General features: G+C 73.8%; 101 protein-coding genes and 1 pseudogene (2 of these 102 running past the window's edge). 41 read left to right on the forward strand and 61 right to left on the reverse strand.

Annotated features, from left to right (window positions below; translation table 11 throughout):
- The 3 genes in view from FHX78_RS06435 to FHX78_RS06445 are tightly spaced (each overlapping or abutting the next) and all read right to left on the reverse strand, a layout consistent with a single transcriptional unit that may run on beyond the window.
- On the reverse strand, positions 1-785 hold the 5' portion of the coding sequence (locus tag FHX78_RS06435) for an ABC transporter substrate-binding protein (protein WP_145866503.1). Its footprint begins 496 nt before the window's first position; only the first 785 of its 1,281 coding nucleotides appear in the window; its start codon is at positions 783-785; the stop codon falls past the left edge of the window.
- On the reverse strand, positions 785-1,618 hold the full coding sequence (locus FHX78_RS06440) for a carbohydrate ABC transporter permease (protein WP_145866504.1): 834 nt from the start codon (positions 1,616-1,618) through the stop codon (positions 785-787). The genes FHX78_RS06435 and FHX78_RS06440 overlap by 1 nt, the downstream gene beginning before the upstream one ends.
- Positions 1,615-2,553: a carbohydrate ABC transporter permease gene (locus FHX78_RS06445; RefSeq protein WP_145866505.1), complete on the reverse strand. Its 939-nt coding sequence runs from the start codon at positions 2,551-2,553 to the stop codon at positions 1,615-1,617. Before FHX78_RS06445 ends, FHX78_RS06440 begins: the two co-directional genes overlap by 4 nt.
- 237 nt (positions 2,554-2,790) lie before the next feature.
- Between FHX78_RS06445 and FHX78_RS06450 the strand changes: the two genes are divergently transcribed.
- A complete protein-coding gene (locus FHX78_RS06450; protein ID WP_145866506.1) occupies positions 2,791-3,654 on the forward strand; it encodes a phosphotransferase enzyme family protein in 864 nt (287 codons plus the stop codon).
- Between the two features lie 85 nt (positions 3,655-3,739).
- Here the strand turns inward: FHX78_RS06450 and FHX78_RS06455 are convergent, their stop codons facing one another.
- Both FHX78_RS06455 and FHX78_RS06460 read right to left on the reverse strand, forming a co-directional pair.
- Positions 3,740-4,462 carry a 3'-5' exonuclease gene (locus FHX78_RS06455; protein WP_145866507.1) on the reverse strand — a complete coding sequence of 241 codons (723 nt, stop codon included), beginning with the start codon at positions 4,460-4,462 and terminating at the stop codon, positions 3,740-3,742.
- A gap of 130 nt (positions 4,463-4,592) precedes the next feature.
- Positions 4,593-5,864 carry an SAV2148 family HEPN domain-containing protein gene (locus FHX78_RS06460; protein ID WP_189908597.1) on the reverse strand — a complete coding sequence of 424 codons (1,272 nt, stop codon included), beginning with the start codon at positions 5,862-5,864 and terminating at the stop codon, positions 4,593-4,595.
- A gap of 472 nt (positions 5,865-6,336) precedes the next feature.
- Between FHX78_RS06460 and glgX the strand changes: the two genes are divergently transcribed.
- The 3 genes from glgX (at position 6,337) to FHX78_RS06475 (ending at position 12,373) form a co-directional block, all read left to right on the forward strand.
- The gene (glgX, locus tag FHX78_RS06465) at positions 6,337-8,475 is read left to right on the forward strand and encodes a glycogen debranching protein GlgX (protein WP_145866508.1); all 2,139 of its coding nucleotides are present in this window, start codon (positions 6,337-6,339) and stop codon (positions 8,473-8,475) included.
- 93 nt (positions 8,476-8,568) lie between these two features.
- Entirely contained in the window at positions 8,569-10,995 is a 2,427-nt protein-coding gene (gene treY, locus FHX78_RS06470; protein WP_145866509.1) for a malto-oligosyltrehalose synthase, read from the forward strand.
- A gap of 127 nt (positions 10,996-11,122) precedes the next feature.
- Positions 11,123-12,373: a M14 family zinc carboxypeptidase gene (locus FHX78_RS06475; RefSeq protein WP_145866510.1), complete on the forward strand. Its 1,251-nt coding sequence runs from the start codon at positions 11,123-11,125 to the stop codon at positions 12,371-12,373.
- 32 nt (positions 12,374-12,405) lie between these two features.
- Here FHX78_RS06475 and FHX78_RS06480 read toward each other — a convergent pair whose 3' ends face one another.
- From FHX78_RS06480 to FHX78_RS06490, 3 genes are all read right to left on the reverse strand, one after another.
- A complete protein-coding gene (locus FHX78_RS06480; RefSeq protein ID WP_145866511.1) occupies positions 12,406-12,822 on the reverse strand; it encodes an SSI family serine proteinase inhibitor in 417 nt (138 codons plus the stop codon).
- Positions 12,819-14,171, reverse strand: coding sequence for a murein peptide amidase A (locus FHX78_RS06485; RefSeq protein ID WP_145866512.1), 1,353 nt, complete (start codon positions 14,169-14,171; stop codon positions 12,819-12,821). The genes FHX78_RS06480 and FHX78_RS06485 overlap by 4 nt, the downstream gene beginning before the upstream one ends.
- A 132-nt stretch (positions 14,172-14,303) precedes the next feature.
- Entirely contained in the window at positions 14,304-14,855 is a 552-nt protein-coding gene (locus FHX78_RS06490) for a DUF1707 and FHA domain-containing protein (protein WP_145866513.1), read from the reverse strand.
- A 172-nt stretch (positions 14,856-15,027) separates the two neighbouring features.
- On the opposite strand from FHX78_RS06490, the gene treZ reads away from it, so the two are divergent.
- Positions 15,028-16,773 carry a malto-oligosyltrehalose trehalohydrolase gene (gene treZ, locus FHX78_RS06495; RefSeq protein ID WP_145866514.1) on the forward strand — a complete coding sequence of 582 codons (1,746 nt, stop codon included), beginning with the start codon at positions 15,028-15,030 and terminating at the stop codon, positions 16,771-16,773.
- A 20-nt stretch (positions 16,774-16,793) separates the two neighbouring features.
- Here the strand turns inward: treZ and FHX78_RS06500 are convergent, their stop codons facing one another.
- From FHX78_RS06500 to FHX78_RS06530, 7 genes are all read right to left on the reverse strand, one after another.
- Positions 16,794-17,747 carry an aminoglycoside phosphotransferase family protein gene (locus tag FHX78_RS06500; RefSeq protein ID WP_145866515.1) on the reverse strand — a complete coding sequence of 318 codons (954 nt, stop codon included), beginning with the start codon at positions 17,745-17,747 and terminating at the stop codon, positions 16,794-16,796.
- Between the two features lie 49 nt (positions 17,748-17,796).
- A complete protein-coding gene (locus tag FHX78_RS06505; protein ID WP_145866516.1) occupies positions 17,797-18,924 on the reverse strand; it encodes an aminopeptidase P family protein in 1,128 nt (375 codons plus the stop codon).
- 292 nt (positions 18,925-19,216) lie between these two features.
- Positions 19,217-19,762: a PDZ domain-containing protein gene (locus tag FHX78_RS06510; protein WP_145866517.1), complete on the reverse strand. Its 546-nt coding sequence runs from the start codon at positions 19,760-19,762 to the stop codon at positions 19,217-19,219.
- Positions 19,763-19,791: 29 nt separating this feature from the next.
- A complete protein-coding gene (cyc2, locus tag FHX78_RS06515; RefSeq protein WP_145866518.1) occupies positions 19,792-21,948 on the reverse strand; it encodes a germacradienol/geosmin synthase Cyc2 in 2,157 nt (718 codons plus the stop codon).
- Positions 21,949-22,043: 95 nt separating this feature from the next.
- Positions 22,044-23,222, reverse strand: coding sequence for a damage-control phosphatase ARMT1 family protein (locus FHX78_RS06520; RefSeq protein ID WP_145866519.1), 1,179 nt, complete (start codon positions 23,220-23,222; stop codon positions 22,044-22,046).
- Positions 23,223-23,263: 41 nt separating this feature from the next.
- Complete coding sequence (locus tag FHX78_RS06525; protein WP_145866520.1) at positions 23,264-23,911, reverse strand: ScbR family autoregulator-binding transcription factor; 648 nt, start codon at positions 23,909-23,911, stop codon at positions 23,264-23,266.
- 255 nt (positions 23,912-24,166) lie between these two features.
- On the reverse strand, positions 24,167-25,984 hold the full coding sequence (locus tag FHX78_RS06530) for a S8 family peptidase (RefSeq protein ID WP_145866521.1): 1,818 nt from the start codon (positions 25,982-25,984) through the stop codon (positions 24,167-24,169).
- A gap of 569 nt (positions 25,985-26,553) precedes the next feature.
- Between FHX78_RS06530 and FHX78_RS06535 the strand changes: the two genes are divergently transcribed.
- The 5 genes from FHX78_RS06535 to FHX78_RS06555 are packed head-to-tail and all read left to right on the forward strand — an operon-like array spanning position 26,554 to position 31,414.
- Positions 26,554-27,570, forward strand: a complete 1,017-nt coding sequence (locus tag FHX78_RS06535; protein WP_145866522.1) for a substrate-binding domain-containing protein — start codon at positions 26,554-26,556, stop codon at positions 27,568-27,570.
- 51 nt (positions 27,571-27,621) lie between these two features.
- Entirely contained in the window at positions 27,622-30,042 is a 2,421-nt protein-coding gene (locus FHX78_RS06540; RefSeq protein ID WP_145866523.1) for a sensor histidine kinase, read from the forward strand.
- Positions 30,039-30,470: a roadblock/LC7 domain-containing protein gene (locus FHX78_RS06545; RefSeq protein ID WP_145866524.1), complete on the forward strand. Its 432-nt coding sequence runs from the start codon at positions 30,039-30,041 to the stop codon at positions 30,468-30,470. Before FHX78_RS06540 ends, FHX78_RS06545 begins: the two co-directional genes overlap by 4 nt.
- A 1-nt stretch (position 30,471) precedes the next feature.
- Positions 30,472-30,831: a DUF742 domain-containing protein gene (locus tag FHX78_RS06550; protein ID WP_145866525.1), complete on the forward strand. Its 360-nt coding sequence runs from the start codon at positions 30,472-30,474 to the stop codon at positions 30,829-30,831.
- Complete coding sequence (locus FHX78_RS06555; RefSeq protein ID WP_145866526.1) at positions 30,818-31,414, forward strand: GTP-binding protein; 597 nt, start codon at positions 30,818-30,820, stop codon at positions 31,412-31,414. Before FHX78_RS06550 ends, FHX78_RS06555 begins: the two co-directional genes overlap by 14 nt.
- Positions 31,415-31,459: 45 nt before the next feature.
- On the opposite strand, the gene FHX78_RS06560 is transcribed toward FHX78_RS06555, so the two are convergent.
- From FHX78_RS06560 to FHX78_RS06605, 10 genes are all read right to left on the reverse strand, one after another.
- Positions 31,460-32,416 (reverse strand): ABC transporter substrate-binding protein, encoded by a 957-nt coding sequence (locus tag FHX78_RS06560; protein WP_145866527.1) that lies wholly within the window; start codon positions 32,414-32,416, stop codon positions 31,460-31,462.
- A 75-nt stretch (positions 32,417-32,491) separates the two neighbouring features.
- Positions 32,492-33,157: an ABC transporter permease gene (locus FHX78_RS06565; RefSeq protein WP_145866528.1), complete on the reverse strand. Its 666-nt coding sequence runs from the start codon at positions 33,155-33,157 to the stop codon at positions 32,492-32,494.
- Entirely contained in the window at positions 33,154-33,852 is a 699-nt protein-coding gene (locus tag FHX78_RS06570) for an ABC transporter permease (RefSeq protein ID WP_145866529.1), read from the reverse strand. The genes FHX78_RS06565 and FHX78_RS06570 overlap by 4 nt, the downstream gene beginning before the upstream one ends.
- Positions 33,849-34,979 carry an ABC transporter ATP-binding protein gene (locus tag FHX78_RS06575; protein ID WP_167531702.1) on the reverse strand — a complete coding sequence of 377 codons (1,131 nt, stop codon included), beginning with the start codon at positions 34,977-34,979 and terminating at the stop codon, positions 33,849-33,851. The genes FHX78_RS06570 and FHX78_RS06575 overlap by 4 nt, the downstream gene beginning before the upstream one ends.
- A 188-nt stretch (positions 34,980-35,167) precedes the next feature.
- Positions 35,168-36,043, reverse strand: a complete 876-nt coding sequence (locus FHX78_RS06580; protein ID WP_145866530.1) for a phosphogluconate dehydrogenase C-terminal domain-containing protein — start codon at positions 36,041-36,043, stop codon at positions 35,168-35,170.
- Positions 36,043-36,843, reverse strand: coding sequence for a sugar phosphate isomerase/epimerase family protein (locus FHX78_RS06585; RefSeq protein ID WP_145866531.1), 801 nt, complete (start codon positions 36,841-36,843; stop codon positions 36,043-36,045). Before FHX78_RS06585 ends, FHX78_RS06580 begins: the two co-directional genes overlap by 1 nt.
- On the reverse strand, positions 36,843-37,622 hold the full coding sequence (locus tag FHX78_RS06590; RefSeq protein ID WP_145866532.1) for a triose-phosphate isomerase family protein: 780 nt from the start codon (positions 37,620-37,622) through the stop codon (positions 36,843-36,845). The genes FHX78_RS06585 and FHX78_RS06590 overlap by 1 nt, the downstream gene beginning before the upstream one ends.
- A complete protein-coding gene (locus FHX78_RS06595) occupies positions 37,622-38,095 on the reverse strand; it encodes a ribose-5-phosphate isomerase (protein WP_145866533.1) in 474 nt (157 codons plus the stop codon). The genes FHX78_RS06590 and FHX78_RS06595 overlap by 1 nt, the downstream gene beginning before the upstream one ends.
- A 12-nt stretch (positions 38,096-38,107) precedes the next feature.
- Positions 38,108-39,841, reverse strand: coding sequence for a dihydroxyacetone kinase family protein (locus FHX78_RS06600; protein ID WP_145866534.1), 1,734 nt, complete (start codon positions 39,839-39,841; stop codon positions 38,108-38,110).
- Positions 39,838-41,205, reverse strand: coding sequence for an MFS transporter (locus FHX78_RS06605; RefSeq protein ID WP_145866535.1), 1,368 nt, complete (start codon positions 41,203-41,205; stop codon positions 39,838-39,840). Before FHX78_RS06605 ends, FHX78_RS06600 begins: the two co-directional genes overlap by 4 nt.
- Positions 41,206-41,448: 243 nt before the next feature.
- Here FHX78_RS06605 and FHX78_RS06610 point away from each other — a divergent pair, with 243 nt between their 5' ends.
- Complete coding sequence (locus FHX78_RS06610) at positions 41,449-42,222, forward strand: FadR/GntR family transcriptional regulator (RefSeq protein WP_145866536.1); 774 nt, start codon at positions 41,449-41,451, stop codon at positions 42,220-42,222.
- Positions 42,223-42,369: 147 nt separating this feature from the next.
- Positions 42,370-42,762 (forward strand): hypothetical protein, encoded by a 393-nt coding sequence (locus FHX78_RS06615; RefSeq protein WP_145866537.1) that lies wholly within the window; start codon positions 42,370-42,372, stop codon positions 42,760-42,762.
- Between the two features lie 101 nt (positions 42,763-42,863).
- Here the strand turns inward: FHX78_RS06615 and FHX78_RS06620 are convergent, their stop codons facing one another.
- The 3 genes from FHX78_RS06620 to FHX78_RS06630 all read right to left on the reverse strand — a co-directional run bounded on the left by FHX78_RS06620 (position 42,864) and on the right by FHX78_RS06630 (position 45,415).
- Complete coding sequence (locus FHX78_RS06620; protein ID WP_145866538.1) at positions 42,864-43,610, reverse strand: FAD:protein FMN transferase; 747 nt, start codon at positions 43,608-43,610, stop codon at positions 42,864-42,866.
- Position 43,611: 1 nt separating this feature from the next.
- Positions 43,612-44,010 carry an FMN-binding protein gene (locus FHX78_RS06625; RefSeq protein WP_145866539.1) on the reverse strand — a complete coding sequence of 133 codons (399 nt, stop codon included), beginning with the start codon at positions 44,008-44,010 and terminating at the stop codon, positions 43,612-43,614.
- Positions 44,011-44,074: 64 nt separating this feature from the next.
- The gene (locus tag FHX78_RS06630; protein WP_145866540.1) at positions 44,075-45,415 is read right to left on the reverse strand and encodes a ferredoxin reductase family protein; all 1,341 of its coding nucleotides are present in this window, start codon (positions 45,413-45,415) and stop codon (positions 44,075-44,077) included.
- 148 nt (positions 45,416-45,563) lie between these two features.
- On the opposite strand from FHX78_RS06630, the gene FHX78_RS06635 reads away from it, so the two are divergent.
- From FHX78_RS06635 to FHX78_RS06645, 3 genes are all read left to right on the forward strand, one after another.
- Positions 45,564-46,253 (forward strand): response regulator transcription factor, encoded by a 690-nt coding sequence (locus FHX78_RS06635; RefSeq protein WP_189908589.1) that lies wholly within the window; start codon positions 45,564-45,566, stop codon positions 46,251-46,253.
- Positions 46,250-47,695, forward strand: coding sequence for a sensor histidine kinase (locus FHX78_RS06640; RefSeq protein WP_145866541.1), 1,446 nt, complete (start codon positions 46,250-46,252; stop codon positions 47,693-47,695). The genes FHX78_RS06635 and FHX78_RS06640 overlap by 4 nt, the downstream gene beginning before the upstream one ends.
- 310 nt (positions 47,696-48,005) lie before the next feature.
- Positions 48,006-49,007: an NAD-dependent epimerase/dehydratase family protein gene (locus tag FHX78_RS06645; protein ID WP_145866542.1), complete on the forward strand. Its 1,002-nt coding sequence runs from the start codon at positions 48,006-48,008 to the stop codon at positions 49,005-49,007.
- Positions 49,008-49,019: 12 nt separating this feature from the next.
- Here the strand turns inward: FHX78_RS06645 and FHX78_RS06650 are convergent, their stop codons facing one another.
- Positions 49,020-50,132 carry a sensor histidine kinase gene (locus FHX78_RS06650; RefSeq protein WP_145866543.1) on the reverse strand — a complete coding sequence of 371 codons (1,113 nt, stop codon included), beginning with the start codon at positions 50,130-50,132 and terminating at the stop codon, positions 49,020-49,022.
- A 3-nt stretch (positions 50,133-50,135) separates the two neighbouring features.
- A complete protein-coding gene (locus FHX78_RS06655) occupies positions 50,136-50,861 on the reverse strand; it encodes a response regulator transcription factor (RefSeq protein ID WP_145866544.1) in 726 nt (241 codons plus the stop codon).
- A gap of 103 nt (positions 50,862-50,964) precedes the next feature.
- On the opposite strand from FHX78_RS06655, the gene FHX78_RS06660 reads away from it, so the two are divergent.
- From FHX78_RS06660 to FHX78_RS06670, 3 genes are read left to right on the forward strand one after another with little or no spacing between them, the layout of a single operon-like run.
- A complete protein-coding gene (locus FHX78_RS06660) occupies positions 50,965-51,687 on the forward strand; it encodes a glycosyltransferase family 2 protein (protein WP_145866545.1) in 723 nt (240 codons plus the stop codon).
- The gene (locus FHX78_RS06665) at positions 51,684-52,322 is read left to right on the forward strand and encodes a TIGR04282 family arsenosugar biosynthesis glycosyltransferase (protein ID WP_145866546.1); all 639 of its coding nucleotides are present in this window, start codon (positions 51,684-51,686) and stop codon (positions 52,320-52,322) included. Before FHX78_RS06660 ends, FHX78_RS06665 begins: the two co-directional genes overlap by 4 nt.
- Positions 52,319-53,107 (forward strand): methyltransferase domain-containing protein, encoded by a 789-nt coding sequence (locus FHX78_RS06670; protein WP_167531703.1) that lies wholly within the window; start codon positions 52,319-52,321, stop codon positions 53,105-53,107. Before FHX78_RS06665 ends, FHX78_RS06670 begins: the two co-directional genes overlap by 4 nt.
- 173 nt (positions 53,108-53,280) lie before the next feature.
- On the opposite strand, the gene FHX78_RS36710 is transcribed toward FHX78_RS06670, so the two are convergent.
- On the reverse strand, positions 53,281-53,721 hold the full coding sequence (locus FHX78_RS36710; RefSeq protein WP_189908598.1) for a hypothetical protein: 441 nt from the start codon (positions 53,719-53,721) through the stop codon (positions 53,281-53,283).
- A gap of 71 nt (positions 53,722-53,792) precedes the next feature.
- The gene (locus FHX78_RS06685; protein ID WP_145866547.1) at positions 53,793-55,070 is read right to left on the reverse strand and encodes a molybdopterin-dependent oxidoreductase; all 1,278 of its coding nucleotides are present in this window, start codon (positions 55,068-55,070) and stop codon (positions 53,793-53,795) included.
- A gap of 112 nt (positions 55,071-55,182) precedes the next feature.
- Between FHX78_RS06685 and FHX78_RS06690 the strand changes: the two genes are divergently transcribed.
- Positions 55,183-56,535, forward strand: a complete 1,353-nt coding sequence (locus tag FHX78_RS06690) for a hypothetical protein (protein WP_145866548.1) — start codon at positions 55,183-55,185, stop codon at positions 56,533-56,535.
- 15 nt (positions 56,536-56,550) lie between these two features.
- Here the strand turns inward: FHX78_RS06690 and msrB are convergent, their stop codons facing one another.
- The 4 genes from msrB to FHX78_RS06710 form a co-directional block, all read right to left on the reverse strand.
- Entirely contained in the window at positions 56,551-56,958 is a 408-nt protein-coding gene (msrB, locus tag FHX78_RS06695; RefSeq protein WP_145866549.1) for a peptide-methionine (R)-S-oxide reductase MsrB, read from the reverse strand.
- Positions 56,959-56,972: 14 nt separating this feature from the next.
- Positions 56,973-58,361 carry a UDP-N-acetylmuramate--L-alanine ligase gene (gene murC, locus FHX78_RS06700; protein ID WP_145866550.1) on the reverse strand — a complete coding sequence of 463 codons (1,389 nt, stop codon included), beginning with the start codon at positions 58,359-58,361 and terminating at the stop codon, positions 56,973-56,975.
- A gap of 80 nt (positions 58,362-58,441) precedes the next feature.
- Positions 58,442-58,915, reverse strand: coding sequence for an indole-3-glycerol phosphate synthase (locus FHX78_RS06705; RefSeq protein WP_189908590.1), 474 nt, complete (start codon positions 58,913-58,915; stop codon positions 58,442-58,444).
- Between the two features lie 237 nt (positions 58,916-59,152).
- Complete coding sequence (locus FHX78_RS06710) at positions 59,153-59,947, reverse strand: pyrimidine reductase family protein (RefSeq protein WP_145866551.1); 795 nt, start codon at positions 59,945-59,947, stop codon at positions 59,153-59,155.
- Between the two features lie 37 nt (positions 59,948-59,984).
- Between FHX78_RS06710 and zapE the strand changes: the two genes are divergently transcribed.
- The 5 genes from zapE (at position 59,985) to FHX78_RS06735 (ending at position 66,097) form a co-directional block, all read left to right on the forward strand.
- Entirely contained in the window at positions 59,985-61,085 is a 1,101-nt protein-coding gene (gene zapE / locus FHX78_RS06715) for a cell division protein ZapE (RefSeq protein ID WP_145866552.1), read from the forward strand.
- Between the two features lie 393 nt (positions 61,086-61,478).
- Positions 61,479-62,060, forward strand: a complete 582-nt coding sequence (locus FHX78_RS06720; protein WP_145866553.1) for a carbonic anhydrase — start codon at positions 61,479-61,481, stop codon at positions 62,058-62,060.
- Positions 62,061-62,068: 8 nt separating this feature from the next.
- Complete coding sequence (locus tag FHX78_RS06725; RefSeq protein ID WP_229923946.1) at positions 62,069-63,568, forward strand: SulP family inorganic anion transporter; 1,500 nt, start codon at positions 62,069-62,071, stop codon at positions 63,566-63,568.
- Positions 63,569-63,788: 220 nt separating this feature from the next.
- A complete protein-coding gene (locus FHX78_RS06730; protein ID WP_145866555.1) occupies positions 63,789-64,613 on the forward strand; it encodes a slipin family protein in 825 nt (274 codons plus the stop codon).
- A gap of 89 nt (positions 64,614-64,702) precedes the next feature.
- Complete coding sequence (locus FHX78_RS06735) at positions 64,703-66,097, forward strand: alkaline phosphatase PhoX (protein ID WP_145866556.1); 1,395 nt, start codon at positions 64,703-64,705, stop codon at positions 66,095-66,097.
- A gap of 70 nt (positions 66,098-66,167) precedes the next feature.
- Here FHX78_RS06735 and FHX78_RS06740 read toward each other — a convergent pair whose 3' ends face one another.
- Together FHX78_RS06740 and FHX78_RS06745 are read right to left on the reverse strand one after the other, a co-directional pair.
- The gene (locus FHX78_RS06740) at positions 66,168-66,653 is read right to left on the reverse strand and encodes an SRPBCC family protein (RefSeq protein WP_145866557.1); all 486 of its coding nucleotides are present in this window, start codon (positions 66,651-66,653) and stop codon (positions 66,168-66,170) included.
- Positions 66,650-67,078, reverse strand: a complete 429-nt coding sequence (locus FHX78_RS06745; RefSeq protein ID WP_229923947.1) for an ArsR/SmtB family transcription factor — start codon at positions 67,076-67,078, stop codon at positions 66,650-66,652. Before FHX78_RS06745 ends, FHX78_RS06740 begins: the two co-directional genes overlap by 4 nt.
- A gap of 109 nt (positions 67,079-67,187) precedes the next feature.
- On the opposite strand from FHX78_RS06745, the pseudogene FHX78_RS06750 reads away from it, so the two are divergent.
- The 4 genes and pseudogenes from FHX78_RS06750 (at position 67,188) to FHX78_RS06765 (ending at position 70,631) form a co-directional block, all read left to right on the forward strand.
- Positions 67,188-68,710, forward strand: a pseudogene (locus FHX78_RS06750) (FAD-dependent oxidoreductase).
- A 97-nt stretch (positions 68,711-68,807) separates the two neighbouring features.
- Positions 68,808-69,653 carry a polysaccharide deacetylase family protein gene (locus tag FHX78_RS06755; protein WP_145866558.1) on the forward strand — a complete coding sequence of 282 codons (846 nt, stop codon included), beginning with the start codon at positions 68,808-68,810 and terminating at the stop codon, positions 69,651-69,653.
- Positions 69,654-69,671: 18 nt separating this feature from the next.
- Positions 69,672-69,881 (forward strand): hypothetical protein, encoded by a 210-nt coding sequence (locus FHX78_RS06760; RefSeq protein ID WP_145866559.1) that lies wholly within the window; start codon positions 69,672-69,674, stop codon positions 69,879-69,881.
- Between the two features lie 33 nt (positions 69,882-69,914).
- Complete coding sequence (locus tag FHX78_RS06765) at positions 69,915-70,631, forward strand: peptidyl-tRNA hydrolase (protein WP_145866560.1); 717 nt, start codon at positions 69,915-69,917, stop codon at positions 70,629-70,631.
- Positions 70,632-70,657: 26 nt separating this feature from the next.
- Here FHX78_RS06765 and uppS read toward each other — a convergent pair whose 3' ends face one another.
- The 4 genes from uppS to FHX78_RS06785 form a co-directional block, all read right to left on the reverse strand.
- The gene (gene uppS, locus FHX78_RS06770; protein WP_308439674.1) at positions 70,658-72,475 is read right to left on the reverse strand and encodes a polyprenyl diphosphate synthase; all 1,818 of its coding nucleotides are present in this window, start codon (positions 72,473-72,475) and stop codon (positions 70,658-70,660) included.
- A complete protein-coding gene (locus FHX78_RS06775) occupies positions 72,462-73,334 on the reverse strand; it encodes an ABC transporter permease (RefSeq protein ID WP_229923948.1) in 873 nt (290 codons plus the stop codon). Before FHX78_RS06775 ends, uppS begins: the two co-directional genes overlap by 14 nt.
- Positions 73,331-73,918, reverse strand: coding sequence for an ATP-binding cassette domain-containing protein (locus FHX78_RS06780; RefSeq protein ID WP_145866561.1), 588 nt, complete (start codon positions 73,916-73,918; stop codon positions 73,331-73,333). Before FHX78_RS06780 ends, FHX78_RS06775 begins: the two co-directional genes overlap by 4 nt.
- 282 nt (positions 73,919-74,200) lie before the next feature.
- Positions 74,201-75,718 carry a glycoside hydrolase family 76 protein gene (locus FHX78_RS06785; RefSeq protein WP_145866562.1) on the reverse strand — a complete coding sequence of 506 codons (1,518 nt, stop codon included), beginning with the start codon at positions 75,716-75,718 and terminating at the stop codon, positions 74,201-74,203.
- 418 nt (positions 75,719-76,136) lie between these two features.
- Here FHX78_RS06785 and FHX78_RS06790 point away from each other — a divergent pair, with 418 nt between their 5' ends.
- The 4 genes from FHX78_RS06790 (at position 76,137) to FHX78_RS06805 (ending at position 82,344) form a co-directional block, all read left to right on the forward strand.
- The gene (locus tag FHX78_RS06790; protein ID WP_145866563.1) at positions 76,137-78,206 is read left to right on the forward strand and encodes a neutral/alkaline ceramidase; all 2,070 of its coding nucleotides are present in this window, start codon (positions 76,137-76,139) and stop codon (positions 78,204-78,206) included.
- A gap of 224 nt (positions 78,207-78,430) precedes the next feature.
- Positions 78,431-79,735, forward strand: a complete 1,305-nt coding sequence (locus FHX78_RS06795) for an MbnB/TglH/ChrH family RiPP precursor modification enzyme (RefSeq protein WP_167531705.1) — start codon at positions 78,431-78,433, stop codon at positions 79,733-79,735.
- A gap of 108 nt (positions 79,736-79,843) precedes the next feature.
- Positions 79,844-80,623, forward strand: a complete 780-nt coding sequence (locus FHX78_RS06800; protein ID WP_145866564.1) for a TIGR04222 domain-containing membrane protein — start codon at positions 79,844-79,846, stop codon at positions 80,621-80,623.
- An 89-nt stretch (positions 80,624-80,712) separates the two neighbouring features.
- Positions 80,713-82,344, forward strand: coding sequence for an alpha/beta hydrolase (locus tag FHX78_RS06805; RefSeq protein ID WP_145866565.1), 1,632 nt, complete (start codon positions 80,713-80,715; stop codon positions 82,342-82,344).
- Here FHX78_RS06805 and hemQ read toward each other — a convergent pair whose 3' ends face one another.
- Both hemQ and hemG read right to left on the reverse strand, forming a co-directional pair.
- Entirely contained in the window at positions 82,345-83,076 is a 732-nt protein-coding gene (gene hemQ, locus FHX78_RS06810; RefSeq protein WP_145866566.1) for a hydrogen peroxide-dependent heme synthase, read from the reverse strand.
- Between the two features lie 5 nt (positions 83,077-83,081).
- A complete protein-coding gene (gene hemG, locus FHX78_RS06815; RefSeq protein ID WP_145866567.1) occupies positions 83,082-84,539 on the reverse strand; it encodes a protoporphyrinogen oxidase in 1,458 nt (485 codons plus the stop codon).
- 158 nt (positions 84,540-84,697) lie between these two features.
- On the opposite strand from hemG, the gene FHX78_RS06820 reads away from it, so the two are divergent.
- Positions 84,698-85,702, forward strand: a complete 1,005-nt coding sequence (locus FHX78_RS06820) for a DUF4349 domain-containing protein (protein WP_145866568.1) — start codon at positions 84,698-84,700, stop codon at positions 85,700-85,702.
- Between the two features lie 37 nt (positions 85,703-85,739).
- The gene (locus FHX78_RS06825; protein ID WP_373313036.1) at positions 85,740-87,149 is read left to right on the forward strand and encodes an FAD-dependent oxidoreductase; all 1,410 of its coding nucleotides are present in this window, start codon (positions 85,740-85,742) and stop codon (positions 87,147-87,149) included.
- A gap of 19 nt (positions 87,150-87,168) precedes the next feature.
- Here the strand turns inward: FHX78_RS06825 and FHX78_RS06830 are convergent, their stop codons facing one another.
- From FHX78_RS06830 to FHX78_RS06840, 3 genes are all read right to left on the reverse strand, one after another.
- Positions 87,169-87,489 (reverse strand): hypothetical protein, encoded by a 321-nt coding sequence (locus FHX78_RS06830; RefSeq protein WP_145866569.1) that lies wholly within the window; start codon positions 87,487-87,489, stop codon positions 87,169-87,171.
- Positions 87,490-87,711: 222 nt separating this feature from the next.
- Positions 87,712-88,956 (reverse strand): ParB and winged helix-turn-helix domain-containing protein, encoded by a 1,245-nt coding sequence (locus FHX78_RS06835; RefSeq protein ID WP_167531706.1) that lies wholly within the window; start codon positions 88,954-88,956, stop codon positions 87,712-87,714.
- A gap of 1,081 nt (positions 88,957-90,037) precedes the next feature.
- Positions 90,038-91,288: an MFS transporter gene (locus FHX78_RS06840; protein WP_145866571.1), complete on the reverse strand. Its 1,251-nt coding sequence runs from the start codon at positions 91,286-91,288 to the stop codon at positions 90,038-90,040.
- A gap of 87 nt (positions 91,289-91,375) precedes the next feature.
- On the opposite strand from FHX78_RS06840, the gene FHX78_RS06845 reads away from it, so the two are divergent.
- A complete protein-coding gene (locus tag FHX78_RS06845; protein WP_145866572.1) occupies positions 91,376-91,840 on the forward strand; it encodes a winged helix-turn-helix transcriptional regulator in 465 nt (154 codons plus the stop codon).
- 74 nt (positions 91,841-91,914) lie between these two features.
- Here FHX78_RS06845 and FHX78_RS06850 read toward each other — a convergent pair whose 3' ends face one another.
- The 8 genes from FHX78_RS06850 to FHX78_RS06885 all read right to left on the reverse strand — a co-directional run bounded on the left by FHX78_RS06850 (position 91,915) and on the right by FHX78_RS06885 (position 100,978).
- Positions 91,915-93,588, reverse strand: coding sequence for a DUF885 domain-containing protein (locus FHX78_RS06850; protein ID WP_145866573.1), 1,674 nt, complete (start codon positions 93,586-93,588; stop codon positions 91,915-91,917).
- On the reverse strand, positions 93,585-94,505 hold the full coding sequence (locus tag FHX78_RS06855) for an EamA family transporter (RefSeq protein WP_145866574.1): 921 nt from the start codon (positions 94,503-94,505) through the stop codon (positions 93,585-93,587). Before FHX78_RS06855 ends, FHX78_RS06850 begins: the two co-directional genes overlap by 4 nt.
- Complete coding sequence (locus FHX78_RS06860; RefSeq protein WP_229923949.1) at positions 94,502-95,749, reverse strand: ATP-grasp domain-containing protein; 1,248 nt, start codon at positions 95,747-95,749, stop codon at positions 94,502-94,504. Before FHX78_RS06860 ends, FHX78_RS06855 begins: the two co-directional genes overlap by 4 nt.
- Positions 95,750-95,779: 30 nt before the next feature.
- A complete protein-coding gene (locus FHX78_RS06865; RefSeq protein WP_229923950.1) occupies positions 95,780-97,216 on the reverse strand; it encodes an ATP-grasp domain-containing protein in 1,437 nt (478 codons plus the stop codon).
- Positions 97,213-98,574: an ATP-grasp domain-containing protein gene (locus FHX78_RS06870; RefSeq protein ID WP_229923972.1), complete on the reverse strand. Its 1,362-nt coding sequence runs from the start codon at positions 98,572-98,574 to the stop codon at positions 97,213-97,215. Before FHX78_RS06870 ends, FHX78_RS06865 begins: the two co-directional genes overlap by 4 nt.
- A gap of 75 nt (positions 98,575-98,649) precedes the next feature.
- Complete coding sequence (locus FHX78_RS06875) at positions 98,650-99,399, reverse strand: hypothetical protein (protein ID WP_145866576.1); 750 nt, start codon at positions 99,397-99,399, stop codon at positions 98,650-98,652.
- Between the two features lie 140 nt (positions 99,400-99,539).
- Positions 99,540-99,839, reverse strand: a complete 300-nt coding sequence (locus FHX78_RS06880) for a 2Fe-2S iron-sulfur cluster-binding protein (RefSeq protein ID WP_145866577.1) — start codon at positions 99,837-99,839, stop codon at positions 99,540-99,542.
- The gene (locus FHX78_RS06885; protein WP_145866578.1) at positions 99,836-100,978 is read right to left on the reverse strand and encodes an NAD(P)/FAD-dependent oxidoreductase; all 1,143 of its coding nucleotides are present in this window, start codon (positions 100,976-100,978) and stop codon (positions 99,836-99,838) included. Before FHX78_RS06885 ends, FHX78_RS06880 begins: the two co-directional genes overlap by 4 nt.
- A 331-nt stretch (positions 100,979-101,309) precedes the next feature.
- On the opposite strand from FHX78_RS06885, the gene FHX78_RS06890 reads away from it, so the two are divergent.
- Together FHX78_RS06890 and FHX78_RS06895 are read left to right on the forward strand one after the other, a co-directional pair.
- A complete protein-coding gene (locus FHX78_RS06890; RefSeq protein ID WP_229923951.1) occupies positions 101,310-102,644 on the forward strand; it encodes an aminotransferase class V-fold PLP-dependent enzyme in 1,335 nt (444 codons plus the stop codon).
- 231 nt (positions 102,645-102,875) lie between these two features.
- A complete protein-coding gene (locus FHX78_RS06895; protein ID WP_145866579.1) occupies positions 102,876-103,508 on the forward strand; it encodes a nitroreductase family protein in 633 nt (210 codons plus the stop codon).
- Positions 103,509-103,531: 23 nt separating this feature from the next.
- Here the strand turns inward: FHX78_RS06895 and FHX78_RS06900 are convergent, their stop codons facing one another.
- From FHX78_RS06900 to hemE, 3 genes are all read right to left on the reverse strand, one after another.
- On the reverse strand, positions 103,532-104,998 hold the full coding sequence (locus FHX78_RS06900) for a SpoIIE family protein phosphatase (RefSeq protein ID WP_229923952.1): 1,467 nt from the start codon (positions 104,996-104,998) through the stop codon (positions 103,532-103,534).
- Positions 104,959-105,585, reverse strand: coding sequence for a PAS domain-containing protein (locus FHX78_RS37340; protein ID WP_229923953.1), 627 nt, complete (start codon positions 105,583-105,585; stop codon positions 104,959-104,961). Before FHX78_RS37340 ends, FHX78_RS06900 begins: the two co-directional genes overlap by 40 nt.
- A 101-nt stretch (positions 105,586-105,686) precedes the next feature.
- Complete coding sequence (gene hemE / locus FHX78_RS06905) at positions 105,687-106,781, reverse strand: uroporphyrinogen decarboxylase (protein ID WP_145866580.1); 1,095 nt, start codon at positions 106,779-106,781, stop codon at positions 105,687-105,689.
- 186 nt (positions 106,782-106,967) lie between these two features.
- Between hemE and FHX78_RS06910 the strand changes: the two genes are divergently transcribed.
- From FHX78_RS06910 to FHX78_RS06920, 3 genes are all read left to right on the forward strand, one after another.
- Positions 106,968-107,600, forward strand: a complete 633-nt coding sequence (locus FHX78_RS06910) for a DUF3000 domain-containing protein (protein ID WP_229923954.1) — start codon at positions 106,968-106,970, stop codon at positions 107,598-107,600.
- A 270-nt stretch (positions 107,601-107,870) separates the two neighbouring features.
- Positions 107,871-108,533, forward strand: a complete 663-nt coding sequence (locus FHX78_RS06915) for a helix-turn-helix transcriptional regulator (protein WP_004923664.1) — start codon at positions 107,871-107,873, stop codon at positions 108,531-108,533.
- Between the two features lie 140 nt (positions 108,534-108,673).
- Positions 108,674-109,969, forward strand: coding sequence for a ribonuclease D (locus FHX78_RS06920; RefSeq protein ID WP_145866582.1), 1,296 nt, complete (start codon positions 108,674-108,676; stop codon positions 109,967-109,969).
- A gap of 40 nt (positions 109,970-110,009) precedes the next feature.
- On the opposite strand, the gene FHX78_RS06925 is transcribed toward FHX78_RS06920, so the two are convergent.
- From FHX78_RS06925 to FHX78_RS06935, 3 genes are read right to left on the reverse strand one after another with little or no spacing between them, the layout of a single operon-like run.
- A complete protein-coding gene (locus FHX78_RS06925) occupies positions 110,010-110,840 on the reverse strand; it encodes a carbohydrate ABC transporter permease (RefSeq protein WP_145866583.1) in 831 nt (276 codons plus the stop codon).
- Positions 110,837-111,790: a carbohydrate ABC transporter permease gene (locus FHX78_RS06930; RefSeq protein WP_145866584.1), complete on the reverse strand. Its 954-nt coding sequence runs from the start codon at positions 111,788-111,790 to the stop codon at positions 110,837-110,839. Before FHX78_RS06930 ends, FHX78_RS06925 begins: the two co-directional genes overlap by 4 nt.
- On the reverse strand, positions 111,790-113,106 hold the full coding sequence (locus FHX78_RS06935; RefSeq protein WP_145866585.1) for an ABC transporter substrate-binding protein: 1,317 nt from the start codon (positions 113,104-113,106) through the stop codon (positions 111,790-111,792). Before FHX78_RS06935 ends, FHX78_RS06930 begins: the two co-directional genes overlap by 1 nt.
- Before the next feature lie 150 nt (positions 113,107-113,256).
- On the opposite strand from FHX78_RS06935, the gene FHX78_RS06940 reads away from it, so the two are divergent.
- A protein-coding gene (locus tag FHX78_RS06940) for a glycoside hydrolase family 2 protein (RefSeq protein WP_145866586.1) crosses the window boundary here: on the forward strand, positions 113,257-113,829 show its beginning. It continues 1,809 nt past the right edge of the window; the window shows 573 of its 2,382 coding nt (coding positions 1-573); it begins with the start codon at positions 113,257-113,259; the stop codon falls past the right edge of the window.

Here is a 113,829-nt window from a genome sequence, read left to right on the forward strand (position 1 = left end):
GCGAAGAAGCCGGGCAGGGTGTCGGAGCCGCCGCTGCCGAGCGTGGTGGGCGAGGCGCTGCGGTCGGTGTTCACCTGCGCGTGGACGGTGCGCGGGACGACCTCGTCGCCCTCCTCGAAGCGCACCGTCACCTTGCCGTCGGCGCCCCGGTGGAAGAGCCGGCCGCCGGCCGAGAGGGACAGGTTGAGCGTGGCGGACACGGGCTCCTTGAGCGGCCATGCGACGCCGTACGTCCCCTCGCCGCTCAGCCGCTCGGTGACCCGGCGGAACTCGCCCCAGCTCCAGGGGTCCTCGGGGGTGGGGACGCGGACGCCGGACTCCCTCAGCCGGGTGGCGTTGGCGATGAGCACGCGCGGTTCCTGGAGGAAGGGCACGCCGTGGATGCCGTCCTTGAAGGTGACGGTCTCCCAGCCGCTGGGCGGGATGTCGGCCTTCAGCCGCTCGGGCAGCAGGTCGGTGAGATCGGCGAGGTGGCCGCCGTAGGCGAAGTCGGCGAGGTCGTCGGAGGCGTCGTGGATGATGTCGGGGGCCTCGCCGCCCTCGAAGGACGTGAGGAGCTGGTCGTGGACGCTGTCCCAGCTGCCCTGGACGTACTCCACCCGGACGTCCGGGTGGGCGGCGTTCCACTCGTCGACCAGTTCCCTGGTGGCCTCGACGGACTCCTGCTGCCAGGCGAGGGACTGGAAGCGCAGGGTGATCCGCCCGTCGTCCCGGGTGCCGCCGGAGGAGCAGCCCGCCAGGAGCAGGGTGACGGCGAGCAGCGTCACGAGGATCCTGGTCCGCATCAGCTCTTCACCGCCCCGGCGAGCATGCCGCTCGTGATCCGCCGCTGGATGACCGCGAAGACGACCAGGGAGGGCAGCGTCGCGAGGAACGCGGCGGCCGCCAGCGGGCCGAGGTCGGCGACTCCCTCGGCCCCGATGAAGTGGGTGAGGACGACCGGCAGGGTCTGTTTCTCCGGTGTCTTGAGCAGGACGAGGGCGAAGAAGAACTCGTTCCACGCGGTGACGAAGGCGAACAGCGCGGTCGCCACGATCCCCGGCGCGAGCAGCGGCGCGGTCACCGACACCAGGGTACGCAGCCGCCCGGCCCCGTCGACGGCCGCCGCCTCCTCCAGCTCGGCCGGCACGGCGCGGACGTATCCCACGAGCATCCACAGGGCGAAGGGCAGCGCCCAGACCACGTAGACCATCACCAGGCCGGGCACGGAGTCGATCAGCCGCAGGTTCTTCAGCACCAGGAACAGCGGGATGATCAGCAGCACGAACGGGAACGCCTGGCTGACCACCACCCAGCCGGTCGCGGCCCGGGTGAGCGCGGTGCGCCGGCGGGCCATGACGTACGCCATCGGTGTGGCGACGACGACGGCGACGACGGCCGCCGAGAGCGCGGCGAGCAGGGAGTTGAGGGCGGCCCGCAGCAGCGGCTGTTCGTCGAAGGCCTGGCGGAAGTTGGCGAGGGTGGGGTCGCGGGGGATCCAGGTCGGGTGCAGACCGGCCAGCTCGGCCGGTGGCTTGAGCGCGGTCGAGAGCAGCCAGAGGAACGGGAACGCCAGGAAGACGAGGTAGGCGAGGAGTGCGGCGTACTGGCCGGCGCGGGCCGCGGTGCTGGTCCTCATGCCTCGTCACCTCCCCGGAGCCGGCCGGCGAGGAAGACGGCCAGCAGGATCGAGACCGCGGCGACCATGACACAGCCCATCGCCGCCGCGTAGCCGAACTGACCGTAGCGGAAGGCCTCTTCGTAGGCGAAGAGCATGGGCAGCCGGGTGCGTCCGCCGGGCCCGCCCTGGGTCAGCACGTAGACCAGGGCGAAGGAGTTGAAGTTCCAGATCAGGTTGAGCGCGGTGATGGCGAGGGCGACGGGGCGCAGGGCGGGCCAGGTGACCGTGCGGAAGCGGCGCCAGGCGCCGGCGCCGTCCACCGCCGCCGCCTCGTGCAGCTCGCGCGGGGTGTTCTGGAGCCCGGCGAGCAGTGCCACGGTCGTCTGGGGCATGCCGGCCCACACGCCCACGACGATCACCGCGGGCAGGGCGGTCGCCAGGCCGCTGAGCCAGTCGCGGTCGCCGCCGAGGCCGAGGTCGCGCAGCGTCTCGTTGAGGACGCCCGCGTCCGGGTTGTAGACGATCCGCCACATGATGCCGACGACCACCTCGGGCATCGCCCAGGGGACGATCGCCAGGGCGCGGGCCGCCCAGCGCAGTCTCAGGTCCTGGTGGAGCAGGAGGGCGAGGCCGAGGGCGAGCAGGAACTGCGGCACCGTCACCCCGACCGCCCACACCAGTCCGATGCGGAACGACTCCCAGAACAGGGTGTCGTGCAGCAGGTCCTGGAAGTTGAGGGTGCCGATCCACCGGGTGGGCTCGGTCCGGCCCGACTGGGCGTCGGTGAAGGCCAGCAGGATGCCGTAGAGCAGCGGGCCCACGCTGAGGACGAGGATCGGGATCAGCGCGGGCAGCACCAGGAACCACGGGCCGTGGTCGACGACGCGCCGCGGGGGGCGGCCCGGGTCGGGCGCGCGGGGCGCGGGTTTCCTCACCTCGGTCACCGATGTCACGGAATCAGCCCCTTTGCGCGGCTCGGTCGGGCCAGGTCATGGTCGTGAAGGCGGTCCGCCTCGTCAAGGCACCGCGCACACGCGCGACCTGTGCGAATGGGACACTGGCGCCGGGATGGCCGGATCGCGGCGGTGTCCGCGCGGCAGGGGCCGAGGGGCCGGCCGTGCGGCGGCGGGGCGAGCGGCCCGCCGGCAGGCGGCACGATCGGATGCGGACGGACACGGAGGCGGACGGACATGGACGAGGCGCGGGCGCGGGACGTCCTGGCGGCGGCCGGGGTGCTGCCCGGTGCGGGACGGGACGCGCGGCTGCTCGCCCTCGGCGAGAACGCGGTGTTCGCCGCCGGTGACCTGGTCGTCAAGGTGGGCCGCGACGCCGAACTGCTGGACCGCGCCCGCCGGGAGCTGGCCGTCGCGGGGTGGCTGGCGGCGGAGGGCGTGCCGGCGGTGCGGCCGGCCGAGCCGACGGCGGCGCTGGTCGAGGGGCACCCGGTGACCGTGTGGCACCGGCTGCCGGAACCGGTGCGGCCCGCCGGGCCCCGGGATCTGGCCGCGCTGCTGCGGCTGGTCCACGCACTGCCCGCTCCCCCCTTCGCGCTGCCGCCCCGCGAGCTGCTGGGCGGTGTGGAACGCTGGCTGCGGCTCGCGGGCGATGCGATCGACCCGGCGGACGCCGCGTACCTGCGCGCGCGGCGGGACGGTTTCGCGTCGGCCGCCGCGGCGCTGACGCCCCGTCTGCCGCCCGGCCCCATCCACGGGGACGCGCTGCCCCGCAATGTGCACATCGGGCCGGACGGGCCGGTCCTGGTCGACCTGGAGACCTTCTCGGCCGATCTGCGCGAGCACGACCTGGTGGTCATGGCCCTCTCCCACGACCGCTACGGGCTGCCGGACGAGGCGTACGCCTCGTTCACCGGGACCTACGGCTGGGACGTACGCGAGTGGGAGGGCTGCTCGGTGCTGCGCGGGGCGCGGGAGACGGCCAGCTGCGCCTGGGTCGCCCAGCACGCGCCGGGCAACCCCAAGGCGCTGGCCGAGTTCGCACGGCGGGTGGCGTCCCTGCGGGACGGGGACGAGTCCGTGCGCTGGTACCCCTTCTGAGCGGCACGGGGGCGCCTGCGGTCCCGTGGGCCGGGGCGGGGCGCTCCCGCCCGGCCGGGCGCCCGGGGCCGCGTGCGCGCGGCTGTCACACGGGCTCGCCGGCCGGCTCCCGCAGCGGCCAGGTGCCGTCGACCATCGCCGTGGCGTCGCCCTTGCGGCGCAGGAAGTCCTGGAAGTCCGCCGCCCACCGCGCGTACCACTCGATCTGACGGCGGTGCAGCTCCGCCGGGCCGAGGGCCGCGACCTTGGGGTGGCGGACGGCTATCGCGCAGGCCAGCCGGGCCGCGGCCAGGGCGTCGGCGGTCGCGTCGTGGGCGGCGTCGAGGACGACGCCGTACTCCGCGCAGACCGCCTCCAGGTTGCGCTTGCCGCGGCGGTAGCGGTCGACGGACCGGTCGATGGTGTACGGGTCGATGACCGGCGCCGGGTCGCCGCCGCCCAGGCGGTCGCTCAGGGACGGCAGTCCGTGGCGCCGCAGCTCGGCGGAGAGCAGGGTCAGATCGAAGGCGGCGTTGTAGGCGACGACCGGGACGCCCGTCTTCCAGTAGCCCGTGAGGACGTCGGCGACGGCGTCGGCGACCCGGTCGGCGGGGCGGCCCTCGGCGGCCGCCCGCTCGCTGCTGATGCCGTGGACGGCCACCGCGTCCTCGGGGATCGGCACGCCCGGGTCGGCCAGCCATTCCCGGCGGCCCACCGGCTCCCCCGCCCTGACCTCGATCACGGCTGCCGTGACGATCCGTGCCTCGCGCGGGTCGGTACCCGTCGTCTCCAGGTCGAAGCCGATCAGCAGCTCCCGGTGCCAGCCCATGGCTGCCCCCCTTCTGTGTGGTGCGTTCCCCCAGTGGTCTCCACCCTCGCACGCACCACTGACAATCGGGGGATCGCGTTCCGCTTACCGGCCGGAGCAGGTCACCACAGGCCGTCCCAGCCGGGGGCGTTCACGACACCGGGCGCGAATCCGTCCACATCAGCTCGAACTCCTCGCGGTAGGTGGGGAACAGCCCGCCCTCGTCGACTTCGCCCGGCTTGACCACTTTGGTCCCGTTGCGCAGGACCAGCACCGGGGCCTCCATCCCCCGGGAGCGGCGCAGATGGTTCTGCACGACCGCGATGCCGTCCGACCCGTCGCCGTCCACCAGGTAGGCCGTGCAGCGGGGCGTCTCGTCGTACACCTGGATCTCGAAGGCGCCCGGGTCGCGCAGCCGGGACCGCACCCGGCGCATGTGCAGGATGTTCATCTCGACGGCGCGGGCGAGCTCGCCGCGCTTGAGGCCGAGTTCGCGCTCACGGCGCTTGACCGCGCTGGAGGCCGGGTTCAGGAACAGCAGCCGCACCCGGCAGCCGGACTCCGCGAGCCGCACCAGCCGACGCCCGGAGAAGTTCTGCACCAGCAGGTTGAGGCCGATGCCGAGGGCGTCGAGCCGGCGGGCCCCGCCGAAGATGTCCTCGGCCGGGAACTGCCGCAGCAGCCGCACCCGGTCCGGGTGGACGGCGACGACGTCGGCGTACCGGTCGCCGACCAGGTCCTCGACCGCGTCCACGGGCAGCCGGCGCGCGGACGGCACGTCGCCGCCGGCGCCGAGCATCTCCAGCAGCCGCGCGGAGGCCCGTTCGGCCTGGCTGAGGACCGCCTCGGACAGCGCGCGGTTGCGGGAGACGACGTTCCGGGTGACCTCCAGCTCGTCCAGGGCCAGCTCGACGTCCCGGCGGTCGTCGAAGTACGGCTCGAAGCACGGCCAGTGCTGCACCATCAGCTCGCGCAGCTGCGGCAGGGTGAGGAACGACAGCACGTTGTCGTCGGCCGGGTCGAGCAGATAGCCCTTGCGGCGGCTGACCTCGCGCACCGCGACCGCGCGCTGCACCCATTCCTGCCCGGCGGGGCCCGCGGCGGCCACCACCCAGTCGTCGCCGTGCACGGGCTCGTACACGGGACGCAGCACGGCGGCCACGACCGCGCGCAGCCGCTGCTCGACCAGGTTCAGCCAGATGTAGGCGCGGCCGGCCCGCTGGGCGCGGGTGCGCACCTCGCGCCAGGCGTCGGCGCCCCAGTCCAGCTCCGGCCCGATCGAGCCCGCGTCCATCGGCCGTGCCAGGGACACCGCACCGGGCGGGACGTCCGTGGAACCACTCCCCTCGTGACCCTCGTCACCAGGGGGCAGTTCCAGCCCTCCCGAGCCCACCCGCGCACCGCCTTCCGCTCCCCCGAGCACTCCCGTCCCGACGATCAAGGAGACTACTCCGCAAGCGGTGCGCGGTGCAGCCCGATGGACAGGGTCGTTTCCCAACTTCCGCCATCCACGCGACCGTTCCGCCGCGGGACCGCACCGGGAGTGAGCCGATTCATAGCGCCGGCCCCGCGACGGCCGGACACAACGCCCCACCGCGGGACGGAAATCGGCCGGCACGACCGGCCCCGGCCGGGTCCCGGCGCCGCCGTCGGGCGTCGCGGCCGAACACCGGGACGCCCCCTCCTCGCCTCCGGCCACCGGGGTCGCCCGCCCGGCCGGCGCGCCGGGGGGCGGCGTCCCGCACGCCCCTTCCCGGTCCCGTCGGCCGGGGCAGGCACGGATCGGGAAGGACGGGGCAGGGGTGAGGGATGCTTCCCGCCCTTTCGGGGAGACTCGTCAAGACTCGGAGCCCAGGCGCCCCCACCGGCGCCGTACACCTGAAAGAGTCGTGTCCATGCAGGTCTGGCCTGGCGAGGCGTATCCGCTCGGTGCCACGTACGACGGCGCCGGAACGAACTTCGCGGTCTTCACGGAGGCCGCGGACCGAGTAGAGCTGTGTCTGCTGCACGACGACGGCTCCGAGACCGCGATCGAGCTGCGCGAGAGCGACGCGTTCGTGCGGCACGCGTACGTGCCCGGGGTGATGCCCGGGCAGCGCTACGGCTTCCGTGTGCACGGTCCGTACGACCCCGGGCGGGGGCTGCGCTGCAATTCGGCGAAGCTGCTGCTCGACCCGTACGCGCGTGCGATCAGCGGGGCGGTCGACTGGGGCGAGGAGGTGTACGGCTACCACTTCGACGCGCCCGAACGGCGCAACGACCTGGACTCGGCGCCCCACACGATGACGTCGGTCGTGGTCAACCCCTATTTCGACTGGGGCGACGACCGGCGCCCCCGGACGGAGTACCACCACACGGTGATCTACGAGGCCCACGTCAAGGGCCTCACCATGCGCCACCCGGGGCTGCCGGAGGAGCTGCGCGGCACCTACGCGGGCCTGGCGCACCCGGCGGTGATCGAGCACCTGACCGAGCTGGGGGTGACGGCGCTGGAGCTGATGCCGGTGCACCAGTTCGTCAACGACCACCGCCTGGTCGACATGGGCCTGAACAACTACTGGGGCTACAACACCATCGGCTTCTTCGCCCCGCACAACGCCTACGCGTCCTGGGGCGACCGCGGCCAGCAGGTGCTGGAGTTCAAGTCGGCGGTCAAGGCGCTGCACGAGGCGGGGATCGAGGTGATCCTCGACGTGGTCTACAACCACACCGCCGAGGGCAACCACCTGGGCCCCACGCTGTCCTTCAAGGGCATCGACAACCCGTCGTACTACCGGCTGACCGACGACCGCCGCTACTACATGGACACCACCGGGACCGGGAACTCGCTGCTCATGCGGTCCCCGCACGTCCTGCAGATGATCATGGACTCGCTGCGGTACTGGGTCACCGAGATGCACGTCGACGGGTTCCGCTTCGACCTCGCGGCGACCCTCGCGCGGCAGTTCCACGAGGTGGACCGGCTCTCGTCGTTCTTCGACCTGGTCCAGCAGGACCCGGTCGTCTCCCAGGTGAAGCTGATCGCCGAGCCGTGGGACGTCGGCGAGGGCGGCTACCAGGTGGGCAACTTCCCGCCGCTGTGGACCGAGTGGAACGGCAAGTACCGCGACACCGTGCGGGACCTGTGGCGGGGCGAACCGCGCGCGCTCGCCGAGTTCGCCTCCCGGCTGACCGGCTCCTCGGACCTGTACCAGGACGACGGGCGGCGCCCGCTGGCCTCGATCAACTTCGTCACCTGCCACGACGGCTTCACGCTGCACGACCTGGTGTCGTACAACGACAAGCACAACGAGGCCAACGGCGAGGACAACCGGGACGGCGAGAGCCACAACCGGTCCTGGAACTGCGGCACCGAGGGCGAGAGCGACGACCCGGAGGTGCTGCGGCTGCGGGCCCGGCAGATGCGCAACTTCATCGCCACGCTGATGCTCTCCCAGGGCGTGCCGATGATCAGCCACGGCGACGAGGTGGCCCGCACCCAGCGCGGCAACAACAACGCCTACTGCCAGGACAACGAGCTGGCCTGGCTGGACTGGCCCGCGCCCGGGCGGGACGGGGACGACGAGGAGGACGTCCGCCGCCGGCTGCTGGAGTTCACCCGCGCCATGGTGTGGCTGCGCAAGGACCACCCCGTCTTCCGCCGCCGCCGCTTCTTCCACGGCCGGCCGGTCGAGGGCACCCACGACGACCTCTCCGACATCGCCTGGTTCACCCCCGAGGGCGCGGAGATGACCCAGCGGGACTGGGACTCCGCGCGGGCGTCGGCGCTGACGGTGTTCCTCAACGGCAACGCGATCTCCGAGCCCGGGCAGCGCGGCGAGCGCATCACCGACGACTCGTTCCTGCTGATGTTCAACGCCTCCCCCAAGCCGCTGGACTTCGTCGTCCCGGTGGACCACGGCCGGCAGTGGCAGGTGGTGGTCGACACCGCCCGCACGGACGGCGTCCCGCCGGGCACCGGCCCTAAGGTGACGGCCGGCGCCCGGCTGACCCTGATCGACCGCAGCATGACGGTGCTGCGGCGGCCGGCGTGACCCGCCCGCCCCGGAGCCACCCGTCCGGGCGACGGGTGGCCCGGTGGGGCGAGCGATGACACGAAAGGCGGCCGGGCGGGTACGTAGGTTCCCATGACCCCTGAGCGTCCTGACCCGGCGGTGCCCACGGCCACGTACCGGCTGCAGCTGCAGCCCGGATTCCCGTTCCGGGCGGCGGCGGACGCCGTGCCGTACGTGGCCTCGCTCGGCGTGTCCCATCTGCATCTGTCCCCCGTCCTGGAGGCCGTGCCCGGCTCGATGCACGGCTACGACGTCGTGGACCACTCCCGTGTGCGCGAGGAGCTGGGCGGCGAGGAGGGGCTGCGGGAGCTGGCGCGCACCGCGCGGCGGCACGGCCTCGGCCTGGTCGTGGACATCGTCCCGAACCACATGGCGATGTCCCCCCGCCACAACCGCGCCCTGTGGGAGGTGCTGCGCGACGGGCCCTCCTCGCGCTACGCGCGGTGGTTCGACATCGACTGGGAGGCGCAGGGCGGCCAGGTGCTGCTGCCGGTGCTGGGCGGGCCGCTCGGCACGCAGACCGGCCTGCTGAAGACCGACGGGGACGTGCTGCGCTACTACGACCACGCCTTCCCCTTGCGCGAGGGCACCGCGGGACTGCCGCTGCCCCAGCTGCTGGACGCGCAGTGGTACCGCCCCGTGTGGTGGCGCCTGGCCCGGACCGAGCTGAACTACCGGCGGTTCTTCAGCATCTCCGAGCTGATCGGGGTGCGGGTGGAGGACCCCGAGGTGTTCGAGGCCACGCACGCGACGATCCTGCGGCTGCTGCACGAGGGCGTGGTCGACGGGCTGCGGGTCGACCACCCCGACGGGCTGGCCGACCCCGACGGCTATCTGCGGCGGCTGCACGAGGCGACGGGCGGCCGCTGGACGGTGGTGGAGAAGATCCTCTCCGACGGGGAGCCGCTGCCCGCCTCCTGGCCGGTGGCGGGCACCACCGGCTACGACGCCCTGCGGCACGTGGACGGCCTGTTCACCGACCCGGCCGGGTTCGGGGAGCTGCTCGGCCAGTACCGGCGGTTCGCGGCCCCGCAGACCGACCGGGGCGGCGACTGGGACGCCACGGTGCGGCGGGCCGCGTACAAGGTGCTCACCCACGAGCTGGCCACCGAGGTCGACCGGCTCACCCGGGTGGCGGACCGGCTGTGCGCCGCCTCGCCGGAGCCCGCGCTGCGCGACCGCGCGCCCTGGGCGCTGCGCACCGCCCTCCAGGAACTGCTGGTGCGGCTGGAGGTCTACCGCCCCTACGCCTCGGTCGACGCGGCCGGTGTGGTCACCGAGGAGGCCGCCGCCGAGGCCCGGCTCGCCTTCGCCGTCCCCGAGGAGGCCGGGGCGGTGGACGTCGTACGGGACCTGGTGCTCGGGCGGTACGGCGACGGGCCGGAGCACGTGGAGTTCCGTACGCGGTTCGCGCAGACCGCGTCGGCGCTGCGGGCCAAGTCCGTGGAGGACACGGCGTACTACCGCTATGTGCCGCTGCTGTCGGCGAACGAGGTGGGCGGCGACCCCGGCAGCCCGGCGGTGTCCCCGGAGCGGTTCCACGCGTACTGCGCGCGCGTGCAGCGCGACTGGCCGGCGACCGGGACGGTCGTCTCCACGCACGACACCAAACGCAGCGCCGACGTCCGCGCGGCGCTGCACGTGCTCACCGAGTGCCCGGAACGCTGGGCGGACGTCCTGGCGGAGGTGACCCGCACCGGCGAGGGCGTACCGGACGCGCAGGTGGCGTGGGCGGCCTGGCAGACGGTGTTCGGGCTGGGGCCGGCCGAGGAGGAGCGGGTGCGGGGGGCGCTGCTGAAGCACGTCCGCGAGGCGGGGCTCTACACGAGCTGGACGGAGCAGGAGCCGCCGTACGAGGAGGCGGTGGCGCGGTTCGTGGCGGCGGGGCCGTGCGGGGCACCGGGCGAGCGGGTGGCGGCGCTGCGCGCCTCGCTGGAGCCGCACATCCGGGCGAACGTGCTGGGCACGGCCCTGGTGCAGCTGACGATGCCGGGGGTGCCGGACGTCTACCAGGGCACGGAGCACGAGTACCGGGCGCTGGTCGACCCGGACAACCGCCGGCCGGTGACCTTCCCACCGGGACCACCCACCGACGCGGCGCCGGGTGGCGCGTCGGAAGCGGCGCCGGGTGGCGCGTCGGAAGCGGCGCCGGGTGGCGCGTCGGGGGTCAAGGAGACGGTGACGCGGGCGGCTTTGGGGCTGCGGGCGCGGCGGCCCGAGGTGTTCGGCGACCGGGCCTCCTACGCACCGCTGGCCGCCGAGGGGCCGGCCGCGGCCCACTGCACGGCGTTCGTGCGTTCCGGCGAGGTGCTCACCGCCGTGACCCGGCTGTCGCTGCGGCTCGCGCGGGCGGGGGGCTGGCGCGGGACACGGCTCCCCCTGCCGCCGGGGCGCTGGACCGACGTACTGGAACCGGGCCGGGAGTTCACCGGACACGCGGACGCGGCGGACCTGTTCGCCCGGCTGCCCGTGGCCCTGCTGGAACGCGTCCCGGACTGACACCCGTCTCCGGCCCGGGAGCCGGTGGGCCTCGTCCGGTCCCCGGCCGCGTACGGCCCCCTTCGGGCCCTTGACACCGTCTCCGGGCCGTGGGGTACTGCGCAGTGCGGTGCGGGCGGTGACGGGGGTGAGTCCGCTGCGGAAGGTGAGCTATCCGACGGTGGCCGAAGTGGTCTCCTGCTCCCGCGCCCTGACCGCCCGGTGGCCCGGCCTGTGCGCGCTGCGGCAGGTGGGGGTCTCCCGCGGGGGCCGGCCGCTGCACCTGCTGTCCGTGGGGCACGCCCGGCGCGCCGTGCTGGTGGTCGCCGGCGCCCACGCCAACGAGCCGGCCGGCGGGGGCACCCTGCTGGCGCTCGCCCGGCGGACCCTGCGGGAGCGGGACCTGCGCGACGGCACGTCCTGGCACTTCCTGCTGTGCGCGGACCCCGACGGGGCGAGCCTCCATGTGACGCCGGCGCCGCGCAGTCTGTACGACTACCACCTGGGGTTCTTCCGTCCCGCCGGGTACGAGCAGCCGGAGTGGGCGCCGTCGGTGCTGCCGCCCGACCGGCTGCCGCCCGAGACCCGCGCCCTGACCGGTGTCATCGACGAGCTGCGGCCCTATCTCCAGGTCTCCCTGCACGGCACCGAACTGGGCGGCAGCTGGGTGCAGCTGACGGGTGACCTGCCGGGGCTGGCCGAGCCGTTCGCCAAGTCCGCGGCCGAGCTGCGCATCCCGGTGGAGACCGGCGCCTCCGACGCGGCCGGCTGGCCGGCGGCCGGCCCCGGGGTACATGTGATGCCGGCGCCGGAGGCCGCGCCGGCCTATCCGAGCCTGACCGACGACGCGCGGCACAGCACCTGGTTCGACGCCCACCGGTACGGCGGTCTGACCGCGGTGGTCGAGGTGCCGATGTGGGCCAGCGACCTGGTCGACGACCCGGCACCGCATCCGGCGCCGGTCGCGGCGCTGCACCGGCTCGCGGACCGGCTGCTGCGGGACGCGGAGGAGGTGCGGCAGGTGCTCCGGGAGGCGCGGTTCCGGCAGGAGGACGCCGAGGGCCCATTGCTGCGGGCGGCGACCTGGGGGCTGGAGCTGGTGCCGGGGCTGGCCGCCGACCTGATCCGCACGCCGCCCGCCGACGGCACCCGGGCGTACGTGGGCAGCGTGGACGCGTTCGCGCGCCGGGTGCCGCTCAGGGCGGCGGCGATGCTGCGGCGGGCGCTGCTCGGCTCGGACGCGCGGGCGGCGGCCCGTCTGGAGCGCCTGGTCGCGCTGTGGAGCGACGCCTTCGCCGCGCGGTTCCACGCCCGCTGGGTGCCCGTGGAGCACCAGGTCGAGCACCAGTCCCGGACGGTGGTGGCGGCGGCCCGCCACGCCCGCGAACGCGTCCGCTGACCCCACCGCCCGCGGGAGTGCGCGGACCGTGCCTAGACGCCGTCGAGAGCGAAGACCGACCCCGTGCGGGCGGCCATCACGCAGGTGTTGGGGAAGGTCTCGGTGTACTCGACGGGCCGGCCGCGCCAGGTCCCGCGCGCGTGGGCGGTCACCGGGGCGTGGACCATCGGGCAGAAGACGTCCTTCGCCGGGATGGCGGCGATGTCCCCGTCCGCCGCGGCCAGTTCCGCGCAGGCCCGCTCGGCGTGCCGGTGGCCGTGGGGCGGGTCGCACCGCAGCAGGCTTCCGCTTCCGGCGGTGGAGGGCGGCTGCCCGTGGCTGACGGTGAGCAGCAGCAGGCTGTCGGGGGCGGGGTGTCCGGCGTCCGCCCGCGCGGGTGCCGCACAGACGAGCAGGACGAGGGCGGTGAGCAGTCCCGCCCGTACCGCTTTCAGTGGGGTGTGCGTCATTCCCGGTGCATCGGCACGGCGGTGCCCGGACCCCAGCCCGGCTCACCCGAACGGTAGGGGGCCGGTGGCCGCCGCACGGCCAGTTCGAACGCGGCGAGGACGACGCGTGCCTGGTACTCGGCCTGGCGCGGGACGGGGATCCAGCGCGCCCCGCTGACGTCCCGGTAGTCGGCGCACCGGGCGTCGATGAGCCGGTCCAGCTCCGGCAGCGCCCCGGCCGCGTCGTGCCCGGCCCCCGTCACCAGCTGGTGCAGCAGCCCGGCGGTGCGCAGCGCCAGGCGCCGCCCGGCGAGGCGCAGGGCGGTGAGGCGGGCGGTGGTCATGGGCGGCAACGGATGTGCAGAATCGTTCTTGCTGTCGGGGTCCCAGGCGTCGGCGAGTCCGGGGCACACCAGGAGGTAGTCGCCGACCGCGGCGAGCAGCCGCGCCGCGTCGGGCACGGCGGCCAGGTGCGGCCGGATCCGGTCCGTCAGGCCGCGCAGCAGCAGGGTGTCCTGGCGCAGGGTGCGGCTGACGGCGCGCAGCTCCGCCTCCGGGTGCGTGGAGGGCGAGCCGTCCGCCACGCCCGCCACGCCCCACATGGGCGCCTCGACGACCGCGGTGAGGGTGCCGTGCCGGTGCGGGTGGAACCACGTCGACTCGACGGCGGCCTCGGTGATGGCGGCGGCCAGGTCGCCCCGGTGCGGGGGCGGGATCCGGTAGACGGCGGGTCCCAGACCGGGCCAGTACAGGGCGTCGTAGGCGCCGAGTTCGCGCGGGACGCCGAGGCGGGCGGCGATGCCCGCGACGCGCCGGTCGAGGCCGGGCAGGTCACGGGTGAGTTCGACGAAGCCGCCGCCGACGTCGACCCCGTGCAGCGAGTACTGCAGGAAGGGCCGCAGCTCGTCCTGGAGGGCGAGCAGGGCGCGGGTCTCGGGCAGCGCGGCGGCCGCGGCGCCGTCGGGGAGCCATTCGGGTTGTTCGAGGAAGCCGGGCCGGAAGAAGTTCCGGTAGTGGTGACCGAGGGTGTACGGGCCGCCCAGCCACCGTTCGTTGCGGCGCAGGCCGTCGGGGTCGAGGCAGAGCAGGAGGTTCCAGGTGGCGTCGGTGCCCTCGGTGAGCCAGGGGTCGGCCAGGGCGCGCTCGGCCAGCCGCAGGACGGTGGCGCCGCCCACGGGCTCGTTGGCGTGCGGTCCGGCGACGACGAGGACCTGACGGCTGCCGTGGCCGATGCCGAGCAGCCACAGCGGGGTGCCCGCGCGGGAGACGCCGACGCGGCGCAGACGGGCGGCCCGGGGGTGCCCGGCGACGAGGGCGGCGGCCCGCGCGCCCAGTTCGTCGGCGGTCGGATAGTGCTGGAGGGGCGGCAGGGCACACCTCCACGAAGTGGTGCCGTCGTCTCACTTGGAGTGCACGGAGTAGGCACAGTCAGTCACGACAGCCGGGGGTACGTCAACACCGTCTCCGGCGCGGGGACTTGGCGGGTGCCGGTCCCGGCGCGGTCAGCGCGTCGCGAGGCGGTAGGTGATCTGCCCGAACCCGACCTGGTCGCCCTCGCGGACGACGGCCGCGCCGACCACCCGGCGCCCGTTCACCGTCGTGCCGTTGGTGGAGCCGAGGTCCCGCAGCACCCACAGGCCGCCCTGGTGGCGGAGTTCGGCGTGCACGCGGGAGACCGTCTCGTGGCTGAGCCGCAGTCCGCTGGCGGGATCGCGCCCTATGCGCAGCGGGTGCCCGGCCGCCGGGTGCGGCAGCAGCAGCTTGGGCAGCTTCTCGGCCTGCCAGGCCCGGCGCAGCCGCACGGTGAACCCGGAGACCGCCCCGACGGCGCCGAACACCAGCCGTGACAGGCGGCTTTCGGTGGGGAGGTCGGCGGTGAGCGCGGCGAGTTCGTCGGAGCGGCGGGCGACGAGCGCGAGTTCCATGCGTCTCACGAAGGTGTCGTGGGAGAGGCGGCCCATGGCGGCACCGTCCCGCAGCACGTCCAGCGCCTTGTCGCGCTCCGCGTCGGAGATCCGCGCGGGGTACGTGTGGAACTCGGAGGACGACGTCACGCTGCTGATTGTCGGTCAGTGACGTCCGGGCTGTCCAGAAAGCGCGGGTGCGGCCGTCCCTCCCGCCCGAACCTGGCGACACCCGCCGCGAAAGGGACGAAGCGGCAGCGCATCGATCGCCCATGGCGCACGATGGACGGCACCACCGTGAGCAGACGAAGGGGAACCGTCCGTGCAGTTCGAGGTGTGGGCACCGCAGGCCGGCCGAGTGACGCTCCAGTGCGACGGCGTGACGCACGTGATGGAGCGCGATCCGCGGCGGGAGGGGTGGTGGCGCGCGGAGGCGGAGGCGCACGACGGCTCCCGGTACGGCTTCGCCCTGGACGACGGTCCCGTGCTGCCCGATCCGCGGTCGCGCCGCCAGCCGGACGGACCGGACGGACCGAGCGCGGTGGTCGACCACGACCGGTTCGCCTGGCGGGCGCGGTGGTCCGGGCGCCCGCTGCCCGGGGCGGTGCTGTACGAGCTGCACGTGGGCACGTACACGCGCGAGGGCACCTTCGACGCCGCCGCCGAGCGGCTCGGGCATCTCGCGGAGCTGGGCGTGACGCACGTGGAGCTGATGCCGGTGTGTCCGTTCCCGGGCCGGCACGGGTGGGGGTACGAGGGCGTGTCCCTGTGGGCGGTGCACGAGCCGTACGGGGGGCCCGAGGGACTGAAGCGGTTCGTCGACCGGGCGCACGCGCTGGGTCTCGGCGTCGTCCTGGACGTCGTGCACAACCACCTGGGGCCGTCCGGCAACTATCTCCCCCGCTTCGGCCCGTACTTCACGGACACCCATCACACCCCGTGGGGCGCGGCGGTCAACCTGGACGCCCCCGGCTCCGACGAGGTGCGCGCCTACCTGGTGGACAGCGCGCTGGCGTGGCTGCGGGACTACCGGATCGACGGGCTGCGGCTGGACGCGGTGCACGCGCTGGTGGACACGCGCGCCCGCCCCTTCCTGGAGGAGCTGTCCGGGGCCGTGGACGCCCTGTCCGCCGACACGGGCCGGCCGCTGTTCCTGATCGCCGAGTCGGACCTGAACGACCCCCGGCTCGTCACACCGCGCGAGCACGGCGGCTTCGGGCTGCACGCCCAGTGGAACGACGACTTCCACCACGCCCTGCACACCGCGCTGACGGGTGAGTCGCAGGGGTACTACGCCGACTTCGCGCGCGCCCCGCTCGCGGCCCTCGCCAAGACGCTCACCGGCGGCTTCTTCCACGACGGCACCTACTCCAGCTTCCGGGGCCGGCACCACGGCCGCCCGCTCGACCGCGACCGGGTGGCCGCGCACCGGCTCCTCGGCTACGCCCAGACCCACGACCAGATCGGCAACCGCGCCCAGGGGGACCGGCTGGCCGCCCTCCTCTCCCCCGGCCTGCTGGCCTGCGCGGCGGCCCTCACCCTGACCGCCCCCTTCACGCCGATGCTGTTCATGGGCGAGGAGTGGGCGGCGGGCACGCCCTGGCAGTTCTTCACCGACCACACCGATCCCGCGCTCGCCAAGGCGGTGCGCGACGGCAGGCGGCGGGAGTTCGCGGCGCACGGCTGGGCGGAGGAGGACGTGCCCGACCCGCAGGACCCCGCCACCCGGGACCGCTCCTGCCTGGACTGGTCGGAGCCGGACCGCGAGCCGCACGCGCGCGTGCTGGCCTGGTACCGGCTGCTGCTCGCCCTGCGCCGCGAGCAGCCCGACCTGACCGACCCCGACCTCGGCGACACCAAGGTGGCCTACGACGAGGAGGACCGCTGGCTCGCCTTCCGGCGCGGCGACGTCCGGGTCGCCGTCAACCTCGCCGACCGGCCGGCCGCCATCCCGCTGGGCGTGCCCGGCGCCCGGGTGCTCGCCGCGTGGGAGCCCGTCCCGGTGCCCGGCGCGGACGGGGTGCTGCGGCTGCCCGGGGAGTCCGCGGTGGTGCTGCTGCAGGAGTGAGGGCCGCCCCGCACAGGGGGCTACGGCGTCTCGTCGCCGCCCCTGAGGTCCGTCACCCGCTCCAGCAGGATCGGCTCCCAGGCGCGCCGCAGCCGGGTGCGCAGCGCGGGCGGGGCGCCGACGGGGCGGCCGGCCAGCGCCTCGGCCAGCTGGAGGACGGCGTCGCAGCGCGCCAGCCACAGCCCGCGCAGGCAGGGCCGGGCGCCGTACCCGGCGAGGGTGGCCGCGCGGACGGCGGCCGGGGCGCCGACGGCGCGTGCCAGGCCCGCGATGTCCTCGGCCGGGTCGCCGACCACCGCCGCGTCCCAGCCCAGCACGCCGCGCACCCGGCCGTCCGCGCTCACCACCAGGTGCCCCTCGGTGAGGGCGTGGTGGACGAGGACCGCCGTGCCGGGCTGGGCGGCGAGCTGGACCGCGGCGGGCGGGGTGAGCCGGTCCAGGCGGGCGGGGTCGAACTCGTCGGCCCCGGCGAGCCGTTCGGCGGCCTCCGCGGCGCCCCGGCGCAGCGCCTCCAGGGAGCGGGGTGACACGCGGGGCACGCCGAGCGCCTCCGCCTGCCGCACCGGCACCTCGCGCAGCCCGGTGAGCAGTCCGGCCAGGTCGGCCTCGCCGACGGCGGACACGGCGTGCTGCTCCCCCGTCCCGCCGGTCACCCGGGTGTCCAGGGTGCAGAGCAGACCGGGCGCCCACTCGCCGTGCGCCACGCTCGACGGCAGCGCGACCGGCACGTGCGGGCGGGCCAGGTCGCGTAGCCGCAGTTCCCGGCGGCGCCGGGCGCTCGCCTCATGGTCGGGGGCGAGGCGCAGCACATGGCGGGTGCCGACCCACCAGGTGGCGGGCGCGGCGCCCTCGGCGACGGGCCGGACGTCGGGCCCGGCGGAGGCGGCCGCGCCGTCGCCCGCCCCGCTCCCGGTCAGCAGGGAACGGGCCAGTCGGCGGACGGTGTCCGCGGTGGGGGTCGGTGCCTGGGTCATGGTCGCGCCATTGCCGTTCGGGGAGGCGGGAGGGGACGGAGGGGGCCGTTCAGTCCACTATGAGCAGGTCCCGCGCGGTGTTGTTCAGCCGCCGCCCGCCGTCCTCGGTCACGGTGACGATGTCCTCGATGCGGACGCCGAACCGGCCGGGCAGATAGACGCCGGGTTCGACGGAGAAGCACATGCCGGGGACGAGGGGCTGCTCCTCGCCCTCGATCATGTACGGCGGTTCGTGCGTGGTGACGCCGATGCCGTGCCCGGTGCGGTGGATGAAGTACGCGCCGTACCCGGCGTCGGCGATGACCGCGCGGGCGGCGCGGTCGACCTCCTGGCAGGCGGCGCCGGGCCGCACCGCGCGGAACCCGGCCTCCTGGGCCTCGCGCACGAGGTCGTGCACCCGGCGTTCCTCGTCGGTGGGTTGGCCGACGTGGACGGTGCGGGAGGTGTCGGAGCCGTAGCCGTCCTTCAGGCCGCCGAAGTCGAGGACGACCATGTCGCCGCGTTCGATGACGCGGTCGCCCACCTCGTGGTGCGGGTTGGCCCCGTTGGGCCCGGAGGCGACGATGGTGAAGTCGACCTGGGAGTGTCCGGACCGCCGCAGCGAGGCGGCGAGATCGGCGGCGACGTCCGACTCGCGGCGGCCGGCGAAGGCGACCTCCCGGATCTCCTCGAACGCCGCGTCGGCGGCGGCACCGGCGGCGGCCAGCAGTTCCAGTTCCGCCGCGTCCTTGACGGCGCGCAGCATGGGCAGGGCCTCGGTCAGGGAGGCGTAGGAGGTGCCGGGCAGCGTCCTCTGCAGGCCCAGCAGGTGCAGGGCCCAGGCGTTGTCGCTGACGCCGAACCGGCCGCCGGTGTCCAGCAGGGCGGCGGTGGCGGCGTAGGGGTCCTTGCCGTCGGTCCAGTGGCGCAGGGTCAGGGCCGGGGCGCCGGGGGCCCGTGCGGCGTCCGGGGCCTCCAGGGTGGGGACGACGAGCACGGGGTCCCGGCCGGCGGCCAGGACCAGCAGGGTGAGCCGCTCGGTGACCGCGGTGGGGGTGTAGCCGGTGAGCCACACCAGGTCGGGGCCGGGGGCCACGAGCAGACCGGCGAGCCCGGCCTCCGCGGCCTGTCGCGCCGCACGCTCCATGCGGGCTGCGTAGTCGTCGGCGGTGAAGGGCGCGGGCACGGTGCCGGTCATCCGGGGGCCTCCCAGGGGCGGACAGCGGGGCTACGGGCAGCATCCTGCCCGGCGGGCGGGGGCGGCGCGAGCCGATTCGCGGTGTTCACCCCGCGTCCCGCCCGGCCCGGCGCCCGGCCGCCCCGCCGGTTCACGGGCCGCCCCGTACGGGTGGGGCCGGGGGTGGTCCGGACGCCGCGGCCGCCCGGGGCGGGCGGGCCGGTCGCGGACCGGGACGCTCCCGGTCGGGCTCGCCGTCCATGACCGTCCCCGTCCTCGACGACGGGGCGGCTCACCAGTCGCTTCCGCGTGGTCATGCGACGAGGCCGGGGACGGCCGTCAGCTGCTGGTAGCCGCCGCTGCGGCGGCGCACCGTCAGGGTCACCTCCTCTCCCGGGCGGGCGCGGGCGACGGCGCGTGCCAGGTCGGCCGCCGAGTCGACCCGGGCGGCGCCGACGGCGAGGACGACGTCGCCCCGCACGAGGCCGGCCGAGGACCCGGGGCCGGGGACGTGCACCCCCACGACCCGGGCCCCCGGTCCGCGGTCGTCGGCCACCTCCACCCCCAGCCGGGCGGCCACGGGCACGGACGGGGCGGCTCCCGGTGAGGCGGCCGGCAGCACCGCCGCCCGCCACGCCGGCCCGACGAGCCCGCCCACGCCGACGACCGCGGCCCCCGTCGCCCCCATCACGGCCCCGGACAGCACCAGGAGCACAGCGATCAGCAGCCCGGACCACGCGGACACCGGCCGTCGCCCGGGCGTCCGCCCGGCGGGCCGCCCGGAGCCCGGGCCGTCGCCGGTCTCCGGCACGCCCCTGTCCCCCGGGAGCGGCTTGGGCCGCAGCGCCGTCTGTTCCATCGTTCGCCTCCGCGCAGGGGTGCGGTCCGTCAGAGGAGCACCGGCCGGGCCGGTGAGCGGTACGGGAGGAAGCCGTGGAGGCGGCCGGACAGGTACTCGTCCTTGTACCGCGGGACGCTCCGGTGCCAGTTGAGGATGGCGGCCATCCAGTTCTGCAGGTCGGTCACATAGCCCCGCATGATCGCCCGCGCCTCGTCCGACAGCTCGAACTCGTCGTAGACCACCGGCAGTTCGTGCGCCACGACGTGCTCGAACTGGCGCATGCGCTGGTTCATCATGTCCTGCACCACGGGCAGCGCGGTCGGATAGTCGATGCCGAAGAAGGTCTGCACGACGAGGACCGCGTTGTGGATCTCTCCCTCGAACTCGATCTCCTTCTGGTACGAGAAGATGTCGTTGAGCAGGCACGCGTAGTCGATCGCCGCGTTCTCCAGGGAGCGGACGGGACCGCTGCGGTAGACCTCGGGCGGCACCGCCGGTCCGTGTCCGGCGCGGGCGAGCCCCAGGGTGAGCTGGGAGCCGAAGGTGGCGCGCCGCATCTCCAGGTAGTCCACCGGGTCCGGGACGCGGTTCTGGATCTGGTTGGACAGCTCCCACACCCAGGCCTCGGTCATCGTCTCGATGGCCGACTTCAGGGGGCCGCGCTGGCCGGGTGTCATGCCCGCCGTCGTACGCGCCCACAGGTCGATCAGGGCGCGCTCCATGGCGTTGGCGGGCGGAGGGGGCGGCTCGGGGCCGAGCGGCATGCAGGCGGACAGGCGGGCGGTGGTGAGCCGGGCGGCGGCCAGGTCGCGGCGGTGGCCGTAGACCAGCGGGTAGTAGTCGTCGCCGTAGGTGCCGAAGGCCAGCCAGTCGGAGGCCAGGTCGAGCTGGTCCTGGGTGGCGTCCGGGTCGATGCCCGCCGCGCACAGGGGGAGGTCGCAGCTCTCGAGCTTGTCCTCGTCCCAGACGCCCTCGCCGAGGAAGCCGATCCGCCCCGACCACTCCAGCAGGTGCCGCCGCGCGCCGTCGAGGGCGGGGCTGAGCTCCAGGGGGAACGGCATGCGGATGTCGGGGATGATCGACGGGCCGACCTTCGGGAACGGCACGTGGGTGTAGTGGCGCAGCCGCCCGGCCCCCGCGCCGGCGAGCAGCGCGCCGATGTCCGCGGCGGACGTCCCGCGTCCGGACGGGGACTGCCAGGGGGTGTCGGAGCGCGCGCCCTCGTTCATGTAGCGGCTGGAGCGCAGATGCCATTCGTGGCCGCCGGACTGCCAGTCCTGGAGGCCCTTGGCGTACGCGCCGACGGCGGCGGTCTCGGCCGGGGTGAGCCCGTTCTCCAGGGCCACGGCGGGTACTTCGGTGAACGCGGTGTGCTCGAACTGGTGGAGCCGCGAGGTGAGGACGTCGTTCACGATGTCGGCGGCCTGCTGGGTGGTGCAGCCGAAGAAGGTCTCCAGGACGAGGACGCCGTTGCTGAGTTCACCCTCGTCCTCGACCTCCCGCTGGTAGGAGAACAGGTCGTTGCGCAGGTGCACGGCGTCGGAGAACGTCTCCATCAGTACCCTCAGCGGCCTCGTTCCGGCGACGGCGGCGGGCACTTCGGCGGTCGCGTACTCCACGAGCCCGGCGGACCAGGGGGCGCCGCCCACCTTGCGGCGCATCTCGATGTACTCGACGGGGTTGGCGATCCGCCCCTCGTTGATGTTGGACAGCTCCCACAGCGACTCGTTGAGGAGGTGCTCGGTGGCGACCGCGAACCGGCGGCGCCAGCCGGCGGACATCGCCGGCACGGTGCGCGCCCACAGGTCGGCCAGGCCCGCCTCGACCGGGTTGTGCGGCTCGGGGACGGGGGCGGCCGGGTCCAGCGGCATGAACAGCGGCAGCCGGTCGAGGTGGGCCTTGCCGCCCCGGCGGTCCTGGGTGCGCTTGAACTTCTCCAGGAAGTGGTCGTCGAAGAAGAAGACCCACACGTACCAGTCGGTGATCAGCGACAGGGCGGGGCCGTCGCAGTCGGGGTGGGTGTAGGCGCAGAGCAGGCCGTAGTCGTGCGCGTCCAGGTCGGCCTGCTCCCAGACCCCGCTTCCCTCCAGCATGCCCATCTCGCGCGCCCAGGACGTCGCGTGGGCGCGGGCCTCCTCGACATGCGGATTGAGCCGCGCGGGATGCGGCAGGTAGAAGTGCGGGAGTTCGAACGGCTGCGTCATGGCCGGGGGCTACCCGTGGCCCGTCGGCCGCATCCGCCGGCGGGGACGTGATCACACCATCGCGTGAACCGTGCCCCGTACGGGAGTCGTGCGGCTCAGGTCCGTACCTGGATCAGCGCGTGGGTGCCGCCGGTGCGCCAGCGCTGTCCCTCCGCCGCGACGAGCGCCGCCTCGGTGGCGGGGGCGAGTCCGGTGATCACGTCGGACTTCAGGGTGCGCAGGGCGGCGACCGGCCCAGGGAAGTAACCGGTGACGCCGGCGAACGGGGTGGTCGGGGGCCAGTACCGGTCGCCCACCAGGCGGCGGTAGTTGAGGTCGCCCTTGACGACGGTGACCGCGGCGGCGGCGAAGTCGGCGCGCAGGTCGTCCGGCATCTCGGCGTACGGCAGGGGTGAGCACGAGAAGGGGTGCGCGCGCAGGGCGAGCCGGCCGTCGCGGAGGGCGGCCCACAGACCGCGCCCGTACTCCCCCGCCGCCCCCTCGGCGGCGGTGAGCCGGCGCACCGCGTCGACGACGTCGGCGGTGGTGGCGTCGGAGACGTAGTACGGGTGGGGCTTGACGTGCAGCACGGCCCGGCCGATGCGGCCGTGCGCCAGCAGATGGGCGACGAGCAGCAGGTCCGGGACGAGTTCGCGGCCCGCGTTGTCGGCGACCAGGCACAGCGTGCCCGTGCCCGGGGCGCCGAGCAGCGGCCACAGCCGTTCGCTGTCGTCGGCCACCAGGGCGGGGACGGCGGCGGCCTCCTCCGCCCCCTCCGCGGAGAGCCGGAAGCCGAGGTCGGCGCGGTTGCCCCACAGGGAGCCGTGCAGCAGGGCGCGGGCCTGCTCCTCCTCCGGGCGGCCGGCGAGGTCGTCGAGCGCGGCCAGTTCCTCGTCGGTGGCGGGCGAGTCGAGTTCGGCGCGTTTGGACGGACGGAACGGGTCGATGCCCTGCCAGGGTCCGGGGGCGAAGTAGTCCACCGCGTGCAGCAGCCGGCGGTAGAACCAGCTCTCGGACCACAGCCAGGGCACGTCGTACCAGGAGCGCCCGGCGTACGCGTCCATCCCCCAGGTCCGCCAGCGCTCGTGGTCGTGCGCGTCGGCGGGGAGGGGGTCGATCACGCCCCCGGTGCATTCGGCCAGCAGCGCGTCGAGCGCGCGCCGCTGCCCGGGCCCGTACGGGAGGGTGTCGCGCACCTGCCGGATGATCGCGGGGTGCCGCTCGGCGAGCACGCTGTGGGGGAACGTGCCGGGCTCGTCGGCGAGGATCACGGGCGCGGTGGGGGTGTCGGGCATGTGGATCACCGTAACGCGCGGCGGTGGCCGCGCGCCGCGGGTCACACCGGCGCGATCTCCCGCTCCAGCCGGGCGGCCAGGCTGAGGTAGCGGGCGCGGCGGGTGACGGGGACCAGGCCCCGGATGAGGATCTGCCACATCTCGGCCGTACGGCGGGGCTGGCGGGCCACGCCCTCGCGGGAGCGGCCGACGACGCGGGTGCCGACGAAGAAGCAGACGAGGGAGTGGGCCACGACGTCGATGTCGACGTCCGGATGGACGTCGGACTCCTTGACGGCGCCGAGGAGCCGGGCCGTGACGATGTCCATCCACTCGGTGAAGGGGTGGCTGAGCGGCGGGCGCGGGCGGGTGCCGCCGGTGGCGAGCCGCAGCCCGGCCCGCAGGACCGGGTCCGCGGCCGACATCCTGGCTATGCCGAAGGTGAGGCGCATCAGCGCCTCCAGGGAGGTGTGGCCGCGGATCTCGGTGTCCCGGGCCAGCCGGCGGCAGGTGGCCGACTGCAGTTCCAGGACGGCGTGGGCCAGGTCCTCCTTCGCGGCGAAGTGGAAGTAGAGGGCCCCCTTGGTGACATGGGCGTGCTCGACGATGTCGCTGAGACTGGTCGATTCGTAGCCCTGCCGGTCGAACAGGTCGGCGGCCGCCGTGATGATCGTCGCGCGGGTCTGCTCGGCGCGTACCTGCCTCGCCATCGACTGAACTCCTGAGCCGGAAAGGAACGGGTCATGCCGTTTGTTTGTGACGCCCAGTACACGATAGCTCACCCTGTGGCGACGTTCATCACCCGGGCGGGCCACGACACTTGGAACACATCCGGCAAAAACAAACGCACTCCTCGAAAGAAAACAGCGCGTCCGGTATCTAAGTGTGTCAGGTGCGATGACAAAAGAGAACGGCGGGTCGGCCGGTGCCCGAGCACCGGCCGACCCGCCCGTCGCGGAGGTCGCTCAGAAGGTCAGCTGCCAGCCGTTGATCAGGCCCGTGTCCTGGGCCGCCGTGTCCTGCACGCGCAGCTTCCAGGTGCCGTTGGCGGTCTCGGTGGAGGCGTTCACCGTGTAGGTGGCGACGACGTTGTCCGCGGAGTCCGACGAACTGGCGGACTTCAGGCGGTACACCGAACCGTCCGGCGCCACCAGGTCGACGACCAGGTCACCGCGGTAGGTGTGGGTGATGTCCACGCCCACCTGGAGGGCCGAGGGCGCGGAGCCGGTGCGGCCGCTGACGCCGATCGGCGACTCGACCGCCGAGCCGTTGTCCGGAATGGAGACGGCGGTGGTGCTGGTGTACGTGGAGCCGGTCGACGTACCGCCCTTGACGGCCTGGACGGTCTTCGCGGCGTCCGCGAGGCCCGCGCCGCAGCCGCCGGTGCAGGTGCCGGGCAGGGGGCGGGCGTTGGTCTTGATCGCCGACTCGATCTGGGCCGGGGTGAGCGCGGCGTTGGCCGACTTCATCAGCGCGGCGAGGCCCGCGATGTGCGGGGTGGCCATGCTGGTGCCCTGGTAGTAGGCGTAGTTCTCGGTCGACGGGGTGCGGGTGCCGGAGTTCAGCGTGGACAGGATGCCGTTGGCGGTGGTGGTCCGGGTCTCGCCGCCGGGGGCGGCGATGTCCACGATGGTGCCGTAGTTGGAGTAGGAGGCACGGCTGCCGGCGCGGTTGGTGGCGGCGACGGTGATGACGTTGCCGCAGTTCGCCGGGGAGGAGTTGGCGGCGTTCTGGTTCTCGTTGCCGGCCGCGACGACGACCGTGGTGCCGCGGTTCACGGCGCCGTTGATGGCGCTCTGGGTGGCGGTGGAGCAGGCGCCGCCCCCGCCGAGGCTCATGTTGATGACCTTGGCGACGTTGGCGTTGGCGGGCACACCGGAGACGGTGCCGCCGGACGCCCAGGTGATGGCGTCGATGATGTCGGAGTCGTAGCCGCCGCACTTGCCGAGCACGCGCACCGGGGAGATCTTCGCGTTGTACGCGATGCCGGCGACGCCCTTGCCGTTGTGGGTGGCCGCGGCGATGGTGCCCGCCACGTGGGTGCCGTGCCAGGAGGAGTTGCTGCCGGTGGACTGGCCGCACTCGCCGGCGGCGTACCAGTCGCCGGGGTCGGCCGGGTTGCTGTCGCGGCCGTTGCCGTCGACGGCGACGGCGGTGTCGGAGATGAAGTCGTAGCCGCCGACGACGTTCGCGGCGAGGTCGGAGTGGGCGACGTAACCGGTGTCGATGACGGCGACCGTGACGCCGCTGCCGGTGGCGAGGTCCCAGGCGCCCGGCACACGCATGCCGGCGGTGGTCTCGAACAGGTCCCACTGCTTGGTGTACTCGGTGTCGTTGGGGGTGGCCAGCGGCTTGTTGAGGCGGTCCGGCACGACGTAGGCGACCTGCGGGTCGGCGCGGTACTCGGCGACGACGTCGGCGACCTCGGTCCCGGTCGGCCGGTCGCCCAGGCCGACGAGGGCGGCACCGGTGCCGAGGCGGCGCTGGAAGCCGACGTCCTCGCCGGCCCGCGCGCCCTTGGCGGAGGCGTCCGCGGCGGCGGCCTTGTCGGACGTGGCCTCGGCGGCGCCGGACCGGTAGCCGACGATGAGCCGCTCGGCCGGGGTGCCGGGCGCGGCCTCGGTGGCGGCGGCGGGGACGGCGGCCGGCGCGTCCGCGGGGGCGTCCTGGGCGACGGCGGCCTGGGCGGACCCGGCGGTCAGCAGGGCGACGGACAGCGCGGCGACGGATATCAGCTTCCGTCTGGGGGAGGAGCCGCGGGGGGAGCTCGAAGAGGAGCGCAAGGGTGTGCCTTTCGTGCCGGTACTCCGGGCGACGCGGAGTGGGACAGTGGGGGTCGATTCGCTTCGTCGTCGAAGCGGCGGGGCAATCGAACTGCGGCAGATCGGCCGGCCGGGCGCGAACAGCGGCCCCGGCGGGGGTCACCCGTGGGCCGGCTGAGGTCGAACGATAGGCAGCGCGCAGCCCGCCGGGATACGGGGGAAACCCTCGATCCGGCCGGGAACCCACCCTCGTGACACAGGGGTTGACCAGGAACGGACCGCTATGCCCCTCGCCGGGGGCGGGGGGCGTGCGGCCCCCCCGCGGGACGGCGCCGCCCCCGCCCGCCGTCCCGTACCGTCCGCGCGGTCCGGACGCCGCAGCGGCCGCGCCGGACGCACCCCCGGAGATCACGGTTCATCACAATGCGGCAGCGGCGCCTCACTTCCCGTCGCTGTTCACTTGACGACCAGTGGTGTCACAGGGTTGGCTCCGGGCCAGTGAGAGTCACCCGGTCGGCGCACGCCCCCGCGGTTCCGTCCGTGCTCTCCCCCTGCTCTGTCTCGGCCGCACAGCGAGGTCCGCACTCCCCATGAACACTCGACCCCCGTCCCCCCGCCAACCGAGACGTACCGTCCCTCCGACGGCCCTGGCAGCCGCCGCCGTCCTGCTGGTGACCGGCTGCTCCGCGCTCGGCACGGACGACGACTCCTCGGGCCGGGACACTGCGGGCGCGGACGGCTCCCGGGGAATGAGGGTCGTGATGGTCACGCACGGCAGCGAGGGCGACGCCTTCTGGGACCGGGTGAAGCGCGGCGCCGAGGCGGCGGCCGCGAAGGACGGCATCGACCTGACGTACGTGAGCGACCCGGAGCAGTCGGGGCAGGCGGAGCTGGTCCGCAACGCGATCCGCGACGGCGTCGACGGCATCGCGCTGACCCTCGCCAAGCCGCAGGCCATGAAGGGCCCGGTCGCCGAGGCGCGCAAGGCGGGCATCCCCGTGGTCGGGCTCAACTCCGGCATCGACGCCTGGAAGCCGGCCGGACTGCTCGGGTACTTCGGGCAGGACGAGACCGTCGCGGGACGGGCCGTCGGGGAGAAGCTCAACGACCTCAAGGCCCGGCACACCCTGTGCGTCGTCCACGAGCGTGGCAACGTTGCCGTGGAGGCCCGCTGCGCCGGCGTGAAGAAGACCTTCGGCGGGACGACCGAGAACCTCTACGTGGACGGCACCGACATGCGTGCCGTCTCCGGCATCATCACGGCCCGGCTGCGGCAGGACTCCACCATCGACGAGGTCGTCACCAACGGGGCGGCCTACGCCCTGTCCGCGGTCGACGCCGTGAAGGAGGCGGACAGCAAGGCCCGGGTCGCCACCTTCGACCTGAACAAGGACCTGGTCGACGCGGTCCGCGCGGGCGACGTCCAGTTCGCCGTCGACCAGCAGCCCTATCTGCAGGGCTACCTCGCCGTGGACGCCCTGTGGCTGTACCGGAGCAACGGCAACGTCAGCGGCGGCGGGGTCGCGCCCGTCCTCACCGGACCGGCGTTCGTCACGAAGACCAACGCGACCGCGGTCTCCGGGTTCGCCGCCAACGGAACCCGCTGACGGAACCGCCCGTGCGCACTCCCCCACACACCCGAACGCTCTAGGACGACGATGTCTCCACGGACAGGTGCCCGGCGCCGTCTCGGCTCCATACGTCTCTCGCTCTTCCTCCTGGCACTGGTGCCCAGCGTCACCCTCGCCGGCATGTGGGGCCTGACGACGATCCAGATGTTCTCCGAGGGGCTCCAGCTGCGGTCCCAGACGGAACTGAGCCGGTCGACCGGCGCGATGGGCACGCACGCCACGCTCGCGTTGCAGGAGGAGCGCAGGCTGACCGCCGCGTGGCTCGCCGCGCCGAAGAGCTCCCGGTCCGCCCTGGAGGCACAGCGGCAGAAGACCGACGAGGCGGTGGCGAAGCTCGCCGGGAAGGCGGACGTCATCGCCGAGGCGCCGGCGCGCGTCTCGGACCAGATGTACTCGGTGCTCGGCTCGGTGGGCAGCCTGGAGTACTACCGCAGCCAGGTGGACAGCCCCAGCGACATCACCGCCGAGGAGGCGCTGGAGCAGTACACCTCGATCATCGACGACCAGATCCACGCCTTCCAGGAGCTGTCCCAGGTCGACGACGGGGACCTGACCTCCCAGGCCGGTCCGCTGGTCGCGCTGGAGCACGCGGCGGAGCTGGTCTCCCGGGAGAACGCGCGGCTCACCCTCGCCTGGCCCTCCGGCAGCCTCGACGAGCAGGGCTGGACCGACTTCGCGGAACTGGTCCACACCCGCCGCTGGCTGGTCGAGGACCAGATCGTGCCGTCCCTGCGCGGCGAGACCAAGACGCAGACCGAGAGGATCCTGCGGAGCAAGGAGTGGCGCGCCCTGGAGGCGGTCGAGGACCAGGTGCTCGCCACCCACGCCACGGCCGACGACCACACCGTCGACCTGCCGGACCTCAAGGACCGGTGGGACGACGCCGTGCAGCGGGTCTCCCCGCTGTACGCGAGCATGATCCGGCAGCAGACCGACGCCCTGCTCGTCCGCAGCGCCGACGAGGCCAACGGGCTGCTGCTGAAGGCGGCTTCCCTGAGCGCCGGCGGACTGCTCGCGCTGCTGCTGTGCGTCGGCCTGTCCTGGCGCATCACCCGCTCGCTGTCCCGCAGGCTGCGCGGGCTGCGGATGGCCACCCTCGGCCTGGCGGAGGAGCGGCTGCCCGACGTGGTGGCCCGGCTGGAGCGCGGCGAGAAGGTCGACCCGGAGTCGGCGACCACCCCGCTGGACTACGGACACGACGAACTGGGCCAGGTCGCCCAGGCGTTCAACACCGCGCAGCGCACCGCCGTGCACACCGCGGTCGAACTCGCCGACACCCGGCGCGGTTTCCAGAAGGTCATCCTGGGCATCGCCCGGCAGAGCCAGAACCTGGTCAACCTCCAGCTCAGCAAGCTCGACGCGCTGGAGCGCCGGCACACCGACCCCGAGGTCCTCAAGGGCCTGTACGAACTCGACTCGACGGCCAGCCAGTTGCGCCGCTACGAGGAGAACCTCGTCATCGTCAGCGGTGAGCGCCCGGGCCGTTCCTGGAGCGAACCGGTCGCGCTGATCGACATCGTGCGCAGTGCCGTCGGCGAGGTGGCCGAGTACCAGCGGGTGGAGGTGCACACCGACGAGGAGGTGTCGGTCGCCCCGCCCGCGGTGGCCGACGTGATCCACCTGCTGGCCGAGCTGATCGACAACGCGACGGTGTACTCGCCGGCGCCGAGCCCGGTCGGGGTGCGGGCGGCGCTGGTGGCCAAGGGCCTGGCCATCGAGATCGAGGACCGGGGCCTCGGCATGTCGGAGGAGGACTACGCCTCCCTGAACGCCCAGCTGGCCCGGCCTCCGCAGTTCGACGTGGTGGCGCTCGCCGACGACCTCCGGCTCGGCATGTTCGTGATCTCCCAGCTCGCGCACCGGCACGGCATCACGGTCACCCTGCGCCCGTCGCCGTACGGCGGGACGACGGCGATCGTGCTGGTGCCGTACGAGATCGTGGTGCGGGACCAGCCGTCCGGCAGGAACCCGGAGCCGACGGGCACCGCGGCCGCCGGGGACCCGGCGGCGGCCGGCGGCCCCGCGGACCGCCTGCGCAAGGAGAGCCCCGACCCCTCGGCGGACGGTGCGGGCGCGCGGACCCCGACGTCCCGGTCGGCGACCGCCGTACGGACCGCCCCCGCGCCCGCGCCGGCCCCCCGCCGGGACGGTCTCACCCCGCTCCCCCGCCGGGTGCCGCAGACCAGCCTGGCCGCCGAGCTGCGCGAGGAGACCGTGCCGGACGCCGAGGACGACACCGCCGAGGACTTCTCCGCGGAACGGGCCGCCTCGTCCCTCTCCGGCTTCCAGCGCGGCACGCTCCAGGCGCGGGACGACGACCCCGACGACGAGGCCGTACCGTCGTACGACGCGGCAGTGCCGGCGTATGTGCCCGCCGCCTCCGCCGAGTTCCCGACTCCGTCCGCCGACCGCCGACCGCCGACAGCTCACGAAGGATCTTCGTCATGACACGCCCCATCCCCGCCACCCACACCCAGCTGGACCAGCTGCTGACCGGACTCGTGGAACGGGTCGCCGACGTGAACCAGGCCGTGGTGCTCTCCGAGGACGGGCTGGTCGTCAGCAAGTCCACCGGATTCCTGCGCGACGACGCGGAGCGCCTCGCGGCGACCGCGTCCGGTCTGATGAGCCTCAGCAAGGGCGTCAGTATGGACTTCCGCGGCGGCCCGGTGCGCCAGGCGCTGATCGAGATGGCGCACAGCTACCTGATCCTCACCTCGGCCGGCCCCGGCGCGCACCTGGTGGTGCTGACCGGTCCTGGCGCGGACGTCGGCGTGGTGGCGTACCAGATGAACATGCTGGTGAAGAAGATCGGCGAGCACCTGAGCGCGGCCCCGCGGGGCACCGCCGGTCCCGCCGTCGACCCCGGCGTGTGAGGTGGGCGGAAGCGACTCGGCGGGCCGGCTCGTACGGCCGTTCACCCTGACCGGGGGCCGGACCCGGCCCAGCCGCGCCGACTTCACGCTCATCACGACGGTCACGGCGGTGGATCCGCAGCCCCAGGCGGCCGGCCGGCCGCAGCCGGAGCACCTGCGGATCCTGCGGCTGTGCGAGCGGCCGCTCGCGGTGGCGGAGCTCGCCGCACGGCTCGACCTGCCGGTGAGCGTGGTCGTCATCATGCTGTGCGACCTGCTGGAGGCGGGCCGGATCACCGCCCGCCCGCCGCACCCCGTCAACCGCACCACCCCGGATCTGGACCTGCTGCAGAAAGTGAGGGAGGGCCTTGGCCGGCTCTGAGACCATCGCTCGGGTGTCCGCCGACCGTGCGGCACCCGACACGGTCAAGATCCTGATCGCCGGTGGCTTCGGCGTGGGCAAGACCACCATGGTCGGTTCGGTCAGCGAGATCGTCCCGCTGCGCACCGAGGAACCGCTCACCATGGCGGGACTGGACGTCGACGACCTGGAGGGCGTGGAGGAGAAACGTGCCACCACGGTGGCGCTGGACTTCGGCCGGATCTCCGTGTCGGACGATCTCGTGCTGTACCTCTTCGGCACCCCGGGGCAGCAGCGGTTCTGGTTCATGTGGAACGACCTGGCCGTGGGCGCCCTGGGCGCGGTGGTCCTGGTGGACGTGCGCAGACCCAAGTCCAGCTTCGCCGCGATCGACTTCTTCGAACGCCGGGGCATCCCCTTCGTGATCGCCGTCAACGGCTTCCACGGGGAGCACCCGTACCCGGTCGAGGACATCCGGGACGCGCTGACGCTGCCGGAGGGCGTGCCGGTGCTGCTGTGCGACGCGCGGGAGCGGGACTCGTGCCGGGACGTGCTCATCGCGCTGATCGACCGGCTGATCGCCGAGGCGGCCCCGGCGCGGTGAGGTGTGCGGGGTGCGGCGGCCCGGGCCGCCGCACCCCGGCGGGGATCAGTCCAGGCCGGCCGACTTCAGCCAGGCCTTGGCCACGTCCAGCGGGTCCTTCTTGTCCAGCTGCACCTGGGCGTCCAGGTCGAGGAGGGTCTCGGTGTCGAGCTTCGCGGAGACCGCGTTGAGCGCGTCGACGCCCTCCTTCGGCAGCCCGGCCTTGTTCACCAGCGGGGTGACGTTGGCGAACCCGAAGAGGTTCTCCGGGTCCTTCAGGACGACGAACTTCTCCTTGAGGATGGTCGGGTCGGTGGTGAAGATGTCCGCGGCCTGCACCGTGTTCCTGGTCAGCGCCTCCTGGGTGAGCGGGCCGCCCGCGTCGAGCGCCTTGAAGGACTTGAACTTCAGCCCGTAGACGCTCTCCAGGCCCTTGAGGCCCTGCTGCCGGGTCTGGAACTCGGGCGAGCCGCCGATCACCAGCTCCGGTGCGGCCTCCTTGAGGTCGGCGAGGGTGGAGGAGGCGGTGAGGCCGTACTTCTTCGCCGTCTCGGCGTTGACGCTGACCGAGTCCTTGTCCTCGGCCGGGGACGACTCCAGCAGCGTCAGCTTCTTGTCCAGCTTGGCCTTGACGGCCTCGTTCACGGCGTCCGCCGACTCCTGCCCGGCCTCGGGGTCGAGGTAGGCGAGCAGCGAGCCGTTGTACTCCGGCAGGACGGTGACGGAGCCGTTCTTCATCAGGCCGTACGTCGTCTCGCGGCTGCCGATGTTGTGCTTGTAGCTGACCTCGAGGCCCTTGGCGCGCAGCGCCTCGCCGTAGATGTCGGCGAGCAGGGTGCTCTCGGCGAAGTTGTTGGAGCCGACGACGACGGTGCCCGCCTCGGCCTTCTCGCCCTCGAGGGGGTTGTCGGAGGTGTTGTCGGAGGAACAGCCCGCGAGCAGCGCCGCCGCGGCGGTGAGCGCGACGGCCGCCGCGCCGGTGTGCCTCGTGATGGACCTGCTGCTCTTCGCGCTAGAAGTCATGCGTCGATCCAATCCAGCTGTTTCACGGTCGGTCAAGAACATCCTGATCACGGTTTGCCACGGGGTGACGGGGCGTCAGCGCCGGCGCACCCCGGGCGACACCGCGAGCCGTCCCGCCGCCCAGAACGCGGCGAGGGTGAGCAGCGCCAGGACCGCCACCAGCGTGGCGCCGCCGACCACCTTCTCGTAGTCCCGCTGGTAGAGCCCGTCGACGATGTAGCGGCCGAGGCCGCCGAGGCTGACGTAGGCGGCGATGGTGGCCGTGGAGACGATCTGGATGGCCGCCGAGCGCAGTCCGCTGAGGACCAGCGGGAGGGCGACCGGCAGTTCCACCTGGAACAGGATCCTCGACTCGCGCATCCCCATGCCCCGGGCGGCGTCCACCGGGGAGGGGTCGACGGAGCGGACCGCCTCGTAGGTGGTGACCAGGATCGGCGGGACGGCGAGGACGACCAGCGGGATCATCACGGGCAGCAGTCCGAAACCGATCAGCAGCACGGCCAGCACGAGGAGGCCGAAGCTGGGCAGGGCGCGGGCGGCGTTGGCGATGAGGGCGAGGGCGTTGCCGCCGCGTCCGGTGTGTCCGGTGAGCAGGCCGACGGGCAGGCCGATCGCGGCGGCGACGGCGAGGGCCAGCAGCGAGTACTGGACGTGTTCCCAGAAGCGCTGCGGGATGCCGTCGTAGCCCTGCCAGTGGGCGCTGTCGCTGAAGAAGGCGTGGACGAAGTCGAGGACGTTCACCGGGCCGCTCCCTCGGCCGTGAGCGGTTCCGGCCGGGCGGCGGCCTTCGGACGGGCACCGCGGGGCATCCAGGGGGTCAGCAGCATGCGCAGCCCGACCAGCAGGGCGTCGCACACGATCGCCAGGACGGCCATGGTGAGCACGGCGTTCACGGCGAGTTCCGGCCGGTCGTACTTCTGCGCGGCGGCGAGCAGGTTGCCGAGGGCGCCCTGGTTGCCGATCAGGGCGCCGACGCTGACCAGGGAGATGCTGGAGACGGTGGCCACCCTGAGTCCGGCCATGATGGCGGGCGCGGCGATCGGCAACTGCACCTGGAGGTAGCGGCGTACGGGGCCGAAGCCCATGGCGGTGGCGGCGGCCAGGGTCTCCTCGGGGACCGAGCGCACACCGTCGACGATGGCCGGGACCAGCACCACCAGGCTGTAGACGGCCAGCGGGATCATCACGGTCAGCTCGGTCTGGCCGGTGTAGTCGATGAGGACGACGAAGAACGCCAGCGAGGGGATGGCGTACAGCACGGTCGTCAGGCCGAGCACGGGCGGGTACAGCCAGCGGAACCGCACGCACAGCTGGGCCAGGGGCAGCGCGAGCAGCAGTCCGGCGGCCACCGGCAGCAGGGACTCCCGCAGGTGCAGCCCGATCAGGCCGGCCCAGCTGTGCTGGAGGTCGCTCGGGATGTCGAAGAAGCCGTTCACTTGGCGACCCCGGCCTCGTCCCGGTGCGCCCGGCTCTCGTGGTGGGCGGCGCGGATCGCCTCGCCGATGGTCTGCTGGGAGACGACGCCGGTCACCCGGCCGCCGCCGTCCACGGCGACGGCCCAGCCGGTGGGCGAGAGCACGGCGCAGTCCAGGGCGACCCGGAGGGAGTCGGTGCCGGGGACGAACGGCCGCCCGTAGGGCAGCAGCCGGTCGGTGGTGACGTCCCCGGCGGTCAGGTCGTCGCGTTCGGCCCAGCCCAGCGGGCGGCCGTCGGGGTCGGTCAGCAGGAGGTGCGGGGCCCGCGCGGCGGCGATCCGCTCGGCGGGCGCGTCGGCCGGGAGGACGGCGTCGGTGGTCAGCTCCAGGGCTGCGGAGGCGAAGAAGGACAGCCGGCGGATGCCGCGGTCGGCGCCGAGGAAGTCCTCGACGAAGCCGTCCGCGGGGGCGGACAGCAGCTCGGCGGGCGGCGCGTACTGGGCGAGCCGGCCGCCCTCGCGCAGCACGGCGACCATGGTGCCGAGTTTGATCGCCTCGTCGATGTCGTGGGTGACGAAGACGATGGTCTTGCCCAGTTCCTCCTGGATGCGCAGGAGTTCGTCCTGGAGTCCCTTGCGCACCACGGGGTCGACGGCCGAGAACGGCTCGTCCATCAGCAGCACCGGCGGGTCCGCGGCGAGCGCCCGCGCCACGCCGACGCGCTGCTGCTGGCCGCCGGAGAGCTGGTACGGGTAGCGCCGGGCGAGCGCGGTGTCGAGTCCCACCCGCTCCATCAGCTCCGCCGCCCGCTCCCGGGCGCGCTGCTTGCCCCAGCCGAGCATGCGGGGCACGGTGGCGATGTTGTCGACGATGGTGCGGTGCTGGAACAGCCCCGCGTTCTGGATGACGTACCCCATGGACCGGCGCAGGGTGGTGACCGGTTGCCGCTGGACGTCCTCGCCGTCGAGGAGGATGGTGCCCTCGGTGGGTTCGACCATCCGGTTGATCATGCGCAGGGTGGTCGTCTTGCCGCAGCCCGAGGGGCCGACGAGGACGGTGATCGAGCGGTCGGGTATCTCCAGCGACAGCCGGTCGACCGCCACCGTGCCGTCCGGGTACCGCTTCGTGACTGAGTCGATCCGTATCAAGACGCCGTTTGCCCTTCGGGTGGCGGATTCTTCTGGTCCAGGTCGAGCAGGCAGGTGCCGGTCGAGTCTAGACGCCGCCTGTGACAACCACCCGGCGGCGCGGCTCCGGACGGATCACTCCGGGGCCGCCGCCCGGGGCCCGTGCCGCCCCGGGGAACGGGCGGCACGGGGGTCGGGACGCGCCCGGGTCAGCGCCTGATCTCCTTGATCTTCAGCATGCGCGTGATGACCTTGTCGAGTTCCTCGTCCTCGAAGACCTTCTTCCAGTCGTCGCGGACGATGGACTCCCGGCCGTAGTCCATGGCGATCAGGCAGGCGTCGGAGAACGGGTTGGAGCCCTTGAGGGTGTTGGCGAGGGCCACCTGGGTGTGGCCGAGGAGCATGGCGCGGGCGGCCTTCTCCGGCACGCCGACGGTGTGCACGGTCTCGTGCAGGGCCTCGGTGAGCAGGGCGCCGACCATGCAGGCGATGGTCTCGACGAGGGTCGGCTCCAGCACGGCGAGCTGCTTGACGGTGACCCAGTGGACGTCGACGACGGGCGCGTACATCACCCGGATGACCGATTCGGCCAGTTCCCGCTTGGCGCTGTCGCCGCCCTCGTACGCGGCGACGACCTCCTGCGGGGCGGCGATGCCGCCGAAGGTGTCCTGCCACTCCTCCTTGGTGGTGCGCTCCAGGAACACCGACGGGTGGCAGGGGTGGGCGCACGCGTAGTGGATGTCCTCGCGGGCGTGCAGCAGTCCGGCGTAGGCGGCGGCCGGGTCGAGGGTGAGGACGACCGTGCCGGGCCTCATCAGCGGGACGAGTTCCTCGGAGACGGTGCCGAGGACGACGTCCGGCACGGCGAGGACGACCACGTCGGCCTCGGCGGCGGCGGCCGTGGACTCGGTGAGGTCCCGGCCGAGTGCCCGGATCAGCTCCTGGCCCTTGGGGGACGCCTCGCTGAAGAGCACCCGGAAGTCGCTCTCGACCAGGTTGTCGGAGACGCGCTGGCCCATCTTGCCGGCGGCCCCGATGACGGCGACGGTCCGCACGTCGGTCCGGTGGGTGGTCTCGGTGGCCATTACTCGCTCCTCAGAAGGGTGTTGATGCTGTGCTGCGTCCACTGGTGTTCGAGCCGGGCGGTGGCCTCGAAGCCCTCGTCCTGCCACGGGAGCCAGTGCTCCACGATCTGGTTGATGCCCCGTTCGCCGGGGCGGACGGCGGCGACCATGCCGTCGTGGTCGAGCAGGCCCTCGCCGAGCGGGCAGCCGGCGTAGGTGAAGCCGACCCAGCCGTCGCGCCGGGTGAAGGCGAAGTCCTTGACGTGGATGTTGACGACGTGGGGCGCGGTGGCGGCGACCACGTCGGCCGGGCGCTCCAGCCGGGCGACGCTGTTGCCCGGGTCGAGGACGACGCCCAGGTGCTCGCTGCCGACGCCGCGGACGACGGTCAGCAGGTCGTCGGTGGAGACCTGCTCGTAGGTCTCCAGGCCGAGGGTGACGCCGGCGTCCGCGTAGCGGGGCACGGACTCCTTCAGCAGGGCCGTGGCCTCGGTCGGGTCCGGCCGGTGGCCGGGGACGTGGAGCATGGACCGCACCAGGGTGACGTCCAGCGCGCCCGCGATGTCGAGGTGGGTGAGCAGGTGGTCGGTGCGAATGCCCCGGGTGCCGAGTTCCAGGCGGATGCCCAGGTCGCGTGCGGTGTCGCGGACGTCGGCGAGCCGTGCGGCGTCGTAGCCGGCCAGGGGGGCGTAGTCGCAGATCTGGAAGACCTCGCCGCCCAGTGCGGCGGTGTCGCGCAGCATGTCGGTGAGCGTCATGGGCCGCGGGGCCCGCTCCGAGATCCGCCAGAAGTAGGCGTAGGTGCTGATGCCGTACGCCATCACGCCACCGCCGTCGGGGCCGGGACGTGGAGTTCGTCGAGGACGGCCTCGATGTTCGCCGGGTCGTGGGCGAAGCGGCCGAGGAAGAGGCCGTCCGCGGCGCCGGCGAGGCGGGTGAGCAGTCCGGGGCCGGCGCTGCCGCCGTAGATGACGGAGGAACCGGTGTGCTGCGGCTGGTCGTCCAGCCAGGCCCGGAGGGCGCCGCACACGGTCGTGATGTGCTCGGCGGAGGCCGGTTCGGGCGCGCCGATGGCCCACTGGGGTTCGTAGGCGAGGACGACGGTGCCCTCCAGGCCGCGCAGCAGGCGTTCGGCCTCGGCGACGGTGCGCTCGGCGGCCTCGCCGGGGGTGCCCCGGTCGCGTTCGCCGACGCAGAGCACCGGGGTGAGGCGGTTGCGCAGGGCGGCTGCCGTCTTGGCGGCGACGACGGTGTCGCCCTCGCCGTACATGCGGCGCCGCTCGGCGTGGCCGACCTCGGCGTAGCGGCAGCCGATCTCCCTGAGCACGGGGCCGCCGACCTCGCCGGTGTAGGGGCCGGTGTCCTCGGTGGCGATGTCCTGGGCGCCCAGGCCGATGCCGTACGGGGTGAGGATGCCGGCGGCGGGGACCAGGGTGGGGAACGCCGGGAGGACGAAGAGGCGGGCCGCGCCGGAGGTGACGGCGGGGTGGCGGTCGGCCAGGGCGGCGACCCTGCGGGCCCAGTTGAGGGTCTCGTGGTGGCCGAAGTACATCTTCAGGCTCACCCCGAGCAGGACCGGCGGCGGTGCGGGGTCGGACATCAGGCGGCTGCCTCGTCGTTCTCGTAGTCGCACATGAGCTGGACCTTGGCGGCGGAGGCGGAGGTCTCGTCGAAGCGGTAGGTGAGCCATTCGGCGGCCAGGCGGCGGGCGAGTTCGAGGCCGACGACGCGCTGGCCGAAGGTGAGGACCTGCGCGTTGTTCGACAGGACGGCGCGCTCGACGGAGAAGGAGTCGTGCGCGGTGACGGCGCGGATGCCCTTGACCTTGTTGGCGGCGATGGCGACGCCCAGTCCGGTGCCGCAGACCAGCAGGGCGCGGTCGGCCTCGCCGCGGGCGACCAGTTCGGCGGCGGCGATGGCGACCTTGGGGTAGGCGGTGTGGCCGTCGGCGTCGACGCCGACGTCGGTCACCTCGGCCACGAGGTGGTGGTTCTCCAGGTCCCGCTTGAGGGCTTCCTTGTACTGGTGGCCGGCGTCGTCGGAGCCGACGACGATGCGGAGCTTGTCGGTCATGGGGGGCCTTCCTCAGTGGTCGTTGCGCAGTACGGCGTGCACGGCGCGGGTGATGAGGGCGAGGGAGTGGGCGCCGGCGTCCGGGGTGCCGAGGGACTTCTCCGCGTGCGGGCGGGCGCGTCCCTTGCGGGGCAGCAGTCCGGCGGTGGCCGCGGCCGCCGTCTCGGCGGCGTGGGCGGCGCGGTCCCAGGCGTCGGTCAGCGGGGTGCCGTCGGTGACGGCGGCGGCGAGGGTGTCGGCGAAGGGCACGAGGACGTCGACCATGGTCTTGTCGCCGACCTCGGCCCCGCCCAGCCGGCGTACGCCGGCGGACGCCTCGGTGACGCCCGCGGCGACGCGGGCCGCGGTCGGGGCGTCGTCGTCGCCGAGCGCCGTGCCCAGCGCGCGCAGGACGGTGCCCCACAGGGCGCCGGAGGTGCCGCCCGCGCGGTCGGCCCAGGCGTCGGCGGCCCGGGTGAGCAGGGTGCCGGCGCCCGCGCCGAGGGCGAGGGCGTCGGCCGCTGCCCGCCGGGCGGCGGTGGAGCCGCGCCGCATGCCGATGCCGTGGTCGCCGTCCCCGGCGACGGCGTCGATCCGGCCGAGTTCCTCGGCGTGGCGGTCGACGGTGTCGGCGACGGCGCGCAGGGCGGTGAGGACGGTGGCGGCGGCCTCCCGGGAGGCGGCGGAGGCGGCGGGCACCGGGGTGTCGTCGCTGTCGTCGTCCGCCGCGCCCGTACGGGTGGGCGTCTCGTCGGCGCCGAGGGCGCCCTTGCGGTGGGCGGGGGTGTCGGCCGGGGCCCGCCACAGCCGCTCCAGGCGGTCGTCGAGCCAGGTCAGGGTGAGGGAGACGCCGGCCATGTCGAAGCTGGTGACGAGTTCGCCGACCTCCGGGTCGACGATCTCGACGCCGGCCTCCGCCAGCAGGGCGGCCACCGTGCGGTAGACGACGAAGAGTTCCTCGTACTTGACCGAGCCGAGGCCGTTGAGGACCACGGCCGCGCGGGCGCCCTCGGGGGTGCTCACCCCGTCGGGGAGTTCCTTGAGGAGGGTGCCGACCAGGAGGCGGGCGGCCTCGTCGGCGGTGGGCACGGCCTCCTCGCCGATGCCGGGCTCGCCGTGGATGCCGAGGCCGACGGCCATGCGGCCCTCGGGGACGGTGAAGAGGGGCTCTCCGGCGCCGGGCAGGGTGCAGCCGGAGAAGGCGATGCCGAAGGAGCGGGTGCGGGCGTTGGCGTGGGCGGCGACGGCCAGCACCTCGTCCAGCGGCAGGCCCTCCTCGGCCGCGGCGGCGGCCGCCTTGAACACGGGCAGGTCGCCCGCGATGCCGCGCCGCTGGGCGGTGTCCGCGGGGCCGGCGCTGGAGATGTCGTCGGTGACGGCGAAGGTGCGCACGTCCACGCCCTCGCCGGCCAGGCGTTCGGCGGCCTGCCCGAAGTGCAGGACGTCGCCGGCGTAGTTGCCGTACATCAGCAGCACGCCCGCGCCGGCGTGGGCGGCGCGCGCCACGGAGCGGATCTGCCGGGCGGAGGGCGAGGCGAAGACGTTGCCGACGGCGGCGCCGTGGGCGAGGCCCCGGCCGACCAGGCCGGAGAAGGCCGGGTAGTGGCCGGATCCGCCGCCGATGACGACGGCGACCTGGCCGCGGGGGGTGCCGGCGGCGCGGACCACGCCGCCGGTGACGGAGCGGACCCAGCGCCGGTGGGCGGCGGTGAAGCCCTCCAGGGCCTCGTCGGCGAAGGCGGCGGGGTCGTTGAACAGGCGGGTCATCGGTGGGCCTCCATCGGCTGCCGCTCGGTTCCGGGCGCCGGTTCGGCGATGCGTTCCCGGGCGGCGAGCCGGACCATCAGGGCGGCGGACAGCAGCATGAAGAAGCCGACCAGGTAGAGCGGCGCGTAGTAGGCGCCGGTCCAGTCCTTGAGCCAGCCGGTGATGTAGCCGGCGGCGAAGCCGGCGACGTTGCCCGCCGTGTTGATCAGGGCGATGCCGGCCGCGGCGGCGGCTCCGGTCAGGAACCGGGAGGGCACGGACCAGAAGACGGGCAGGGCCGCGAAGATCGAACAGGCGGTCACGGTGATGACGGCGATCGTGGCGGTCGGGGAGCCCATGTACAGGGCGAGCGGGATGGAGAGGCCGCCGACGACGGCGGGTCCGGCGACGTGCCAGGTGCGGGTGCCGTGCCGGGTGGCGTGCCGGGTCCAGAAGAACAGCACCACGGCGGCGGGCAGGTAGGGGACGGCGGTGATCCACGCCTTATCCATCACGCTGAACGTGGTGTCGTACTGCTCCTGGAAGCCGCCGATGATCGTGGGCAGGAAGAACGCCAGGGCGTACAGGCCGTAGACGAAGCCGAAGTAGACCATGGCCAGGACCCAGACGCGGCCGCTGGTGAAGGCGGTTTTGAGGTCGCCCTTGGCGTGCTGGGTCGCGTGGCCGGTCTTCCGCGCGTTCTCGGCGGCGAGTTCCTTGGTCAGCCAGTCGCGTTCGGCCGGGGTGAGCCACTTGGCGTCGGCGGGCCGGTCGATCAGGTAGAAGTAGGCGACGATGCCGAGGACGATCGCGGGCAGCGACACGAACAGGAACATCACGCGCCAGCCCTCGAGGCCGAACAGGCCGTGGCGGCCGATGAGCCAGCCGGCCAGGGGCGCGCCGAGGACGGTGGTCAGCGGCTGGGCCAGGTAGAACAGGCCGAGGATCTTGGTGCGGTGCCGGGCGGGCACCCACTGGCTGAGGAAGAGGATGGCGCCGGGGAAGAAGCCGGCCTCCGCCACGCCGAGCAGGAAGCGCAGGGTGTACAGCTGTCCGGAGCTGGAGACCCAGGTGAACAGCAGCGAGACGATGCCCCAGGTGACCATGATCCTGGCGAGCCAGCGGCGGGCCCCGAAGCGGTGCAGCGCCATGTTGCTGGGGACCTCGAGCACGATGTAGCCGAGGAAGAAGATCCCGGAGGCGAAGCCGAACTGGGCGGCGGTGAGGGCGAGGTCCGCGCCCATGCCGTTCGGCTCGGCGAACGAGATGGCCGTGCGGTCCAGGTAGTTCACGAAGAACATCAGCGCCACGAACGGCACGAGGCGGACTGAGACCTTCTTGATGGCAGTTCTCTCGACTGCCACGGAATGCGTGTCGGCACCCATGGGCGACTCCTCGGCTCGCCCGGACAGCTGTGTCCGGGTTGGGTCTCCCGGCGGTTCTTCCTGCGGGGAGCGGGGAAGGGCCGGCCGGATCGCCTTCACCGTAAGCCGCCACCCAAAATTGGTCACCAATTTACCAGTGTAGGGAACGTCACAGATGCGAGGATCGCCCGAGTCTTGACATCGGGGCCGTCGAGCGGAGTGAACTGCCTGGTCAGTGCCCTGGGGCCGAGATCTGGTTGACTGGTGACCGTGACCAGTCAGCCCGATCAGCAGAACGCCGCGGCCGCCACCGACCTCGCCCGGCTCCTGCGCCCCGTGGTGCGCGAGTCCTCCGTCAGCGAGGTCGCCAAACGCCTCCTGGACCACCTGTCGGCCGGGGACATCCGGCCCGGCACCCGGCTGCCGGCCGAACGCCAGCTGGCCGAGGCGCTCGGCGTCGCCCGGTCGAGCGTGCGCGGGGCGCTCTCCGCCCTGGACGTCCTCGGGATCATCGAGATCCGCCCGGGTTCCGGGTCCTACGTCCGCGAGGGCACCTCGGAGTTCCTGCCCCGGGCGATCAACTGGGGGCTGATGCTGGGCCAGCGGCGCACCCAGGACCTGGTCGAGGTCCGCACCTACATGGAGGGCGTCTCCGCCCGCCTCGCCGCGGAGCGCGCCACCGACGCCGACGTCGCCCGCCTGGAGGAGCACCTCCAGCACATGCGGGAGGCCCACGGGGACGTGGCGGCCTTCATCGACGCCGACATCGCCTTCCACCTGGAGTGCGCCCGCATCGCCCGCAACAGCGTGCTCAGCGACATCCTGCACAGCATCCGGGCGCTGCTGCAGGTCTGGATGGAACGCGTCAGCGACCTCGAGGGCACGGTCAGCGGCACCCTGTGCGAGCACGACGCGGTCCTGCGCGCGATCCGCGACCGCGACCCGGAGGCGGCGGACCGGGCGATGGCCGCGCACATGCGCATGGCCAGCGCCCGCCTCCAGGCGTCCATCGACGGCACGTCCCAGGGCGGTTCCTGAACCGGTGGCCACCGGTCCACTCCGCGGTCCGGAGTCCCGGGCCGACAGCGGCGTCCGTTCTCAGCCCTTGGGTGTCGAAAGCGGTGCGCCACACGGCTGGTTCGCCGAGTCGGTCGCCTCCGTGCGCAAGCGGTAGGTTGCTGCGTCATGCTGCTGAACTTCACCCTTGAGTACTTCGCCGAGAGTTCCGCACGTCTACGGAAGTGGGGAGTGATTCTGCTTGCCCTCAGCGGAGGCCTGTGGCTCTGGTTCGCCGTCCTGCTGTTCACGCCCTACACCGTCGATCAGCCCCGAGGAGGCTCAGCGGACTGTGAGTCCCGGTTCTTCACCGACCGCCGGGAGGCCAACGCACTCGCGGCGGACGGTAGCCGGTGTGCCGCCGAACGCAACTGGCCCGAACTGCTCGCGGTCCTGGGCGCCTCGATCCCTACGTCCCTGGCGGGCACAGCGCTCTTCACGACGGGCGCTGTCAGCCTCCGCCTGAACCGGCACGTGTCCGCGGTGGCCGACGCCATCGCGCCACGGGACACCGCTTCCTGATTAACCGTCAGCTCCATGGCGCGGTCCGTCGAGGGCACCCATGCGCTCGACGGGACGACCTCCCTCTCCCGCCGACTCGCGACTCGACCGCGGCCGCGCGTTCATGTCCGTGACCGCACCGCGGAGTCCCCCGCCACCGGGAAGCCCGGCGTTCGCACGACCCGGTGGTGCGACGTCACCGCGAACACCTCGCAGCCGGGGCGCGCGGACGCCCAGTCGATGCCCTCCCGGCCCAGCGCGAAGGCCGCCGTGGCGACCGCGTCCGCCTCGGTCAGGGTGGGCGCGGTGACGGTCAGGCTGAGCAGACCGGTGGCCGGACGGCCGGTGCGGCCGTCGACGATGTGGTCGCCGCGCTCGTAGCGCGCGGAGGTCGCCACCGCGCCGTCGGTCACCTCCACGACGGCGCACAGCCGGCCGGCGTCCTCGGGATGCCGTACGCCCACCCGCCACGGACCGCCGGCGACGGCCACGTCCCCGCCCGCGTTGAGGCAGAACCGCCGCGCCCCGGCCGCCCGGAGCAGCTCGGCGCCCTTCTGCACCGACCAGCCCTTCACCACCGCGCACGGATCCAGCCGCCGCCCCGGCAGCCGTACGTCGAAGGCGCCGCCGGTCGCCGTCCGGTACCGCTCGCACAGAGCGAGGACCTCCGTGAGCCCGGGGCTGAGCCGGCCCGCGTCCAGCTCGCCCCGGTCCAGCCGGCTGACCTCGCTGTCCTCCCGGAACGGGCTGAAGCGGGCGTCGACTTCGCGCAGCCAGCCGAAGAGCCCGTCCGCCGCGCTGCCGGGGAACCCCGCGTCGTCGACGCGCAGCGACACCGGGAAACCCATGACGTGTTCGACCCGCCGCACGTCAGGAGTCCCGCGCGTCGAGGGCGGCTTGCAGCGACTCCCGGTAGCCGTCGCTGGTGACCGTGGCACCGGAGACGGTGTCGACGTCGGCGCTCTGGGCTTCCAGGGTCTCCTCGATCAGCACCGGGACGGCGGCCGTGGTCTGCGGGTGGTCCGGCTGCCGGAGCATCCGCACCGCGCTGATCCGGTCGCCGTCCAGGGTGACCTCGACCTGCACGGGGCCCTTCTCCGTGTCCACGGTGGGGCCCGTGACGACCCGGGTGGTGGAGCCCGGGGCGGCGGACACCGAGGGCGCCGGGGCGGCCGCCTCGGGAGCGGCCGTCTCCTGCTGCGGGGCGTAGCGCCAGACCGGGATCAGCCCGGCGACGGTCAGGACCAGGACGGGCAGTGCTCGCTTCACGGTGTTCTCCTCGTTCCCCTCGTTCTTCCCGTGCTCCTCGTTCTCCTCATCGCCACCGCGTCCGTCACCCGGCCAGGCTGAAGCGCTCGTAGTGGATCTGCCGTTTCGGTACGCCGAGTTCGCGCAGGGTGCGCAGGACCGCGGTGGTCATGCCGGGCGGTCCGCAGACGTAGACGTCCCGGCCGGTGAGGTCGGGCACGAGCCGGGACAGTTCCGCGGGGGCCAGCCGGTCGGGGACGGGCGGGCCGGTGATCAGGTGCAGCTCGGCGCCCTTGGCGGCGGCGAGTTCGCCCAGTTCGCCGTGGAGGACGGCGTCGGCCTCGGCCGACACCCGGTACAGGACCACGGCGTGGCCGGGCAGCTCCTCCAGCAGGGCGCGGATCGGGGTGACACCGACGCCCCCGGCGATGAGCAGGGTGTCCGGGCGGGTGCGGTGCAGGGCGGTGAACGCGCCGTAGGGGCCCTCGGCGAAGACGCGGGTGCCGGGTTGGAGGTGGCGCAGGGCGGCGCTGCCGTCGCCGGCCGCCTTCGCGGTGAGCCGCAGGGTGCGGCCGTCGGGCGCGGCGGACAGGGAGAACGGGTTCGCCTGCCACCAGCGGTCCTTCGTCAGGAACCGCCACAGGAAGAACTGGCCGGCGCGGGCGGGCAGCCGGTCCAGGTCGCGGCCGGTGATGTGGACGGACACCACGTCGTCGTTCTCGACGACGACCGCCGTGACCCGCAGCCGGTGGCGCAGGTTCCGCCACAGCGGCAGCACCAGCCGCCCCGCGAACACCGCGGTGAGGGCGGCGCCCCACAGCACGTACCAGTAGGCGGTGGCGGCGGGCGAGGCGGTGAAGGTGGACCCGACGGCGACCTGGTGGGTGAAGGCCAGCACCACGGCGACGTACGTGTAGAGGTGGATGAAGTGCCAGGTCTCGTAGGCGAACCGGCGCCGGGCGCGGCGGGCGGAGACCGCGCCGACGACGAGGATCAGGGCGAGCGCGACGACGGCGCGCAGCACGCCCTCGACGGTTTCGGCGAGGTCGACGAGCTGGTTCACCGGGTCCATCGAGGACATCCCGGCGTAGCCGAAGGTGATGAAGACCGCGTGGCCGAGGAGCGTCCACAGCAGTCCGAAGCCCACCCACCGGTGCCACAGGGTGAGCCGGTCCATGCCGATCCGTCGGTCCAGCCAGGGCAGCCGGGCGACCAGCAGCAGCTGGAAGGCCATCAGCAGGGCCGCGTACAGGCCGGTGAGGCGGCCGAGGAGGACCAGCGCGTTCGCGCCGAACCCGGCCCGGACGAAGAAGACGGCCACCACCAGGGCGTTGGCGGCGAGCAGCGCGTACAGCCCGGTGCTCGCCACCACCTTGGGGTGTCGCCCCGCGGTGGGGGGTGCGGGAGGCGCATGGACAGCTGTCACGCCGGATCTCCTTGATCGGGTCCTGGGACACCGAGCTTGGTCGCGGGCGCTGTCGATCCGCTGTCGGCCGACTTTCAAGTCCTTATCGATCGGGCCGCGATCGCCCACCGCCTCTGGCGCCGGAAGCCCGGTGCCGCAGTATGGGCGGGTGGAAAAAGTACGCCTCCTCGTCGTGGACGACGACCCGCCCATCGCCGACCTGGTGGCGACGGTCGCCCGCTACGAGGGCTGGGACGCGGTCACCGCCAACTCGGGAGAGGAGGCGCTGCGCCGCGCCGCCGAGTTCCGCCCGGACATCGTGGTGCTGGACCTGATGCTGCCGGACGTCGACGGCTTCGGCGTCCTGGACCGGCTGCGGCGCTCGGGCACGATGGTGCCGGTGGTGTTCCTCACCGCCCGGGACGGGGTCGCCGACCGGGTGGCGGGGCTGACCCGGGGCGGCGACGACTACCTGGTCAAGCCGTTCGCCGTGGAGGAGCTGATGGCGCGGCTGCGCACGGTGCTGCGGCGCAGCGCGGGGCCCGGGTTCCAGCGGTCGGTGCTGCGGGTGGCGGACCTGACCATGGACGAGGACACCCGCGAGGTGCGGCGCGGCGAGCGGCTGCTGTCGCTGACGCCGACCGAGTACGAGGTGCTGCGCTATCTGATGCGCCGGTCGCCGACCGTGCTGACCAAGGCGCAGATCCTGGACCACGTGTGGGAGTACGGCTTCGGCGGCCGCTCCAACGTGGTGGAGCTGGTGGTGAGCCGGCTGCGGCGCAAGCTGGACGACACCGGTGCGCCGCTCATCCAGACCGTGCGGGGCTTCGGCTACGTGATACGGCAGGCCGCCGAGTGACCGGCGCGGTGCGCCGGCTGCGGCGGACCTACCGGCGGCTGCGCCTGGGCACCCGGCTGGCGCTGGGCCTCGGGGCGCTGTCGCTGGCGGTGTTCGCGGTCGTCGGCACGGCCCTCACCGCCTACATGCGCGACTACCTGGAACGGCAGCTGGGCGACCAGCTGAAGCTGATCCAGACCGTGCAGGCCAAGGACGCGGCGGCGCACGGCACGGTGAAGCGCAAGCCGTACTACGGCTGGTACACGGCGGTGTACGACGTCTCCGACGACGCGGTCACCCTGCGCCGGCCCGCCGACGTGCCCGACGACACCCGGGCCTTCGCCGGCCTGGCGCGGGCGATGGCGTCCTCCGACACCGAGCTGATGCGCACCGAGCGGATCCACGGCGAGGGCGTCTACCGGCTGCGCGGCTGCGAGGTCGAGCCGGGGGTGGTGCTGGTGAGCGCCGCGCCGGTGGAGGACGTCGAGGAGACCGTCGGGCAGCTGATCACGGTGCAGGTCGTGGTGTTCGCCCTCGCGCTGGCGGCGCTGGTGGAGTTCGGGCGGCGGATGCTGCGGCGCGGGCTGAAACCGCTGAGCGACATGGCGCACACCGCGCACGGCATCGCCTCGCACGACCTGTCCGAGTCGGCGTCCCGGCTGCCGCTGCGCGCGGACGGGCGGGACGGCGGCCCGGAGGTCGCCGAGCTGCGCACCGCCTTCAACACGATGCTGGAGCACATCGACGACTCCCTCGCGGTGCGCGCGGAGGCCGAACTGCGGCTGCGCCGCTTCGTCGCGGACGCCTCGCACGAGCTGCGCACCCCGCTGATGTCGGTGCGCGGCTACGCGGACCTGTTCCAGTACGCCGCCGCCAACGAGCCCGCCGAGCGCGACCGGCACCTGGCGCGGCTGCGGGCGGAGGCCGCGCGGATGGGGGTGCTGCTGGACGACCTGCTGCTGCTCGCCCGGCTGGACGCGGCGGAGGTGGAGGCACCGCTGCGGACGGCGGACACGGACCTGGTGGAGCTGGTGCTGCAGGCCGCCGACGCGTTCCGGGCGGGCCACCCGGACCATCCGCTGACGGTGCGGGCCGGGGCGGGGCCGTTGCGGCTGCGCCTGGACCCGCAGCGCATCCGGCAGGTGCTGGACAACCTGCTCACCAACGCCGCCGTGCACACCCCGGCCGGCACCCCGGTGTCGGTGGAGGTCTCCGTCGCCGGCGGGGCGGCGCTGGTGCGGGTCGCCGACGCGGGCCCGGGCGTCCCTGCGGAGGACCGGGAGCGGGTCTTCGACCGCTTCTACCGTGTCGACAAGGCCCGCAGCCGCGACCGGGGCGGCAGCGGGCTCGGCCTCCCGGTCGCCCGGTCACTGGCGCGGGCGCACGGCGGCGACATCGACCTGAGCGGCGGGCCGGGCGCGACGGTGTTCACCGTACGGCTGCCCCTGGACGGCGGCCCCTGAGGATCCCCGGCTGTGACGGCTGCCCCTGAGGATCCCCGGCTGTCACGGGTGCCCCCGAGGATCCCCGGCTGTCACGGGTGGCCGCTCACGGCTGCCGACGGGGAGCGGCCCCGGGCGGGGATCGGGGACCTTGCCGGGGGTCTCCTCGCGTCCGCGAGTTCACGGCTCCCGACGGCGGGCGGCCGAGCGAGCCGGTCGGCCGACGGTCCCGCCGGTCACGTGCCCGGCGGGGCGGGGCCATGTCTTACGGACCGGTGACGTGCCGGGCGCGGTCCCGTCGGCCGGTGGCGGGCGTGCCTAGCGTGGACGCATGCGCGTACTGGTCACCGGCGGTGCCGGGTTCATCGGGTCCCATGTCGTCGAGGCGCTGCGGGCGCGCGGGCACGAGCCCGTGGTCTTCGACGTCCGCGCCGATCCGACGGCGGACGTCCGCTCCCCCGGCGCCGTGCGCGAGGCGCTGTCCGGCGTGGACGCCGTCTGCCACCAGGCGGCGATGGTCGGCCTCGGCACCGGGTTCGCCGACGCCCCGGAGTACGTCTCCCACAACGACCTGGGTACGGCGGTACTGCTGGCCGCGATGGCGGAGGCGGGGGTGGAACGGCTGGTGCTGGCCGGTTCCATGGTGGTGTACGGCGAGGGCCGCTACGCCTGCCCGCGGCACGGGGTGGTGCGGCCGGGGCCCCGGGCCGTCACCGACCTGGCGGCCGGGCGGTTCGAACCCGCCTGCCCGGTGTGCGGTGCGGACCTGGAACCGGGCCTCGTCGGCGAGGACGCCCCGGCCGATCCGCGCAACGTGTACGCCACGACCAAGCTGGCCCAGGAGCACCTGGCCGCCGCCTGGGCCCGGTCGACGGGCGGCTCGGCGGTGTCGCTGCGCTACCACAACGTCTACGGCCCCGGCATGCCCCGCGACACCCCGTACGCGGGCGTCGCCTCCTTCTTCCGCTCGGCGCTGGCCCGCGGTGAGGCCCCGCGCGTCTTCGAGGACGGCGGTCAGCGACGGGACTTCGTCCACGTACGGGATGTGGCGGGCGCGAATGTCGCCGCGCTGGAGGCGGAGCGGCACGCGGGTGCGCTGACCGCGTACAACACCGGCAGCGGCACGCCCCACACGGTCGGCGAGATGGCCCGCGCCCTCGCCCTCGCGTACGGCGGCCCGGACCCGGTGGTCACCGGCGAGTACCGCCTGGGCGACGTCCGCCACATCACCGCGGACTCCTCCCGGCTGCGGGCGGAGCTGGGCTGGGTGCCGGAGGTCGGCTTCGCGCAGGGCATGCGGGAGTTCGCGGCCGCGGGGCTGCGCGGGGACTGAGTCACCCCCGCGTCATCCCCGCGCGGCGGGAAGCGTCACCTCGAAGCGGCAGCCGCCCGTGACGTTGCGGACGCTGGCGCTGCCCCGGTGGGCCTCGACGATGCCGCGCACGATGGCGAGGCCGAGGCCCGCGCCGGCCGGCGGGGTGCGGGCGTGGCTGCCGCGCCAGCCGGTGTCGAAGACGCGGGGCAGGTCCTCGTCGGGGATGCCGCCGCAGCCGTCCGTCACGGACAGCACCACCCCCTCGGCCGAGCGTCGGGCGGTGACGGCGACCGTGCCGTCGGCCGGGGTCCGGCGGATCGCGTTGACCAGCAGGTTGCCGAGCACCCGGCTCATCTCCCGGCCGTCCACCTCCACCGGCACCGGCTCCACCCGGTCGCCGACGAGCCGTACGCCGTGTTCGCGGGCGAGCGGGTCCGCGCCGGCGAGGGCGTCGCCGATCAGGTCGTACAGGGAGATCCGGGAGAGCGAGAGGGTCAGCGCGCCCGCGTGGATGCGGGAGAGCTCGAAGAGGTCGCCGACCATGTCGTTGAGGCGTTCCACCTCGGTGCGGATCTGCCGGAGGTAGCGGTCGGGTTCGGCGGCGACACCGTCCTCCAGCGCCTCGGCCATCGCACGCAGTCCGGCGAGCGGGGTGCGCAGGTCGTGGGAGATCCAGGCGACGAGTTCCCGCCGGGAGGACTCCAGGGCCCGTTCGCGGTCCCGGGACTCGGCGAGCCTGACGCTGGTGGCCTCCAGTTCGCGGCTGAGCGCGGCGAGTTCGGCGGTGGACGGGCCGTCGGGCGCGGCGAAGGCCCCGCCGTCGCCGAAGGAGCGGGCGGCGAGCGCCAGGTCCCGGCTGCGGGCGACGACCCAGCGGCCCAGCAGCAGCGCGGTGACCGTGGAGACCACGGCGGCCATGGCGACGACCGTCGTCACCACGGTCAGGTCGTGTGCCGAGAGGAACATGGCCTGGGCGACGGCCAGGGTGCCCGCGAGCATCGCCGTCACCGCGACCCCGGAGACGACCGCGAGGTGCGCGGTCAGCGACCGGCGCCGGATGAGCAGCAGGACGCAGGCGCCGAGCAGGCCCGCCGCGGCGGCGCCGAGGAACGCGAACAGCGCGATGAGGAGCGCGTCACGCACGGCTCACGCCTCCCCGGCCCCGGCGAAGGGGTCGAAGCGGTAACCGACGCCCCACACGGTCTGGATGAGCCGGGGCCGGCCCGGATCGTCCTCGACCTTGCCGCGCAGCCGCCGCACATGGACGGTCACGGTCGACAGGTCGCCGAAGTCCCAGCCCCACACCTCCCGCATCAGTTCCTCCCGCGCACAGGCCCGCCCGGGGTTGCGCAGGAAGAAGGCGAGGAGGTCGAACTCACGGATGGTCAGGGCGAGTTCGACCCCGTTCTTGGTGGCGCGGCGGGCGGCGTGGTCGATGGAGAGACCGGCCGCCCGCAGAGCACCGGACGCGGCCGGGGCGGGACGGGCGCGGCGCAGTACGGACTCGACACGCAGGACGAGTTCGCGCGGGCTGAACGGCTTGGTGACGTAGTCGTCGGCGCCGATCTCCAGGCCGAGGATGCGGTCGTCCTCGTCGCCCCGCGCGGTGAGCATGATGACCGGGACCGGCCCGTGGCCGCGCATCCGGCGGCACACCTCCAGGCCGTCCATGCCGGGCAGCATGAGGTCGAGCACGACGAGGTCCGGCCAGTTGGCCGCCGCGCGGGCGAGCGCGTCGGGGCCGTCACCGGCCCGGTCGACGACGTACCCGGCGCGGTCGAGGTAGCCCGTGACGATCTCGGCGACGGTGGGGTCGTCGTCGACGACGAGGACCCGGGCTCCCGCCTCGGCGTGCGGTGGTCGTTGCTCCATGCGGCCAGCCTCGCACCACGCGCGCGCGAGCGGTGCGGCCGGGCGCCGACGTCCGTGTTTCGTAAGAAGCCGATGTCCGGTATGACCGTTTCTCGTTCGTAGGGTGAGAGCCGTGACCACCTCCTCCCCCGCCCCGGAAGCGGGCCCGGCGTCCGTGGACGTCGTCCTGCCCTGTCTCGACGAGGCCGCGGCGCTGCCGTGGGTGCTGGAACGCGTACCGCCCGGCTGGCGCGCCCTCGTCGTGGACAACGGCTCCACGGACGGCTCCGACCGCATCGCCCGCGAACTCGGCGCGACCGTCGTGCGGGAGGGGCGGCGCGGTTTCGGCGCCGCCTGCCATGCCGGGCTGACGGCCGCCACGGCCGACATCGTGTGCTTCTGCGACTGCGACGCCTCGCTGGACCCGGCGGATCTGGTGCCGTTCGTGCGCGAGGTCCGGGCCGGCGAGGCGGACCTGGTGCTGGGGCGGCGCCGGCCGCGGTCGCTCGGGGCCTGGCCGGTCCACGCCCGTGCCGGCAACCTGGCCCTGTCCCGGCTGCTGCGCCGCCGTACCGGACTGCGGCTGCACGATCTCGGCCCGCTGCGGGCCGCCCGGCGCGCGGAGCTGCTCGCCCTGGACCTGACCGACCGGCGCAGCGGCTATCCGCTCCAGATGGTGGTGCGCGCCGCCGACGCCGGCTGGCGGATCGCCGAGCACGACGTCCCCTACGCGCCGCGCACCGGCGCCTCCAAGGTGACCGGCACCTGGCGCGGCACCTTCCGGGCGGTACGGGACATGAGCCGGGTGCTCCGGGAGGCGCCCGCGCGTGAGGGGGCGGCGTCATGACGCCGGGGACGACACCGGAAACGACGCCCGTGACGCTGCTCGTCATCGCCAAGGAGCCCCGCCCGGGCCGGGTGAAGACCCGGCTGACCCCGCCGTTCACTCCCGAGGAGGCGGCGGCGCTCGCCGAGGCCGCGCTCGCCGACACCCTGGACGCGGTGGCGCGCACGCCCGCGCGGCGCCGGGTGCTGGTGCTGGACGGGGCGCCGGGACCCTGGCTGCCGGACGGCGTCGAGGTCGTGCCGCAAAGCGCGGGCGGGCTCGACGAGCGGCTGGCCGCGGCATTCGCCGGGTGCGACGGACCCGCCCTCCTCATCGGCATGGACACGCCCCAGGTGACGCCCGACCTGCTCACCGTGGACTTCGCGGACTGCGACGCGTACTTCGGCCCCGCCGAGGACGGCGGTTTCTGGGCGCTGGGGCTGGCCGACCCCGACCCGGGGCTGCTGCGCGGGGTTCCCATGTCGACCCCGGACACGGGGGCCGCGCAACGGCGGCGGCTCGCCCGTCTGCGGGTGCGCGACCTGCCGGTGCTGCGGGACGTGGACACGGCGCACGACGCGGCGGCGGTCGCCGGTGCGGCGCCCGGCGGACGGTTCGCCGCGCTGCTGGCCCGGCTGACGGCGGCGCGCCGGTGAGCGGGGCACGGGCGGCGAACCGTTCACCCGGCACCGCACGCATCGGGCGGCAGCGCACCACGGAACGGGTCGTTCCGTCCGCCGAGCACGCCTGGTCCGCCGATCCCTACGCCGACGCCCTGCACACCGGCCGGGGCCCGCTCTTCCTGCGCCGGGCCGACGGATGGCTGCTGCCGCTGGACGTGGAACGCTGGTGCGCGGAGGCCGACGCGGCGGACCTGGAGGTGCTGCGGCGCTGCGAGGGCACGGTGCTGGACGTGGGCTGCGGTCCGGGGCGGCTGGTGGCGGCCCTGGGCGTCCAGGGCCGCCGCGCGCTCGGCATCGACGTCAGCGCGGCCGCGGTGGCGCACACGGTCCGGCGGGGCGGGCAGGCGCTGCTCCGCTCCGTCTTCGACCCGCTGCCCGGCACCGGCCGCTGGGGCACGGCCCTGCTCCTCGACGGCAACATCGGCATCGGCGGCGACCCGGGCGCCCTGCTGGAGCGGCTGGCCCGGCTCCTCGCACCGGGCGGCCTGACGATCATCGAGACGGTGCCGTACCCGGACGTCGACGAACGCGCCCTGGTCCACGTCACCGACGCCCACGGCGCCCCCGGCACCCCCTTCCCCTGGGCCCGCCTCGGCACCCCGGCGCTGCTGGGGTACGCGCGGGGCGCGGGCTGGCGGGCCGAGGCCGAGTGGTCGGCCGGTGAACGCTCCTTCGTGGCGCTGCGCGGCCCCGGCGCGACCGGGGCACGCCCCCGGCCCGGAGGGACGAAGGCCCACGGCGCCCACCGGGCCGGGTGAACCGGGCCGGAAGCGCGTACGGGACAGCGAAGCGGGCGCCCCCTTGCGTGCGGGCGCGCGATCTGCGGGCGCCGGGCGCCGCGGTGGCCCGTGCCCCGCGCCGCTCCCCGCACACGCCGGTGCGCCGGCCCCTCGTCCACGGGACCGGCGCACCGTCGAGCGGCCGTCGACCGTCATGAGTCAGCGGGCGGTCGCCTCCTCCGGCGCACCGCGAACACCACCGCCGAACCGCCGAACAGGACGGCCGTGACGAGCAGCCAGCGGAACAGGAAGCCGTCCGCCGACAGGCCCGCGACGCCGGCGTAGCGCTCGGACACCCTGCCGGTGATCAGCGGGAACCAGACGAGCAGCAGCAGCCCGGACAGCGCGGCCGGCACCCGCAGGTGATGCACCCACACCCTGCGCCGGCTGCCCACGCCCTTCACGAGCGCACGGTCGGCCGCCGCGTACAGCGGCAGCAGCACCAGGTCGTGGAGCACCGCCGCGCCCACGAACCACAGCGCGACCATGAACCAGTCGCCGTCGAGGAGCCGCACCCCCGCGTACGCGCAGAGGGCGAAGGAGCAGAGAAGGACGAGCAGGTGGAACGGGCTGCCGAGCACAGGGCGGAGCATTCTGTACGGCACGGAGCGTCGCACGGGAACGGGTCTCCTCTCAGGTCGCACGCATCGCCTCACAGGCCGCCTCACAGGTCACCGAAGGTCAGCCGGGCGACCCACTTGGTGTTGAGCACGCCGGGAGCGGCGGGGACGATGATCCGGGCCGGATGGCCGTGATCGGGGGTCAGCTCCTCACCGTTGACGAACAGGGCGAGCAGGGAGCGCGGGTCGGCCACCTGGTTGGCGCGCAGCGCGGCGCGCCGGAAGGCACCGCGGCGTTGCAGCGACTCCACGAACACGTCGACCGGGTCGTCGTGGCCGACGAGCGCCGCGAGGTCCCGCAGCCGTACGCCGCGCCACCACTGGTCGGAGGTGGACCAGCCCTCCACGCAGGCGATGGGCAGCGCCGCGCTGTGCAGCGGCATGCCGAGCAGGTCGGCCCGGCCGAGCCGGACGGTGCCCGAGCGGCCGGTGACGGCCAGCCGCCACGCCTCCTCGCTCGTCTCGGCGGCGCGGATCCCGGCGTAGGCGGCCGTCTTGTTGATCTGGAAGGCGCCGGGTCCTGAGCCGGGTTCGGGGCCGCCGTGCGGGGTGAGGACGGCGGTCTCGCGCAGCGGCCCGTCGAAGGAGCGCCCGGCGGAGGTGGCGAGGAGCAGCAGTGAGCCGCCGCCGACCAGCCCGAGCGCCCCGCGCCGCGAGACGGTCGGCCGGTCGGGACGCGCGGCCACCAGCTCGTCGGTCGCGTCGTCACTCGCCTCCCCCTCCGCATCCCCCTCGCGCATTGTCCGCAGAGTGCGCAGCGCCACCGGCGCCTTCAGCACCACGTGGGCGACGAACGCGCCGAAGAACACCCAGGCGCCGTAGAGGTGCAGCGGGTAGAAGGAGCCGGGGAAGACGTAGTCGAGCTGGACGTTGAGGATGCCCGTGGTGAACTCGAACAGCGCGCCGCCGACGAGGAGCAGCAGCGAGATCCGCTCCAGGGCGTGGGTGAGCGAGCGGGCCGGCGGCAGGGTGAACAGCTTGGGCACCACCGACCACAGCTTGGCCAGCAGCACAGGGACCAGCGCGAGCCCGAGCGTGACGTGGACGCCCTGCGTGAGCCGGTACAGCCACGGCGGGTCGGTGGGCCAGGGGAAGAGGTAGAAGCCGAGGATCCCCTTGTCGGGGGTCTTGTCGTTCACCGGCGCCAGGTCCGGGTTGTACGCGGCGTACGACAGCAGTCCCGTCACGAACAGGATCGGTACGCCCGCGAGGAGGACCACCCCGAGCACCGAGGTGAACCGGGGGCCGCGCAGCGGGCTGCGCCAGAAGTCCCGCGAGAACGGGCCACGCCCGGGGCGGGTGGGGAGCAATGACCGTGCCATGTGCCGACCGTAGGTCCGCACCGCCCGGGAGAGGGTCCGTAAGCGATGACGAAACGCTGACATCCGCCCTCGCCGGCCGTTCGCCACGGCTCCCCCGGCCTAGCGTGACGGCGTGAACCGCGATCTTCCCCGCCCCGCCCCGAGCGGTCTCGCCCGTGATCTCCGCGTGGTCGCGGCGGCCGCGCTGCTCGTCCTGGCGGCCGTCCTGATCGGCGCCCGGATCCAGGACCGCCACGGCACGCTCCGGGTCAACCGGCCGCCGCTGCTGGCCGACTGGGCGCCGCACGCCGGCCCGGGCACTCCGGCCGCGCTGCTCGTCGCCGCCGCCGTGGTGGCGTACGGCCCCGCCCTGGCCGCCCGGCTGCGCTGGCGGCCCCTGCTGCTCACGGTGTGGGGCGCCTCCCTGGCCTGGACCTGGTCGCTCGCCCTTGTCGACGGCTGGTCCCGGGGCGTCGCCGAGCAGCTGACCAGCACACACGAGTATCTGAGGGCCGTGGACCGCTTCCGGGACATCCCCGCCGCCCTGCGGGACTTCACCGGGCACATCCTGCTCGACACCCCCGACAACTGGCCCGCCCATGTCGCCGGGCACCCTCCGGGCGCCACCCTCACCTTCGTCGTCCTCGACCGGATCGGACTAGGCGGCGGGGGATGGGCCGGTGCCTTCGTCATCACCGTCGGCACCACCGCGGCGGTCGCGATCCTGATCGCCGTACGCCGGCTCGCCGACGAGTCGCTCGCCCGCCGCGCCGCGCCCTTCCTGGTCCTGGCCCCGGCGGCGGTGTGGGTGGGGACCTCGGCCGACGGCTTCTTCACGGCGGTCACGGCCTGGGCCGTCGCGCTGCTCGCCCTCGCCGTGACGGGGCACCGGCCGGCCCGGACCGGCTTCGGCTCGGGGCTGCTGTTCGGGCTCACCCTGTATCTGTCGTACGGGCTCGCGCTGTTCGCGGTGATCGGCGCGGCGGTCCTGCTGCTGGGCACGCGGCGGCTGCGGCCACTGCCGTACGTGCTCGCCGGGCTCCTGGTCGTGCCGGTGGTGTTCACCGCGCTGGGGTTCGACTGGTGGGAGGCGTACCGGCTGCTGGTCACCCGCTACTACCAGGGGGCGGGCGGGGTACGGCCGTACGGGTACTGGGTCTGGGCGAATCTCGCGTGCGCGGTGCTGATCACCGGCCCGGCGACGTTGGCCGGGCTGCGCAGGGGCGGCGGCCTGCTGCTCCGGGACCGCGCCCGGCCCACCCGCACCGCCGCTGGCCGTCTCGGCCTGCTGCTCGTGGCCGCGCTCCTCGCGCTGCTGATCGCCGATCTGTCCGGGATGAGCAAGGCGGAGACGGAACGCATCTGGCTGCCCTTCGCGTTCTGGCTGCTGCCCGCCGCTGCCTTCCTGCCCGGCCCGCGCGCCTGGCTCGCCGGGCAGGCCGTCCTCGCCCTGCTCCTCAACCACCTGCTGCTCACCGGCTGGTGAGCAGCAGGTACGGCATCAGCCCTCGGCGGGCCGGAGGCGCAGCGAGATGCTGTTGATGCAGTACCGCTGGTCGGTGGGCGTCGGGTAGCCCTCGCCCTCGAAGACGTGCCCCAGATGGGAGCCGCAGCGGGCGCAGCGGACCTCGGTGCGCACCATGCCGTGCGAGCGGTCCTCCACCAGCTCCACGGCGTCGGTGTCCTTGGGGTCGTAGAAGGACGGCCAGCCGCAGTGCGACTCGAACTTGGTGCCCGAGGTGAACAGCTCGGCGCCGCAGGCGCGGCAGGAGTAGACGCCCTCGGTCCTGGTGTCGGTGTACTCACCGGTGAAGGCGGGTTCCGTCGCCGCCTGGCGCAGAACGGCGTACTCCGACGACGACAGTTCCGCGCGCCACTGCTCGTCCGGCTTCTCCACGTCGTACGGCATGAGCTTCCAGCCCCTTACTTCGACAGACGGTCCAGGATGTGCGGGCCGAGGTCGGTGACGTCGCCCGCTCCCATGGTCAGAACGAGATCACCGGGCTTCGCCATTCCCGCGATCACCGCGGGGGCGTCGGCCTTGTCGTGGACGGCCGTGACGTCGGCGCCGGCCGCGCGGGCCGCGTCGATGATCAGCTCGCTGGTGACGCCGGGGACCGGGTCCTCGCGGGCCGGGTAGATGTCCAGCACCACGGAGGCGTCGGCCAGGGCCAGCGCCTGCCCCATCTCGGTGCCCAGCTCCCGGGTGCGGGAGAACAGGTGGGGCTGGAAGAGCACGAGGATGCGGCCGTCGCCGGCGGCGGCGCGCATCGCCTCCAGGTCGGCGGTCATCTCGGTCGGGTGGTGCGCGTAGGAGTCGATGACCTGTACGCCGGCCTCCTCGCCCTTGAGCTGGAGGCGCCGCTTGACCCCGGTGTACGCGGCCAGCGCCGGGGCCAGCTCGGCGGCCGGGACGCCGAGCGCCGCGCCCGCGGCGAGCGCGGCCACCGCGTTGAGCGCGTAGTGCTTGCCGGGGACGGACACGGTGAAGGTGAGCCGGTCGCCGTCCAGCTCGACGGTCACCTCGCTCCTCAGGCCCTGCGGGACGACCGACAGCACCCGCACGTCGGCGTCCGCCGCCTCGCCGTACGTCACCGTCCGCACCGAGCCGTCCAGCCGCCGGGTCAGCTCCCGGGCGCCCTCGTGGTCGGCGGAGATCACCAGCGTGCCGCCGGGCACGATCCGGCCGACGAACGTCCCGAAGGACTCGTGGATCTCCTCCATGGACGCGTAGTTGGCGTGGTGGTCCAGCTCCACGTTGAGGATGATCGCGACCTCGGGCGCGTACTTGTGGAAGCTGCGGTCGGACTCGTCGGCCTCGGCTACGAAGATCTCGCCCGCGCCGTGCAGCGCGTTGGAGCCGGGGGCGTCCAGGTCGCCGCCGATCGCGTACGACGGCTCGCGGCCCAGCTCGGTCAGGGAGACGGCCAGCATGGAGGTGGTGGTGGTCTTGCCGTGGGTGCCGGCCACCGCGATCGGGCGCAGGCCGTCCATCAGGGCGGCGAGGGCGTCGGAGCGGTGCACCACCGGGATGCCCAGCTCGGCCGCCCGCACCAGCTCGGGGTTGTCCTCGCGGATGGCGGAGGAGACGACCACGCAGCTGGCGTCGTCGGCGAGGTGCCCGGCGGCGTGGCCGATGTGCACGGTGGCGCCGAGCGCGCGCAGGGCGTCGGCGGTCGCGGAGTCCTTGGCGTCGCTGCCGGCCACCTTCGCGCCGCGCTGGGCGAGGATCTTGGCGATGCCCGACATCCCGGCGCCGCCGATGCCGATGAAGTGCGGTCGGTCCATGGCGGTAGGAAGGCCGGGTGCCATGCGTGTTCTCCCAGTGGTGCGACGAGCGGGACGGCGGTCTTCGCGCCCCCTCCGGCGGGGCGGGAGAGCGCCGCCCCAGCCTATGCCTTGCTGTGGGAGAAGAGTTTCAGCACCGGCACCCCCACCTTGTGCCGGGCCCGGGAGGCCCAGTCCCGGTGAAAGAACTCCTCCACGTAGTGCGGATCGGTCAGGACGATCACCTCGTCCGCCCCGACCTCCTCCACCATGGCCTTCAGCGCGTCCAGGGGGTGGTCCCCGATGAGACGGCCCTCGGCCTCGTCGCCGGTCGCTCTGAGGGCCTGCAGGGACACCTCCAGGGCCCGCTCCCCCACGCTCTTGGCCTCCTCCCCCTCGGGGGTCCCGCCCTCGCGGACGGCCTCGTCGAGCTCGCCGAGCGCGACGTCGTCGATGGCCCTCAGCAGCCGGTCGGCCTGTTCGCCGCGCGGCTGGAGCAGCACGTGGAAGGAGACCGGCTCGTCGCCGTGCAGCGTGGTGACGAACTCCACGTCGGCGGACGTCAGGGCCTTCTCGATCATCAGTACGCTTGTGAACACCAGGCGCCCCTTTTCCTCGGAGGGCCCGCGGGCCCTCTGCTCCGTGGGCCGAGCCAGGCCCCGCGGAAACCATCCTGCCCCGTGTTCGCACGGGTACCGCCGGATTCAGTCTCGCCCGTCACCGGGCCCGGGGGGCGGATGGGTTCCGCCGATCGCCGGACCCGCGGTCACCGCGGTCACCGCGGACACACGCCCGGACGTCCCTGCTCATGACCGGACATTCCCGAGCAAGTCCCTTCAGGTCCGCTGATACCGCGTGAACAGGAAACCGTCTTCCTCCAACATCGACTTCAGCGCGAAACGACGCGGAAGTGTCACCGAGGGTCCACCCGCGATGCGCTGCGCGTCACCGGCGGTGAGCATCGGGGCGACGGTGAGGCAGAGCTCGTCCAGCACCCCGGCCGCCACCACCTGGCCCAGCAGGCGCGGGCCCCCCTCGGTCAGCAGCCGGGTGTGGCCGAGGCCGGCGAGCTCGCGCACCGCCCGCGCGGGGTCCACCCCGGCGCCCTCCCCGGCGGGCACCACCCGCACGCCCGCCCGCTCGGCGGCCGCGACCCGCTCCGGGGCGGCCCCGGCGCCGGTCAGGAGCAGCGTGGGCACCAGGGGCGAGGTGAACAGCGGCAGGGAGAAGTCGAGGTCGAGGCCGGCCGTCACCACCGCGACCGCGGGCGCCGGTCCCTGCCCGGCCGCCGCGCGCGCCGCCGCGAACTCGGTCCGCGCGCGTGCCGGGCGGTAGCCCTCCTGCCGTACCGTCTCCGCGCCGACGACGACCACGTCCGCGAGGGCCCGCAGCACACCGAAGATCCGCATGTCGGCCGCGCAGGAGATGGGCTGGGAGCGGCCCTCGTGCTGGGCGGCCCCGTCGAGGGTGGACACCATGTTGGCCCGCAGCCACGGCTCGCGGCCGCCGGGCCCCGGCTCGGGGTAGGCGTACGCGGCGGCCAGCTCGGCGAGACTCCACTCGCCGCCGTCCTCCCCGCCGGGAGCTGCTGTTTCGTCGGTCACGTGGGGCACGGGGAACAGGCGTCGCATGCCGGGCAGTCTTCCACGCGACGTAGCATGGGGGACCGTGTCGTCCTCCTCCGCCGCCTCCCGTCCCGGTCCCCCGGCCGACGTGGCCCCGCTGTCCCTGTGCGCCCGCGAGCCGCACGTCCCCGCGGACCGGCTCGTCGCCGAGATGGTGCCGCCGCCGCGGTTCGACTCGGTCCGCTTCAGCACGTACATACCGGACCCCGGTCAGCCGAGCCAGACCGAGGCCGTGCGGGTCCTGGAGGGCTTCGCGGCGGGCCTCGACGGGGCGGCGGCCGGCTCCGGCCGGCGCGGGCTGTTCGGCTTCGGCAGGGCGCCGAAGAAGGCACCGGCCGGTCCGCGCGGCGTCTACCTCGACGGCGGCTACGGCGTCGGCAAGACCCATCTGCTGGCCTCCCTGTGGCACGCCACCCCGGCCGAGCCCGCGCTCAAGGCGTTCGGCACCTTCGTGGAGCTGACCAACCTGGTCGGCGCCCTCGGCTTCCAGCAGACGGTGAGGACCCTCTCCGGGCACCGGCTGCTGTGCATCGACGAGTTCGAACTGGACGACCCGGGTGACACCGTGCTCGTCTCCACCCTGCTCGGCAAGCTGGTCGAGGCGGGCGTCGCGCTCGCCGCCACCTCGAACACACTGCCGGGCAAGCTCGGCGAGGGGCGGTTCGCGGCGGCGGACTTCCTGCGGGAGATCCAGGGCCTGTCGGCCCACTTCCGCGCCCTGCGCATCGACGGCGAGGACTACCGCCACCGGGGGCTGCCCGAGGCGCCGCCGCCCCACTCCGACGAGCTGGTGACCAGGACCGCGCACACCGTCGAGGGCGCCTCGCTGGACGCCTTCCCCGACCTGCTGGACCACCTCGCGAAGGTGCACCCCAGCCGCTACGGCGCGCTCACCGACGGGCTGCGCGCGGTGTGCCTCACCGGTGTGCGGCCGGTGCCGGACCAGTCGACCGCGCTCCGGCTGGTCGTGCTCGCGGACCGGCTCTACGACCGCGAGGTGCCCGTGCTCGCCTCGGGCCTGCCCTTCGACCGGCTGTTCAGCGAGGAGATGCTGACGGGCGGCTACCGCAAGAAGTACTTCCGGGCGATCTCGCGCCTCACCGCGCTGGCCCGGGACGCGGGACGGCTCGCCGAAGCCGTGTGACCCGGGTGGCCGTTACCCGATCCAACGCCCGTTGATCAAGGGCGGATTCACGCCAACACACCTCATCTTTTCAGGCTCTCTTCGCCTCGAAACACCGAGTTAACCCTGCAAAGGACTTTGCAGGGTTAACGTGTTTCTTGACCAACCATTGACCAATGGTTGGTGTGCGGAAGAGGTGTGAACCGCCTTGAGGGGGACGCATGTTCCAAGGTCCGGCGACTGTGGCCACACCCTCGGCCCTTGCCGTCGCTTTACCTTCGCTTCACTTCCCCGCGCCCCCCGCAGTCTTCGCATCCGCGCATACGGCCCGTAAAGCATGGGCCAAGGGTCAGTGATACCCGCCCTGTCATGCCCGTCCGACGCGCCCCCACGCGCGCCAGGAGGAAACACCACATGCAGCCCCTCATCGACAACGCCCGCACGTTCGGACAGCGCCCTGAGGAGTTCGCCCGCCTCGCCGAGGGACAATCCCCCGACGTCCTGTTCATCACCTGCTCCGACTCGCGGGTCGTACCGGCCCTGATCACGGGCGCCCGGCCCGGCGAGCTCTTCGAACTGCGCACCGCGGGCAACATCGTCCCGCCGTACGCCTCCGGGCGTCCCACCGCCGAAGCGGCCACCGTCGAGTACGCCGTGGAGGTGCTCGGCGTGTCCGACATCGTGGTCTGCGGCCACTCCCACTGCGGCGCCATCGGCGCGCTGGTCCGCGGCGACGACCTCGACGCCGTACCGGCCGTGCGCGACTGGCTGGCGCACGCCGCGGACGAGCCCGCGTCCGCCGACGCGGCCGACCCGGCCTGCGCGGAGGCGGTGCAGCACCACGTGCTGGCCCAGCTGCTCCGGCTGCGCTCGTACCCCTGTGTCGAGCAACGGCTGGCCGCGGGCCGGCTCCGGCTGCACGGCTGGTACTACGAGGTGCACACCGGAGCCGTGCGCGAACACCGCGCCGGCACCGACGCGTTCGAGGCGCTGTGAGCCCGGCCGTGACCAAGTTCCCCCACCTGCGGCAGGACTTCGCCGCCTCGCTCGTCGTGTTCCTCGTCGCGCTCCCGCTCTGCGTGGGCGTCGCCGTCGCCTCCGGTGTCCCGGCCGAACTCGGCCTGGTCACGGGCATCGTGGGCGGTCTGGTCACCGGAATGCTGCCGGGCAGCAGCCTCCAGGTGTCCGGGCCGGCCGCCGGACTGACCGTCCTGGTCTTCGAGGCGGTCGACACCTACGGACTGCCCGCCCTCGGCGTGATCGTGCTGGCCACCGGACTGCTCCAGCTGGCCATGGGCGCCCTGCGGCTCGGACGCTGGTTCCGCGCGATATCCCTGTCGGTCGTCGAGGGCATGCTGGCCGGTATCGGTCTGGTGCTCATCGCCGGCCAGCTGTACGCGGCGGCCGGACTGGAGGCCCCCAGTTCCGGTCTCGACAAGATCCTGGGGCTGCCCAGGGCCGCGGCCGACGCGCTCGGCAGCACCGAGGCGCTCGCCTCGCTCGCGGTCGGCGCGGGCACCGTCGTGGTGATGGTGCTGTGGCGCCGGATGCCCGGGCCGGCCGGGGCCGTGCCGGGCGCGCTCGCGGCGGTCCTGCTGGCGACGGCCGTCACCCTCGCGTTCGGCGTGCCCGTCGCGACGGTCGAGGTGCAGGGCCTGTTCGACGCCATCCAGCCGCCCGGCGGGGACGCCTTCGGCGAGCTGGCGGGCCTCGGCATCCTCGGCACGATCGTCGCCTTCACCCTGATCGCCTCCGCCGAGAGCCTGTTCAGCGCCGCCGCGGTGGACCGCCTGCACGACGGTCCGCGCACCGAGTACAACAAGGAGCTCATGGCGCAGGGCGCGGGCAACACGGTCTGCGGGGTCCTCGGCGCGCTGCCGATGACCGCGGTCATCGTGCGCAGCTCGGCCAACGTCCAGGCGGGCGCCAGGACCAAGGCGTCCCGGGTGATGCACGGTGTGTGGCTGCTGCTCTTCGCCGCGCTGCTGCCGGCCGCGCTGGCACTGATCCCGCTGCCCGCGCTGGCCGGCATCCTGGTCCACGCGGGCTGGAAGCTGATCCCGTTCCGGGGCCTCGTCTCGCTGTGGCGGGGACACCGGGGCGAGGCGCTGATCCTGGTGGTCACCGCCGTGTCGATCGTCGCGGTGAACATGTTCGAGGGCGTGCTGATCGGTCTGGCCCTGTCGGTGGTGAAGACCGCCTGGGAGGCCTCGCAGGCCAAGCTGGAGGTCATAGACAAGGGCGCGGGCCCCATCCAGGTGTACCTGTCGGGCAACGCGACGTTCCTGCGGCTGCCGAAGATCCTCGACACGCTGGAGGCGCTGCCCCAGGACCGTCCCCTCGTCCTCGACCTCTCCGGTCTGCACCACCTGGACCACGCCTGCCACACGGCCCTGCGCAACTGGGCCGAACGGCACAGCGCGCCGGGCACGGAACCGGTGCGCTTCACCGAGCGCACGGGGGCGACGGCCCGGGAGGAGGACTCCCCGGTCGCCACGGGCTGACCCCGCCCCGGTCCCCGGCCGCCCCGGCCGCACGTACGCCGTGCGGCCGGGGCGGCCCCGCGTACGGCGTACGGCGCACGCCCCGCAGGGCACAGGGCCTGGCGTCCCCGCCCCCGTCCCCGTCCCCGTCCCCGGCGCATGGCACCGCGCCGGACCGGGGGCCTATCGTGGCAGAAGCGGACGAAAGCGTACGCAGCGGACCTCTGGACGGGAGGCCGTCATGCTCGAGGAGCTGCTCACCGCGGCCGTGTCGGTCGGCGCCGCGGGCACCGTGTATCTCGTCGCGGCGGCGCGGGTCGTCAAGCAGTACGAACGCGGGGTGGTCTTCCGGCTGGGCCGGCTGCACGGCGACGCGCGCCCGCCCGGGTTCACCCTCGTCGTGCCCGGTGTGGACCGGCTGCACAAGGTCAACCTGCAGATCGTCACCATGCCGGTGCCGGCCCAGGAGGGCATCACCCGGGACAACGTGACCGTGCGGGTCGACGCGGTGGTGTACTTCAAGGTCGTCGACGCTGCGGCGGCGATCGTCAACGTCGAGAGCTACCGGTTCGCGGTCTCGCAGATGGCGCAGACCTCGCTGCGGTCGATCATCGGCAAGAGCGACCTCGACGACCTGCTCTCCAACCGCGAGAAGCTGAACCAGGGCCTGGAGCTGATGATCGACAGCCCCGCGATCGGCTGGGGCGTGCAGATCGACCGGGTCGAGATCAAGGACGTCTCCCTGCCCGACACGATGAAGCGGTCCATGGCCCGCCAGGCCGAGGCCGACCGCGAGCGCCGGGCCCGCGTCATCAACGCCGACGCCGAGCTCCAGGCGTCGAGGAAGCTGGCCGAGGCCGCCCAGCAGATGGCCGAGACCCCCTCCGCGCTCCAACTGCGCCTGCTCCAGACCATCGTCGCGGTCGCCGCCGAGAAGAACTCCACCCTCGTCCTGCCCTTCCCGGTGGAGCTGCTGCGCTTCCTCGAACGGGCCGCCCAGCAGACGCCCCACGAGCACGAGGTGGAAGCCCGCGGGGAGGCCGGGGGCCGCACCCCCGGCCCGTGACACGAGCTACGCGCGTGGTTCCCGGGATCCGCCCCAGGTGATAGACACGGCTGGTCACAGTTCCTGTCCGCCAGCAGGAAGGTTTCCCCATGTCAGAAACCGAGTCCGTCACCGGCTCTCCCACGACACGGCGTCACCTGCTCGCCCGGTCCGGTGCCGTGGGCATCGGCATCGCCTTCTCCGGCGCCCTCTCCGAACTCTTCACCGGCACCGCCGCCGCCCGGGACCTCGGCCACACCGGCTACGGCCCGCTGGTCCCCGACCCCGACGGGCTGCTCGACCTGCCCGAGGGGTTCCGCTACCGGGTGCTCTCCCGCGAGGGCGACCCCCTGCGCTCGGGCGAGGGCCCGGTCCCCTCCCACCACGACGGCATGGCCGCCTTCGCGGGCAGAGCGGGCCGCGTCCACCTGGTCCGCAACCACGAGAACCGCGCCACCGGCCGGGTCCCGGTCCCGGTGATCGACGGCCTGACCTACGACCCGGCGGGCAAGGGCGGCTGCACCGCGCTGACCCTGGACCCCCGCGGCCGGGTGCTGTCGGAACGGGTGGCCGTCGCCGGTACGGCGGTGAACTGCGCGGGCGGTCCGACCCCCTGGAACACCTGGCTGACCTGCGAGGAGACCGAGGACAAGGCGGGCACCAACGGCTACACCAAGGACCACGGCTTCGTCTTCGAGGTCGACGGCGCCGACCCGCGCCGCACGGGTGCCGTACCGCTGACCGCGATGGGCCGCTTCCAGCACGAGGCGGTCGCCGTCGACCCGCAGCGGGGTGTCGTCTACGAGACCGAGGACGCCTTCGAACGGCCCTTCGGCCTGTTCTACCGCTTCCTGCCCGAGAAGCCGCTGGGCGGCACCGGTTCGCTGCGCGCGGGCGGCCGGCTCCAGGCGATGCGGGTGCCCGGGGTGCCCGACCTGTCGTCGATCCAGGAGACGGGCGCCCGCTTCGACGGCGTCGAGTGGGTGGACGTACCGGACCCGCAGGCCGTCACCACCCCGATCCGGCACCAGGACTTCGGCCCGAGGGGCATCACCCACGCCCAGAAGCTGGAGGGCTGCTACTGGGGCGGCCGCTCGGTGTACTTCGTGTCGTCGTTCGCGCGCAGCGCGGAGGGCTCGGCGGGCGACCACTACGGGCAGATCTGGCGCTACGACCCGGACCGCCGCCGCCTCACCCTGGTGATCGTCTTCGGCCCGGACACCGACGTCCAGCTGCCCGGCGAGTCACCGGACAACATCTGCCTCGCGCCCGGCGGCGGCCTGATGGTCTGCGAGGACGGCGGCGGCGCCCAGCACGTCTACGGCGTCACCCGGCGCGGCGAGGTCTACGCACTGGCCCGCAACCGCCAGAACACCGGGACCCCCGAGGAACCGGAGTACGGCGAGTTCGCCGGCGTCACCTTCTCCCCGGACGGGCACACGATGTACGTCAACTGCTACGCGCCCGGCACGACCTTCGCCGTGACGGGGCCCTGGCGCGGGTAGCCGCCCGGCGGCCGGGGCGTGGGGCGAGCCGCCCTCCGTCCCGGCCGCCGCGCGCCCCGCGCGGGCCGTCTCAGCCCGCCAGCAGGCCGTCCATCTGCCCGACGGACTGGCTCAGACCCTCGACCATGCCCATCTCGGCCAGCCGCTCCATCTGCTCCCGGGTGTCGAAGGCGGACCGCAGCTCCATGCGCGTCCCGCCGTCGTGCTCGGTGAGCGTCATCCGTACCGCGGTGGTCGGCATCTCGGGGTCGGGCCTGCCCTCCTGGTCGGAGAAGCCGTCGGTGAACTCCAGGGTGGTCGGCGGCGTCACCGAGGAGACCCGCCACCAGCCGCCGAACTTCTCGCCCTCCGGTCCGGTCATGTAGTACCTCACGCCCCCACCGGGCGTCAGGTCGTGCTCCTCGATGGTCGCCGGGTAGCTCGGCGGACCCCACCAGCGCTCCAGCAGCCGCGGGTCGGCCCACAGCTGCCACACCCGCTCCACCGGGGCGGTGAAGTCGGCGACGACGGTGAGGGTGAGCGTGTCGACGTCCTTGTCCACACGGGTGACGGTCATCTCTCCGGTCCTTTCCTGGGGTTGTCCTCGTCGTGCTCGTCGTGCTCGTCGTACTCGTTGTCCTCGGGGGCGGCGGGGGCGGCGTCACGGCCGGGGTCGTCCGCGAGCAGTCCGGACATCCGGTCCACCCGGGCCCGCCAGGCCGACTCGAGTTCGTCGAGGGCCCGCCGCGCGCGGCCCACCGCGTCGGGGTCGGTGCGCACGAGCTGCTCCCGTCCGCGTCGCTCCTTGGTGACCAGACCGGCCCGCTCCAGCACCGTGACGTGTTTCTGCACCGCGGCGAAGCTCATCGGGTACGCCGCGGCCAGACGTGACACGGACAGCTCACCCCGGACACAGCGCCGGAGTATGTCGCGTCGCGTCGCGTCGGCCAGTGCGTGGAACAGCCGGTCCACGGTGTCGTCGGTCAGCTCATCTACAACCATTTGGTTGTACGTTATCCCCGCACCCCTCCTCCCGCAACTCCTCCCCGGGGCACGGCCCTGCCGTCCCCGTCGGCCACTGAACTCGGCACACCGGGGTACTCGGCCCCACATGACGGAGAAGCAGCAGGTCAGCGGCTCGTACTGGCTCCAGAGCGCACCGGACGGCCGGCACGCCCCCCTGACCGACGACCTCGATGTCGACGTGGCCGTGATCGGCGGGGGCATCGCCGGTCTGTGCACGGCTCGGGAGCTGGCCCGGGCCGGGAAGAGCGTGGCGGTGCTGGAGGCCGGGCGGATCGCGGCCGGCGTCACCGGCCACACCACCGCCAAGATCACCGCCCTGCACACGCTGGTCTACGACAAGCTGCGCCGCACCCGGGGCAGCGAGGGCGCACGGCTGTACGCCCGTTCGCAGTCCGAGGCGATCGAGCACACCGCCGGGCTCGTGGCGGAGCTCGGCATCGACTGCGAGTGGGAGCACCGCAGCGCGTACACCTACGTCCGTGACCCGGGCCGGGCCGAGGAGCTGCGCGCGGAGGCGCGGGCCGCGCGGGAGGCGGGCCTGCCGGCCTCCTTCGTCACGGAGACCGGGCTGCCGTTCCCGGTGGCGGGCGCCGTGCGGATGACGGACCAGGCCCAGTTCCATCCGCGCAAGACCTGCTGGCCCTCGCCGGCGATCTGGTCGCGCGGGGAGGCCGCGTCCACGAGGACACCACCGTCCTGGGCCTGGAGGAGGGCACGCCCTGCCGCCTGTCGACGTCGACCGGCGCCACGGTGACGGCCCGCGACGTGGTGGTCGCCACCCACTACCCGGTCTTCGACCGGGCGCTGCTGTTCACGCGTCTCTCCCCGCGCCGCGAGCTGGTCGTCGCCGGGCCGGTCCCCGCCGGTCTGGACCCGGACGGCATGTACATCACGCCCGAGGAGGACACCCGCTCGGTCCGCACCGCCCCCTACGGCGAGGACGGCACCCGGCGCCTGCTGGTGATCACCGGCGAGCACTTCACTCCGGGCACCGGCGACACCCGGGCGCGCTTCGACCGCCTCGCCGCCTGGGCGCGCCGGCACTTCCCCGACGTGGAGCTCACCCACCGCTGGGCCACCCAGGACAACGATCCCACCGACACCGTGCCGCTGGTCGGCCCGCTGCACCCGGGCGCCAAGCACACCTACGTCGCCACCGGTTTCGGCGGCTGGGGGATGAGCGGCGGCATGATGGCGGGCCGGCTGCTCACCGCGCAGATCACCGGCGAGGAGTGCGCCTGGAGCGGGCTGTACGACCCGCGCCGGCTGGCGCCCGCCGTCCGGGAGGCGCCGTCCTTCCTCAAGCACCAGGCGCAGGTGGCCAAGCACTTCGTCGGTGACCGGCTGCGCCCCTCGCCGCCGGTGGAGGCCCTGCCGCCGGGCGAGGGCGCCGTGGTCCGGGCCGGCGGCGGCCGGCTCGCGGTCTACCGCGACGAGGACGGCACCCTGCACGCGGTCTCCCCCCGCTGCACCCACATGGGCTGCCTGGTCGACTTCAACTCCGCCGAACGGGCCTGGGAGTGCCCCTGCCACGGCTCCCGCTTCGACACGGACGGCAAGGTCATCCAGGGCCCGGCGACGCAGCCCCTGGAGCGGCGCCACCTCTGAGGCACGGGCGGGCGCACCGGCGCCCGCCCGGGTGACACCCGGCCGCCACCGGCCCGTAACCGGATCAATCACATGATCCGACTCATATCGTCATACGGTGATCACTCCCGTACGCCGAGCAGTCGCCGTGTGCGCCCTGGGCGCCGCGCTCACCGCCTGTGCCGCCACCCCGCCCGACCGCCAGCCGCCCCGCCCCGCGCCCTCCGCCTCCCCCGCCCCACCGACGTCCCCGCCCACCCTCGCCCCCGGCCCCTCCGGTCTGACCCCGGTGTTCCGCCACGGCCCCCGCAGCGACGGCAGGACGGTCGCCCTGACCTTCGACGCCGACATGACCGCCGACCAGGGCCCGAGGGCCGCGGCGGGCGAGCGCTTCGACCACCCCCGGCTCATCGCCACCCTGCGCGCGCTGAAGGTGCCGGCCACGGTGTTCATGACCGGCCGCTGGGCCGAGGAGTACCCGGACCAGGCCCGCTCCCTCGGCCGGGACCCGCTCTTCGAGGTCGCCAACCACTCCTACAGCCACTACGCGTTCACCGGCGACTGCTACGGCCTGCCGACCGTCTCCGCGGACCGGATGCGGGCGGACGTGGAGCGGGCGTACGCGGTGTTCCGGAAGGTGGGCGTGCCGGACCCGATGCCGTACTTCCGCTTCCCCGGCGGCTGCTACGACCGTGCGGCGCTGAAGGCCCTGGTCCCGGCCGGTGTCACGGCCGTGCAGTGGGACGTGGTCGGCGGCGACGCGTTCGCCACGGACGCGGAGGCGGTGGCCCGGGAGGTGCTGGACGGGGTGCGGCCGGGCTCGGTGGTCGTCCTGCACTGCACCCTCAGCGCGGCCCCGACCACGGAACGGGCCGTCCGCGCGATCGTCCCGGAGCTGCGCCGCCAGGGCTACCGCTTCGTGAAGGTCTCCGAACTGATCGCGGCCGCCGGCGGACGGGGCTGAGCGTCCTACGCTGGAGTCATGAGCGACACCGACACCGACACCGGCACCGACACCGGCGCGGACTACTGCCTGATCGACGCCTCCCGGCCGCCCCGGGCCGACGGCCCGCCGTACGCGCGCTGTGTGCTGTGCCAGGAACCGACGGAGTACCCGGAGTCGTACAAGGGCATCACCCTGTGCCCGGTCTGCGAATGGCGGGAGGCCGAGCGCACGTCCTGCTCGGGCTGACGGCACCCCCGCGCGGCTTGGCAGACTGGCCCCGTGAGCGATGACCGAACCCCTGCCGCCGGCAGCCCCTTCCGTCCCGACCCGGGCGCCCGCGACGAGGCACCCCAGTTCGTCCTGCCCCTGGTGGTCCGCATCGAGCGGGCGGCGCCCCCGCCCCGTACGGACGCGCTGGAGACGGCGGCCCGCGCGGTGCTGGTGATGCTGACCGACGCGCGCTCGACCGGCGAGGGCGAGTGGGCCCGCGCGGTCCGCGACTGGCAGGACGCCCGCATCCGCAAGGTGGTGCGCCGGGCACGCGGCGCGGAGTGGCGCCGCGCGGAGGCCCTCCCCGGCATCACGGTCACCGGCAAGTCCGCCGAGGTCCGCGTCTTCCCGCCGGTCCCCCTGGACGGCTGGCCCAAGGACCTGGCCCGCCTCCAGGTCTCCGGCACCGACCTCGACGACCCGGACCCCGCGCCCCCGGCCGACCCGGGCACCCCCGTCCTCTGGCTGAACCCCGACCTCGGCATGTCCGCCGGCAAGGCGATGGCCCAGGCGGGCCACGGCGCCCAGCTGGCCTGGTGGCAGCTGCCCGAGGAGGCCCGCGCCGCCTGGCACGCCACCGGCTTCCCCCTCGCCGTCCGCACCGCCGACCCCGCCCGCTGGCCCGCCCTGACGGCCGGCGGCCTCCCCACGGTCCGCGACGCCGGCTTCACGGAGATCGCCCCGGGCTCGTGCACGGTGGTGGCGGACCATCCGGCGCTGCGCTGAGGCCGGGGCCCGGCGCCGGCTCAGGGTCAGGGCGCGGCGCCGTGACGGCGCCGGCGCTCGCCGTACGCGGTGACGACCCGCCACAGGTCCCGTCGGTCGATGTCCGGCCAGAGGGTGTCGCTGAAGTGCAGCTCCGCGTAGGTGGCCTGCCAGGGCAGGAAGTTGGAGGTGCGCTGTTCGCTGCTGGTGCGCCACAGCAGGTCGACGTCGGGCAGGTCGGGGTGGGGCAGGTGGGCGGCGACGTCGCTCTCCTCGATGAGGACGGGATCGATGTCGCCGGCCCGCGCGGCCCGGGCGAGGGATGCCGCGGCGCGGGCTATCTCGTCGCGTCCGCCGTAGTTGACGCACAGGGTCAGGGTCAGCCGGCCGCGGGTGCGGGTGGCGTGCTCCCGGCGGCGGAGGGCGTCGACGAGGTCGGTGGGCAGGCGGCCGGGCCGGCCGGACCAGCGCAGCCGGACGTCGAGGTCCCGGTAGGGATCGGCGTCGAGCTGGTCCCGCAGGCCGGACAGGATGTGGCCGATCTCCTCGGGCTCGCGTTTCCAGTTCTCGGTGGAGAACGCGTACAAGGTCAGCCAGGGCAGGCCGATCTGCAGGGCCCCGTAGACGGTCTCGTGGACGGCGCGGACGCCGGCGCGGTGGCCTTCGGAGCGGGGCAGGCCGCGTTCGGTGGCCCACCGTCCGTTGCCGTCCATGATGACGGCGACGTGGGTGGGCATCCGGTCCGCCGGGATGCGGGGCGGCCCGATGCCGGTGGGGTGGGCCGGCGGCTCAGGGAACCCGGCCGCGCGGGGCCTCGGGACCGGACGCGCGGCGGCCGCGCCGGGCGGGCGGGCCGGGCGGGGCCCGGGAATCGTCAGCGGGGTCAGCTTCCAGGCCAAACCCGCGCGCAGGCGGGCGGGGGCGAGGATGCGGGCGCCGGCGGCGGCGCCGGGGCGCGGGACGGTGCGCAGGAGCCGGGGGCCGGCCGCGTCGACGGCGTCGAGCTGGGCGTGCAGCAGGGCCGCCATGGTGTCGAGGACGGTGGCCGGGCCGGGGTGCATGCCGCGGGTGAGGCCGGGCTGGTCCGTCCACCGGCGGGCCGTCGCGGTCAGGTGGGCGATCAGCGCGGCGACGTCGTCGCTCCAGCGGCGGTGCAGGAGGTCCTGCTCGGCTCCCGGATGGCGGGCCAGGACCTCGCCGGGCACGAACAGGCCGTCCAGGGCGAGGTCGCGGGCGAGATCGGTGAGGTCGTTGGTCAGCCGGACGCCGTCGATGAACCGCTCGTAGTCCTCCTGGTGGTCCAGGCGCAGCGCGACCGGCGCCCCGGCCCGCTCGAACAGGTCCCGGGTGAGGTCGAACCAGGGGACCAGCGTGCCCCGGCCCCAGGCGCGCCAGGCGGCCCAGTCGGCGAAGCGGCGGCCGGCCACGTCGTCGCGCACCACCTCCAGCGCGCCGCGCAGCACCGTCAGGTCCAGACGCCAGCGCCCCGCGGTGTCCACCAGGGCGTGGCGCACGGGGTCGGCGCTGCGTCCGGCCGCCAGATCGTCACCGAGAGCGGTGATCCACTCATCGACCCGGGCGGCGCGTTCCGGGACCGTGGCGAGCCGGTCGTCGGCCAGGTCGTCGACGGCGCTCGCCGCCGCCCACAGCGCCCAGCACGCCGGGCGCAGGGGGGCGGGGGTGAGCCGGATCAGCGCGTACTCGGCCGGATCCCGCCGCGTCTGCCGACGGCACACCTCGTAGGCGGCCCGCAGGGCCGGCTCCTCCGCGATCATGTACCGCCTCGCGGAGACGCCACCCGGCAGGCGTGGGCGGGGCAGGTCCGGCACGACGGTCTTCCCCCGGACGACGTCACGGATGTTCACGGTCGTCCCCCTCCGTTCGGTCGGACCGGGCGGTGTCCGGTGCGGGCCGCTGCTCGGCCGCGGTGGGCCGCCGCGGTGCGGGCAGCGGGCGGGGCCGGGCCGGCAGGGCGGTCCGGGTGCGGTGGCGAAAGGCGAGCAGACCGACCAGGGCCGCCGCGGCGAACCAGGCCAGCTGGACGGCCAGGTACGCGGGCACGGCGCTGTCGGAGAAACCGGCGGCGGTGGCCGCCTGCATCGCCCCGTAGGAGGGCAGCAGCCGCAGGACGGGACTGTCGGCGCCCGCGCTCGAGATGGGGTTCTGCAGGGCCAGGTCGATGATGCTGGTCATGGTGATGGCGAACATGCCCTCGACCTCCCGGCGCAGCAGGGAGCCGAATCCGACACCGAGGACGCCGTAGGTCAGTCCCGCTGCGAACAGGGCCGCCGCCAGGAGAGCCGGCCGGCGCGGTGACCAGGTCAGGCAGGTGACCACGGTGGCGTAGGCGGAGACCACCGCGGAGGCCGCGACGAGCCCCGCCACCTTGGCCGCGACCAGATGCGCGCGGGGGAAGCCGGCCATCGCCAGGCGTTTGTCGAACCCGCCGGAGCCGAACGTCGCGGCGAACATCAGGAACCCGGTGATCAGCGTGACCGCGTTCAGCGCGCCGCTGATCTCGGTCAGCTCGTTGCCGTGGGGCGTGAGCCACTGCCCGGTGGCCCGCAGCCGTATCCGGGCCGGGTCGTCGGGCATGACCTGGTAGGCGAGCGTCGTCCACAGCGGCAGGAAGAGCGCCACCAGCACCATGGCGAACCGGTTGCGGGCGTGTTCGGTCAGCGCGTACCGGGTGGCCGTGGCGAAGAGCGCCAGGTGCGTCCTCACTCCGGGACCACCGCCGCGTGGAGCGTTCCGCCGTCGAGGCGCCACAGCTCGTCCAGGCGCTCGGTGTCCCACGCCAGGTGCGAGACGACCAGCACCGAGCGCCCCCGGTCGCGCAGCCGGACCGCCAGCTCCCAGAACCGCAGGTACGTCTCCCAGTCGAAGCCCTGGTACGGCTCGTCCAGCAGCACCACCTGCGGATCGTGCATCAGCGCCAGCGTCAGGTTCAGCTTCTGCCGCGTGCCGCCGCTGAGCACCCCCGCCCGCTCGCCGGCGTACGCGGCGAAGCCCAGGACCTCCACGAGTTCCTCGGCGTACCGCAGATCGGGCAGCCGGAACGCCGCACGGAAGAAGTCCAGGTGCTGTCGGACCGTCAGCGCGTCGTTCAGCACCACCTGCTGCGGGCAGTAGCCCAGCCGGCCGCTGTGCCGGACCGTGCCGCCCTTCGGCCGCAGTTCCCCCGCGAGGATCTTCAGCAGGGTCGACTTCCCGGCACCGTTCTCCCCGACGACTCCGGCGATCACGCCGCTCCCCAGCCGCAGATCGACCCCGCGCAGCACCGCCCGCCGCCGATAGGCGTGCCGCACGCCCACCACCTCCACCCCGGCCCCTCCCCCTCGCCCCCCGCGGACACGCGTCCGCCCGGCAGGCCCAACGAGGACCCCCGACGAAGGGCACGGGCGGCCGGCACGGTGGCCGATTGCCGCCGGATGGCCTGATGACGCCCCTTGGGGTGACGTCGTGGCGGTCGCTCCGGAGGTGACGGCCCGGTCGGGCACCCGGCGGCTCCGGGGCCCGCGCAAGCCCTCCGCCTCGCACTGCGGGCGGGGGGCTTGCGCGGGCCGCCGCCGCTTCTTGCCCCGGTCCGGTCAGGAGGCGGCGTTGAACAGGTCCACGGCGCTGTGCTGACGGGCCGCGTCCACCCGGTCGAGGGGGCCGTACCAGCGCAGCCCGTACTGGTCGAGGGCGTTGCGGTCGCTCGCGTGGGCGCGGTCGGCCTGGCGGCGCAGGTAGGCGGTGTACGGGTGGTCCGGGAGGACGGAGTCGAGTTCGTCCAGCCCCCGCACGTGCGCCCCCTTGAACGACGGTCCGTCCGCCCCGCAGTCACCGCTCTCGCACGGGTCGCGCAGGATGCCGTCCGCCGTGTGGAGGGCGGACGAGGTGGTGGCGGCGTCGGCGATCCGCCGTGCGCCGGTGAGCAGCGCGCCGTCGCCCGTCGCCCGGTACAGCTCGGTCAGCGCGCCGAGGAGGACGCCCTGGTTGTACGACCACACCGTGTCGCCGTTGTTGCGGCAGGTGCCCAGGTCGATGCCGTCGTTGACCAGCTGCGAGCCGTTCACCATGCCGGTGCCCCGGAACCAGGACCAGCCGGCCCGCGCCCGCTCCAGATACGTCCTGTCGCCCGGCATCCGGTTGTGCAGGGCGGCGTTGAGCTGGATGTAGAGGGAGTTCGAGATGGCGTTCTTGTACGTGCGGGCGGTGCTCCACCACACCCCGCCGCCGCACGTGCCGTCCCAGTACGCGGCCATGTGGTCGGCGTCCGCACGGGCGGTGGCGAGGTAGCGGCTGTCGCCGGTCAGGTCGTAGGCGGCCACCCAGGCCAGTCCCCACCAGCCGGTGTCGTCGATGTAGTCGTTGCGGAACTGCCCGTCCCGCGCGTTCACGTTCAGGTCGTAGGTGCGGGCGATGGCGTACCGGTAGCTGCCCATGCCCGTGGCGCGGATGTTGTCGATGACGGCCGTGAGGGCGTTCGCCGAGTTCCACCAGCCGGTGGTGTCGAACAGGCCCGTCGCGTAGTCGTAGGACGTCATCAGGGCGGTGGCCGCGGCGGTGCCGCGGCTGCCGGCGTTCCAGGTGGTGCGGGCCCAGGGGGTGCAGGCGATCTCCGGGCGGTCGCCGGCCTTGCCGCAGGCCCGCAGCGCGCCGACGCCATGGGCGGCCCAGTCGTCCACGTTGTACATGAGGGTGCGCCATCCGCGCTGTCCCGCGGGCACGGTGGTGTGGCCGAGCCGGCTCCCCGAGCTCCAGGTCCGGCCGCCGTCGAAGGAGCGGTCGAGCCAGACCTCGTCGCCCGGGCCGCCGTTGCCGAGGGACGCCCAGCCCATCGCGTCGGCGTCGTCGAAGTGCAGGACGACGGACCGCGCGTGGACGGTCGCCGTGACGGGCGCGCGGTCCCCGGGGGCGAGGGCGGGGTCGCGGCCGTCGCAGTACTTGTTGCAGATGCCCGCCGCGGCGGCCCCGGTGGTGGCGGCGGCTCCGGTCGCGGCGGTGGTCTTGGTCGCCGTGCCGCCGGCGGACGCGGACTGCGGCAGCAGCGCGCACAGGGCAACAGCGAGGGCGAGGGCGGCGGCGGGCTGCCATCGGCTGAGTCTTCGGACGGAACGCATGGGCGGACTGCTCCCTGTCTGGGGCGCCTCCCTGCCCGGATGTCACCGGAGGTGACCGTACCGGCCCGACGACGGGGTGGGGCGGACCGGTGGACGGGGCGGGGTGTGCGGCGGAGGTGGGGGGTGAGAGCGCTCTCGCAACCTAGTACCGAGTGTGGGGGGCGTCAACGAGCCGGGTGCGCGGAGGAGTTGCCCCGTGGGTGCGGTGACCGGCCGGCACACCTCTTGCGGCGGCTGTGGCGTGCGGTGTACGAATGACGGCGCAGAACCTGAACGGTGTTCACGTTCGCGCGGGCGTCATGGCGCGCGAGCTCCCTTCACGAACCGTCAGGCCCGGGCAGGTGGCGATCCCACCGGCACGCGCGCCCACGTTCCATCGGCGCGCCGCCGCGGGCCGATCGAGCCGGAGGAGCAGCAGATGTCCGCGGAACGCCCCGTTCACCCCCGGCGTACGGTCCTGCGCGCGGGTGCCCTCACCGGCCTCGGCCTGGCGGGCGCCCACCTGGCCGCCCCGGGCCCGGCCACCGCCGCCGCGGAGACCGCCGGGGAGACCGGCGGCTATCTCGTCGGCCGGGGTCTGGCCGACGCCACCGGTGAGGTCGCCGAGGTCGGGATGATGGGCTACGGCCGGTTCGACCAGCAGGCCGCCGGGCTGCACACCCGGCTGCGGGCGCGGGCGTTCGTCGTGGCCGACCGGGCGAGCGGCCGCCGGGTCATGCTGATCGTCGCCGACTCGCCGATGATCTTCGACAGCGTGCACCGGGCGGTACTGCGGCGGCTCGCGGAGGCGTACGGCCGGCTCTACACCGAGCAGAACGTGCTGATCACCGCCACCCACACGCACGCCGGCCCCGGCGGATATTCACACCACCTGCTCTACAACACGACCACGTTCGGCTTCCACCGCAAGACCTTCGAGGCCGTGGCGGACGGCCTGTTCGAGGCCGCGCAGCGCGCCCACGACGACCTGGCCCCCTCCGGCCTGGTGCTCAGCCACGGCACCCTGACCGGGGCCAGCGTCAACCGCTCCCGTCCGGCCTTCGACCGCAACCCCGCGGCCGACCGCGACCACTTCCCCGACGCCATCGACCCGCACACCACACTGCTGCGGGTGGAGCGGGAGGGCCGGACGGTCGGCGCCGTCAACTGGTTCCCGGTGCACGCCACCGGCATGTCCGGCGACAACCGCCTCATCAGCGCGGACAACAAGGGGTACGCGGCCTACCACTGGGAGCGCGAGGTCCACGACGTCGACTACCTGGCCGACGGCTCCCCCGCGTTCGTCTCGGCGTTCGCCCAGACCAACAGCGGCGACATGTCGCCCAACCTGGACCTGCGCCCGCCCACCACACCCGCCGACTTCGAGCTCACCCGCGCGGGCGGACTGCGGCAGTACGAGGCCGCCGCGGCCCAGCTGGACACGGCCGGGGTCCGGCTGGACGGGCCGGTGGACTCCCGGCTGGTCTACGTCGACCTCTCCGACGTCGAGGTGCGCCCCGAGTTCACCGGCGACGGACGGACCCACCGCACCTCCAAGCCCTGCGTCGGCGCGTCCATGGCGGCGGGCAGCATGGAGGACGGGCCGGCCTTCCCCGGGTTCCAGGAGGGCGAGAACCCCTTCTGGGACGCCGTCTCCGACTCCGTGATCTACACGGTGTCGCCGGAACTCGCCCAGGCGCAGGCACCGAAGGACGTCTTCGTCCCCATCGGGGAGATGAACCGCCTCTACCCGTGGGTGCAGGAGCGGGTGCCGGTGATGCTGGTGCGCATCGGCCGCCTCCACCTCATCGGCATCCCGGGCGAGGTCACCATCTGCGCGGGTCTGCGGCTGCGGCGCACGGTCGCGGAGATCGTCGGCGCGGACCTCGACGACGTCCTGGTCGCCGGGTACTCCAACGCGTACTTCCACTACCTGACCACCCCCGAGGAGTACGACGCCCAGCAGTACGAGGGCGGCAGCACGCTCTTCGGGCGCTGGCAGCTCCCGGCGCTCCAGCAGACCGCGGCCGAGCTGGCCACCGCGCTGCGCGACGGGACGGACCTCCCCCTCGGCCCGAAGCCGCCGGACCTGTCCGGCTCGGTGCTCTCGCTGCAGCCGGGGGTGGTGCTGGACGCGCCGCCGGCCTTCCGGAAGTTCGGGGACGTGCTGGTGGCGCCGCGGGAGAACTACCGGGCCGGTGAGCGGGCCGAGGTCGTCTTCGCGGGCGCCCACCCGGGCAACGACCTGCACCGCGGGGAGACGTATCTGGAGGTCCAGCGCCAGGAGTCCGGCGGGACCTGGCGCACCGTCGCCGACGACGGCGACTGGGCGACCCGCTTCCACTGGAAGCGCGACGGGATCGCCGCCTCCCAGGTCACCGTCACCTGGGACGTCCCGCAGGGGACCGCCCCCGGTGCCTACCGGATCGTGTACCACGGGGACGCGAAGAGCGCCTTCGGCGCCGTCACCCCGTTCACCGGCACGTCCCCCGCCTTCACCGTGCGGTGACCCCGGGTCCGGGGCGCCGGACGGCACCTCCCGCCGCACTCCCCCGCCCGCCGGGCGCGTCCGGCCCCGCGACGCGGCCCGAAGCTCAAATGTTCCTCTGAAGGTGCCCGGTACGGGGTTCGGGCGCCCGGCCCGGGGCCATACCCCCGTCACGTCCGTAAGCGACGTCCGGCGGGGGCCGGCACGGCCGGGTGACCGGGGGAAGCCGGGCGGAGGAGGCGACGATGGTGCGACTGGGGACGGGGATCGGGTGGCGGCCGGAGATCGCCGGGGCCGTGGAGGAGATGCCGGGCATTGAATGGGTCGAGGCCGTGGCCGAGAACGTCTGCCCCGGGCATCTGCCCGAGTCGCTGGTGCGGTTGCGCGAGCGCGGGGTGACCGTCGTACCGCACGGGGTCTCGCTGGGGCTGGGCGGTGCCGAGCGCCCGGACGAGGGGCGGCTGGCCGCCCTCGCCGAGCGGGCCACGGCCCTCGGGTCGCCGCTGGTCACCGAGCACATCGCGTTCGTGCGGGCGGGCGGGCCGCCGGCCGACGCGCCGCGGCTCGAGGCCGGGCACCTGCTGCCGGTGCCGCGCACCCGCGACGCCCTCGGCGTCCTCTGCGAGAACGTCCGCATCGCCCAGGACGCGCTGCCCGTCCCGCTCGCCGTGGAGAACATCGCCGCGCTGATCTCGTGGCCGGGCGAGGAGATGACCGAGGGACAGTTCCTGTACGACCTGGCCGACCGGACGGGCGTACGCCTCCTCATCGATGTCGCCAACCTGCACACCAACCACATCAACCGGGGCGAGGACCCGGCCCTGGCGCTCGCCGAACTGCCCCTGGAGGCCCTCGCCTACGTCCATGTCGCGGGCGGTTTCGAGCGGGACGGGGTGTGGCACGACAGCCACGCCCACCCCGTCCCGGAGCCCGTGCTCGACATCCTCGCCGACCTCGCCTCGCGGGTCTCGCCTCCCGGCGTGCTGCTGGAGCGGGACGAGAACTTCCCCGAACCCGCCGAACTGGAGGCCGAGTTGGGGGCGGTCCGGGCTGCCCTGGAGCGGGGCGGGCGGGCGCGCGGCGAGGTGACGGCGGTCGGGGCCGGGACCCCGCGGCCGGGGACCGGCGGCGGGGCGGAGGCCCGGCGGCGGCTGGCGCTCGCGCAGACCGCCGTGCTGTCCGCGCTGACCGCCGGGGCGCCCGTGCCCGACGGGTTCGACCCGGTGCGGATGGGGGTGCAGGCGCGGGCGCTCGCCGCCAAGCGGGCCGATGTGGTCGCCAAGGTGGCGCCCGAGCTGCCGGTGGTCCTCGGCGCGGAGTACCGGCCCGCCTTCCTCGCGTACGCCCGGGTGACGCCGATGACCGACGGCTACCGCAGGGACGCGCTGGACTTCGTCGAGCACCTGCTCGTGGAGGGGCGGCCGGACGACGGGCGGGCGCGGCGCGCGCTGCGGGAGTGGTGGCTGGACCGCTCGGGTCCGAAGCCGCGGTCGCACCGGCCGGCGGCGCGGCTGGCCCGGGCCGCGCGGCGGGTGCTGCCGCGCCGCTGACCGGAATCGACCGCGACCACCGAACGGAACGTCACATACCGACAACACTCCGTCCGGATGGTGAACAGGGCATGGTGTTTCCGCGACCGTGTCCCTTACAAACAAGTCATGTTCTGGGTCCCCCTGCTGCTCCTGGCCTGGGCCGTCGCCGGTGTGGCGTGCCTGCGGCTGTGCCTGGCCGCCGTGCGCGGCGCCGCCGCGGCCGGCCCGGACACGGAACCCGGGCACGGTCTGACGCTGTACGAGGCCGCGTTCCTGTCCGGCGGCCCCGGGCGGGTCGCCGACGTCACGCTCGTGGCGATGGCGCGCCAGCGGCGGCTGCTGCTGGCGCACACCGGCTGGGCGACGGTGGTCGACCCGCGCGGGCGCGACGAGATGGAGCGGTCGGTGATAGGGGCGATAGGACCGCAGGGCCAGTCGCCCATCGCGCCGGTGCGGTCCGCCGCGGCGACCGCGGACGCCGTGCACGGGATCGCCGAACGGCTGGTCACCGCCGGACTGGCGGTCCCCGACGGGGCCGGAACGACGGTCGCGGACGCCGTGCGGCAGGTGCGGTTCGCCGCGTCGGCGGTGGCCGGGCTCGGGGCGGCCGCCCTGCTGATGCCGGTGCCGTCGGACCTGGCGCGCCCCCTGGTCGCCCTGTGGTTCGCGCTGCCGCTGGTCCTCACCCTGGGCTGCCTGGCCATCGCGCGGTTCGAGGTCCACCCGTACTCGCGCTGGGCCTCCCCGGCCGGTCAGCGGCTGCTGGACGCGCTGCCCCGGGCCGCCGGGGACGCCGCCGACGACCGCGCGTACCTCACCTCGGTCGCGGTGCGCGGCATCCGGGCGGTGGGCGAACCGGAGCTGCGCGCGGCCCTCGCGCACCGGGAGCGCCACCGGGGCCCTTGACGCCGACACCCCGGCCGACGGTGCTTGCCTCGGACCACCACGGAACGAAACATCCCTTTTGTCGCCTCCGTGCACCGAAGGGAACACCGATGAGAACTGCCGTCGTCCACGCGGCCGCCGGGTCCTTGCTGCTCACCGCCCTGGCCGCCGCCCCGGCCGGCGGCGCCCCGCGGACCCCGGCCGCCGCCCCCGGCGCCGCCGAACTGCGCGGCACCGCCGTGGCCGCCGCCCGCGCCGCGGACCGGCGCATCGACTTCGGCCCCTGCCCCGCGGCACAGGACCTTCCGGAGACCGTCCAGTGCGGCACCGTACGCGTCCCGCTCGACTACGCCCGCCCCGACGGCCGGCAGATCGAACTCACCGTCAGCCGTGTCCGGGCCACCGGCAAGGACCCGGACAACGGCAAGCGCCAGGTGCCCCGGCAGGGCTCCCTGGTCCACAACCCGGGCGGGCCGGGCGCCAGCGGCATGTACTTCCCCCTGATGGGCGTGCTCCCCGCGTTCAAGCGCGTCGCGGCCGCCTACGACCTCGTCGGCTACGCGCCGCGCGGGGTGGGCCGCTCCGCCCCGCTGTCCTGCACGGACCCGGGGACGTTCGCCCAGGACCCCACGGAGGCGCCGGCCCACCCCTCGAAGACGTACAAGGCGGAACGTCTCGCGCGGGCCGAGGCGTACGCGCGGAGCTGCGCCGAGCGGGCCGGGGACGCGCTGAAGCACTACCACTCGCTCAACAACGCCCGTGACCTGGACGTCCTGCGCGCCGCGCTCGGCGAGAACCGGCTGACCTTCCTGGGGTCGTCCTACGGCACGTACTTCGGGGCGCTGTACGCCACGCTCTTCCCCTCCCACGTGCGGCGCATGGTGTTCGACTCGGCGGTGAACCCGGACCCGGAGCGGATCTGGTACCGCAACAACCTCGACCAGTCGGCGGCGTTCGAGGACCGCTGGGCGGACTTCCGGGCCTGGGCCGCCCGGCACGACGACGTGTACGGGCTCGGCGCCACCGCGCGCGAGGTGCAGGCCAGTTACGAGCGGGCGAGCGCGCGGCTGGCGAAGGAGCCGGCGGGCGGGAAGGTCGGTCCGGGCCAGTTGCAGGCGGCGTTCCTGAAGGCCGGGTACTACGACGACCACTGGCCGCACCGCGCGCACGCGCTGTCGGCGTACCTCGAGGGGGATCCCGGACCGCTGGTCGAGCAGGCGCGGACCCATCCGGAGGCGGCGGCGGAGGCGGAGAACGCGCGGGCGGTGTACCTCGCCGTGGAGTGCAACGACGCGCCCTGGCCGACGGACTGGGCGGTGTGGGACCGGGACAACACCCGGCTGGCGCGCCGGGCGCCGTTCGAGACCTGGGCGAACGTGTGGACCAATCTGCCCTGCGCCTCCTGGCCGGCGCCCCGGCAGCGGCCGCTGGACGTGCGCGCCGGACGGGGCGAGCTGCCGCCGACGCTGATCCTGGCGGCCGAGCGGGACGCGGCCACCCCCTACGACGGTGCGCTGGAGCTGCACCGGAGGCTGGCGGGTTCGGCGCTGGTCACGGAGCGGGACGCGGGCAGCCACGGCCTCGCCGGCGGCCCCAACGCCTGCGTGAACGGCCACCTGGAGGCGTACCTGCTCACCGGGCGGGTCCCGGGACGGCGCGCCTCCTGCGCACCGCACCCGGAACCGGAGCCGAGGCCCCGGCTGGCACAGCGGCCGGCCGAAGCGCTCCGGCCGGCCGTCTGATCAGGCCAGGCCCGCGACGAGTTCCGCGATGTCCTTGCGGCGGCCGGTGTAGAACGGAACCTCCTCGCGGACGTGCATCCGCGCCTCGGAGCCGCGCAGGTGGCGCATGAGGTCGACGATGCGGTGCAGTTCGTCGGCCTCGAAGGCGAGGATCCACTCGTAGTCGCCGAGGGAGAACGAGGCGACCGTGTTGGCGCGCACGTCGGGGTAGCCGCGGGCCATCTTGCCGTGGTCGGCGAGCATGCGGCGGCGGTCCTCGTCGGGCAGCAGGTACCAGTCGTAGGACCGCACGAACGGGTAGACGCTCACGTAGTCGCGGGGCGTCTCGTCGGCGAGGAACGCGGGGATGTGCGCGCGGTTGAACTCGGCGGGGCGGTGCAGCGCCATGTTCGACCAGACCGGCTCCAGCGCGCGGCCGAGCCTGGTGCGGCGGAACAGGTTGTACGCCTCCTGGAGCTGGTCGGCGGTCTCGGCGTGCCACCAGATCATGAGGTCGGCGTCCGCGCGCAGGCCCGACAGGTCGTAGGTGCCGCGGATCGTGACGTCCTTGGCGGCGAGGGCGTCGAACAGCTCCTGGACCTCGTCGGCGTACCCGGCGCGGTCCTCCGGCAGGACGTCCTTCAGTCGGAAGACGGACCAGAGGGTGTAGCGGATGACCTCGTTGAGGTCCTTGGCCAGCTTGCCCTTGTTCGGGATCCGGTCGGGGGCGGGGGTGGTGGCGTCGTCACTCATGTCCCTCATTCTCCCGCTCCTCCGTGAAGGCTCTGCACCGGGTCGGCGGTGAGCCGCCGCACCGCGCGCAGGTCGCCCTGGATCTGGTCGGCGGCGGCGTGGGCGCTCGCGATGCAGGCGGGGACGCCGACGCCGTCGTAGGCCGCGCCGCACACGGCCAGCCCGGCGAGGCCCGCGAGGTGCTCGCGGACGCGGGCCACGCGCGCGTGGTGGCCGACGGGGTACTGGGGCAGGCCGTCCTGCCAGCGGGTGACGCGCGCCTCGACCGGGGCGGCGGCCAGACCGGTGGCCGCCCGCAGGTCCTGCCGCGAGACCTCGACGAGGCCGGCGTCGTCGCGGCCGAGGATCTCCGTCTCGCCGTGGCGGCCCACGGAGGTGCGCAGCACCACCAGGTCCGGGTTCTCCTCCGCGATCCAGTCCCACTTGTGGGAGGCGAAGGTGGACGCCTTGATGGTGCGGCCGTCGACGGGCGGCACCAGGAACCCGCTGCCCTCGGGCAGATCGGTCTCCGCGCGGCGGTAGGCGAGGGTGATCAGCGCCATGGAGGCGTACTCGACGGCGGCCAGCTCGGCGGCGGCGCCGGGGGCCTCGGCGCGCAGCAGCCGGGCGGCGGCCGGGGCGGGTACGGCGACGACGACCGCGTCGGCGTCCAGGACCCGGCCCCCGGCGGTGACCCGCCAGCCGTCCTCCGGGGCGCGGCGCAGCCCGGTGACCGGCGTGCCGGTGAGGATCTCCGCGCCCTGCGCCCGCAACGACGCGGCGACCGCGAGCGGGAGGGTGCCCACGCCGCCCGCGATGCCCATGAAGACGGGGCCCGCCTGCGGGGCGGCGGCGGACTTCGCCTGGATCTCGCGGACCGCCTCGGTGAGCGAGGTGTGGGCGCGGGCGGCCCGGAAGAGCTGGGGGACCGCCGAGCGCATCGAGATGCGGTAGGCGTCGCCCGCGTACACCCCGCCCAGCAGGGGCTCCACCAGCCGGTCGACGACCTCGCGGCCCAGGCGCGCCGCCACGTACGCGCCGACGGCCACGTCGTCGCCGACCTCCGTGCGGGGCAGGTCCGCGTCCCGCCCGATCCGGGCGAGCCCCTCGTCGGACAGCACCCCGGCGAGGGCGGCGGCCGTCCCGGGGACGCCCATGACATGGCCCTTGGGCATGGGGCGCAGCGCGCCGCGGGTCCACAGCGAGGCGGTCGCGGTGGCCGGGGGCCGGAGCCGGTCGGCGAGGCCCACCTCCCGGGCGAGGGCGACCGCCTCGGGGCGGCGGGCCAGCAGGGACTCCGCGCCGAGGTCGACCCGGGCGCCCGCGATCTCGCCGGGCAGCAGCTTGCCGCCCACCCGGTCCGAGGCCTCCAGCACGGTCACCCGCGCCCCGCGCCGCACCAGCCGGTGCGCGGCGGCCAGCCCGGCGATTCCGGCTCCGATGACGACGACCCGCCGGCCGTCGTCCGCATGTGATCCGCTCATGGCTCCACCTTCTCAGACGCCGCCTGCCCGTCCGCCTCGGCGGTGTGGCCCCGCCGAGTCCGTTCCGTGACCGCTTCGGGACCGTTCGGCGCCAACGAACCGCACCCGGGCGGCGTCGAAGGAACGTCAGTCACCACCGGAGCCCGGGGGAAGCCCAGATGCGCACACGACGATCCGTACGACCCGCCCACGCCCTGGCCGGCGTCCTGCTGGCGGCGGCCCTCGCCGTCACCGGGTGCAGCGGTGGGGGCGACTCCTCGGCCGGCTCCTCGGCCGCCGACGACAAGGCCGCCGCCGCCCCGGCGGAGGGCCGGGCGGCGGACGAGGGCGCGCGGCAGGGCGCCCCCGGCGGCGCGGCGGACGGCGCCCGGGCGACCGCGCCGCCGAAGGCGGCCGCGACCCACGTCATCCGCACCGCCTCGCTCACCGTGCGGGTCGAGGACGTCCCGGAGGCGCTGGAGGAGGCCCGCGCGGCGACCGGGAACGCGGGCGGCTACGTCGGCGACGAGACCACCGTCCGGGACGGGGACGGTCACGAGCACACGCGCGTGGTGCTGCGCGTGCCGGTCGCCGAGTACGAGGAGGTCCTGGCCGCGCTGGAGGGCACCGGCAAGCTGCTGGAGCGCAACGCCAAGGCGGAGGACGTCACCGATCAGGTCGTCGACGTGGAGAGCCGGATCACCTCGCAGCGCGCCAGCGTGGCCCGGATCCGCGAGCTGATGGACCGGGCCACCAGGCTCAGTGACGTGGTCACCCTGGAGGGCGAGCTGAGCAGTCGTCAGGCCGATCTGGAGGCCCTGCTCGCCCAGCAGGCGTCCCTGAAGGACCGTACGAGCCTGGCCACCATCACCCTGGAGCTGTCCGAGAGGCCGCGGCAGGAGGCGGCGCCGAAGGACGACGACCCCGGCTTCGTGGACGCGCTCACGGGCGGCTGGGAGGCGTTCGTGACGATGCTGCGCTGGCTGGCGGTCGCGGTCGGCGCGGTGCTGCCGTTCGCCGCGGCGGCCGCGCTGCTGGTCCTGCTGTGGCTGAAGGCCGTACGCCCCCGGCTGCCGCGGCGCCCGCGGACGGTGCCGGCGATGCCCGCCGCCGGGCCCCTGCCCGCCGCCCGGCCGGCGCCGGAGCCGGGGCGCGGCGGCACGCGGGAGGGCGGGGAGGGCTGAGCGGATCCGGAACGCCCCGCCGCCGTAGCGTGTTCGCATGAGCATGAGCATGGGCACGAGCGGCGCGGGGAGCGCGAGGGAACGCCTGGTGGTGATCGGCGGTGACGCCGCGGGGATGTCCGCGGCGTCACAGGCCCGCCGGCTGAGGGGCCCGGACGAGCTGGAGATCGTGGCGTTCGAACGCGGCCACTTCACCTCCTACTCGGCCTGCGGCATCCCCTACTGGGTGGGCGGCGACGTCGGCGACCGGGACCTGCTGATCGCGCGCACGCCCGAGGAGCACCGCGCGCGGGACATCGATCTGCGGCTGCGCACCGAGGTCACGGAACTCGACCTCGACCGGGGGCGGGTGCGCGCGCGGGACCTGGAGTCCGGCGCCGAGTCCTGGACGTCGTACGACAAGCTCGTCATCGCGACGGGCGCGCGGCCGATCCGTCCGGAGCTGCCCGGCATGGACGCCCCCGGGGTGCACGGCGTGCAGACCCTGGACGACGGGCAGGCCCTGCTCGACACCCTGGCGCGCACCGGGGGGCGCCGCGCGGTCGTGGTGGGCGCCGGGTACATCGGCGTGGAGATGGCCGAGGCGATGATCCACCGCGGCTACGAGGTGACGGTCGTCAACCGCGGCCCGCAGCCCATGGCCACCCTCGACCCCGACATGGGGCGCCTGGTGCACGAGGCGATGGAGGGCATGGGCATCACCATGGTGAACGACGCCGCCGTCACCTCACTGCCGACGGGCGACGACGGCCGTGTGCGGGCGGTGGCAACCGAGGACGGGCGGTTCCCGGCGGACGTGGTGGTCCTCGGCATCGGGGTGCGGCCCGAGACGGACCTCGCCCGGGCGGCGGGGCTGCCCCTGGGCGAGCACGGCGGGCTGCTGACGGACCGTTCGATGCGGGTGCGGGGGCACGAGAACGTCTGGGCGGGCGGCGACTGCGTGGAGGTGCTGGACCTGGTCTCCGGCCAGCAGCGGCACATCCCGCTGGGCACGCACGCCAACAAGCACGGCCAGATCATCGGCGCCAACGTCGGCGGCGGCTACGCCACCTTCCCCGGAGTGGTGGGCACGGCGGTCAGCAAGGTGTGCGACCTGGAGATCGCGCGCACCGGGCTGCGGGAGAAGGACGCCCGCCGCGTGGGCCTGCGGTTCGAGTCGGTCACCGTCGAGTCGACCAGCCGCGCGGGCTACTACCCGGACTCCTCGCCCATGACGGTCAAGATGCTCGCGGAACTGCGCACGGGCCGTCTCCTGGGCGTCCAGATCGTCGGCCGGGAGGGGGCGGGCAAGCGGGTGGACATCGCGGCGGTCGCCCTCACCGCCGCGATGACGGTGGAGCAGATGACGGCCCTGGACCTCGGCTACGCCCCGCCCTTCTCCCCCGTCTGGGACCCGGTGCTGGTGGCCGCCCGCAAGGCGACGGCGAGGATCCGGGGCGCCGGGTGAGCCAAGCGGGGCGGGCGGGTCACGCCGTGCCGTTGATCCGGTCGATCGCCTGACGTGCCTGCTCGGCCGGGGCCCTGGCCGGCAGGGACGACACCGACGCCGCGGACGTCACGGCCGGCGGCTGCTCCCCCGCCGGCTTGGCGTGCGCGGCGGGCCGCGCGGAGCGCAGGCGGTGGCCGACCGCCTCGTCCAGGGTCACCGGCCGCCGCAGCTGGGAGGCGAGCCGTCCCGCCTCCTGGCCCAGCCGGGCGATGTCCTCCCAGGGGAGGCGCACCACGAGCGACAGCTCGGCCTCCCCGTCGGGCAGCGCGTGCATCGCGGGGGTCGTTCGGTCGTTCATCGGCCATTCCTCACGTCGGCCCTGCGGCCCCTTCCCCGCGCCGCGGGCGGTCGACGAGTCATACGCACCGCCGGACGGCGGTGTTCAGCCCCGCCCCGGATTCGCCGGCGCCGCCCCACCGGGGGAGAACGGCAGGGGGCGGGCGGGGCCGGGCTTCGCGCCCCGGACATCGATGCAGTGACATGGACATGCCATCTCTGGAGGTGGGTGGCCGGACTGCGTTCAGGACAGGGAGGCGTGACGGGCGGACGGGGGTGCCACGGCGGGCGGGCGCGCTTCCCGCTGGGCCGGGCGGCAGGGCCGGGTGAGCCGGTCGGTCTGGCGCAGGGTTTCCGCCAGCCGCTCCCACTCCCTGGCGTAATGGCTGGCGATGTCGGCGACGGCCTGGACGCAGTGCGGGGGGACGGCGTCCAGCATGCGCTCCCCCACCGCCAGTTGCTGGGCCTGGCCGTTGAGCCAGCGCAGCAGGGCGCGGCCGCCGTCGGTGAAGCGGACCGAGGGATCGTTGGCGAGCGTGCGCATGGCCCGGACGTGGAAGCGGGCGTCGTAGGGGACCCAGTTCTGCGGCCCGGACACGAGGGGCAGGCGGACGTCCCGGCTCGGGATGGTGACCGAGGCGCCGGGGCGGGCCGGGGGCGGCAGCCGGGTACCGGGCCCCCGCGTCGGAGAGGACGACGCGGCGGACGGTGCCGGAGGCGTCATGTCCGGGTCGGGTACGCCTGCGGAGTGCGCCGGTTCCCCGAAGTCCCGGGAGCCTTCCGCCGCTTCGAGGGGCGGTGTCCCGTCCGTCGTCCCCGGCCGCTCCTCCCCCGTCCCGGGCGGCGCGGTCCCGGCGCCGGCCCCCTCCCCGACGGCGCTTTCCGGCCGCCGGCCGTGCGCCGACCGGCGGAGCTCCTGCCGCATCCGGTGGACCGTGCTGATGGACACGCCCGCCTGTTCGGCGACTTCACGGAGGGTGATGCCGGGTTGTTCGGAGAGCAGGGCGAGTGCCTTCTCGCGGCGCTGGGGGATGTCGACGGGGCGGGCGCGGCCGTCCCTGCCGACGCGGGCGTGCGGCTGGGCGATGCTGTCGGCCAGGGCACGACGGGCACGGGCCGCGCCCACGGTCTTCGGGGAGACACCCGCGATGGCCGCGATGGCGCGGTCGGACAGATGGGGGTGGGAGGTGAGGATGCGCGCCACGGCGGCCTTGCGGTCCTTCAGGGTCAGCGGCAGGCCGTGACGCGTATTGGCCTTGACGGACTGGAGGAACAGGTCGCCGGGTGAGCCGTCGACATAGCGCACGTCGATGTAGCGCTGTCCGCGCAGCATCGCGGCCCGCAGGCGGTGCATGCCGTCCACCACATGCCCGGCGGTCCGTGCGACAAGAATTGGCTCGAACTCCGCGGTGCTGTCCGCGAGCACCCGGACGTGGTCCTCGTTCACTCCCTCCAGACGCGGGGAGTCGGCCGGTAAGAGGGAATCCACCGGTATTCTGTGCACTTGCGGCTCCGGTTCCTCGAGCAAAGTGCCCTTCCTTTCCGTCAATCTGCGGCGTCGATCCGCTGCGCTCGCAGGTATATCCGGCATACCTGAATCGACGTGTCTGCGAGGATTGCTCGATGCTTCTCCGCTGCTGGCCGGGGTGGTGGCCGACGGCCCGGCGCCGGACCCCAGGTGCGGTTCTGGGTGACCGCCCGGGTGCCCCCGCACCGGTTTTGCCCGCATCGGAATACCGGTTCCGGGCAGGGAAGGGCGGTTGTTCAACGTGACCGAATATGTGCGACTCATCCCGTTGACCTCACAGTCCGCGCAAGCCGACCGGGGAATCCGCAAGGTCGCCGAGCGCGGACAGCCGACCGAAAACTTGCCCCACCGGTTCCGATGACGCGCCAGAAATCTTGACAGCTCAATGTAGCGCAGGGCAACAGGCCGGCACAGGGCGACCTCACAGCGGGCGGCCAATTTCCGGCGCCCGTAGACCGATAAGGGACTGTGGCACTTTCGGGCGGGCCGGTGTATGGCACCCCTTTTGCGCACGGCGCGACTTCCGTGCCCCGGAGAGGCTTACCCTCCCCGACGTTTGCCGGTGCGCCACCGCCTGCTTTTCCGTGCGCCTCCAGGATGTGGACACAAACCCGGTGCGAGGTTTTCCCTGGGATTGAACGCGCAGGTCAGAGGGATGCTCCGGGGGCTCACCCCGGACCGGTGCGCGAGGGACAACGGGAGATCACGGCACGCTTCACCGAATGCCGCTCCCTTGCGCCCCGTATGCGCCCCCGCCTCAATTATGCTTCACCTTGCGCCCCTTGATGCCATGAAATTGCACGAGGTTTCCTCGGGTTGTACGGCGGTGGTCGAACGAGGGGATTCGGAGATACCCGGCGGGGATTCTGCATTGTGCCGGATGTCCGCCGTGGCCCGCTTTTCACGGCGGCTTCCCCTGAGAAGCCGTACGCCCTGCGCGACCGTGATCGCGAGGGCGTAGGTGGACCGGTCCGGGACCGGGGCACTCCCGGGGGGAGGAGGAGCGCCCGCTCCCGGCCGGCCGCCGGGGGCGGGGTGCGGTTCAGCGCACCCCGGGGGGCGTCCCGCGCCGTGCCGTCGTGGCCGTCCGGGACGGGGCGGCCGAGGGCTCCTCCGGTGCGGGGTGGGGCACGGCGGGCGCGGTGGGACGGCGCCGGTCGGCGGCCCAGACGGCGAGGGCGCAGGCGGCGAACGCGGCGCCGAGCAGGCTGGAGGCGGTCCAGCCGTAGGCGCTGTAGAGCGCGGTGGTGGCGGCGGCGCCGAGGGCGGAGCCCAGGGAGTAGAAGACCATGTAGCTGCCGATGACGCCGCTGGTGCGGTCGGGGTGGGCGGTGGTGAGCACGTGCTGGTTGCTCACGTGCACGGCCTGCACGGCGAAGTCGAGGACGATGACGCCGATCGCGAGCAGCCACAGGGAGTCGGGGAGCCGGCCGATGGCCGCCCAGGAGGCGATCAGCAGGGCGAGCGCGAGTCCGGTGACGGGGGTGGCGCGGCCCGCGTCCGCCCAGCGTCCGGCGCGGGCGGCACCGAGGGCGCCGAAGAGCCCGGCGATGCCGAAGAGGCCGATCTGACTCTCCGTCAGCCCCCAGGGGGCGTCCGCGAGGGGCAGGGAGAAACCGCTCCACAGGGTGCCGAAGGAGGCGAAGAGGAAGAAGGCGATCACACCGCGGGTGAGGAAGGCGCGCTCGGTGAAGAGGGAGCCCAGGGAGGCCAGCGCCTGTCCGTAGCCGACGGTGGCCCGCGGGCGCTCGTCGGCGGGGAGCGCGGTCATGACCAGGGCGGCGAGCGCCAGGGAGAGGGCGGCGAGGACGGCGTAGACACTGCGCCAGCCCCACAGTTCGGCGAGGGCGCCGGTGACGACACGGGCACCGAGGATGCCGACGACGACTCCGGAGGTGACGACGCCGATGGTGCGGCCCCGCTCGCCGGGGGGCGAGACGGAGGCGGCGTAGGCGACGGTGGTCTGGACGACCACGGCGAAGACGCCCGCCGCCGCGAGGCCCGCGAACGCCATCCAGGCGGCCGGCGCGGCGGCCGTCAGCAGCATGCCCGCCGCGGTGACCGCGAGATGGACGGCGATGAGGCGTCGGCGGTCGGCGATGTCACCCAGCGGGACCAGCAGCACCAGCCCGGCCAGATAGCCGAACTGGCCGGTCGCGACGATCCATCCGGTCAGCTCGGCGGAGACGCCGAGGTCCTGCCCCATGGGCTCCAGAACGGGCTGTGCGGCGTAGATGCTCGCCACAGCAACTCCGCAGACCACCGCGAGCAGCAGCCGCCGCCATGCGTCCATCGAATCCCGATCCAATCAGTAGCAAATTGCAACTGTTTTGAGAGTACGGCATGATGGTTTCAATTCGCAACCCATCGGGAGGTTGTCATGTCGCCCAGCAGCACTGAGCGCGGCCAGGGACCCGAGTGGACCGATCCGGACTGCCCCGTCGCGCGCACGGTCGATCTGGTCGCCGACCGGTGGAGCCTTCTCGTGGTGCGGGACGCCATGGACGGGGCCCGGTCGTTCACCGAGTTCCAGCGGCGCACCGGCATCGCCCGGAACATCCTCACGGACCGGCTGCGCAAGCTGGTCGCCCACGGGATCCTCGCCCAGCGCACGGCGTCCACGGGCCGCCGGCAGGAGTACGTGCTGACCGAGGCCGGGGCGGACCTCTTCCCGGTGATCCTCACGCTGCGGCAGTGGGGCGAGCGGCACGCCTTCTCGCCCGGTGAACCGCACTCGGTCCTCGTCGACCGGCACGGGGTGCCCGTGCCGGAGGTGGTCCCGGCGGGCGCGGACGGGGCGCCGCTGGGCGTGGAGACCACCTCCGTGCGCAAGACCGGGCACTGAGGCCCCGTACGACGAACGGCTGTGGCCGGCAGGGAGGTTCCCTGTCGGCCACAGCCGTTCGTCGTACGGGGTGGTCAGCGGGTGAGTTCGGTGCGCAGGAGGTCCAGGCCCATGGGGCCGAGGGCGAGGGCGCGGGCGTGGAAGGTCTTCAGGTCGAAGGCGGCGCCCTCCCGGCGGCGGGCCGCCTCCCTGATCTCCAGCCAGGCCCGCTCGCCGAGCTTGTAGGCCAGCGCCTGGCCGGGGCGTCCGAGATAGCGGTCGATCTCGAAGTCGATGAACGACTCGGGGCCGAGGCCCAGGTGGTCGAGGAGGAAGGCGCGGGCCAGGTCCGGGGTCCAGCGTTCGCCCTCGTGGAAACCGGTGCCCCGCGGGATGCGCAGGCGCAGGTGGAGACCGATGTCCAGGACGACCCGGGCGGCCCGCAGCTGCTGGCCCTCGGTGAGCATGCCCAGACGGTGGGCGGGGTCGGTGAAGTGGCCGAGTTCGTCCATGAGGCGTTCGGCGTACAGGCCCCAGCCCTCGCAGTGGCCGAGGTGCAGCTCGCTGGACAGCCGCTGGAAGCGGTTGAGGCCGGCGGTGTTGAGGGTGGTCAGACCGAGCTGGAGGTGGTGGCCGGGGACGCCCTCGTGGAACATGACGCTGGGCACCGCCCACACCGGCCGTGGCCGGTCCCGCGCGGGCAGCGGCCACCACACGGTGCCGGGGCGGGTCAGGTCCTCGCTGGGCGCGAGGTAGTGGGCCGGGCCCTCCCCCGTGGTCGTGCGGCAGTCGATGCGGCGCAGCGCCTCGGGCACGGTGAAGTGGGTGCCGTCGACGGTGGCGATGGCCGTGTCGGCGAGGTGCTGGACGTGGTCGCGGAAGGCGTCGGCCCCGGTGACCTGGTGGCGCGGGTCCCGGTCGAGTGCGGCGAGGACGGCCGGCACGGGTTCGCCGGGGGCGATCTCGGCGGCGGCGCGCACGGTCTCGCGGCGGACGCGGGCCAGTTCCTCCCAGCCCCAGGCGTAGGTGTCGGCGAGGTCCGGGCGCATGCCGAGGAACTCGCGGACACCGAGCCGGTAGCGGTCCTCGCCCGCCGCGTCCTCGGGGTTCGCGTCCGCCGCGAGATCGCCGGTGAGGTAGTCGGCGAAGCCGGCCAGGGCGCGGCGGCCCGCGCCGGCGGCCTCCTCCAGGGCGGGGCGCAGCGGTCCGGCGCCGTGGCCCGTGGGCAGCCGGGTGAGGTAGGCGGCGAGGTCGTGGCAGTCGCGGGCGTTGCGGGTGATCTGCCGCAGGGGTGCGGTACGGCCCCGGCGGCGGGCGTGCTCCAGGCCGTCGCGCAGGCCGGCGAGGCAGGCCGGGACCGCGCCGAGGCGGGCCAGGAGGGCGTCCCAGGGGGTGTGGTCGCCCTGGTCGAGGACGGACAGGGCCTGGCGGATGCGCTGGACGGGTCCGTCGAGGGTGTCGAGGAGGGTGTCGTAGGCGCCCGCCTCGGCGAGGGCGATCTCGGTGGCGAGGCGTTCGCCGAGGACGGCCGCGCCGATGCGGTCGGCCTCGTTCTCCGGGGGTGTGGCGGTGAGGGCGGCGAGGGTGCGGCGGGCCAGGGCGGTGCGGGCCTCGGCGCCTTCGGGGCCGTAGTCGGTGAGGCGGTGTTCCTCGCCCGCGATGCCCATGGCGCCCGCCAGGCAGGGGTCGAGGGCGGCGAGTTCGCCGACGTGGCGGTCGGCGAGGGCGGCGACCGCTCCGGCGCGGGTGTCGGGGGGTGTGGTGGTCATCGGCGCGTCACCTGGGGGGTGATGGGCTCGGGCTCGGGAACGGGGCGGCTGCGGGCTTGGGCGAGGCGTTTGCCGTAGAGGCCGATGACCAGGCCGGTGACGATGAGGGCGCCCGCGAGGAGTTTCAGCGGGGGCAGCGGCTCCCCGAAGATGATCATGGAGCCGAGCACGCCGAAGACGGGCACGAGGAGGGAGAGCGGGGCGACGGTGGAGACGGGGTACTCGCGCAGCAGCCAGTTCCAGATCGCGTAGCCCAGGACGGTGTTCGGGTAGGCCTGGAAGAGCAGGGAGGCGATGGCGGTCCAGCCGAGCTGGCCGGGCAGGGCGGTGAAGCCGCTGGTGCCGTTGACGCCGAGGTCGAGGGCGAACAGCGGCAGGGGGGAGAAGAGGCTCGACCAGACCAGGAAGGACAGGGTCTGGCGGGGTGCGGCCTTCTTCAGGACGACGTTGGCCACGCTCCAGGAGGCGGCGCCGAAGAGCACGAGGGCGACGCCCGCGGCGGTGACGGTGCCGTCGGTCACGAACATGACGGCGGCCAGGCCCGACAGGGCGATGGCGATGCCCGCCCACTGGAAGCCGGACAGCGGCTCGCGGAAGACGACCGCGCCCAGCAGGATCGTCAGGAAGGCGCTGAACTGCAGCACCAGGGAGGCGATCCCGGAGGAGACGCCCGCCTCGATGCCGAGGTTGACCACGCCCCACAGGCCGACGCCGAAGACCAGGCCGTACCCGACGGTGTAGCGCCAGGGGACCTCGGGGCGGGGCAGGAAGAACACGGCGGGCAGGGCGCACAGGGCGAAGCGGATGCCGGCGAGGATCAGCGGGTCGACGCTGTCCAGGCCGATCTTGATGACGGAGAAGTTCAGTCCCCAGATGGCGGTGACGGCGACCGCCAGCAGGACGTGCTGCTTCTTCACGCGCCCACCTGCCCGGCCTCGGCGGGGACCCGGCTGCTGCGCACGGTGACGGAGGCGAACAGTCCGGTCAGGTAGTCGTGGGTGTCCTCGGGGGTGTCGCCCGCGGCGATGCCGGCGAGGACGGTCTCACCCGCCTGGTAGGTGATGTGGCCGGGCAGGGGAGCGCCCGGCGGCAGCTGGTGCCAGGTGACGGTGCGGGCGTCGGTGCGGTGGGCGTCGGCGCCGGTGAGACCTTCGTAGCGGTGGTGGGCGAGGTGGTGGCCGGGAACCACGAACCAGCCGTAGAAGCGGCCGTCGCCCGCGGGTTCCGCGGGCAGGGCGACGGGTTCGCCGAGGAGGATGCGCAGCTCCTGGGAGGGCAGGTGGACCCCGGTGGCGTGTTCGGTGGCGGCGACGACGTCGGCACCGCCGACGCGGTTGCCGACCTCCAGGAAGACGGTCTCGCCGTCGTGGACGATCGCCTCCAGGTGGAAGCTGCCGTCCTCGATGCGTACGGCGGCCAGGACGCGGGACACCCAGTCGTGGACCTCGGGGGTGTGGCGGATCTGGAAGGAGCCCATCGGGCTGCCCTGGGCGTAGGCCAGGCAGGTGTTGACGTACTGGCTGGCCGTCAGCAGCAGGACCTTGCCGCCCTGCACGAGGCCGTCGTAGTGGCGGATGGGGCCGGTGAGGAACTCCTCGGCCTGGAAGTCGTCCAGGGCGGGGGCGGCCGGGTCGTCGAGGGCGGGGACTCCGGTGGTGCGGCCGGTCAGGGCCTGTGCGGCGGCGGCCGGGGTGTCGAGGACGAGGACGCCTTCGCTGGAGGCGCCCCGGTGGGGCTTGAGGACGGTGCGGCCCTGCCAGGGGACGCGGCCGCCGGCGGCGTGGTCGAGGAAGTCGCGGGCGGGTAAGAAGCGCGGGACGCGTAACCCGGCGCGGGCGACGGCCTCCTTCATCAGGACCTTGTCGCGGGCCAGGGCGACCTGGGCGACGGGCGGTCCGGGCACGCCGAGTTCCTCGCGCAGCCCGGCCGCGTCGAGCAGTTCGTACTCGGACATGGAGATGATCCGGTCGAAGCGGCGCGGGCCTTGGGCGGCGAGCCAGGCGCGGGCCTCGGTGAGGGTGTCACGCACCCCGGGACGCTCGACTTTCTCGCAGGTCAGGCCGGGTGGAAGGGTGTCGAGGGCCTGGCGGGTGCCGAGGTAGGTCACATGGTGCCGGGTGTGGTCGATCCCCCGGTCGTAGGCAATCTTGAAGTAGGGCACGCGGTGCAGGATAAGGATGTTCACCGATTTTCACCGGGCCTTCCGGGCGGGAGCGGGAACGGCGAGCACCCGGTCCAGGGCGTGGGTCCAGGCCTCGCGCAGCGCGTGGACGACGGGGCGGATGCCGGTCCGGGGCGAGCGCAGGACGACGCAGCCCTGGGCGGCGAAGTCGGCGTTGTCGCGGGCGACGGCGTGCAGCTCGCGGCGGCCGGGTGCCAGCCAGGAGAACTCCGTGACGGTGAGTTCGCCCTCGCCGAGTCCGAGGTGTGCGGCGGTGGCGGCGACGGCGTCGGCGAAGGGGTCGGCGCCGGGGGGTACGTCGGCGGGGCTGAAGGACACGTCGTGGGAGACGCCCAGCATCACGGTGGCCGCCTCGCAGCCGGGGGTGAGCCGGTCGGGCAGGGCGGTGCCGCCGAAGGCGGTGTCGACCCACAGGTGGTGCAGGTCGATGCCGTAGACCCAGCGGGCCAGGGCCCAGATCCGCATGCCGGCGGGGCGGCGGTTGGGTTCCACGACGGCCGCCTCACGGCCGTCGTCGCTGAGCTTGATCTCGTTGTGGAAGGGGCCGTGGCACTGGCCGACCAGCAGGTTGGCCAGGCGTCCGGCGCGCTTCAGGGTGGCTTCCTCGTGGGGTGCGAGCGCGGCGGGAAGGACCTGGGCGATCTCCACGGGGTAGCGGCCGGTGGCGCTGACCTTCTCGGTGAGGAACTCCAGGTCCCCGAGACCGTCGAAGGAGAACTCGCGGGCGTGCGGGATGAGTTCCTCACAGATCACACCGCCGTCCAGATAGGGCAGCACCTCGGCGAACGCGGCGGTCAGGTCGTCGCCGGGGCGGACCGCGACCACGCCCCGGTTGTTGCCCTCGGCGGACGGTTTGACGACGAATCCCGCCGGGTGCTCCGCGGCGAACCGCCGCAGCTGGTCCAGGGAGGCGATCCGGGTGAAGGCGGGCGTCATCACGCCCTGCGCGCGCAGCAGTTCGGAGGCGAGGGACTCGGCGAGGCGGTAGTGGTACTTGGAGAAGGCGCCCTCGGCGAGGTGCGGCGCGTCGACCGGCACCCCGAGGCGGTGCAGGAGGTCCGCGCCGCTGTGCACGGCGTTGTCGGAGAAGACGATGCCCGCCCGGATGCGGTCGCGGCGGGCGGTGAGCAGCTTCTCCCCCATCACCGCGAAGTCGGGCCGCAGCGGGTCCAGGTCGATCACCTCGTCGGCGACGGCCCGGTCCGTGTCCCCCGGCTCCGCCCGGATCAGCACGACACGCGCGCCGTGCCGCGCGCGGGCGCGCTCGGCCAGGTGCCTGACCTCGTCGATACGGCTCAGGTTGTAGTCGACGATCAGGAAGAGGGGGGCGGCGCCGGCGGGGGCGGCCCTGTCGTCCGGGGTGGGGCCGGGATTCTCGTACGGGGTGGCGTACGGCGTCGGCGTGAAGGTGTCGTACGAGGGGGGCGTGGGGGTGAGGTGACTCATCGCTGCTCCGTCCCGGGCGCGGGCTCGTAGGCGGTCTCGATCGCGTGCGCGGAGGCGGGCACCAGACGGGCCAGGACGTCGTCCCGGTCCGCCAGGTCCATCCGCCACAGCACCTGGCCGAGGAACACCTCGCGGGCGGAGTGCGCGACCACGTCGCCCGCGTGCAGGAAGATCTGGGTGAGGACCGGCGCCAGCGGGAGCCGGTCGTTCGGGGCCACGTGCCGCAGCGTGCCGGGGTCGGCGAAGAAGACCCGGAAGTACGTGGCGTTCGGGCTCGGCGGGGTGCCGTCGGCCGTGTACGACAGCCCGGCGAGGAAGCGGGTGAAGTGGGCCGGGCGGCGGGCGGCGAGCAGCAGGTCGAGCCAGAGGGCGAGCAGGCCCGTGCCGCCGGTGAGTTCGGCGACGCTCGGGGAGATCAGGCTGCCGCCGACGCGGGGGTTGACCTCGATGAGGTCCCAGCCGTGCTCGGGGGTGTGGCGGGCCTCGATGTGGAAGCAGCCCCAGTCGAGGCCGAGGAGGTCGAAGACGCGCCGCACCCAGGTGAGGCCGTCGGCGATCTGCCCGGTGGTGAGGCCGACCGGGGGGCTGACGCAGGCGTTCTCCAGGACGGCGCCCGCGGTCTCGGTGACCTCGCACTTCTCGTGGACGGCGACGACATGGGGGACGCCGTCGACGGCCAGGACCTCGAAGCTGCACTCCCGGCCGGGAACGTAGTCCTCCACGAGGAACCGGACGTCCGGGGTGCCGTGCTCCGCGCTGGTGAGGGCGCTGGCGTAGACCGTGTCGGCGCGGGCCTCGGCGGCGAGTGCCTCGAGGTCGGTCCAGGTGGTGTCGGGGGTGAGCGGGAAGGTGCCGAAGGAGGCGATGCCGCTCACGGGTTTGACGAAGTAGCGGCCGTCGCCCCGCTGGTGTGCGGCGAGGGTGTCGGGGGTGAGGGCGCGGGCGCGGGCGTTGCTGAGGCCGGCGTCGGCGAGACGGTTGCGCAGGGTGAGCTTGTCGCGCAGGGCGAGGGCCTGCTTCTCGTCCAGGTCGGGCACGCCGAGGCGGGCGTTGGCCAGCGCCATCAGGGGGCGGTAGCCCTCCCAGACGGTGAGGCAGCAGGCGACGTCGCGGCCGGTGCGGTGCAGATGGTCGAGGTAGGACTCGACGTCGTCGGGGGTCAGGACGTGCGCGGCGGTGACGCGGACGTCGTCGGCGAGGTCCGCCAGTTGCCCGGGCCGCGCGGCCCGGTGCTCTTCCTCGGGCAGTGAGCTGAGTACGTAGATCTCCAGACCGCGCGCGGTGACGGCGGAGGCGAGGTCTTCCATGAAGGAGAACCCCACATGGCTCAACAGCAGCACTCCCCTGGCGTTTTCCATGCTCAAAGTCCGGCCTCCTCACCGGGCGGGCGCGGGGCGCGGCCGGGTGCCGCGCCCCGCGCAGTCGGTCGGGGGTCAGGCGGGCTGGTCGGCCTTGGCGAGGGTGTCGAGGTACAGCTCCTCGAAGTACATCGCGAGGATCTGCTGGTGTTCGCGCAGGTAGCGCTTGAACGCCTCGATGTCGTCGTCGCTGCGCAGCAGGTGCCGCACGGCCGCCCAGACCTCGCCGGGGTGGTCGTCGTTGATGTCGGTGTGGGAGTGGTTGATCTGGCCGCCGATGTTGCTCTCGCCGACGGAGTCCTTCAGCGCCTGGAGCTTCTTCGGCTCCAGCTTCACGTTGACGTACTCGACCAGGTACGAGTACGCGACGACGCCGAGGGGGCCCTCGTGGTCGAGGAGGAAGGAGAAGTAGCCGGCGAGCAGCTTGGTCGACAGGTACGGCTCGGTGGCGAGGAACTGCTCACGGGTGACGCCGACCTTCTCCAGGTCGGTGATGAACAGCTCGTCGTGGAGCATCTCCTCCTGCTCGTAGTTGGCCCACACCTGGGCCGACTCCGGGCTGCGCTTGGCGATCTCCACCAGGGCCTTGGCCTCGGCGACGCGCAGGAGACGGATGCGCCAGGCCGTCTCGATCAGGTTCCGCTTGTAGTACGCGGAGTCGACCTTCCTGCCTTCGAGGTGAGCCGCCTCGGGCACGTTGGCGTACCACTCCAGGACCTGCTGGTCGAGCTGCTCGTCGATCTCGGCGCGCAGCTTGGCGGAGGCGGACGCGGTGAGGAACGGGGTGCGGTCCCCGTATCCGGCGTTGGTGACGCGGTTGCGCATGATGGGGGTTGCCTCTCTCGTTGGGATGCCCGCGGCCGGGTGCGGCGCGGGAGTCTTCGGGGCGGGACGCCGTGGGGCGCGGGCGTCCCGGAGGGGCGGCGTCCGGCTCCGCGTGGCGGGGTGTGCCGGGAGCCGGGCCGTCAGATCTGGTCGACGACGCGTACGGTCACGTCGCCGCGGAGCCGGCACTGGCAGGCGAGGCGGTGGGCGCCGCCGCTCAGGCCGAGGTCGTCGAGGAAGTCGAGTTCGTCGTCGTCGGGCTCGCCGAGGGCCGGGCCGCCCTGGAGGACCTCCACGACACAGGCGCCGCAGGACCCGGAGCGGCAGCCGAAGGGGATGAGCCGCTGGTCGGTCTCGTACTCGACCTCGGTGAGGGGGGAGGCGTCGGGCAGCAGGACCACACGATCCGCCGGGAGGATGGTCAGTTGGCGAAGGGTCATGCCGACGGCTCCGGGGTGGGGGCGGCGGGCCCGTGGGGTGCGACGGGCTCGGCCGGGGGCGTGGGTTCGCGGTCGGTGGAGTGTTCCGGGGCGAGGCGGGCGCCCGGCCGCAGGGCGACGGCGGCGTGGTTGGCGGCGGTGGCCGCCTCGCCGAAGCCGACGGAGATCAGCGGGACCCGGCCCTCGTAGGTGCAGATGTCCCCGGCGGCGTAGACGCCGGGCAGGCTGGTCCGCATCGCCCGGTCGACGGCGATGAGCCGGTCCTCGGTGGCCAGGCCCCAGCCGGCGAGCGGGCCGAGGCTGGTGGCGAAGCCCAGCGCGGCGACCACCGCCTGGGCGGGCAGCACGGTGACCTGCCCGTCGCGGTCCTCGACGGTGACCTGCTGGACGCGGTCCGTGCCGTGGAGTCGCGTCACCTGGGTGTCCGTCAGCACCCGCACACCGGAGGCGTACATCTGCTTGACGCTGTACTCGTGGGCGCGGAAGGCCCGTCTGCGGTGGACCACCGTGACCGACGCGGCGAGCGGCGCGAGGGCCAGCGCCCAGTCGACGGCGCTGTCCCCGCCGCCGACGACCACCACGTCCCGGCCGCGGTGCTCCTCCAGGCGCGGCACGTGGTACGCCACCCCGCGCCCCTCGAAGGGCCGCAGCGCGGGGAGGGAGCGGGGGGTGGGCCGGCCGAGACCGGCGGTGACGAGTACGGCACCGGCCCGTATCCGGGCGGCGCGCGAGGACCGGCCGGCACGGGGTGCGCCGCGTCCGTCGTCGTCCAGTCCGACGAGCCAGCCGCCCCGGTCGCCGGGCGTCAGGGTGGTGGCGGTACGGCCCAGCAGCCACACGGGGTCGAACGCGGCGGCCTGGGCGACGAGTTCGCCGACCAGCTCGCGGCCCCGGACCGCGGCCCGGCCCGCCACGTCGTAGATCCGCTTCTCCGGGTAGAGCGCCGCGATCTGCCCGCCGGGTTCGGCCAGCGCGTCCACCAGCACGGTCGACAGGCCGCGGAACCCCGCGCAGGAGGCGGCGTAGAGACCGGCGGGCCCCGCGCCCACGACGGCCAGGTCCGCGACGATCTCCGGGTCGGCCTCCGTGCCGGGGCCGCGGGCGGAGGTACCCGGGCCCGGCACCGCGGTCGCATCCATGGGCGCTCCCACTTGATTCATCCAGAACTCCAGGAACTCTCTTTTGGTCCACGACATACGGATTCTTGGGGCGGCGAATTCATGATTCAGCGGACCGGACACACCGTCAAGAAAGAGAAGAAGGGAAACGGAAAAGGACGGCTCGAACGACAAACGCGCAGGTCAAGCGCCCACTAGCGGAGGCATGGGAACTCGGGAAGCGTTTTTCGACCGAGGAAAATCCACAGTCGAAAAACGGGAAACCGCACGGGCGGCCGTTCCCTTGACAGCCCCGATTGCCCTCCACATAGTGAACGACGGCTTATCGCACCCCGTTTATCGGAGGAGAACCGTGCCCCTTTCACGACGCGCCATTCTCGCCGGGTCCGGCGTCGCCGCATCCTCTCTCGCGCTCGGCGCCCCCCAGGCCTCGGCCGCCCCCGTGAGCGACGCCGCGGCCCGGCCCTTCGACCCGCACGACTGGAGGTCCGTACGCGCCCAGTTCCTGCTGGACCCCAGTTACGCGCATCTGTCGAACTTCTTCTTCGCGTCGATGCCGGCCCCGGTGCGCGAGGCCCTCGCCCGCTACCGCCGCGGCTTCGACGAGAACCCGTACAACTTCCTCGACGACAACATGTTCGGCCGCGAGGAGGACATGATCTGGCGGGACGTGTGCGCGGCGGCGGCCGAGTACGTGGGCGGCCGCCCCGAGGAGATCGCCCTGACCAGCAGTACGACCATGGGGCTGGCGCTCATCTACAACGGCCTGACCCTGCGGCCGGGCCAGGAGATCCTCACCACCACCCACGAGTTCTATCCGCACCACGAGTCGATCCGGCTCGCGGCGCTGCGGTCGGGCGGCAGCACCCGGAAGATCCCGCTGTACGAGTCGTCGTTCCGCTACCGCCCCGAGGAGGCCGTGGCCCGCATCCGTGCCGCGATCCGCCCACACACCCGGGTCCTCGGTGTCACCTGGGTGCACTCCGGAACGGGGGTGCGGCTGCCGATCCGGCAGATCGCCGACGTCGTGCGGGACGTCAACCGGCAGCGGGACGACGCCGACCGGCTGCTGCTCGTCGTCGACGGGGTCCACGGCTTCGGTGCCGTCGACGAGGAGGTCGCCGCGATGGGCTGCGACTTCTTCGCCGCCGGCACCCACAAGTGGATCCTCGGCCCGCACGGCACCGGCCTGGTGTGGGCCAAGCCCGAGAACTGGGCACTGCTCACGCCCACCATTCCGAGCATCATGACCAAGGAGCCACAGGACGCCTGGCGCCAGAACCGCCCGCCGAACGGCCCCACGCAGGCCTCCTGGATCAGCCCCGGCGGCTTCTTCGCCTACGAGCACCAGTGGGCCGTGATCGAGGCGTTCCGGTTCATCCAGCGGATCGGCCGCCGCCGTATCCACGACCGCATCGCGGAGCTGAACGGCGCGCTCAAGCAGGGCCTGGCCCGGATGCCGCACGTCACCCTGCACACGCCGGTCCGCTCGGAGCACTCGGCCGGCTTCGTCTGCTTCGACGTGCAGGGCCACACGCCCAAGGAGGTCGTCCGCATCCTGCGCGAGCGCCGGGTCGTCGCCAGCGGCACCCCGTACGCCGTCAGCCACGCGCGCCTGTCCGCCGGCATCGTCAACTTCCCCCACGAGATCGAGAAGACGCTCGCCATCATCAACGGCCTGAAGTAGCCCGCCCGGACACCCGGAACACACGGACACCCGGAACACCCGGGCACCCGGAACGCCCCGAACGCCCTGAAGCAGCCCGCCCCCGAAGCCCCGTCCCGCCGGGCTCCCGGCTCCCCCCTGCGCCCCGCCGGCACCCGCGACGGGGCGCATCCTCACGCCCCTCCCCCTCCGTACGCCCCCTGCGCGCACACCTCACCCACCCAGCGGCCACTTCCCCAGGGAGACCCCTCCATGGACGTCATCACCGCGATGCTCACCCGCCGCAGCACCCACCACCTCACCCGGCCCGCGCCTCCGGACGACGAGTTCGCCTATCTCCTCAAGATCGCCGCGACCGCCCCCGACCACGGCCGGCTCCACCCCTGGCGCTGGATCCTGCTCCGCGACGACCAGGCCGCCCAGCTCACCCACCTCGCCCGCCGCCTGAAGCGCGCCACCTCCCCCACGACCGCCACCCCGGCCGCCGCGTCCCCGCCCGCCCCCCTCGTGGCGACCCTGGTCTTCACCCCCACCCCGCACCACAAGGTGCCCACCTGGGAACAGCTCGCCGCCACCAGCGCCATGACCAACAACCTCCAGCTGCTGCTGCACACCCGTGGCTTCGCCAGCATCTGGCGCACCGGCACCACCCTCCAGCACCCCCGGATCCGGCGTTTCCACGGCCTCGCCGCGTCCGAGCACCTGCTCGGCTGGCTGCACATCGGCACCGCGACCACCGCCCCGCAGCCGCGCCGCACGCTCGCCGACACGGCCACCAAGATCAGCACCCACAGTGCCGCCGACGCCTCGGAGGACCTCCCGGACGCGGCCGAGGCGGCGTCGGCCCCGCCCCTCGTCGACGCCCTCTTCCCGGCACGCCCCTGACGGACCGCACCCCCGGCCGCGGCTCAGTGCGGGCCGGTACCGGACCCGGGGCCGCCGACGTCCTCGGGGACCCGCACGGCGACCAGGGCCACGTCGTCGTCACCGACGGTGGTCAGCAGGTTGTCGAGCAGCCGGTCGCAGAAGTCCTCCAGGGGGAGCCGGACGGCACCCGACGCCTCACGGCGCAGCCGTTCCAGACCCACGGTCAGGTCCTCCCCGCGGCGCTCGACGAGTCCGTCGGTGTAGAGCAGCAGGGTCGAACCGGCCGGCAGCGGTTCGGTGGCGCTGCCGTACTCGGGCTCGGGGACGAGGCCCAGCAGGGGCGAGCGGGCGTCGTACAGGAAGCGCGCCGTGCCGTCCGTCCCGACCAGCAGGGGCGGCGGGTGGCCGGCGACGGAGTAGGTGAGCTGGAAGCGGCCGGGCCCCGGGCGTTCGACCCGGCCCAGGACGCAGGTGACGGTGCACTCCAGGTAGAGGGTCTGCACGGCGACGTCGAGGCGGCGCAGGATGGTGCCGGTGGGTTCCTGGCGGTCCAGGGTCAGCCCGCGGAGCATGTTGCGCAGCTGGCTCATGGTGACGGCGGCGGGCAGGTCGTGGCCGGAGACGTCGCCGATGGTGAGGGCGAGGGCCCCGTCGCGCAGCTCGAAGGCGTCGTACCAGTCGCCGCCCACCTCGGCGGCCGCGCTGCTGGGGCGGTAGCGCACGGCGATGCCGAGGTCGGGCACGCGCGGCGGTTCGGTGAGCAGGCTGCGCTGGAGGGCCAGTGCCACTTGCCGGGTGCGCTGGTACTCCAGGGCGTTGCGCAGCGGGGTGTGCGACCTCTGCAGCACCATCCGCAGCAGGCTGATGTCGGCCGGGCCCAGCGGGGTGCGGTCGCCGCAGACGGAGGCGGTGACGAGGGCGGCGGTGGTGCCGTCCACGACGACGGGGAACAGTACGACGCTGTTGGCGCCCTCGGCCAGCCAGGGGGCGCTGCCGGGCGGGGCGAGGTCGGGCGGCGGTGAGCCGGGCGGGAAGACGGCGTGGACCGGGCGGCGCCCGTCGGCGGCGCGGGCGAGCGGGCTGCCGGACTCCAGGTGCTCCTCGTGGTGCACGGGCAGGTCGGGCAGCCCGTCGCGGTGGGCGGCGGCGACCCGGTCGGCGGTGAGCGCGGTGCCGGGCAGGCGGTGCAGGGCCTGCGGCAGCAGGTAGATCGTGCAGTTGTCGGCGATCTCGGGGACGATCACCTCCGCGAGGGCGGCCAGCATCTCGTCCAGGCGCACGATGTCGGCCGTCGCGGCGCTCGCGCGGGCCAGCAGCTCCTCCTGGCGGGCCTCCTGCCACTCCTGCTCGATGTCGGTGCAGGTGCCCACCCATTCGATCACCGTGTCCCCGTCGCGGACGGGCGCGGCCTCGACGGCGAAGTGCCGGTACTCGCCGGAGGCCGTGCGCAGCCGGTAGGTGTCGTAGGTCAGGTGCGGGGTGCCTGCTCGGCCAGGGCCCGCTGCCACGCCTCGGCGGCCCCGGCACGGTCGTCCGGGTGGATGGCGTCGAGGTATCCGTCGCCGCGGAACTCCTCCCAGCTCTGCCCGGTCACGCGCTGCCAGCCGGGGCTCGGCTCGGTGACCCCGCCCTTGGGGCCGGTCACCCACACCACCTGCGACCCGGCGCTGACCAGGCTGCGGTAGCGCAGCAGGGCGCGGCGGCGCTCCTCGGACAGCACTCGGATGCGCTGCGCGCCGGTCACCTGCTCGGTGACCTCCACGATCACGCCCAGCACTCCCTGCCGGCCGTCGCTCGTCGTGGCACGCGAGAAGCTGAACGAGAAGTACCGCGTGCCCCCGCCAGGGGAGTCGGCGAAGTCCAGGTCGATGGGTGCCCCGGTGAGCACCTCCGCCCTGCCCGTGGTGTAGACCCGGTCCAGGATGTCGAGGTAGCCGGCCTGCACGAGGTCGGGAAAGGCCTCGCGCACGGTCCGGCCGAGCGGCCGGTCGCCGAACGTCTTGCGGTAGACCTCGTTGGTGTAGGCGAGCCGGTGCTCCGGTCCCTCGGTGAGGATGACACCGATCGGAGCAGGGTCGAACATCTCCAGCCTCATGCGGCCTCCACCTGCCCGTGCACGGGAGTGACCTCATGGTCAGCGTATGCCCGGCGCCCGGCGTCCGCGCCCCGGCTCCTCCCCGCCGGGCCCCGCCCCGGTCAGCGCGCGGTCTGCGTGTGGACGTACTCCACGAGACGGGTCAGGGCGTCCGGGTCGGTGGACGGCATGACGCCGTGGCCGAGGTTGAAGACGTGGCCCTCCAGGCCGGCCGCCGAGTCCAGGACCTCCCGCGCCTTCGTCTCGACGGCCTCGTGGCCGGCGAACAGCACGGTCGGGTCCAGGTTGCCCTGGAGCGCCTTGCCGGGGCCGACGCGGCGGGCGGCCTCGTCCAGCGGGACGCGCCAGTCGACGCCCACGACGTCCGCGCCGGCCTCGCCCATCGGGCCCAGGAGTTCACCGGTGCCGACGCCGAAGTGGATGCGCGGGACGCCGTGGTCCGCCACCGCGCGGAACACCTTCGCCGAGGCGGGCAGCACCGAGCGCCGGTAGTCGGCCGGGGCGAGCGCGCCGGCCCAGGAGTCGAAGAGCTGGACCGCCGAGGCGCCGGCCGCGATCTGCACCTTCAGGAAGGCGGCCGTGATCTCGGCGAGGCGGTCGAGCAGGTCGGCCCAGAGCCCGGGGTCGCCGTACATCATCGCCTTGGCGTTCTCGTACGTGCGGGACGGGCCGCCCTCGACGAGGTAGCTGGCGAGGGTGAACGGGGCGCCCGCGAAGCCGATCAGCGGGGTGGGGCCGAGTTCCCGGGTGAGCATCCCGATGGCCTCGGTGACGTAGGGGACGTCCTCGGGGGTCAGGTCGCGCAGCCGGTCGAGGTCGGCGCGGGTGCGGACCGGCCGCTCGACGACCGGGCCGACGCCGGGCTTGATGTCGAGGTCGACGCCGATCGCCTTGAGCGGGACGACGATGTCGCTGAAGAAGATCGCCGCGTCCACGTGGTGACGGCGCACCGGCTGGAGCGTGATCTCGGTGACCAGGTCGGGGCGCATGCAGGAGTCGAGCATCCCGATGCCCTCGCGCACCTTGCGGTACTCCGGCAGCGAGCGCCCGGCCTGCCGCATGAACCACACCGGGGTGTGCGGCACGGGTTCGCGCCGGCACGCCTTGAGGAAGGCCGAATCCCTGACCGCGTCGTCCTTGACGGGGTGGGAGGTCGCTGTCGGGGTGTGGCCCGTCGGGCTCGCGTTGGCACTCACGTCGGCAAGTCTCGCACGACCCGTGCGCGCCCAGGGACCTCAGGGCACCCGTGCGCACGGGGCCCGGTGCGGGATCCGGACACCGCGGGCCGGGGCGGGTGTCCCTCCCTGCGCCCGCGGCCCGTTCCGCTTAATCTTCCCCGCATGGCTGCGGCTCAGGGACGACTGACGGACGGCGCTGGCGATATGGACGAACCGAAGGGGAACGAGGGGGAAGCGGGGCACGGGGGCGCGCCTCCGCCGCCCTTCCGGGCCGCTGTCGAGGCGCTGCGCGGCGCGCGGCTGCGCCCGCAGATCGAGGTGGATCCGGCCCCCGCGCCGAAGCGGCTCGCGCCGTACGCGTACGCGATGGAGGCGGCGGTCGTCGACGGCGAGGAGGACCTGGCCGACGGCCGGCTGGTGCTGCTGTACGACCCGGCCGGGCACGAGGGCTGGCAGGGTGCCTTCCGGCTGGTGACGCTGGTGCGCGCGGAGCTGGAGCCGGAGATGGCGGCGGATCCGCTGCTGCCGGACGTGTGCTGGTCCTGGCTGACCGGCGCGCTCTCGGCGCGCGGCCTGACGTACGGGGAGCCGAGCGGCACGGTGACCCGGGCGAGCTCCCACTACTTCGGCGGGCTGTCCGCCCGGCCCCCGGCCTCGCAGATCGAGATCCGTGCCTCGTGGACGCCCCGGGAGGGCCTGGGCGGGGTTCCGGACACGGCCGCGCATCTGCTCGCCTGGTCCGATCTGCTGGCGCAGGTCGCGGGGCTGCCGCCGGCCGCTCCCGGGGACGCGTCGGTGGTGACGCTGCCGCAGCGCAGGGGACCGCAGTCGCGCTGAGCCCTTCCGCTCGGGACGCCCGGCAGGCACCGGTATCGATCTCTTTGTCGATACGGCCACTTTCGTAAGGGTTGCGACGCAGACCGAAACCGTTCGGTCTTCGAATGATCGATCGCGCGTCCGAATTGCCCGGATTGTTACTCACCAGATCGTGATCATTTCCTAAAGGACTCCAGGTTTGATGCCGAAGACGACTGTGACCTTGAAAGCACGGTTCGTCCCGGCGTCACCCCCCACGAGCCGGCCCCGTCCCGCACCCCAGGAGGCCTGGTGTCCGTTCTCCTCGAGCAGCCCGCAAGCCTGGTCGCCTACCGCCCGAACAAGCCGACCGCCATGGTGGTCGTGGCCGACCCCCGCGTCCGCTCCACCGTCACCCGCCACCTGTGGGCGCTCGGTGTACGCGACGTGATCGAGGCCTCGTCCGTCGCGGAGGCTCGTCCCCGCATCGGCAACCCCCGCGACATCTGCGTCGCCGAAGTCCATCTCCCGGACGGTTCCGGCCTCACCCTCCTGTCGGAGACCCGAGCCGCCGGCTGGCCCAACGGCCTCGCCCTGTCCGCCGCCGACGACATCGGCGCCGTGCGCAACGCCCTCGCCGGCGGAGTGAAGGGCTACGTCGTCACCGGCACCCGCACCAACCTCGGGCTCCCCACCCGACCCGGTGCCGCCCCCATCGGCGCCGCCGCCGCGCGCCTGCACCGCCGTCCCCCGGGTGCTCCGAGCCACCCGGGTGGCTACCGCGAACTGTCCGGCCGCGAGGTCGAGGTGCTGCGACTGGTGGCGGAGGGCCAGTCGAACAAGGCGATCGGCGTCTCGATGGGCCTGTCCGCCCTGACCGTCAAGAGCCACCTCGCCCGCATCGCCCGCAAGCTCGGCACCGGCGACCGGGCCGGCATGGTGGCCGTGGCCCTGCGCACGGGCATCATCCACTGACCTCCCCCCACCCCCGTTCACCCTTACGACAGATTCACCACCCCGGCCTTTCACCGTCCTGACCGGAATACGACCTCCCGGCGCCCGTCAACGGAACGTTCCGTCGACGGGCGCCTTCGCGGCACGGATACCCTTGACAGGTGACCGACGCCCACGACACCGCAGCAGACAGTTCCCTGCGAACCACCGGAGGCGCCCCTCCGGACGACGACGGATTGTCTGCTACCGAGGCGCCGATCCCCTTGCTCGAACCCCGCGAGGGCATTCCGCCCGTGGTCGCGGACGAGGCGGCCCTCGCCGAGGTGACCGCCGCCTTCGCCGCGGGCAGCGGGCCCGTCGCCGTGGACGCCGAGCGTGCCTCCGGCTACCGCTACGGCCAGCGCGCCTACCTCGTCCAGCTGCGCCGCGAGGGCGCGGGCACCGCGCTGATCGACCCGGTCGCCTGCCCCGACCTGTCCGGTCTGGGCGAGGCGCTGTCCGGCACCGAGTGGGTGCTGCACGCCGCCACCCAGGACCTGCCCTGTCTGCGCGAGATAGGCATGGTGCCCAGCCGCCTCTTCGACACCGAGCTGGCCGGCCGCCTGGCCGGGTTCCCCCGGGTCGGCCTCGGCGCGATGGTCGAGAACGTGCTCGGCTTCGTCCTGGAGAAGGGCCACTCCGCCGTCGACTGGTCCACCCGCCCGCTGCCCGAGCCCTGGCTGCGCTACGCCGCCCTCGACGTCGAACTGCTCGTCGACCTGCGGGACGCGCTGGAGAAGGAGCTTGACCGGCAGGGCAAGCTGGAGTGGGCCCGGCAGGAGTTCGACGCGATCGCCTCGGCGCCGCCGCCGGAGCCCCGCAAGGACCCCTGGCGCCGCACCTCCGGCATGCACAAGGTGCGCCGGCGCCGGCAGATGGCGGTCGTCCGGGAGCTGTGGCAGACCCGCGACCGGATCGCCCAGCGCCGGGACGTCTCCCCCGGCAAGGTGCTCTCGGACGCGGCCATCGTGGAGGCCGCGCTCGCCCTGCCCGCCACCGTCCACGCGCTGGCCGCGCTGAACTCCTTCGGGCAGCGCGTGGGGCGCCGTCAGCTGGAGCAGTGGCAGGCGGCCGTCGACCGGGCCAGGGCGCTGAGCGAGTCCCAGCTGCCCCAGCCCGGCCAGCCGGTGACGGGCCCCCCGCCGCCGCGCGCGTGGGCCGACAAGGACCCGGAGGCCGCGGCACGGCTGTCCGCGGCCCGGGCGGGCGTGAGCGCCCTGGCCGAGCGGCTGAACCTGCCGCAGGAGAACCTGATCACGCCGGACACCGTGCGGCGCGTGTGCTGGGAGCCGCCGAAGGTCGTCAGCGCGGAGACGGTCGCCGCGGCGCTGACGGGGCACGGGGCCCGGGCGTGGCAGGTCGAGCAGGTCACGCCGGTGCTGGTCGCCGCGCTGGCCGCTTCGGCGGGGGCCTCCTAGGGTCCCTCGCCGTACGGCGGGTGTCCTCCTGGCCGGTCCCTCATTTCGTCGCCCCCCTCATGAAGCCGTTGTAGATGAAGCGCTGGAGGAAGAGGAAGACGACCAGGGTGGGCAGGATGACCAGGATCGCGCCCGCCGAGATCGTCTCCCAGTGCGCTCCGAAGGGGCCCTTGAAGCGGAACAGGGACGTCGAGATCACGCCAAGATCCTCGGAGGGCATGTAGAGGAAGGGGATGTAGAAGTCGTTGTAGACGTTGATCCCCTTCACGATCACCACCGTCGCGATCGCCGGCTTGAGCAGCGGGAGGATCACCTTGCGGTAGACGGTGAAGGCGTTCGCGCCGTCCAGCCGGGCCGCCTCGTCCAGGGAGACCGGGATGGAGCGGATGAACTGCAGGAAGATGTAGATCGACACGATGTCGGTGCCCATGTAGAGCGCGATCGGCGCCCACAGGCTGTCGAACAGGCCGAAGCTGTTGACGATCTGGAAGGTCGCCACCTGGGTGGTCACCCCGGGCACCAGCGCGGCGAGCAGGAACGCGGCGACGACCAGCTTCCGGAAGCGGAAGTGGAAGCGGTCGATCGCGTACGCGGTCATCGAGCCGATGAGGATCGTGCCGCCGACGGCGGCGATCAGGACGACCGCCGTGTTGCCGAAGGCGGACAGCATCTCGCCGTCGCGGAACGCGGTCACGTAGTTGTCGAGGTTCAGCGGGTCGTCGGGGAGGGCGAGCGCCCCGCTGCCGTCCGCCATCTCCTGCGGGGACTTCAGCGAGGTCAGCAGGACCACGGCGAGCGGCAGCAGCACCACCAGGGTGGCCAGGGCCAGCGACAGGTACACCAGGGTGCGGGCCAGGGTGCGGCGGGTCATACGAGGTCCACCTTCTCGTCGGGGACGATGCGCCGCTGCACCCAGGTGACCGCCAGCACGATCAGCAGCAGCACGACGGCGGCGGCCGAGGCGAGCCCGGTCTTGTTGAACTGGAAGGCCAGCTTCACCGTCTGGATGACGAACGTCTCGGTGCCGGTGGCGCCGCCGGTCATGATGTACGGGATCTCGAACACCGACAGCGAGCCGGAGACGGACAGGATGACGCTCAGGCTCAGTACGGGCTTGATGCCGGGCGCGATGATGTGCCGGAACTGGTGCCAGCGGCTGGCGCCGTCGATCTCGGCCGCCTCGTACAGCTCGCCCGGGATGGACTGGATGGCGCCGAGGAACAGGACGAAGTTCAGGCCCAGGTAGCGCCAGACGGAGACGCCGGCGAGCGAGGTGTTCGCGGAGAACGGCGTGCCCAGCCAGGCGTGGTCGGTGTCGGCGCCGAAGAGGCCGAGCACGGAGTCGAGGGTGCCGCCGTCCTGGAAGAAGTAGAGGAAGACGAAGCCGATCGCCACCCCGTTGATCAGGTAGGGGAAGAACAGCACGCCCTTGAAGAAATGACGGAAGCGCACGTCGAAGCTCAGGACCGTGGCGAAGTAGAGGGCGAGGACGATCTGCACCACGGAGGCGACGAGGTAGTAGCCGCTGACGAGGAACACCTCGAACAGCTCGGAGCGGGTGAGGAGTTCGGTGTAGTTCCCGGTACCCGTGTAGCTCAGTTCGGGGCTGACGCCGTCCCAGTCGGTGAAGCTGTACGCGATCATGTTGGCGATCGGCGCGTAGGTGAAGGTCAGGAGCAGGGCCAGTGGGGCGACGAGGAACAGCCACGGGGTCAGGCGGCGGGACAGCCGGGGGCCGCGCGGGGCGGGGGCCGCGCGCTTCGGCCCGGCGGGCGCGGCCGGGGGGACCGGCCGCGCCGCCTCGCGGGTGGTGTCCGCCATCAGGACCCCAGGGAGTCGCGCGCCTCGGCCCACCGCTCGCCGAGGTCGTCGAAGAAGTCGTCGAGGCCGCCCTCGCGCGCGCCGCGGGCCAGGTCGACGAGTTCCTGGCGGTAGTCGGGCTTGTAGATGCCCACCTCGGACTGGTTGTCGATGGTCTTGACCTCGCCGCCCTTGGTGTCGTCGAGGTCGATGAGCTTCACGCCCCGCTCCTCGTACGGCTTCAGCACGTCGGGCAGCGGGGCGTCCTTCAGCGGGGACAGGGCGAGGTTGGCCGCCGCGTAGCCGGACTTGTCGGTGAACCAGTCGATCCAGGCGCGGGCCGCCTCCTTGTGGTCGGAGTGGACGTTGACGGCCTGCTGGTAGTCCGGTGAGGTCACCGCGCAGAAGGCGCCGTCCTTCCGCGCGGGGAAGGGCATGAAGGCGATGTCGGCGGGGTCGGTGCCGGCCTGCTCGGCGGCGGCCCGCATCTGGACGACGGCCCAGGAGCCCAGCCACATGGTGGCGATCTCGCCCTTGGCCAGCTTCGGCTTGGACGCCTCCCAGTTGGTGGTGGTGGGGTCCTTCTCCGCGAGGCCGCCGCGCACGATGTCGTGGAGGAGGGTGTCGCCCACGCGCAGGTCGGCGCCCTCGGCCCACGGGTCGCCCTCGGCCAGCGCGGTGGTGGCCCCGGTGTCGCAGCCGACGGAGCCGTTGACGTTGGTCCACTGGGTCAGTGGCCACATGTCCTTGAAGTTGGTGTAGTACGGCACCGCGTCGGTCTTCGACCGGATCGCCCGCAAGTCGTCGAGGAACTCGGCCGGGGTGGTGGGCCAGTCGGTGACGCCGGCCTCGCTCCACACCTTCTTGTTGTAGAGGAACCCCGGGACGACGCCGATCGGGCTCTGGCCGTAGACCTTGCCGTCGACGGTGGCGTAGTCGGTGAAGCGGTACCGGGCAGCGCGTTCCGCCTCGCTGCCCAGGGAGGCGAAGAACCTCGGGTAGTCCTTCTTCTCGATCACCGCGGGGATCATCAGGACGTCGCCGTAGTTCTCCGTGTTCATACGGATCTTGACCTCGCCCTCGTAGTCGGTGAGGGCGTCGAACTCGACCTTCACGCCGGGGTGGGTCCGGTTGAACTCGGCGGCGTACTTCTCCATCGTCCCGTCCTGCACCAGGTCGGTCCGGTGGGTCAGCACCGTGATGGACCCCTTGACCGCGGACGGGTCGTCGGGCGCCTTCGCGTCCGCGCCCTTCGCGGAGCCTCCCGTGCCCGTGCAGGCCGAGGCCAGGAGGGCGAGGACGGCGATCGATCCGGCGAGTGCCTTGCGTCGGTTCATGTGCACCAGCTCCGTTCACGGGGCGGACGAGCACGACTGGTTGGCTGGTTCGGCACTCTGGCAGCCCCTTACTGAACCGGTAAAGTCTCAATTGCGCCAACGATGCCAAAACGTTGCCCAGAGCGGGCTCAACCGGTTTAGGGAGTGTGCATGCGTCAGGTCACACCGCTCACCGACGGATGGATCCTGCGACACCCCGACGGCACGGGGGACGGCCTCCCCGCCTCGGTGCCGGGGTGCGTGCACACCGACCTGCTGGCGGCCGGGCTGATCCCCGACCCCTTCCTCGGCCGCAACGAGGCCGAGGTGGCGTGGGTGGGCCGGCGGGACTGGACGTACGAGACGGAGCTGACGGCCGCGCCGGGCGCGCACGAGCGGACGGACCTCGTCTTCGACGGGCTCGACACCGTCGCCGAGGTCCTGCTCGACGGCCGGCCGCTGGGCCGGACGCGGAACATGCACCGCTCGTACCGCTTCGACGTGACCGGGCTGAGCGGGCGGCTCACGGTACGGTTCGCCTCCGCCTACACCGAGGCCGAGGCGGTGCGCGGCACGGTGGGCGAGCGGCCCGGCGCCTACGCCGAGCCCTACCAGTACGTGCGCAAGATGGCCTGCTCGTTCGGCTGGGACTGGGGGCCGACGCTGGTGACGGCCGGGATCTGGCGGCCGGTGCGGCTGGAGCGCTGGTCGACGGCCCGGATCTCCCGGGTGCGCCCGCTGGTC

The organism is Streptomyces capillispiralis (assembly GCF_007829875.1).
Lineage (GTDB): Bacteria > Actinomycetota > Actinomycetes > Streptomycetales > Streptomycetaceae > Streptomyces > Streptomyces capillispiralis.

What these genes read in the sequence shown, in the direction of transcription:
- FHX78_RS06440 (WP_145866504.1), bottom strand. Translation starts at nt 1,618, where the DNA reads ATGAGGACCAGCACCGCGGCCCGCGCCGGCCAGTACGCCGCACTCCTC.
- FHX78_RS06450 (WP_145866506.1), top strand. Translation starts at nt 2,791, where the DNA reads ATGGACGAGGCGCGGGCGCGGGACGTCCTGGCGGCGGCCGGGGTGCTG.
- FHX78_RS06455 (WP_145866507.1), bottom strand. Translation starts at nt 4,462, where the DNA reads ATGGGCTGGCACCGGGAGCTGCTGATCGGCTTCGACCTGGAGACGACG.
- glgX (WP_145866508.1), top strand. Translation starts at nt 6,337, where the DNA reads ATGCAGGTCTGGCCTGGCGAGGCGTATCCGCTCGGTGCCACGTACGAC.
- treY (WP_145866509.1), top strand. Translation starts at nt 8,569, where the DNA reads ATGACCCCTGAGCGTCCTGACCCGGCGGTGCCCACGGCCACGTACCGG.
- FHX78_RS06480 (WP_145866511.1), bottom strand. Translation starts at nt 12,822, where the DNA reads ATGACGCACACCCCACTGAAAGCGGTACGGGCGGGACTGCTCACCGCC.
- FHX78_RS06500 (WP_145866515.1), bottom strand. Translation starts at nt 17,747, where the DNA reads ATGACCCAGGCACCGACCCCCACCGCGGACACCGTCCGCCGACTGGCC.
- FHX78_RS06505 (WP_145866516.1), bottom strand. Translation starts at nt 18,924, where the DNA reads ATGACCGGCACCGTGCCCGCGCCCTTCACCGCCGACGACTACGCAGCC.
- FHX78_RS06510 (WP_145866517.1), bottom strand. Translation starts at nt 19,762, where the DNA reads ATGGAACAGACGGCGCTGCGGCCCAAGCCGCTCCCGGGGGACAGGGGC.
- cyc2 (WP_145866518.1), bottom strand. Translation starts at nt 21,948, where the DNA reads ATGACGCAGCCGTTCGAACTCCCGCACTTCTACCTGCCGCATCCCGCG.
- FHX78_RS06520 (WP_145866519.1), bottom strand. Translation starts at nt 23,222, where the DNA reads ATGCCCGACACCCCCACCGCGCCCGTGATCCTCGCCGACGAGCCCGGC.
- FHX78_RS06525 (WP_145866520.1), bottom strand. Translation starts at nt 23,911, where the DNA reads ATGGCGAGGCAGGTACGCGCCGAGCAGACCCGCGCGACGATCATCACG.
- FHX78_RS06535 (WP_145866522.1), top strand. Translation starts at nt 26,554, where the DNA reads ATGAACACTCGACCCCCGTCCCCCCGCCAACCGAGACGTACCGTCCCT.
- FHX78_RS06540 (WP_145866523.1), top strand. Translation starts at nt 27,622, where the DNA reads ATGTCTCCACGGACAGGTGCCCGGCGCCGTCTCGGCTCCATACGTCTC.
- FHX78_RS06545 (WP_145866524.1), top strand. Translation starts at nt 30,039, where the DNA reads ATGACACGCCCCATCCCCGCCACCCACACCCAGCTGGACCAGCTGCTG.
- FHX78_RS06560 (WP_145866527.1), bottom strand. Translation starts at nt 32,416, where the DNA reads ATGACTTCTAGCGCGAAGAGCAGCAGGTCCATCACGAGGCACACCGGC.
- FHX78_RS06580 (WP_145866530.1), bottom strand. Translation starts at nt 36,043, where the DNA reads ATGGCCACCGAGACCACCCACCGGACCGACGTGCGGACCGTCGCCGTC.
- FHX78_RS06585 (WP_145866531.1), bottom strand. Translation starts at nt 36,843, where the DNA reads ATGGCGTACGGCATCAGCACCTACGCCTACTTCTGGCGGATCTCGGAG.
- FHX78_RS06590 (WP_145866532.1), bottom strand. Translation starts at nt 37,622, where the DNA reads ATGTCCGACCCCGCACCGCCGCCGGTCCTGCTCGGGGTGAGCCTGAAG.
- FHX78_RS06595 (WP_145866533.1), bottom strand. Translation starts at nt 38,095, where the DNA reads ATGACCGACAAGCTCCGCATCGTCGTCGGCTCCGACGACGCCGGCCAC.
- FHX78_RS06600 (WP_145866534.1), bottom strand. Translation starts at nt 39,841, where the DNA reads ATGACCCGCCTGTTCAACGACCCCGCCGCCTTCGCCGACGAGGCCCTG.
- FHX78_RS06605 (WP_145866535.1), bottom strand. Translation starts at nt 41,205, where the DNA reads ATGGGTGCCGACACGCATTCCGTGGCAGTCGAGAGAACTGCCATCAAG.
- FHX78_RS06615 (WP_145866537.1), top strand. Translation starts at nt 42,370, where the DNA reads ATGCTGCTGAACTTCACCCTTGAGTACTTCGCCGAGAGTTCCGCACGT.
- FHX78_RS06645 (WP_145866542.1), top strand. Translation starts at nt 48,006, where the DNA reads ATGCGCGTACTGGTCACCGGCGGTGCCGGGTTCATCGGGTCCCATGTC.
- FHX78_RS06655 (WP_145866544.1), bottom strand. Translation starts at nt 50,861, where the DNA reads ATGGAGCAACGACCACCGCACGCCGAGGCGGGAGCCCGGGTCCTCGTC.
- FHX78_RS06665 (WP_145866546.1), top strand. Translation starts at nt 51,684, where the DNA reads ATGACGCCGGGGACGACACCGGAAACGACGCCCGTGACGCTGCTCGTC.
- FHX78_RS36710 (WP_189908598.1), bottom strand. Translation starts at nt 53,721, where the DNA reads ATGCTCCGCCCTGTGCTCGGCAGCCCGTTCCACCTGCTCGTCCTTCTC.
- FHX78_RS06685 (WP_145866547.1), bottom strand. Translation starts at nt 55,070, where the DNA reads ATGGCACGGTCATTGCTCCCCACCCGCCCCGGGCGTGGCCCGTTCTCG.
- msrB (WP_145866549.1), bottom strand. Translation starts at nt 56,958, where the DNA reads ATGCCGTACGACGTGGAGAAGCCGGACGAGCAGTGGCGCGCGGAACTG.
- murC (WP_145866550.1), bottom strand. Translation starts at nt 58,361, where the DNA reads ATGGCACCCGGCCTTCCTACCGCCATGGACCGACCGCACTTCATCGGC.
- FHX78_RS06710 (WP_145866551.1), bottom strand. Translation starts at nt 59,947, where the DNA reads ATGCGACGCCTGTTCCCCGTGCCCCACGTGACCGACGAAACAGCAGCT.
- FHX78_RS06720 (WP_145866553.1), top strand. Translation starts at nt 61,479, where the DNA reads ATGCAGCCCCTCATCGACAACGCCCGCACGTTCGGACAGCGCCCTGAG.
- FHX78_RS06730 (WP_145866555.1), top strand. Translation starts at nt 63,789, where the DNA reads ATGCTCGAGGAGCTGCTCACCGCGGCCGTGTCGGTCGGCGCCGCGGGC.
- FHX78_RS06735 (WP_145866556.1), top strand. Translation starts at nt 64,703, where the DNA reads ATGTCAGAAACCGAGTCCGTCACCGGCTCTCCCACGACACGGCGTCAC.
- FHX78_RS06740 (WP_145866557.1), bottom strand. Translation starts at nt 66,653, where the DNA reads ATGACCGTCACCCGTGTGGACAAGGACGTCGACACGCTCACCCTCACC.
- FHX78_RS06745 (WP_229923947.1), bottom strand. Translation starts at nt 67,078, where the DNA reads ATGGTTGTAGATGAGCTGACCGACGACACCGTGGACCGGCTGTTCCAC.
- FHX78_RS06760 (WP_145866559.1), top strand. Translation starts at nt 69,672, where the DNA reads ATGAGCGACACCGACACCGACACCGGCACCGACACCGGCGCGGACTAC.
- FHX78_RS06785 (WP_145866562.1), bottom strand. Translation starts at nt 75,718, where the DNA reads ATGCGTTCCGTCCGAAGACTCAGCCGATGGCAGCCCGCCGCCGCCCTC.
- FHX78_RS06790 (WP_145866563.1), top strand. Translation starts at nt 76,137, where the DNA reads ATGTCCGCGGAACGCCCCGTTCACCCCCGGCGTACGGTCCTGCGCGCG.
- FHX78_RS06795 (WP_167531705.1), top strand. Translation starts at nt 78,431, where the DNA reads ATGGTGCGACTGGGGACGGGGATCGGGTGGCGGCCGGAGATCGCCGGG.
- FHX78_RS06800 (WP_145866564.1), top strand. Translation starts at nt 79,844, where the DNA reads ATGTTCTGGGTCCCCCTGCTGCTCCTGGCCTGGGCCGTCGCCGGTGTG.
- FHX78_RS06805 (WP_145866565.1), top strand. Translation starts at nt 80,713, where the DNA reads ATGAGAACTGCCGTCGTCCACGCGGCCGCCGGGTCCTTGCTGCTCACC.
- hemQ (WP_145866566.1), bottom strand. Translation starts at nt 83,076, where the DNA reads ATGAGTGACGACGCCACCACCCCCGCCCCCGACCGGATCCCGAACAAG.
- hemG (WP_145866567.1), bottom strand. Translation starts at nt 84,539, where the DNA reads ATGAGCGGATCACATGCGGACGACGGCCGGCGGGTCGTCGTCATCGGA.
- FHX78_RS06820 (WP_145866568.1), top strand. Translation starts at nt 84,698, where the DNA reads ATGCGCACACGACGATCCGTACGACCCGCCCACGCCCTGGCCGGCGTC.
- FHX78_RS06825 (WP_373313036.1), top strand. Translation starts at nt 85,740, where the DNA reads ATGAGCATGAGCATGGGCACGAGCGGCGCGGGGAGCGCGAGGGAACGC.
- FHX78_RS06830 (WP_145866569.1), bottom strand. Translation starts at nt 87,489, where the DNA reads ATGAACGACCGAACGACCCCCGCGATGCACGCGCTGCCCGACGGGGAG.
- FHX78_RS06840 (WP_145866571.1), bottom strand. Translation starts at nt 91,288, where the DNA reads ATGGACGCATGGCGGCGGCTGCTGCTCGCGGTGGTCTGCGGAGTTGCT.
- FHX78_RS06845 (WP_145866572.1), top strand. Translation starts at nt 91,376, where the DNA reads ATGTCGCCCAGCAGCACTGAGCGCGGCCAGGGACCCGAGTGGACCGAT.
- FHX78_RS06850 (WP_145866573.1), bottom strand. Translation starts at nt 93,588, where the DNA reads ATGACCACCACACCCCCCGACACCCGCGCCGGAGCGGTCGCCGCCCTC.
- FHX78_RS06865 (WP_229923950.1), bottom strand. Translation starts at nt 97,216, where the DNA reads ATGAGTCACCTCACCCCCACGCCCCCCTCGTACGACACCTTCACGCCG.
- FHX78_RS06870 (WP_229923972.1), bottom strand. Translation starts at nt 98,574, where the DNA reads ATGGAAAACGCCAGGGGAGTGCTGCTGTTGAGCCATGTGGGGTTCTCC.
- FHX78_RS06875 (WP_145866576.1), bottom strand. Translation starts at nt 99,399, where the DNA reads ATGCGCAACCGCGTCACCAACGCCGGATACGGGGACCGCACCCCGTTC.
- FHX78_RS06880 (WP_145866577.1), bottom strand. Translation starts at nt 99,839, where the DNA reads ATGACCCTTCGCCAACTGACCATCCTCCCGGCGGATCGTGTGGTCCTG.
- FHX78_RS06885 (WP_145866578.1), bottom strand. Translation starts at nt 100,978, where the DNA reads ATGGATGCGACCGCGGTGCCGGGCCCGGGTACCTCCGCCCGCGGCCCC.
- FHX78_RS06895 (WP_145866579.1), top strand. Translation starts at nt 102,876, where the DNA reads ATGGACGTCATCACCGCGATGCTCACCCGCCGCAGCACCCACCACCTC.
- FHX78_RS37340 (WP_229923953.1), bottom strand. Translation starts at nt 105,585, where the DNA reads ATGAGGCTGGAGATGTTCGACCCTGCTCCGATCGGTGTCATCCTCACC.
- FHX78_RS06910 (WP_229923954.1), top strand. Translation starts at nt 106,968, where the DNA reads ATGGACGAACCGAAGGGGAACGAGGGGGAAGCGGGGCACGGGGGCGCG.
- FHX78_RS06925 (WP_145866583.1), bottom strand. Translation starts at nt 110,840, where the DNA reads ATGACCCGCCGCACCCTGGCCCGCACCCTGGTGTACCTGTCGCTGGCC.
- FHX78_RS06930 (WP_145866584.1), bottom strand. Translation starts at nt 111,790, where the DNA reads ATGGCGGACACCACCCGCGAGGCGGCGCGGCCGGTCCCCCCGGCCGCG.
- FHX78_RS06935 (WP_145866585.1), bottom strand. Translation starts at nt 113,106, where the DNA reads ATGAACCGACGCAAGGCACTCGCCGGATCGATCGCCGTCCTCGCCCTC.